Source organism: Segatella copri, assembly GCF_019249655.2.
GTDB lineage: Bacteria > Bacteroidota > Bacteroidia > Bacteroidales > Bacteroidaceae > Prevotella.
Genome location: NZ_CP137557.1, coordinates 340001 through 455343, shown reverse-complemented (window position 1 = coordinate 455343; position 115343 = coordinate 340001). Strand labels below are relative to the sequence as shown.

Annotated in this window: 93 protein-coding genes, 2 tRNA genes and 1 pseudogene (1 of these 96 cut by a window edge); 34 read left to right on the top strand and 62 right to left on the bottom strand. The window is 45.7% G+C overall.

The window, feature by feature from the left end:
• Positions 1 to 887: 887 nt before the first annotated feature.
• Positions 888 to 2954, top strand: a complete 2067-nt coding sequence (gene metG, locus KUA49_RS01795; RefSeq protein WP_218412673.1) for a methionine--tRNA ligase — start codon at positions 888 to 890, stop codon at positions 2952 to 2954.
• 151 nt (positions 2955 to 3105) lie between these two features.
• On the opposite strand, the gene KUA49_RS01790 is transcribed toward metG, so the two are convergent.
• From KUA49_RS01790 to KUA49_RS01780, 3 genes are all read right to left on the bottom strand, one after another.
• The gene (locus KUA49_RS01790; protein ID WP_218412674.1) at positions 3106 to 3819 is read right to left on the bottom strand and encodes a porin family protein; all 714 of its coding nucleotides are present in this window, start codon (positions 3817 to 3819) and stop codon (positions 3106 to 3108) included.
• Positions 3820 to 4227: 408 nt separating this feature from the next.
• Positions 4228 to 5763: a RagB/SusD family nutrient uptake outer membrane protein gene (locus KUA49_RS01785; RefSeq protein WP_218412675.1), complete on the bottom strand. Its 1536-nt coding sequence runs from the start codon at positions 5761 to 5763 to the stop codon at positions 4228 to 4230.
• A 21-nt stretch (positions 5764 to 5784) separates the two neighbouring features.
• A complete protein-coding gene (locus KUA49_RS01780) occupies positions 5785 to 8853 on the bottom strand; it encodes a SusC/RagA family TonB-linked outer membrane protein (RefSeq protein ID WP_218412676.1) in 3069 nt (1022 codons plus the stop codon).
• Positions 8854 to 9334: 481 nt separating this feature from the next.
• Here KUA49_RS01780 and KUA49_RS01775 point away from each other — a divergent pair, with 481 nt between their 5' ends.
• Positions 9335 to 10192 (top strand): enoyl-ACP reductase, encoded by an 858-nt coding sequence (locus KUA49_RS01775; protein WP_022121533.1) that lies wholly within the window; start codon positions 9335 to 9337, stop codon positions 10190 to 10192.
• Between the two features lie 80 nt (positions 10193 to 10272).
• Here KUA49_RS01775 and KUA49_RS01770 read toward each other — a convergent pair whose 3' ends face one another.
• A complete protein-coding gene (locus tag KUA49_RS01770; protein ID WP_218412677.1) occupies positions 10273 to 11199 on the bottom strand; it encodes an endonuclease/exonuclease/phosphatase family protein in 927 nt (308 codons plus the stop codon).
• Between the two features lie 56 nt (positions 11200 to 11255).
• Between KUA49_RS01770 and KUA49_RS01765 the strand changes: the two genes are divergently transcribed.
• Positions 11256 to 11327, top strand: a tRNA-Arg gene (locus tag KUA49_RS01765).
• Positions 11328 to 11444: 117 nt separating this feature from the next.
• Here the strand turns inward: KUA49_RS01765 and secDF are convergent.
• The 3 genes from secDF to KUA49_RS01750 all read right to left on the bottom strand — a co-directional run bounded on the left by secDF (position 11445) and on the right by KUA49_RS01750 (position 16622).
• Positions 11445 to 14468, bottom strand: coding sequence for a protein translocase subunit SecDF (gene secDF / locus KUA49_RS01760; protein ID WP_218412678.1), 3024 nt, complete (start codon positions 14466 to 14468; stop codon positions 11445 to 11447).
• Positions 14469 to 14579: 111 nt separating this feature from the next.
• Positions 14580 to 15677 (bottom strand): endonuclease/exonuclease/phosphatase family protein, encoded by a 1098-nt coding sequence (locus KUA49_RS01755; protein ID WP_218412679.1) that lies wholly within the window; start codon positions 15675 to 15677, stop codon positions 14580 to 14582.
• 6 nt (positions 15678 to 15683) lie between these two features.
• Positions 15684 to 16622, bottom strand: coding sequence for a rhomboid family intramembrane serine protease (locus KUA49_RS01750; RefSeq protein ID WP_218412680.1), 939 nt, complete (start codon positions 16620 to 16622; stop codon positions 15684 to 15686).
• 228 nt (positions 16623 to 16850) lie between these two features.
• On the opposite strand from KUA49_RS01750, the gene KUA49_RS01745 reads away from it, so the two are divergent.
• Positions 16851 to 17126: an HU family DNA-binding protein gene (locus KUA49_RS01745; RefSeq protein WP_203039091.1), complete on the top strand. Its 276-nt coding sequence runs from the start codon at positions 16851 to 16853 to the stop codon at positions 17124 to 17126.
• A 77-nt stretch (positions 17127 to 17203) separates the two neighbouring features.
• Here KUA49_RS01745 and KUA49_RS01740 read toward each other — a convergent pair whose 3' ends face one another.
• From KUA49_RS01740 to xerA, 14 genes are all read right to left on the bottom strand, one after another.
• Positions 17204 to 18007, bottom strand: a complete 804-nt coding sequence (locus tag KUA49_RS01740; RefSeq protein ID WP_203039089.1) for a gluconate 5-dehydrogenase — start codon at positions 18005 to 18007, stop codon at positions 17204 to 17206.
• 180 nt (positions 18008 to 18187) lie between these two features.
• On the bottom strand, positions 18188 to 19003 hold the full coding sequence (locus KUA49_RS01735; RefSeq protein WP_218412681.1) for a FecR family protein: 816 nt from the start codon (positions 19001 to 19003) through the stop codon (positions 18188 to 18190).
• A 17-nt stretch (positions 19004 to 19020) separates the two neighbouring features.
• Entirely contained in the window at positions 19021 to 19854 is an 834-nt protein-coding gene (locus tag KUA49_RS01730; RefSeq protein WP_218412682.1) for a hypothetical protein, read from the bottom strand.
• 45 nt (positions 19855 to 19899) lie between these two features.
• The gene (locus KUA49_RS01725) at positions 19900 to 20892 is read right to left on the bottom strand and encodes a DUF4249 domain-containing protein (protein WP_218412683.1); all 993 of its coding nucleotides are present in this window, start codon (positions 20890 to 20892) and stop codon (positions 19900 to 19902) included.
• A gap of 57 nt (positions 20893 to 20949) precedes the next feature.
• On the bottom strand, positions 20950 to 23694 hold the full coding sequence (locus tag KUA49_RS01720; protein ID WP_256624840.1) for a TonB-dependent receptor: 2745 nt from the start codon (positions 23692 to 23694) through the stop codon (positions 20950 to 20952).
• A 24-nt stretch (positions 23695 to 23718) separates the two neighbouring features.
• Positions 23719 to 24240: an RNA polymerase sigma-70 factor gene (locus tag KUA49_RS01715; protein WP_218412684.1), complete on the bottom strand. Its 522-nt coding sequence runs from the start codon at positions 24238 to 24240 to the stop codon at positions 23719 to 23721.
• An 84-nt stretch (positions 24241 to 24324) separates the two neighbouring features.
• Positions 24325 to 24395: transfer RNA gene (locus KUA49_RS01710), tRNA-Gln, on the bottom strand.
• 66 nt (positions 24396 to 24461) lie between these two features.
• Positions 24462 to 25763 carry a tyrosine--tRNA ligase gene (tyrS, locus tag KUA49_RS01705; protein ID WP_153122005.1) on the bottom strand — a complete coding sequence of 434 codons (1302 nt, stop codon included), beginning with the start codon at positions 25761 to 25763 and terminating at the stop codon, positions 24462 to 24464.
• Positions 25764 to 25826: 63 nt separating this feature from the next.
• Positions 25827 to 26078 (bottom strand): membrane protein insertion efficiency factor YidD, encoded by a 252-nt coding sequence (yidD, locus tag KUA49_RS01700; RefSeq protein WP_218412685.1) that lies wholly within the window; start codon positions 26076 to 26078, stop codon positions 25827 to 25829.
• 10 nt (positions 26079 to 26088) lie between these two features.
• The gene (gene rnpA / locus KUA49_RS01695) at positions 26089 to 26514 is read right to left on the bottom strand and encodes a ribonuclease P protein component (protein WP_218412686.1); all 426 of its coding nucleotides are present in this window, start codon (positions 26512 to 26514) and stop codon (positions 26089 to 26091) included.
• Positions 26515 to 26570: 56 nt separating this feature from the next.
• Positions 26571 to 27323 (bottom strand): uroporphyrinogen-III synthase, encoded by a 753-nt coding sequence (locus tag KUA49_RS01690; RefSeq protein WP_203039074.1) that lies wholly within the window; start codon positions 27321 to 27323, stop codon positions 26571 to 26573.
• Positions 27324 to 27329: 6 nt separating this feature from the next.
• Positions 27330 to 28358, bottom strand: a complete 1029-nt coding sequence (locus KUA49_RS01685; RefSeq protein WP_218412687.1) for a DUF4271 domain-containing protein — start codon at positions 28356 to 28358, stop codon at positions 27330 to 27332.
• Positions 28359 to 28408: 50 nt separating this feature from the next.
• Positions 28409 to 29683 carry a methionine adenosyltransferase gene (metK, locus tag KUA49_RS01680; protein WP_218412688.1) on the bottom strand — a complete coding sequence of 425 codons (1275 nt, stop codon included), beginning with the start codon at positions 29681 to 29683 and terminating at the stop codon, positions 28409 to 28411.
• A gap of 127 nt (positions 29684 to 29810) precedes the next feature.
• Positions 29811 to 30737 (bottom strand): site-specific tyrosine recombinase/integron integrase, encoded by a 927-nt coding sequence (gene xerA / locus KUA49_RS01675; RefSeq protein ID WP_218412689.1) that lies wholly within the window; start codon positions 30735 to 30737, stop codon positions 29811 to 29813.
• Positions 30738 to 30870: 133 nt separating this feature from the next.
• On the opposite strand from xerA, the gene aroQ reads away from it, so the two are divergent.
• Positions 30871 to 31305 carry a type II 3-dehydroquinate dehydratase gene (aroQ, locus tag KUA49_RS01670; RefSeq protein WP_218412690.1) on the top strand — a complete coding sequence of 145 codons (435 nt, stop codon included), beginning with the start codon at positions 30871 to 30873 and terminating at the stop codon, positions 31303 to 31305.
• A 1-nt stretch (position 31306) separates the two neighbouring features.
• Positions 31307 to 31945, top strand: a complete 639-nt coding sequence (locus tag KUA49_RS01665; protein ID WP_203039064.1) for an O-methyltransferase — start codon at positions 31307 to 31309, stop codon at positions 31943 to 31945.
• Positions 31946 to 32096: 151 nt separating this feature from the next.
• Here KUA49_RS01665 and KUA49_RS01660 read toward each other — a convergent pair whose 3' ends face one another.
• The 11 genes from KUA49_RS01660 to pckA all read right to left on the bottom strand — a co-directional run bounded on the left by KUA49_RS01660 (position 32097) and on the right by pckA (position 43880).
• Entirely contained in the window at positions 32097 to 33326 is a 1230-nt protein-coding gene (locus KUA49_RS01660; RefSeq protein ID WP_218412691.1) for an FtsX-like permease family protein, read from the bottom strand.
• 84 nt (positions 33327 to 33410) lie between these two features.
• Positions 33411 to 33746 (bottom strand): 30S ribosome-binding factor RbfA, encoded by a 336-nt coding sequence (gene rbfA / locus KUA49_RS01655; protein WP_218412692.1) that lies wholly within the window; start codon positions 33744 to 33746, stop codon positions 33411 to 33413.
• A 30-nt stretch (positions 33747 to 33776) separates the two neighbouring features.
• Positions 33777 to 34613 (bottom strand): glutamate racemase, encoded by an 837-nt coding sequence (gene murI, locus KUA49_RS01650; RefSeq protein ID WP_203039060.1) that lies wholly within the window; start codon positions 34611 to 34613, stop codon positions 33777 to 33779.
• Positions 34610 to 35164 carry an OmpH family outer membrane protein gene (locus tag KUA49_RS01645; RefSeq protein WP_218412693.1) on the bottom strand — a complete coding sequence of 185 codons (555 nt, stop codon included), beginning with the start codon at positions 35162 to 35164 and terminating at the stop codon, positions 34610 to 34612. The genes murI and KUA49_RS01645 overlap by 4 nt, the downstream gene beginning before the upstream one ends.
• 110 nt (positions 35165 to 35274) lie before the next feature.
• A complete protein-coding gene (locus KUA49_RS01640) occupies positions 35275 to 35760 on the bottom strand; it encodes an OmpH family outer membrane protein (RefSeq protein WP_203039056.1) in 486 nt (161 codons plus the stop codon).
• A 134-nt stretch (positions 35761 to 35894) separates the two neighbouring features.
• Positions 35895 to 36410, bottom strand: a complete 516-nt coding sequence (locus tag KUA49_RS01635) for an OmpH family outer membrane protein (RefSeq protein ID WP_203039054.1) — start codon at positions 36408 to 36410, stop codon at positions 35895 to 35897.
• Positions 36411 to 36421: 11 nt separating this feature from the next.
• The gene (locus tag KUA49_RS01630) at positions 36422 to 39058 is read right to left on the bottom strand and encodes an outer membrane protein assembly factor (protein WP_203039052.1); all 2637 of its coding nucleotides are present in this window, start codon (positions 39056 to 39058) and stop codon (positions 36422 to 36424) included.
• 68 nt (positions 39059 to 39126) lie between these two features.
• Positions 39127 to 39882 (bottom strand): isoprenyl transferase, encoded by a 756-nt coding sequence (locus KUA49_RS01625; RefSeq protein ID WP_203039050.1) that lies wholly within the window; start codon positions 39880 to 39882, stop codon positions 39127 to 39129.
• Between the two features lie 27 nt (positions 39883 to 39909).
• Positions 39910 to 40602, bottom strand: a complete 693-nt coding sequence (locus KUA49_RS01620) for a DUF6089 family protein (RefSeq protein WP_218412694.1) — start codon at positions 40600 to 40602, stop codon at positions 39910 to 39912.
• A 57-nt stretch (positions 40603 to 40659) separates the two neighbouring features.
• Positions 40660 to 42030, bottom strand: a complete 1371-nt coding sequence (locus KUA49_RS01615) for a DUF6242 domain-containing protein (RefSeq protein WP_218412695.1) — start codon at positions 42028 to 42030, stop codon at positions 40660 to 40662.
• A 236-nt stretch (positions 42031 to 42266) separates the two neighbouring features.
• Positions 42267 to 43880, bottom strand: a complete 1614-nt coding sequence (pckA, locus tag KUA49_RS01610; RefSeq protein ID WP_118151705.1) for a phosphoenolpyruvate carboxykinase (ATP) — start codon at positions 43878 to 43880, stop codon at positions 42267 to 42269.
• A 458-nt stretch (positions 43881 to 44338) separates the two neighbouring features.
• Between pckA and upp the strand changes: the two genes are divergently transcribed.
• The gene (upp, locus tag KUA49_RS01605) at positions 44339 to 44998 is read left to right on the top strand and encodes a uracil phosphoribosyltransferase (protein WP_217763101.1); all 660 of its coding nucleotides are present in this window, start codon (positions 44339 to 44341) and stop codon (positions 44996 to 44998) included.
• A 512-nt stretch (positions 44999 to 45510) separates the two neighbouring features.
• Positions 45511 to 45966: a hypothetical protein gene (locus KUA49_RS01600; protein WP_218412696.1), complete on the top strand. Its 456-nt coding sequence runs from the start codon at positions 45511 to 45513 to the stop codon at positions 45964 to 45966.
• A gap of 157 nt (positions 45967 to 46123) precedes the next feature.
• Here the strand turns inward: KUA49_RS01600 and KUA49_RS01595 are convergent, their stop codons facing one another.
• Positions 46124 to 47785: a nucleoside kinase gene (locus KUA49_RS01595; protein WP_218412697.1), complete on the bottom strand. Its 1662-nt coding sequence runs from the start codon at positions 47783 to 47785 to the stop codon at positions 46124 to 46126.
• Between the two features lie 172 nt (positions 47786 to 47957).
• On the opposite strand from KUA49_RS01595, the gene KUA49_RS01590 reads away from it, so the two are divergent.
• Positions 47958 to 49667, top strand: coding sequence for a Na/Pi cotransporter family protein (locus KUA49_RS01590; protein WP_218412698.1), 1710 nt, complete (start codon positions 47958 to 47960; stop codon positions 49665 to 49667).
• 100 nt (positions 49668 to 49767) lie between these two features.
• On the opposite strand, the gene KUA49_RS01585 is transcribed toward KUA49_RS01590, so the two are convergent.
• Together KUA49_RS01585 and KUA49_RS01580 are read right to left on the bottom strand one after the other, a co-directional pair.
• Positions 49768 to 50376: a hypothetical protein gene (locus tag KUA49_RS01585; RefSeq protein WP_218412699.1), complete on the bottom strand. Its 609-nt coding sequence runs from the start codon at positions 50374 to 50376 to the stop codon at positions 49768 to 49770.
• 745 nt (positions 50377 to 51121) lie between these two features.
• Positions 51122 to 52657: an ISL3 family transposase gene (locus KUA49_RS01580; protein WP_318331687.1), complete on the bottom strand. Its 1536-nt coding sequence runs from the start codon at positions 52655 to 52657 to the stop codon at positions 51122 to 51124.
• 354 nt (positions 52658 to 53011) lie between these two features.
• On the opposite strand from KUA49_RS01580, the gene KUA49_RS01575 reads away from it, so the two are divergent.
• On the top strand, positions 53012 to 54235 hold the full coding sequence (locus KUA49_RS01575; RefSeq protein ID WP_153093847.1) for a transposase: 1224 nt from the start codon (positions 53012 to 53014) through the stop codon (positions 54233 to 54235).
• 301 nt (positions 54236 to 54536) lie between these two features.
• On the opposite strand, the gene KUA49_RS01570 is transcribed toward KUA49_RS01575, so the two are convergent.
• Positions 54537 to 54728, bottom strand: coding sequence for a hypothetical protein (locus KUA49_RS01570; RefSeq protein ID WP_218413616.1), 192 nt, complete (start codon positions 54726 to 54728; stop codon positions 54537 to 54539).
• Between the two features lie 212 nt (positions 54729 to 54940).
• Between KUA49_RS01570 and KUA49_RS01565 the strand changes: the two genes are divergently transcribed.
• Both KUA49_RS01565 and KUA49_RS01560 read left to right on the top strand, forming a co-directional pair.
• Complete coding sequence (locus KUA49_RS01565) at positions 54941 to 56212, top strand: PD-(D/E)XK nuclease family protein (protein WP_218413615.1); 1272 nt, start codon at positions 54941 to 54943, stop codon at positions 56210 to 56212.
• Positions 56213 to 56626: 414 nt separating this feature from the next.
• Positions 56627 to 56908 carry a hypothetical protein gene (locus tag KUA49_RS01560; RefSeq protein WP_218413614.1) on the top strand — a complete coding sequence of 94 codons (282 nt, stop codon included), beginning with the start codon at positions 56627 to 56629 and terminating at the stop codon, positions 56906 to 56908.
• 230 nt (positions 56909 to 57138) lie between these two features.
• On the opposite strand, the gene KUA49_RS01555 is transcribed toward KUA49_RS01560, so the two are convergent.
• Positions 57139 to 58425, bottom strand: coding sequence for an IS1380-like element IS942 family transposase (locus tag KUA49_RS01555; RefSeq protein WP_055235773.1), 1287 nt, complete (start codon positions 58423 to 58425; stop codon positions 57139 to 57141).
• Positions 58426 to 58651: 226 nt separating this feature from the next.
• On the opposite strand from KUA49_RS01555, the gene KUA49_RS01550 reads away from it, so the two are divergent.
• A complete protein-coding gene (locus KUA49_RS01550; protein ID WP_218413185.1) occupies positions 58652 to 60442 on the top strand; it encodes a hypothetical protein in 1791 nt (596 codons plus the stop codon).
• Positions 60443 to 60805: 363 nt separating this feature from the next.
• Here KUA49_RS01550 and KUA49_RS01545 read toward each other — a convergent pair whose 3' ends face one another.
• The gene (locus KUA49_RS01545) at positions 60806 to 62068 is read right to left on the bottom strand and encodes a serine/threonine protein kinase (RefSeq protein WP_218413184.1); all 1263 of its coding nucleotides are present in this window, start codon (positions 62066 to 62068) and stop codon (positions 60806 to 60808) included.
• A 137-nt stretch (positions 62069 to 62205) separates the two neighbouring features.
• Between KUA49_RS01545 and KUA49_RS01540 the strand changes: the two genes are divergently transcribed.
• From KUA49_RS01540 to KUA49_RS01480, 13 genes are all read left to right on the top strand, one after another.
• Complete coding sequence (locus KUA49_RS01540; protein ID WP_218413183.1) at positions 62206 to 63201, top strand: NAD-dependent epimerase/dehydratase family protein; 996 nt, start codon at positions 62206 to 62208, stop codon at positions 63199 to 63201.
• A gap of 19 nt (positions 63202 to 63220) precedes the next feature.
• Complete coding sequence (locus KUA49_RS01535; RefSeq protein WP_218413182.1) at positions 63221 to 64174, top strand: phosphatase PAP2 family protein; 954 nt, start codon at positions 63221 to 63223, stop codon at positions 64172 to 64174.
• A 73-nt stretch (positions 64175 to 64247) separates the two neighbouring features.
• A complete protein-coding gene (gene miaB / locus KUA49_RS01530) occupies positions 64248 to 65582 on the top strand; it encodes a tRNA (N6-isopentenyl adenosine(37)-C2)-methylthiotransferase MiaB (RefSeq protein WP_153098230.1) in 1335 nt (444 codons plus the stop codon).
• Positions 65583 to 65707: 125 nt separating this feature from the next.
• Positions 65708 to 67561, top strand: a complete 1854-nt coding sequence (locus KUA49_RS01525) for an ABC transporter ATP-binding protein (protein WP_218413181.1) — start codon at positions 65708 to 65710, stop codon at positions 67559 to 67561.
• Positions 67562 to 67602: 41 nt separating this feature from the next.
• Positions 67603 to 68526 carry a lysophospholipid acyltransferase family protein gene (locus KUA49_RS01520; RefSeq protein ID WP_218413180.1) on the top strand — a complete coding sequence of 308 codons (924 nt, stop codon included), beginning with the start codon at positions 67603 to 67605 and terminating at the stop codon, positions 68524 to 68526.
• A gap of 41 nt (positions 68527 to 68567) precedes the next feature.
• Entirely contained in the window at positions 68568 to 69323 is a 756-nt protein-coding gene (locus tag KUA49_RS01515) for a lipopolysaccharide kinase InaA family protein (RefSeq protein ID WP_218413179.1), read from the top strand.
• 42 nt (positions 69324 to 69365) lie between these two features.
• Positions 69366 to 70388 carry a galactofuranosyltransferase gene (locus KUA49_RS01510; protein ID WP_218413178.1) on the top strand — a complete coding sequence of 341 codons (1023 nt, stop codon included), beginning with the start codon at positions 69366 to 69368 and terminating at the stop codon, positions 70386 to 70388.
• A 123-nt stretch (positions 70389 to 70511) separates the two neighbouring features.
• On the top strand, positions 70512 to 71435 hold the full coding sequence (locus KUA49_RS01505) for a glycosyltransferase family 8 protein (protein ID WP_256624891.1): 924 nt from the start codon (positions 70512 to 70514) through the stop codon (positions 71433 to 71435).
• Complete coding sequence (locus KUA49_RS01500; protein WP_218413177.1) at positions 71432 to 72430, top strand: glycosyltransferase family 2 protein; 999 nt, start codon at positions 71432 to 71434, stop codon at positions 72428 to 72430. Before KUA49_RS01505 ends, KUA49_RS01500 begins: the two co-directional genes overlap by 4 nt.
• Complete coding sequence (locus tag KUA49_RS01495; RefSeq protein WP_256624890.1) at positions 72430 to 73269, top strand: glycosyltransferase family 2 protein; 840 nt, start codon at positions 72430 to 72432, stop codon at positions 73267 to 73269. The genes KUA49_RS01500 and KUA49_RS01495 overlap by 1 nt, the downstream gene beginning before the upstream one ends.
• 1 nt (position 73270) lies before the next feature.
• Entirely contained in the window at positions 73271 to 74431 is a 1161-nt protein-coding gene (locus KUA49_RS01490; protein WP_218413175.1) for a glycosyltransferase family 4 protein, read from the top strand.
• A gap of 5 nt (positions 74432 to 74436) precedes the next feature.
• Positions 74437 to 75600: a UDP-galactopyranose mutase gene (glf, locus tag KUA49_RS01485; RefSeq protein WP_218413174.1), complete on the top strand. Its 1164-nt coding sequence runs from the start codon at positions 74437 to 74439 to the stop codon at positions 75598 to 75600.
• A gap of 40 nt (positions 75601 to 75640) precedes the next feature.
• Positions 75641 to 76558, top strand: coding sequence for a DUF3413 domain-containing protein (locus KUA49_RS01480; protein ID WP_218413173.1), 918 nt, complete (start codon positions 75641 to 75643; stop codon positions 76556 to 76558).
• Between the two features lie 245 nt (positions 76559 to 76803).
• Here the strand turns inward: KUA49_RS01480 and KUA49_RS01475 are convergent, their stop codons facing one another.
• From KUA49_RS01475 to KUA49_RS01435, 9 genes are all read right to left on the bottom strand, one after another.
• Positions 76804 to 77280 carry a hypothetical protein gene (locus KUA49_RS01475; protein WP_233547110.1) on the bottom strand — a complete coding sequence of 159 codons (477 nt, stop codon included), beginning with the start codon at positions 77278 to 77280 and terminating at the stop codon, positions 76804 to 76806.
• Positions 77281 to 77292: 12 nt separating this feature from the next.
• Entirely contained in the window at positions 77293 to 79494 is a 2202-nt protein-coding gene (locus tag KUA49_RS01470) for a peptidase domain-containing ABC transporter (protein ID WP_218413172.1), read from the bottom strand.
• Between the two features lie 9 nt (positions 79495 to 79503).
• Positions 79504 to 81828 (bottom strand): TonB-dependent receptor domain-containing protein, encoded by a 2325-nt coding sequence (locus KUA49_RS01465; RefSeq protein WP_153122229.1) that lies wholly within the window; start codon positions 81826 to 81828, stop codon positions 79504 to 79506.
• A gap of 12 nt (positions 81829 to 81840) precedes the next feature.
• The gene (locus KUA49_RS01460; RefSeq protein WP_153122230.1) at positions 81841 to 83304 is read right to left on the bottom strand and encodes a radical SAM/SPASM domain-containing protein; all 1464 of its coding nucleotides are present in this window, start codon (positions 83302 to 83304) and stop codon (positions 81841 to 81843) included.
• Positions 83305 to 83378: 74 nt separating this feature from the next.
• The gene (locus tag KUA49_RS01455; RefSeq protein WP_176930815.1) at positions 83379 to 83540 is read right to left on the bottom strand and encodes a hypothetical protein; all 162 of its coding nucleotides are present in this window, start codon (positions 83538 to 83540) and stop codon (positions 83379 to 83381) included.
• 285 nt (positions 83541 to 83825) lie between these two features.
• On the bottom strand, positions 83826 to 84581 hold the full coding sequence (locus KUA49_RS01450) for a hypothetical protein (protein WP_218413171.1): 756 nt from the start codon (positions 84579 to 84581) through the stop codon (positions 83826 to 83828).
• Between the two features lie 35 nt (positions 84582 to 84616).
• Entirely contained in the window at positions 84617 to 85567 is a 951-nt protein-coding gene (locus tag KUA49_RS01445) for a relaxase/mobilization nuclease domain-containing protein (protein ID WP_218413170.1), read from the bottom strand.
• Complete coding sequence (locus tag KUA49_RS01440) at positions 85564 to 85977, bottom strand: plasmid mobilization protein (protein ID WP_318331655.1); 414 nt, start codon at positions 85975 to 85977, stop codon at positions 85564 to 85566. The genes KUA49_RS01445 and KUA49_RS01440 overlap by 4 nt, the downstream gene beginning before the upstream one ends.
• A gap of 184 nt (positions 85978 to 86161) precedes the next feature.
• Positions 86162 to 86644, bottom strand: coding sequence for a DUF3408 domain-containing protein (locus KUA49_RS01435; RefSeq protein WP_318331654.1), 483 nt, complete (start codon positions 86642 to 86644; stop codon positions 86162 to 86164).
• A gap of 397 nt (positions 86645 to 87041) precedes the next feature.
• Between KUA49_RS01435 and KUA49_RS01430 the strand changes: the two genes are divergently transcribed.
• Positions 87042 to 87353: a helix-turn-helix domain-containing protein gene (locus KUA49_RS01430; RefSeq protein ID WP_318331653.1), complete on the top strand. Its 312-nt coding sequence runs from the start codon at positions 87042 to 87044 to the stop codon at positions 87351 to 87353.
• Positions 87354 to 87435: 82 nt separating this feature from the next.
• Complete coding sequence (locus KUA49_RS01425) at positions 87436 to 87744, top strand: helix-turn-helix domain-containing protein (RefSeq protein WP_008145366.1); 309 nt, start codon at positions 87436 to 87438, stop codon at positions 87742 to 87744.
• A gap of 238 nt (positions 87745 to 87982) precedes the next feature.
• Here KUA49_RS01425 and KUA49_RS01420 read toward each other — a convergent pair whose 3' ends face one another.
• The 3 genes from KUA49_RS01420 to KUA49_RS01410 form a co-directional block, all read right to left on the bottom strand.
• On the bottom strand, positions 87983 to 88345 hold the full coding sequence (locus KUA49_RS01420; protein ID WP_318331652.1) for a hypothetical protein: 363 nt from the start codon (positions 88343 to 88345) through the stop codon (positions 87983 to 87985).
• Positions 88342 to 89553 carry a site-specific integrase gene (locus KUA49_RS01415; RefSeq protein ID WP_318331651.1) on the bottom strand — a complete coding sequence of 404 codons (1212 nt, stop codon included), beginning with the start codon at positions 89551 to 89553 and terminating at the stop codon, positions 88342 to 88344. Before KUA49_RS01415 ends, KUA49_RS01420 begins: the two co-directional genes overlap by 4 nt.
• Before the next feature lie 64 nt (positions 89554 to 89617).
• Positions 89618 to 90850 carry a site-specific integrase gene (locus KUA49_RS01410; RefSeq protein ID WP_318331650.1) on the bottom strand — a complete coding sequence of 411 codons (1233 nt, stop codon included), beginning with the start codon at positions 90848 to 90850 and terminating at the stop codon, positions 89618 to 89620.
• Between the two features lie 285 nt (positions 90851 to 91135).
• Here KUA49_RS01410 and KUA49_RS01405 point away from each other — a divergent pair, with 285 nt between their 5' ends.
• Complete coding sequence (locus tag KUA49_RS01405) at positions 91136 to 92149, top strand: sulfatase-like hydrolase/transferase (RefSeq protein ID WP_256624897.1); 1014 nt, start codon at positions 91136 to 91138, stop codon at positions 92147 to 92149.
• Positions 92150 to 92278: 129 nt separating this feature from the next.
• On the top strand, positions 92279 to 94048 hold the full coding sequence (locus KUA49_RS01400; RefSeq protein ID WP_218413236.1) for an ATP-binding protein: 1770 nt from the start codon (positions 92279 to 92281) through the stop codon (positions 94046 to 94048).
• 49 nt (positions 94049 to 94097) lie between these two features.
• Here KUA49_RS01400 and KUA49_RS01395 read toward each other — a convergent pair.
• Positions 94098 to 95168, bottom strand: a pseudogene (locus KUA49_RS01395) (AAA family ATPase).
• 312 nt (positions 95169 to 95480) lie between these two features.
• A complete protein-coding gene (locus KUA49_RS01390) occupies positions 95481 to 97466 on the bottom strand; it encodes an LTA synthase family protein (RefSeq protein ID WP_218413235.1) in 1986 nt (661 codons plus the stop codon).
• A 141-nt stretch (positions 97467 to 97607) separates the two neighbouring features.
• On the opposite strand from KUA49_RS01390, the gene KUA49_RS01385 reads away from it, so the two are divergent.
• Positions 97608 to 99314, top strand: a complete 1707-nt coding sequence (locus KUA49_RS01385) for an ArnT family glycosyltransferase (RefSeq protein ID WP_218413234.1) — start codon at positions 97608 to 97610, stop codon at positions 99312 to 99314.
• A 78-nt stretch (positions 99315 to 99392) separates the two neighbouring features.
• Here the strand turns inward: KUA49_RS01385 and KUA49_RS01380 are convergent, their stop codons facing one another.
• The 3 genes from KUA49_RS01380 to KUA49_RS01370 form a co-directional block, all read right to left on the bottom strand.
• The gene (locus KUA49_RS01380; RefSeq protein ID WP_218413233.1) at positions 99393 to 100322 is read right to left on the bottom strand and encodes a glycosyltransferase family 2 protein; all 930 of its coding nucleotides are present in this window, start codon (positions 100320 to 100322) and stop codon (positions 99393 to 99395) included.
• A 122-nt stretch (positions 100323 to 100444) separates the two neighbouring features.
• Entirely contained in the window at positions 100445 to 101599 is a 1155-nt protein-coding gene (locus tag KUA49_RS01375; RefSeq protein ID WP_218413232.1) for an AAA family ATPase, read from the bottom strand.
• A 403-nt stretch (positions 101600 to 102002) separates the two neighbouring features.
• Positions 102003 to 103997: a helix-hairpin-helix domain-containing protein gene (locus tag KUA49_RS01370; RefSeq protein WP_256624896.1), complete on the bottom strand. Its 1995-nt coding sequence runs from the start codon at positions 103995 to 103997 to the stop codon at positions 102003 to 102005.
• 211 nt (positions 103998 to 104208) lie between these two features.
• Between KUA49_RS01370 and KUA49_RS01365 the strand changes: the two genes are divergently transcribed.
• On the top strand, positions 104209 to 104847 hold the full coding sequence (locus KUA49_RS01365) for a DUF4294 domain-containing protein (RefSeq protein WP_203041118.1): 639 nt from the start codon (positions 104209 to 104211) through the stop codon (positions 104845 to 104847).
• Between the two features lie 240 nt (positions 104848 to 105087).
• On the opposite strand, the gene KUA49_RS01360 is transcribed toward KUA49_RS01365, so the two are convergent.
• The 6 genes from KUA49_RS01360 to KUA49_RS01335 all read right to left on the bottom strand — a co-directional run bounded on the left by KUA49_RS01360 (position 105088) and on the right by KUA49_RS01335 (position 111184).
• Positions 105088 to 106119 carry a M28 family peptidase gene (locus KUA49_RS01360; protein WP_203041125.1) on the bottom strand — a complete coding sequence of 344 codons (1032 nt, stop codon included), beginning with the start codon at positions 106117 to 106119 and terminating at the stop codon, positions 105088 to 105090.
• Between the two features lie 81 nt (positions 106120 to 106200).
• Entirely contained in the window at positions 106201 to 107949 is a 1749-nt protein-coding gene (locus tag KUA49_RS01355; protein ID WP_218413230.1) for a gamma-glutamyl-gamma-aminobutyrate hydrolase family protein, read from the bottom strand.
• Positions 107950 to 107974: 25 nt separating this feature from the next.
• The gene (locus KUA49_RS01350; RefSeq protein ID WP_089544771.1) at positions 107975 to 108442 is read right to left on the bottom strand and encodes an Lrp/AsnC family transcriptional regulator; all 468 of its coding nucleotides are present in this window, start codon (positions 108440 to 108442) and stop codon (positions 107975 to 107977) included.
• Positions 108443 to 108618: 176 nt separating this feature from the next.
• Complete coding sequence (locus tag KUA49_RS01345; protein WP_203049334.1) at positions 108619 to 109593, bottom strand: FKBP-type peptidyl-prolyl cis-trans isomerase; 975 nt, start codon at positions 109591 to 109593, stop codon at positions 108619 to 108621.
• A 40-nt stretch (positions 109594 to 109633) separates the two neighbouring features.
• The gene (locus KUA49_RS01340; protein WP_217764299.1) at positions 109634 to 110509 is read right to left on the bottom strand and encodes an FKBP-type peptidyl-prolyl cis-trans isomerase; all 876 of its coding nucleotides are present in this window, start codon (positions 110507 to 110509) and stop codon (positions 109634 to 109636) included.
• Between the two features lie 72 nt (positions 110510 to 110581).
• A complete protein-coding gene (locus KUA49_RS01335; protein WP_203041129.1) occupies positions 110582 to 111184 on the bottom strand; it encodes an FKBP-type peptidyl-prolyl cis-trans isomerase in 603 nt (200 codons plus the stop codon).
• A gap of 174 nt (positions 111185 to 111358) precedes the next feature.
• On the opposite strand from KUA49_RS01335, the gene KUA49_RS01330 reads away from it, so the two are divergent.
• Positions 111359 to 112057, top strand: coding sequence for an SIR2 family NAD-dependent protein deacylase (locus KUA49_RS01330; RefSeq protein ID WP_203049336.1), 699 nt, complete (start codon positions 111359 to 111361; stop codon positions 112055 to 112057).
• A 162-nt stretch (positions 112058 to 112219) separates the two neighbouring features.
• Here the strand turns inward: KUA49_RS01330 and KUA49_RS01325 are convergent, their stop codons facing one another.
• Positions 112220 to 113929, bottom strand: a complete 1710-nt coding sequence (locus KUA49_RS01325) for a Na/Pi cotransporter family protein (protein ID WP_218413229.1) — start codon at positions 113927 to 113929, stop codon at positions 112220 to 112222.
• Between the two features lie 352 nt (positions 113930 to 114281).
• On the opposite strand from KUA49_RS01325, the gene rnr reads away from it, so the two are divergent.
• Positions 114282 to 115343, top strand: partial view of a ribonuclease R gene (gene rnr, locus KUA49_RS01320; RefSeq protein WP_218413228.1) — the beginning only. It continues 1236 nt past the right edge of the window; the window shows 1062 of its 2298 coding nt (coding positions 1-1062); its start codon is at positions 114282 to 114284; the stop codon falls past the right edge of the window.

Here is a 115343-nt window from a genome sequence, read left to right as displayed (position 1 = left end):
GACAAGCAATTGTCACAAATGTCAAACATTAAAAATTAAAGATTATGGATTGCATTTATAAAATTACAAGTATTATAAAGAAGGTGGGATTTGGAATACTTCTCGCCGAGTTGGCTGTAATTGCTTATATGGCTATCCAATAACAAATAAGATAGGTCATATCAAACAAGTATCCTCTTGAGATTAAAGTTAATACAGAATAAAGATTACCATCAATAGTAAATGATAAAGGAAAGGCCTTAGCAGTTATCTGAAAAGTAACTGCTAAGGCTTTAATTTTTCCCCCTAAGCAGACCATCAACTGGCTACAAACAGCAAACATAGAAACAAATCAGCAACAAAAATCAGACTACAAACAAGTTACAATAGGTGGTAAATTCTATTCAAAAGGAGTAAATTCTATTATAAAAATGCAATAAAAAAACAATTTATACCCCATTTAGAGAAAATATACCCCACAAATAGTAGAAAAACAAGTACCTTTGCACTCGTAAAACAAACGTTGTCACAACGTTGCTTAGAATTGAATATAATAGTAAATATTAAAACGATTAAGAATTATGGATTGCATTTTCAAAGTAACAAAATTGGTTAAGAAAGTTGGTTTCGTTATCCTCGTTGCTGAGTTGGCAGTTATCGCCTACATGAACATCATGTAACATCCACTTTCTTCTTATATGTAACCACCTTGGTAGTGGCTATATAAAAATGGTCTTAAGCGTCAAGCTTAGGGCCATTTTTGTTTTCTTCCCCGTAACATTTTTGTTTTCTACCCCTTCATTTTACACCTTATTATATAATAGAATAGAAAAAGGGCAGAAAATATACCGAATTTCCAACATTTTTTTGTAATTTTGCAGCCAAATAACAAAAATATATTAGCTAATATGGAACAAAAGAATTTCAAACGTACCACCGTTACCGCAGCATTGCCTTATGCCAACGGTGGTGTTCATATCGGTCACCTGGCAGGTGTTTACGTGCCAGCCGATATCTATGTTCGCTATCTCCGTCTCAAGAAGCAAGACGTTGTTTTCATCGGCGGTAGCGACGAGCATGGTGTACCAGTAACCATCCGTGCCAAGAAGGAAGGTATCACCGTACAGGAGGTAGTAGACCGCTATCATAACCTCATCAAGAAGAGTTTCGAGGATTTCGGTATCTCTTTTGATGTTTACAGCCGTACCACTTCACCAACTCACAATAAGTTTGCTGCTGATTTCTTCCGCACACTCTACGATAAGGGCGTATTGGAGGAAAAGGTAGAGGAACAGTTCTGCGACGAGGTAACAGGCGAATTCCTTACCGACCGTAACATCGTGGGTACTTGCCCTCGCTGCGGTGCTGAAGGTGCTTATGGCGACCAGTGTGAGAAATGTGGTGCTACCCTCTCTCCTGAAGAACTTATCAACCCTACCAACAAGAACAACCCTGGTCATGGTCTTGTGAAGAAGCCTACCAAGAACTGGTATCTTCCATTGAACAAGTATCAGGATTGGTTGAAGAAGTGGATTCTGGAAGGTCACAAGGAGTGGCGTACCAATGTTTACGGTCAGTGCAAGAGCTGGTTGGATATGGATCTTCAGCCACGTGCCATGACACGCGACTTGGATTGGGGTATTCCTGTTCCTGTGGAGGGAGCTGAAGGAAAGGTGCTCTACGTTTGGTTCGATGCACCAATCGGCTACATCTCAAACACCAAGGAGCTTTGCGATGCTCATCCAGAAAAGTGGGGAACATGGCAGAAGTGGTGGCAGGATCCAGAAACACGTCTTGTTCACTTCATCGGTAAGGACAATATCGTGTTCCACTGCATCATCTTCCCTACCATGCTGAAGGCTCACGGCGACTATATCTTGCCAGACAACGTACCAGCCAACGAGTTCCTGAACCTGGAGGATGATAAGATTTCAACATCCCGCAACTGGGCTGTATGGTTGCACGAGTATCTCGTAGATTTGCCAGGCAAGCAGGATGTATTGCGCTATGTATTGACAGCCAACGCGCCTGAGACCAAGGACAACAACTTTACCTGGAAGGATTTCCAGGAGCGCAACAACTCTGAGTTGGTTGCCGTTTACGGTAACTTCGTAAACCGTGCCCTCCAGCTCACCAAGAAGTATTGGGGCGGCGTAGTTCCTGCCTGCGGTGAATTGCAGGAGGTAGATGAGAAGGCTATCGCTGAGTTCAAGGACGTGAAGGAGAAGGTAGAGCAGTATCTCAACGTATTCAAGTTCCGCGAGGCTCAGAAGGAAGCTATGAACCTGGCTCGTATCGGTAACCGATACATCACAGAGTGTGAGCCTTGGAAGGTTTGGAAGACCGATCCTAAGCGTGTGGAGACCATCCTGAACATCTCCCTGCAGTTGGTTGCCAACCTCGCCATCGCCTTCGAGCCATTCTTGCCATTCTCTTCAGAGAAGCTCCGCAAGATGATCAATATGCCTAACTTCGAGTGGACTCAGCTCGGCAGCACAGATCTGCTCAAGGCTGGTACCCAGCTCGGTGAGCCTGAATTGCTCTTCGAGAAGATTGAGGATGAGGTTATAGAAAGACAGCTCCAGAAGCTTGCTGACACCAAGAAGGCTAACGAGGAGGCTTCTTATCAGGCTGCTCCTATCAAGCCAGAGGTTAGCTTCGATGATTTCGAGAAGCTTGATATTCGCGTAGGTCACATCTTGAACTGCGAGAAGGTGAAGAAGTCTAAGAAACTCCTGAAGTTCACCATCGACGATGGTTCTGGCGTAGAGCGCACCATCTGCTCAGGTATCGCAGCCTACTACGAGCCAGAGCAGTTGATTGGCAAGGACGTATTGTTCGTAGCCAACTTTGCTCCTCGCAAGATGATGGGCATCGAGAGTCAGGGTATGATTCTGAGTGCAGTCAACTTCGACGGCTCATTGAATGTAACTTCTCTCCTTGGCAAGGTTAAGCCAGGAAGCCAGGTTGGATAAATCAGACGAATGACACGAATCATCTCGTAGAAAAACAATAGTAGATAATAAAAGGTGGATGCAAGATCTCTGAACAGAGATTCCTGCATCCACCTTTTGTTTATTGATTACAGATAAGCTTGTCGCTGCTCATCTACCTTATCTTTCTTATCTAAAGAGTAAAGCGATAACCTACCGTGAAAGTAAAGAAGCTATTCTTTGGACTGTCAAATCCCGAAATATTCTCCATCTTTGTCAAACCTATGTTGTATCGTGCATCGAGGATAACATTCATATATTCATACGAAACACCTACCGGAATAGAGATATTCGTACGCTTGGCAACAAGGGTTCCCTCTACCTCCTTCGTATCCTTATAATAGGTAGAACCATTCTTGTCTTTCTCCAAAGAAGTCTCCTCATAAGAGTATTTTGCATCTCCGCAGCGGGAACCAGCCTGTATGCCCACCATTGCCACCAGCTGACGGGTTACATAGCCCTTGAGCATCAAGGGAAGCTGGATGTAATCAATATCAGCATGATGATTCTTGATGCCCCAATATTGCTTCTTATCGACATTCTCTACGGTTTCATAATCAGCGAAACGGTAGCCCAAACGAGCATAATAGGCTCCCAAAGACACCCCTACATACTCTGTGGCACGATATTCCACATCTGCACCAACCATGAAGCCAGCCTGATTCTTCGACTTGATTTCACCATCCAAAGCATCGCTGACATAAATCGAGTTATTACTCCAATTAGACAAAGCAACACCTACACGGGGAATCACAGAGAATTTTCCTACAGGATTCTCCACTTCCTGTGCCATCGCTCCTACGGAAGCAAGCAACAGCATCATCATTATAACTATTTTCTTTTTCATTTCCACAACAGTTTGTATATCATAATAACAAGGAACAAGGGATTATATTGCATCCTACTATCATTTTTCTCCATTAAAAAGCTGTATTTTTTCCTTGAAAGTTTCCTCATCCCTATTGAAACATAAAACATTTGGGGGATTTGGAATATTTCAAGCAAAAACATTTGGGGGATTTGGAACATTTTAACAAAAAACATTTGGGGGACTTGGAACTTATATGTATCTTTGCGCTCAAAATCAGCAAGTTATGAGAAAAAGAGAGGCGAGCTTCACAGCCAGCCTCTCCCGAGAGATTTATAGATAATGCCACTCATGGCATTCCTATATCGTTGATTAAAAATATTTCCTAATCTTGTTATAACAGCATTAGAACTTGTATTAGAACCATGCTATTACTTTGTTTGATAATTACTCACCGTAACCCGTATTCTGCTTGATGTTAGGGTTAGCGTTGATCTCTGCCTGCGGAATGGCAGCAATAGCCTTGAAGTAATCACGGTCGAAAGACTGAGCTTCCTTGCTCAATGTCTTGTGCCAACCCTTATCAGCTTCACTTGTATAACGGGTGATAGTCTCGTTATTACGCAAAGCATCAAAGTAACGCTGTCCCTCGCCAATCAACTCCTTACGACGCTCAATCAAGATACGCTCAAGTGTGATGTTATCCACTGTAGCCAAAGAAGCCACTGTTGTGGTACGGTTCTTTACCAAATCATTCAGATACTCTACAGCCTTAGTCTTGTCATTATTTCTAAATGCACACTCTGCAGCTGTCAAGTAAACCTCAGAAAGACGGATAATTGGAACGATAGTAACATTACGAAGATTACCACCTTGACCACGCAACTTGTTCAGATATACCTTGTTGGTACCATAAGTTGCCACCTCTTTGGCTGCAGTTGCAGGCAAGAACATATCGTTACGAACATCTTCTGGGTCTGAAGTAAGCATGTCAACAAACTTCTTAGTAGCAACCATTTCCTTGTAGCCATCACGCTGCTGAAGGTTACCGATACCATTCAAGTCATTGTTGTCTGTAGAACCTGCCACATTGAGACGGAACAAGAACTCACTCTCATTAGGAGTTGAAGCATCCCATGCTTTGAAGTATTGGTCACGAGTCCACAACGCTGCGCCAGAATTCTTGATAATATCCTCAGCAACAGACAAGGCGTTAGCATAATCACCCATATTCAAATAAACACGAGAAAGGATTGCCTTTGCTCCCCAAACGCTTACATAACCTGGTTCTGTCTCTGTAGCAAGAGCATTAGAGCTGATAGCCTCAGTCAAATCCTTCACTACTTGGGTGTAAACCTCAGCAACAGTGCTACGAGCAGGTTTTGCATTAGACTCCAGCACTCCTGTTACCAATGGTACACCAAGAGAAGCACCCTGATCCTCTGTATATGGCTTACCATAGATACGAACAAGGTCAAAATGAGCAAGGGCACGGAGTACCTTTGCCTCTGCCGCATACTGGCCAATAGTAGCCTTAGCCTCTGCTGCATCGCTCAAAGCACCACCTTCTGCAGCAGCGATGATACGATTAGCACGGCCAATAACAATATATGGTGATTTCCAAGTTACGGTACTGGAAGAAGTACTTGATGTAAACTCAGATGCTGTCTGATAGTTCATGTCATAGTAGAAACTTGCACGGTTAGAACCACCAATATTATTATACTGATAATCATCACCTGCATGAACATCACCATAAACGAAGAACTGCATACCATAGTAATCTACCAAGCTGCTGTTTCCCTTCAAAGCCTTGTACATACCCGTTCTCGCAGCAGCCAAGTCTGAACTGCTGGTCAAGGCTGCACCTGCATCTGTACCATCAGAAGGAGCTACGTCCAACCAATCATTGACGCAAGATGACAGGCTGGCTGCCAAAATAGCGCAGCCCATTACCTTATATATTGATTTTAATACTTTCATTGTATTTCTTTCTTTTATAAATTAGAAACTAAGTTCAATACCAAATGTATAAGTTCTCAAAGCTGGCATTTCGAATGTACATAAACCATCCGCTGGTGTCTCTGGATCAACATAAAGATCCTTAGACTTCCAGGTCAACAAGTTGTTGGCAGAGAAATATACACGAGCCTTGCTCAAGCCGAGGTTGCTGATCCACTCCTTTGGTGCAGAGAAACCTAAGGTAAGGTTCTTCAAGCGAAGATAATCGTTAGGCATCAACCAACGAGAAGACAACACACGCTTACCATAACCAGCCTGGAACTTAGGCAACTTAGCATTATCGCCTGGTTTCTGCCACATATCCTCCAACTTATAGTAAGAAGGGATTGCTCCATAGAGGGCGTATGTACCACCATTATCGTGCAACCAAGTAGCATAATCGTAAGAGTCACCGCCCAACTTATAGGTCAAAGTAAAGTTGAAGTCGATAAACTTCCACTTGATGAAGTTAGACAAACCGCCCTCAAGTGCTGGCTCATGATGACCAACAATAGTCTTGTTTGCCTCAGCTACATTAGTAGTGGTCTTGCGAGCATTCTCAGTTCCATCATTGATGTAATAGCTCTCCAAACCTGTCTCAGGGTCAACACCTGCATACTCATACATATAGTAAGAATAGTAAGGCTTGCCTACCTGATGAATCAAGGCACCACTGATAATCTTGTCATCATCACCTGTCAACTCTGTTACCTTGTTGGAGTTATGACCAAAGTTCAGAGAAGTAGTCCAAAGGAAGTCCTTCTTCTGAATGTTGGTAGAAGAAATGGTCACCTCAATACCTTGGTTACGCATAGAACCTACATTCTGAGCCATGGTAGCCAACAGAGAAGATTCATCATAGTAACCTGGAATCATTGAGATAGGACGGTTCATAATCAAATTGGATGTATTACGAACGTAGTAATCCAATGTTACAGAGATACGGTTGAGGAATGTCAAGTCAAGACCAAAGTTCCAAGCCTTGTTCTGCTCCCACTTCAAGTCCTTGTTGGCTACACCAATGATACCCATACCATTGCTACCATTGTAGTACTCACCATACTTATAAAGGTTCATGTAACTATACAAGCCAGATGGAAGAGTTCCGTTCACACCATAAGATACACGAATCTTACCATCGCTCAATATATCCTTGATAGAATCCATGAACTTTTCTGCACCAAAGCGCCAAGCACCAGATACAGACCAGAACGAACCCCAACGATTCTCACGTGCCATACGAGAACTACCATCACGACGATAGCTTACACCAGCATAATACAAATCGTTATAGTTGTAGTTGACACGACCCAAGAAAGAAGTCATCTTTGAGTCATACTTGTAACTCTGCATAGAGGTATCGCCAGAGTTAGCGAACTCATACAAGTTGCCAGGGTAGTCTGTACCAGAAGCGTATGAGTTGTTGTTATGCCATGCCTCTGTCTCGAACCCAAGCAAAGCATCCACATTGTGGGCACCAAAAGACTTATTGTATGTCAACTGTGTCTGAGTGTTCATGGTTGTCCACTCATTATAAGTACGCTGCATCACACCATTTGAGCCAGAGCCATTGCCACAGTACTTATCCCAAAGCACATCCTCTGTAGAGTTGATGTAGTCGTAAGCTACCTTCTCACGCAACTTCAAGTTGTCCCAAATGTTCCATTCGAGAGCCAAGGTGCTGTAAGAACGTGTCGTGTTGGTTCTATCAGACATGTGCTGGTTCTCATAAATAGGGTTATAACTATTGTTATAAGCACCATCTGTCTTTGTCAGCAAATTACCATTCTTGTCATAGATAGCATTAGAAGGGCCGAGGAACCATACTGCACTTGAGATGGCACCAGCAAAAGAAGCGCCACCATCCATGGCAGAGTTCTGATGCATAGATGAAATCATTGTGCTAGCATCCAACTTGAACTTACCAAAACGATGGGAAACGTTTACATTACCTGTCATACGTTCCAAGCCTGAACGGTCAACAATACCATTCTGATTTGCATATGACAAAGATGCATAGAACTTGGTCTTATCATTACCGCCAGTTACACTTGCCTGATAGTTCTGATTTGAACCATTTTTGAAAAGCGCATCACGCCAATTAGCCCAGCCATTCTCTGGTTTTGCTGCATAATCATCAATATTTTGATCGGCAAAAGCTGCAGCAGAGGCATCAGTAGTACCATCAATATTATCAAAAGCATAGTTTTTCAAACCTTGATAAATCAAGGCACGACGAGAATCACCATCCAACGTTGGACGATAGTTGATAGCCATGTTAGAGAATCCCCAGTCGCTACGGAAATCAACCTGGGTCTTACCTGCACTACCACTCTTGGTTGTAATGACAAGCACACCATTGGCTGCACGAGAACCATACAAAGAGGCTGCGGCAGCATCCTTGATAACAGTGATAGATTCGATATCGTTGCTGTTCAATGTAGAAAGTGCATTGGTACCAGAACCATTGTAACCAACTTGTGTGGAACCATCATTGAAACCACTCAAGTTACCAGAGTTCACAGGAGTACCATCAATCACAATCAATGGATCATTACCTGCATTGATAGAACCCATACCACGAATACGGATATAGTTCATTGCACCTGGCTGGCCAGAGAAAGAAGAAATAGAAACTCCTGGGATATTACCAGAAAGCTTATCTTCAACAGAAAGTGAAGGAACATCACTCAACTTAGCTGTTGACATGGAAGCAGCAGCACCTGTAAATGAGGATTTCTTGAAGTTACCATAACCTGTAACAATCACCTCATCCAAGGATTTGTTGTCAGAAGTCAAAGCAATCTTCATGTTAGAACTTGCTTTAACAGTTTGTGGATTCATACCTATATAGGTAATCTCCAACTTGGAGCCGGCTGGAACATTCAAACTGAAGTTTCCATCGACGTCCGTAACAGTACCCGTATTAGTACCAGCTACTTTGATTGATGCGCCAATAACAGGCTCACCATCCTCAGAAGCTATTACCTTACCGGTAACGGATGTTTGAGCAAAGGCTACTCCACAACTGAGAATTGCCCCCCCCACAAATAAAGCGATTCTTTTAAACATAATCTCTCTCTTTATTAGATAATAATTTATAATTTTATAATAATCGGCTGCAAAATTATATTTTTTTTCGGATATTTGCAAATATTTTGAAAGAAAAAATTAATAGCGCACATAAAAAAGTCTATTTTTAACACTTCTACCTTGTCATATTGCAACAAAAAGAATATTTTTGCAACAATAAAGCTATAATTTGTAAGAACAGAAATAAGAAGGTTCTTAAGTTATCTATACCGGCATATGCAAAGAATAAATAGAATATCATACTGACTGCAGGGAGCGAAATACTTGACATACCACAAAAAAGAAAACGTTTACGGCACTTTTTAGTTAAAAAATTTGGGTATATTGCACATTTTTCGTAATTTTGCGCACGATTTCAACGACTAGAACAAAACAAAGTGGTTTTACACCTTATTATATATAGAGAGAATGATATATATAGGGGATTGTCGTTAGTATAAACAAAAGTATTAAGATAACAATGACTCACAATTTGTTAAAAGGCAAGCGTGGCATCATCTTCGGTGCACTCAATGAGGAATCAATCGCTTGGAAAGTAGCTGTAAAGGCTGCAGAAGAGGGTGCTACTATCGCACTTAGTAATACAGCTATGGCTTTGCGTATGGGTACGCTGGATAAGCTCGCTGAACAGATCAACGCTCCTATCATCGCAGCTGATGCGACTAGCGTTGAAGACTTGGAAAAGGTATTCACTGAGGCTCAGGAGAAGCTCGGTGGCAAGATCGACTTCGTTCTCCACTCTGTAGCTATGAGCCCTAACGTTCGTAAGCATCGTACATACGATGACCTCGACTACAACTTCCTGAACAAGACATTGGATATCTCTGCCATCTCTTTCCACAAGATGTTGCAGGTAGCCAAGAAGTTGGATGCTATCAACGAGTGGGGTTCTGTTGTGGCCCTCACATACGTAGCATCTCAGCGTACATTCTTCGGCTATAACGATATGGCTGATGCCAAGAGCATGCTCGAGAGCATCGCACGTAGCTTCGGTTACATCTATGGTCGTGAAAAGCACGTCCGCATCAATACCATCTCTCAGAGCCCTACAGCTACAACAGCAGGTAAGGGTATCAAGGACATTGAGAACATGATGGACTTCGCCGACAAGATGTCTCCACTCGGAAACGCTGTGGCTGAGGATTGCGCTAACTACTGCGTGATGATGTTCTCTGACTTCACCCGCAAGGTGACTATGCAGAACCTCTTCCACGATGGTGGTTTCTCATCAATGGGTATGAGCCTCCGTGCCATGAACCAGTATGCTAAGGATATAACTCCTTATGAGGATGAGAACGGTAAGGTTATCTACGGATAATCCCGTTTACATCATCCATCAAAAACATATAAGAGGGTGTGTCATGAGTCCATGACACACCCTCATTTTATTTTTCCCCCTTAGAAAGCAAATTGCACAAGAAGAGGCAGATGGTCGCTATATCCTCCCAGGTATCGAGGTCCCAGATAAGTACGATAAGGCTTCTTACCACCATACTTCTCATCATCCTCCAACAGAAAGGGCAGGTCGCCTATCTGGCATTTCTGCTTGGCTGCAGCCATGGTAGGACTGCACATGATCTGATCCAGACTTCTCCACTCTCCATGCCAACGATACGTTGCCTTAGCCCCATGTGCCCCCTGGGCATCATGGGATATATTAATAAGGTGATGCTGATAGAGACGCTTCAAGGCGGGTGAATCAGCATAATCATTGAAATCGCCTGCCACTATAATCTTTGCATCCCGTGATATTGCATAAATGGAATCCACGGCAACAGCCAACCGGTTAGCCACATGCAGGCGATAAGGACGGGAAGCCACCTCTCCACCCCTACGGCTCGGCGCATGAACCACAAAGATATGCAAGGTATCGCCCGTGATTACCAATCCCGAAGCATAGAGTATATCTCGCGTAGGACGAGTATTAGGCAAGGGCTTGATGCGAATGGAATGCGAATGGAGCAAGGCAAAAGAAGCGGGCTGATACAGCAAGGCTACATCAATGCCACGCTCATCGGGCGAAGAAGTCATCACATACTCATATCCTGCATTGCGGAGTAAAGACCGCCGGGTAAGGTCAAACATCACACTATCGTTCTCCACCTCGCACATCGCCACGAAATCGGGAATTGGATTAGACTGCGCCACTATCTCCTGCCCCAGGTGATTCAACTTTGCCCAATAGCGGTAAGGCGTCCACTTATAACTGCCATCAGGCAGGAACTCCAGGTCGTTTTTGAGCGAATCATGCCTCGTATCAAAGAGGTTTTCGCAGTTTAATTCCATAAAAGTGAGGAAACTTGATAAGATGAGGGTTAAAAACATAGCTAATTATTTTGTATTGTCAATGATTTGATGTATCTTTGCAGTCAGTTTGCGAAGGTCCCATAGTTTAATGGATAGAACGGAGGTTTCCTAAACCTTTGATCCGAGTTCGATTCTCGGTGGGATCACGTAAAAATAAAAGGTCGCTCCTGTTTAATCAGGAAGCGACCTTTTATCGTTTTATAGTCTCTATTATCTATTTCCATCCAGCTTCCACTGGATAGAAATAGGATAATTTTCTTATTTTACTTTACTTCAGCTACGGCTGCCTCCTCAGCTGGCTCCTCCTTGATCTTGCGACCCAGAACGATGTATGCCATTGGAGATGCAATGAAGATAGATGACAATGTACCGAATACAACACCCAGAATCATTGCGAATGAGAAGCTACGGATGCTGTCACCACCGAGGATGAAGATACAGAGCAACACGAGCAATGTAGATGTAGATGTATTGATGGTACGAGCCAATGTCTCATTGATAGATGCATTGAAGAGCTTCTGACGGTCGCCCTTAGGATGCAACTTCAAGTTCTCACGGATACGGTCGAATACTACCACCTTATCGTTGATAGAGTAACCTACCACGGTCAGGATAGCACCGATGAAGGTCTGGTCAATCTCCAATGAGAATGGAACGAGACCCCAAAGGAGTGAGTAGAAACCGATAACGGTCAAGGCATCGAATGCCAAAGCTACTGTAGAACCTACAGAGAAGGCTACGTTGCGGAAACGTATCAGGATGTAGAGGAAGATAGCAATCAAGGCGAAGAGCACACTATAGATAGCACCCATAGTGATATCCTTAGCCACTGAAGGACCTACCTTTGTACTACTGATGATAGAACCACCCTGACGAACGTCTGGGTTCTTGAATGCCTCAACACTCTTCTGAGATACCAGGTTAGCCTTCTTCAAGGCGTTATAAAGGATTGTCTCAGCCTCATCGTCAACAGTTGGACTGTTGCTCTCAATCATATAGTTGGTAGATACACGGATGGTCTTACCGTCTGTACCGATAGCGATAGCGCCAGTAGTTGCCTTGGTGCCGTCTGCATTGACGAACGCATTGCCAAGAACCGTACGGATCTGCTCAGGCTCTACAGGGTTCTCGAACTGTACTACATAGTTACGACCACCGGTGAAGTCGATACTCTTGCTCAAGCCACGAACTACGAAGCTACCGATGAATACCACTGCAGCTACGATAGCTACGGTGAAGGTAGTCTTGTACATTGACATGAACTTGTACTTCTTGCCCTGCATCAGGTTGTGAGAGATAGGAGTATCAAACTTGCAGTGCATCCACTTATCATGGTTCAACTTATAGTCGTAAACCAAACGTGTCAGGAACACAGCTGTGAAGAATGAAACAACGATACCGATGATCCAGGTAGTAGCGAAACCACGGATAGGACCCGTACCAGTAGTCAACAGGATAACACCTGTAATCAAAGAAGTCAAGTTAGAGTCGAAGATAGCAGAGAAAGCGTTGCCATAACCGGCAGCTACCGCCTGCTTCATACCCTTTCCGGAGCGAAGCTCCTCCTTGATACGCTCATAGATAAGCACGTTGGCATCCACGGCAGTACCCAGAGACAAGACCATACCGGCGAGACCTGGCAACGTCAGGGCTGCCTGGAAGGACGTCAGGATACCCAGCGTGAAGAATACGTTGACGAGCAATGCCAGGTTAGCCATCATACCAGGAAGAACATTGTACATCATTACCATGTAAACCATCAGGAGTACAAAGGCAACAACGAATGAAACAATACCCATCTGGATAGACTGAGCACCGAGGGTAGGACCTACAACCTCCTCCTGAACGATACGTGCAGGAGCTGGCATACGACCAGACTTCAATGTGTTAGCCAAGTCCTTGGTATCCTCGATAGTGAAGTTACCGGAAATCTGAGAGCTACCACCGTCAATCTCACCGTTTACACGAGGAGCAGAGTAAACAACGCCATCCAGAACGATAGCGATAGCCTTACCCACGTTGGCCTTGGTCATCTGAGCCCACTTACGGGCACCCTCTGTATTCATCTTCATGCTAACAACAGGAGAACCCATCTGGTCGAACTCGTCCTTAGCATCAGTAATCACATCACCCTCCAATGGAGCACGACCAGTAGTGGTTGTCACCTTCAAGGCGTGAAGTTCGAAGATATTCTTAGCCTTCAGGTTATCAGCAGGCTTAGCACTCCAAAGCAGACGCAAGTCTGATGGCAATACGCGCTTAGCCACAGCAGAGTAGATAATCTTATTGATGGCAGCAGTATCGCGAACACTAGCATAACCTACAGTGCTCAAGCCACCACCGAGCTGCAAACGAGCCAACAGTGGGTGAGCCTTGATAGCTGCAGCGTTCTGAGCATCCTCGCCTACCTTGCTGGCAGCATCATCCTTCTTCTTGATAGAGAACTTAGTCTCAGCCTTCTTAGGCTCAGCCTTGGCAACTTCCTTCTTAGCGGCAGCAGAATCTGCAGCTACAGTATCATTCTTCGCCTCGCCGTTGTCACCATTAGCGATATGAGTATCAAGCTGCTGGAGATAAGGAGCGATTTCCTCTGAGTTGTATGTCTCCCAGAACTCAAGGTTAGCACTACCCTGGAGCATCTTACGCATACGCTCTGGCTGGCTGATACCTGGCATTTCTACCATGATACGGCCCTGCTGACCTTCCAGTTTCTGGATGTTAGGCTGAACAACACCGAACTTATCGATACGGGTGCGGACAACGTTGAAAGAGTTGTCGATAGCATCCTGTACAGAAGCGCGGATAGCCTTCTCTACCTCTGCGTCGCTGCTCTGAGGAGAAACCTTACCCTGCAACTGCTGGGTAGCGAACACTTCAGCGAGTTTATGACCTGGTGCGCTCTTGTGATAAGCGTTAATGAAAAGTGACACGAAGTCACCACCGTTAGCTTCTTCCTGAGCTCTAGCTTCCTTCATTGCATTGGTAAAACCAGCGTCGGTCTTATGATCGGCAAGGTTTTCAATTACATCAGGCACAGAAATCTCAAGAATCACATTCATACCGCCCTTAAGGTCAAGTCCGAGACCAATCTGAGTTTCCAAGCAGTTCTGGTATGAATAAACACCTAAGTACTTCACAGAATCCTTATAATCCTGCTGCGCGATAGGGTCTTTCAACTTTGCAGCCTCGCCGTCATAGTAACGTGTGGCGAACGAGAATGACAAATAGAAGATACTTGCGAGTGTCAGTAAGACGGCTACACAAATTACAATTCCTTTGTTTTGCATTTCTATTTATTGTTATTAATTTATTTTATTCACAGTTAAGTAAAAACGTCAATACACACATAATGACGTGCAAAAATACGCATTTTTTTTCGTAAATAAGAATAATTTGCACTATTTTTGATGTTTAGGGCGCATTTTTAGCTTGCAGATGATGGGATAGTGGTCTGAAACCGCTATTTTGTTATCTACATAGCATTCGTATGGGTCCCAATCATCAGAGCACATGATGTTGTCTATTCGTACAAAAAATCCTCCATGATGATAGCTGATGCCAGGGCCGTTTCCGCTGGCAATGTAGCAATCTGTCAGATTCTTCGCTATCGTGCGGTGGGCGTACGAGATAGGTCCATCATTGAAGTCACCACAGAGAATGGTACTCATACTCTTATGATGCTTTACATACTCCGCCACAGCCTCTGCCTCGGGAGCACGCTTGCGGGTTGCCTCAGCCAACTTCACCACCAGGAGCTTTGAGGTTTCCTCGGCTGTATCCACCTGAAGCTTTCCAACCACCAGGTTTTTAAACTGCCTGCGGTCTTCCAGACTCAATCCGGTTGTTTCCAGATGATTGTTGATGACAAGCACCACCTTTCCCTTTATTTTCAGGCGATAAGCCACACTCATATTTCCCGTCGATTCGTATGGAATCAACTCCTTGGAAAGAATCGGATACTTGCTGAGCAGCATCAGGCAGTTGCCACCCTTGGGATGGACGGTTGTATCCTGATAGGCATACATCGGCTTCAAGATACTGTCTATCTGCTGCTGATTCTTCCAATTGGGCATGGCTTCCTGCAGGCACACGATATCGGCATCCTGTTCCTGAATATACTGCAGGCAGATGTTATGCCCTTCATCATCCTCTGTCTGGCTGCCGAAGTTCCAGGTATTATACGACAACACCTTGATACTTCCCTCAGGCGCATCTCCCTTCATATTGATAGGCATGTATTGGCGCACAGGCACAAAAGCCACCAGGAATCCGAGTACAGGAATCAGGGCGTACTTGGAACGGAAGACAACCCAAAAGACCAGAAAACCCAAATTGATGACGAGAAAGATGGGAAACAGCAAGCCTGCATTGGTAAATGCAGGAAACTTTGCCGGATTTAACAAATCCGAATATCCCACCAATAGCATGAAGACAATGGTAGCCACATTGGCTCCCGCTATCATCTTCACCGTAAAATCTTTCAATCCGTCAAGCATATCTTCTTACTTATTACTCTGATCGAAAAGCGTCTGCTTCTCTTCTTTAGAGAGACTGTCGTAGCCGCTCTTTCTGATTTTATCCAATATCTGGTCTATCTCTACCTGATTTGCCTTCTTGCGCTGCTCATCCTGGTCGGTAGGCTGGAAATCAGTTGTATAATTCTCATTTCGGGTATAGTCGAAACGCTGCTTGGTGTACTTATTACGACCACCAAACATGTTTCTCACCTTGTCGAAGGCATCTTGGGTAGATGAATTGTGATAACCACCCTCCATCTGCTTGCGCCAGTAGCGGATCATGAAGAAACCGAAGACCATACCTCCCAGGTGGGCAATATGAGCCACGCCGTCACCACGGGTAGCCAATGCCGAGAAGAGTTCGATGGCAGCATAGCCAATCACGAAATACTTCGCCTTGATAGGTACCGGCAATGGGAAGATGAAGATACGCTCATTCGGATAAATCATGCCGAAGGCAAGCAGAATGGCATAGATGGCACCCGAGGCACCCACCGTGGTCCACAAATTAAGATAATCCCCCATTGGCAGGCGGGCGCCATTGGCATCCACTATAAACTGATAGGCAGAGAAGTCATTATACAGATAGCTGACATACTGCGCAGCTTCCTGAAAGAGTCCTGCGCCCACGCCACAAGCTATGTAATAAAAAAGGAACTTCTTGGCTCCCCATACTCTTTCTACCACACAACCAAACATCCAGAGGGCAAACATATTGAATATGATGTGTTCAAAACCTCCATGCATAAACATATAGGTAATCAACTGGTACACGTGGAAGTCGGATGCCATAAAGAAGTGAAGTCCCAATATATCATTGAGCATAAAATTGCCAGAAGCATCTTTGCCAAACAAATAGCATACCAAGAAGGCAACAACATTCACTATCAACAAGTTCTTTGTAACTATCGGTATATTGCGCATAACGATTTTCTTTCTTTATTATTAATAATCACTATAAAATTTATAATTTCGTGGCAAAATTACTAAAAATATCCGTGAAATCACCAAAAAATGAGTAGATTACAATAAAATTTCACTATTTTCATCACTTTTCTGCTTTTTTTATTTGAACTTTCAAAGGAAAAAGCTATATTTGTAAGCAAAAAAGATAACAAGACAAAATTACTAATCATTTTATAACGTAAAATTATGAATAAGACAGAATTGATCGACAAGATTGCAGCTAGTGCAGGCATCACAAAGGATCAGGCTAAGGCTGCTCTCAATGCAACTACAAACGCATTGAAGGATGCTCTCATTGCAGGTGACAAAATCCAGTTGGTAGGCTTCGGCACTTTCAGTGTTAACGAGCGTCCTGCTCGCGAGGGCATCAACCCTGCTACTAAGGAGAAGATTCAGATTGCTGCCAAGAAGGTTGCCAAGTTTAAGGCTGGCGCTGAACTTGCAGACGCACTCAACAAATAATCGTAAAGATTATTTTTTAAAATAATAGGGCAACCCGCATGGATTGCCCTATTATTGTATATCATAGAAAGCTTTGCTTATTTAGGCTGCTTGCCGATGTAAGCCAAGATACCACCATCTACATAGAGAATGTGGCCATTCACTGCATTAGAAGCATCTGATGCCAGGAACACAGCAGGACCTTCCAACTCCTCTGGATCCAACCAGCGACCAGCTGGAGTCTTTGCACAGATGAAGCTGTCGAATGGGTGACGGCTACCATCAGCCTGACGCTCACGAAGAGGGGCTGTCTGTGGAGTTGCGATATAACCAGGACCCAGACCATTGCACTGGATGTTGTACTCACCATACTCTGAGCAGATGTTACGTGTCAACATCTTCAAGCCGCCCTTGGCTGCTGCGTATGCAGAAACAGTTTCACGACCCAACTCGCTCATCATAGAGCAGATGTTGATAATCTTACCATGACCCTTCTTGATCATACCTGGGATAACAGCCTTAGATACGATGAATGGTGCAGTGAGGTCAATGTCGATTACCTGCTTGAAGTCATCAACCGACATTTCCGTCATAGGAATGCGCTTGATGATACCAGCATTGTTTACCAGAATGTCGATAACGCCGAGTTCCTTCTCGATGTCAGCAACCATATTCTTCACCTGCTCCTCATCTGTTACATCACAGATATAACCCTTGGCATCAATACCCTTTGCCTTGTAATCTGCAAGTGCCTGATCCATGTGATGCTGGCTGCGGCAGTTGAAAGCAATTTTAGCACCCGCCTTGGCATAAGCCTCAGCAATAGCGAAACCGATACCGTATGCGGCACCTGTCACGAGGGCAACCTTACCCTCCAATGAGAATAGTTTGTTAAAGTCCATACTTTTATATTTTAATCAATTGTTTGATTTGTTACGAGGGCAAAGATACAAAATTATTTTGAATCTCGCTCTAATTCAATACGAAAGATGCAGCCTTTTTACTTATTTTCTCATTTTATTGACTTCTTTTCATAAGTTAGTCCCTTATTGTGATGCTTTTTGCGATGCTTGATTCAACTCTTATCGTATCTGGACACCCAGTGTTTCTTCTATCACTTGGATGACCTGCGGGATGGAATCCACATCAAAATCACCCGTCAGACGCTTGTTCTCATCAGAAGCCGTATATCTCATGCCTGACAATTTAGAAAGTTCCTCCAATACTTCGGATAATGGAGTATTGTCGAAATGCAGGCGATGCGTAGCCCATGCCACATCGTTGATATCGTAATCAGCCAACAACTCAGGCTGGACAGCCCCTTTCAGCAAACGGGCTCGCTTGCCCTTGGTCAGGAAGACGCCTTCAGCAGAATGGCGAGCCGTGAAAAGCACCTTTCCGCCGGTTACCATCACTTCGGGGGCATCCGTTCTTTCATCCACCATAAACTGGGTACCGAGCACCCTTACATGTCCATGCTCTCCCACTACATCGAAAGGATGCTGTTCATCATGCTTCACCTGATAATAGATGCAGCCCTTCATCTCCACCTTTCTGCAATCATCTTCCTGATAGGAAAGAGAAGAATGAGGCATCAACGATACCTTCGTTCCATCAGGCAGATGATACGCCACTACTTCTGATTCGGCAGAAAGTGTCACCGTCTTTGGCTGCAAAAGCGTATAGGCGCCTATGGTGAAGAGCACCAGAATAGATGCAGCCACAGCTATCCAGCGGATGCGACGCATGCGTAAAGATACAGTTGCAGCATGCGAAACCTCTTCATCAGCAATGCCTACCCGAGCCTTCACCTTCTGCAAAGCCTTCCGGGTATCCAGCTTGTTCGGCTGAAAAAACTTCAGCACAAATTCCTGTTCGTTCTTGTTGATCTTCATCATAGAATCCCTTTCTTCCTTTAAAATTGTCCTGTAATAGATGCAAAGAGCGTATTGGTATGCTTATACTTCTCAATGCCATTATATCGCTTACCCTTCGTATAGCGGATGTTGTTTCTGCCATTTTCGATATTGAAGTCGCTTGTCAGCCATCCCAAAGACAGAAACACGTCGCCCGAACGGAAGGTCAAAGCCGACTTGATGCGCCAAGCCAGCCATTTTCCGCCATGATTACTGACGGTTCGGATAGTTATATTACCATAAAGTTCATCTGTATAAGATGCAGGATGCCCCACACCTTGTGCGTCCTTGATTTCGGTAAAAGATACTATATCATTATAAAATGGCGTGATGCAGAGTCCCGGCTCGCAATGCAGCATCAAGCCCGCAGTACGACGCTTGCTTAACCACAAGGTAGGAGTACGAAAAGCCAAACCTGGTGTCAGGTTGATTTTAATCACCCTCTTCGGATCATATTCATCATCCTCATAACGCTCTATCCAGGGTCTATCCCCGTGGTTGTCGTTCCATTCTATTCCACAGGAAACACCGGCATAGGTCAAGGGATAATAGGCAAATGTCAACTCAACCATATAGCTACTTTCATTGGCATCACAAAGTCCGCCCGTAATACCTGCCACATAGCGCAGCAGTTTGGTATCCTGCTTTAGCTTCATGCGATTGATCATCTCCACACGCTGTTCAAAAGTCATAGAATCCTTCACCGCTTCCACGGTATCATTCAAGATACTATAACCCGTATTCTTCTTTTGAGCAGAAACATCAGAACCCTGTGCCTTGCCGGCAATGGCAAAGCACAAGGCAATTAAAATGACAAAAAGACTTCTTTTCATACTCCTCACCTTTTTTATTTGGTATATATTCCTCCATTATCTTCGTTATTTATAGAAGTATTTCGAAACAGAACTTATATTGTAGCCAGCCACCACTCCGAAGCCTCCTTTTACATTCGAATAGGTAGGCGTAACCTGCATCAAGCCCACATCTGCCCAACTGTTGCTCTGCGCATCGTTGATACTCTTGAGAAACCGATAATATTCAGGAGTTACCTTGTATAAATCTACTACATAAGAAAAACTATAAAATGACTGACGATATGAATTAGAGTATGTATCCAGATGAAGTGTATAGGTCTTGCCATTTATCGTACGGTCATTGAAGATGTAGGCATTACCAAAATACTCATAATCATCCATACCGAAATCATCATCCAGCTTCGACTTCTTGTTCAACAAGGGTTCATTGTCTGTCAGCAGCCCCAGATCACGGTCCATTTCTTGATTCAGTAATCTGAGCTTCACCGAATAATAATCTTCCGAAGAAGGATTATCATGGAAAACGGCTTCTACCCTATCAATCGTTATCGGGTTATAACCATCCGATGATTTCATTTCCAATTTAACATCGCCCAACTCCACTCCTACCTTCTCCGGGATATAAGTAGATGCTGAAACAGATGAGAAATCCGGTGCAGAAACCTGAATACTGATTTTGTCGCCAGCTTTCTGCTTGCCTACCACATAATACTGACCTACCAGTTGCGAAAGCACATCGGATTTTGTGCTTCGGGTAAAGAGTTGAGCCTCTTCCTCGTTTGCGATGCGTTTCACCGTTTGCTCCACCCCATTCACCTTATATATAATATGTGCATCTACCTTTTCGCGGGATAAGATGTCAACATTCCCCTTCACGGATGCTACAGGCAGGCTCTTAGCTACACTGACGAGCGTAGTATCACCTTCGGTAGGAAAGCAATAAACCACCAGTCGGGAATGATCCTGCAGCTTTTGAATATCAAAATCATCTTTGCAGGAAACCAACGCCAAACATAAAAGCATGAAGCTAAATGCCCTATATATCATTGTTTTCATTTTTATCTCTTTTTATCTTTACATAAAATCTACATCTACTATTCACCATGCAATTCCTTAGAACTTGATGGTATAGCTGAACGAAGGAATGATTGGGACAAATCCCTTGTTCTTTGCCCTAAACCGCTTTGTTTTCTCATCGTAATCCACCTTGACATACATCGAGTTCAGGTGACAATATGCATTGTAGATGCTCAAGTTCCAGATGCGCTCATGTCCATGCTTGGTAACATGATGGAAATCAAAGCCCAAGTCCAGACGATGATAAGCCGGCAAGGTCAGGTTGTTGGGGATGGCATAGACAAAAGATGCCGAATCCCACCAACCGCCAGGATATTGATTGCCACCATCCGGCAAGCCAGGCAGTGCTGCAATCTGAGTTGGCACGGTGGCATGATTGCCGGAATGATAACTCCACACCGCATAGCAGCTCACCTTCCTGTTGAAATCATATCTCAAGGAAAGATTCAACTTATGGCGATTGTCATACTTGTCGTAATACCAGTCCTGATAGAACTCATCATACTTCCGCTTGTTCCAGGAAAGCGTATAGGAACCGCTCAAGGTCAGGTGAGTGGTACGATAAGTGGCATCAGCCTCCAAACCATAGAACAATCCCTTGCCATCCATCACCTGACTATCCCAATTCTCTGCCGGAGGTTCGATTCCCAGCCAACTGCTGTATTGCAGAAGATGCTTTGAGAGCTTGTAATAGCCTTCGAGCGATAAAATCCAGTGACGGTTAGGCTGCGCATAGATGCCAGCCGCTATCTGATAAGAACGCATCGGTTTCAAATCCTTGGTGGTTGGCACCCAATAATCAGTAGGCAAATCCAGATAACTGTTGGATATCTTATGCACATACTGAGTCATCTGCGTGAAAGAAGCCTTCAGCGATACCGCATGACTCCACTGGTATTTCAGTGCGAAGCGAGGGTCTATATTGAAGAAGTTCTTGTTGCTGATATGAAACAATCCCAGATGGAAGCCAGCATCCAGGCTCCACTTATCATTGAGATAGATTTCATCCTCCGCATACGCCGACCATTCATGAGACACATGTCTATTGGTACTATTCACACGGATGGTATCCATCTCAGCACCACTTCCACCTCCCATATAGTCAAGCTGCATCACCGTCTGTGGACGGAAGAGATGCATGGTGTAGTCATGACCGAAACGGATATGATGACGTGGATTCGGACGGTAATCGAATGCCGCGCGATATCCGGCATCATAGATAGTAGAAGTATAGCCATGCTCCAAATGACTCCACACCCTTTCATTCTTGGTTTGTGGATAGATTTCCCTGTCATCATCCAGGGAATAGAGTTTAGAACGGTTATGGGAATATACAGCCGTGAAGTTAGCAAAGAGCTTCGGCGAGAACAGATAATTCCAGTTCAAAGCTACATTGAAGTTTCCCCAATTGAGCTGCGTCTTCGTTAATTCCTTATTATATGAACTACCTTCATGGTACCAATCCCCCTTGCTATCATCCATATCATCCTTCACGTCCCAACTGTCTTTTCCGTGATAGAGACTCAAGTCTATCTTCGAACGGTCGTTGAACCGATGGGTTACCTTGGCATTCAGGTCCATGAAGTAATAACCTATCGAAAGTTTCTCATCCGGATCAGAGAAAGCCTTGGTCAGGGGACGGGACAGCAAATCCAACCAGGAACGGCGCATACCTATATTATAAGAGGTCTTGCCTTTCTGGATAGGGCCCTCAAACTGCACACTGCCATCGAGCAGTCCGATGCGATAGGCGCCATGAAACTGATTCATGTTTCCTTCGGCGGTACGCACATCCACCACCGACGACAATCTTCCACCATATCGTGCAGGAAAGCCACTCTTGTAGAAATCCACGTTCTTCACCACATCAGCATTGAAACTGGAGAAAAGACCCAGCGCATGATTCGTATTATAAAGCGGAGTACCATCAATCAGAAAAAGATTCTCATCACCATTGCCGCCATGCACATAGAGTCCGCTTGCCAACTCCTGTCCTTCTGCCACTCCGCTCACACGCTGCAGGGTCTTCACCACATCCGGTGAAGACATCAGAGCAAACTCTGTCTTGATATCCTTGTTCGAAAAGGAGCGCTTGCCGGTTTGTGTGGTCAGAAGAGGAGAGTTCAAGTCGCCATCTACCACAACCTCAGGCAATTTACCATCAACACGGAGTGCCATATTATGATGCATATCTTTCGAGAGATTCAGTTTCTCTACCTTGTCGGCATAGCCCACATACGAAAAGCGGAGCTGGTGCTCGCCTTCGGGCAGGGTAAGCGAAAAGAAACCATATTCATTGGTCGTTGTACCAATGCCATCCGTCAGATCATAGATGGTGGCATTAATCAGCGATTCGCCACTCTCATCACGGACGTATCCGCTGAGAGTGTGGCGACGCTGAACCTGCTGAACTTTGTGATCTATATTCGTGTAAGACGATGATATCTGTTGTACGGGTTTTCGCTTCAATATCACATAGTTCGCATTGATAGTATATAGAATATGAGTTTTCTCGAAAAGTGCCTTCAGTGCCTTCTTCACCGAAAGATGCTGGATGTCGGGTCCATGATACTTGATGTTCAATTCCCCATCAAGCGATGAATCATAAACGAAGTTGATTTTCCTGGTGCGGTGCAGCCAATCCATCTGCTGACGGATGGTGGTAGAAGTCTGAGCTTCCACCATCATCTTCGGCGTGCCTGCCAACGTTGGAGCTGGCAAGGCTAGAATTGAGAGCGCAAAAATAATCTCTTTACCTTTCATAACTGTACTTTTATTCATTCTTTTATTGCTATAACGCAAGAATTACAGAATACCCCCATGGATGAAAGGTAAAATATAGAAAAAATCTGCAAGAAAATCATCTTTCTTGCCTCGTAAGGTCTTTAAAGCCTTGGAAATCTGATGTTCTACGGTCTTTTCCGACAGGTTGAGTTCTTCGGCAATCTCCCGATAAGTCATACCGTCACGCTTGCTCATCAGGAAGATTTCCCTGCATCGTTCGGGTAATAACTCGATAGCCGTCCACAGTTCTGCCTCCCGGAAAGAACTTTCCTGTACCTGGTCATCAGAAATTGTGCCGCTCAAGTCAGAAGGAGAAATCTCCGTATCTATCGGAGACTGGCGGCGCATCCGGTCGATGCAGGCATTGCGCACAGAGGTATATAAGAAAGCCTTGATGTTTTCCGGCATGATGCTCCTGCTTATCAATTTCACAAAACAATCCTGCACCACATCTTCAGCCTCATCGATATCATGCAGATAATGAGTGGCATAAAGACATAGCGGACGATAATACTGCTGAAATATCAAGTCTATCTCTTGCATAAACTTTCTCTACCTAAACTAAACTCTTATATAACAAAATAACCCTCCAAATCCGCAAAGACTTGAAGGGTTATTTATGACCTGTTGTCCCAGGCGGATTCGAACCACCACTGACAGAACCAAAAACTGTAGTGCTACCATTACACCATAGGACAATCAAATCAGTTGCAAAGGTAGTGGATTTTTTCTCCACTACCAAATATTTTCAATACTTTTAACGATTACTTAACGGTAATCAAGAAGTAGTTCTTTTTACCTTTCTGAACCAAAAGATACTTGCCGTCAATCAGGTCATCAGCAGTGATTACCTGGTCGAAAGCAGCGAGTTTCTCCTTGTTGAGTGAAACGCCACCACCCTTAACGAGCTTGCGCATCTCGCTCTTGCTTGGGAAAATCTGCATACCCTCCTGATTGAAGAGATCCACAGCAGTTCCACCGAGCAGGTTCTTGTCGAGGTCGTAGTGAGGAACATTGGCGAATACATCGTTCAAGGTAGCCTCATCGAGCTGAGCCAGATTCTCCTTGGTAGCCTTACCGAAGAGGATGTTGCTGGCTGCGATAGCCATATCCAAATCCTCCTGAGAGTGAACCATCACGGTAACCTCCTCAGCCAGACGCTTCTGAAGTACACGGCGACCTGGATCCTGCTTGTGCTCCTCTACGAGGGCATCGATAGTCTCCTTGTCAAGGTCGGTGAAGATCTTGATGTACTTCTCTGCATCGTCATCGCTTACGTTCAACCAGAACTGGTAGAAAGCGTAAGGTGTGGTGCGGTTGCGATCCAACCAGATGTTACCGCTCTCTGTCTTACCGAACTTCTTGCCGTCTGCCTTGGTAATCAATGGGCAAGTGAGGCAGAAGCACTCTGCGTCGTTACCCAATGTGCGGTGAATCAACTCAGTACCGGTAGTCATGTTACCCCACTGGTCGTTACCACCCAACTGGAGGCGCACGCCATACTTCTCATACTGATAGAGGAAGTCGTAGCCCTGGAGCAACTGATAAGTGAACTCTGTGAAAGACAATCCGTCGCGAGCCTCACCGTTCAAGCGCTTCTGCACGCTATCCTTCGCCATCATATAGTTAACCGTGATGTGCTTACCTACCACACGAGCGAAATCGAGGAAGGTGAAGTCCTTCATCCAGTCGTAGTTGTTCACCAACTCCGCCTTGTTAGGCTCATTGCCATCGAAGTCGAGGAACTTAGACACCTGCTTCTTGATAGCTTCCTGGTTATGATAGAGAGTCTCTGAATCGAGAAGATTACGCTCCTGGCTCTTACCAGAAGGGTCGCCGATCATACCTGTGGCACCGCCGACGAGGAGATAAGGCTTATGACCACAACGCTGCAAGTGGCGCAACATCATGATACCGCAAAGGTGACCGATGTGCAGAGAGTCTGCAGTAGGGTCGGTTCCGAGATAGGCTGACACCATGTGGGTGTTGAGATATTCCTCAGTACCTGGCATTATCTGCGCCAGCATACCACGCCATTTCAATTCTTCAACAAAATTTTTTGCCATCGAATGTGATTTCTTTATATATTATATAATATGTATATGGGGCCCAACGATACAGTCGGAAACTTACGGCACGGGATCATAGCCCGAACCACCCCAAGGATTGCACCTCAAGATGCGCCACACGGCCAAAGCCAGTCCCTTGAAGGGTCCATGCTTAAGGATAGCCTGTCTGGCATATTCAGAACAAGTAGGCTGAAAGCGACACGAAGGCGGTGTATAGGGAGTGATGCATACCTGATAGAAGCGGATGGGCAGCAAGAGTACCCAGGCGAGCACTTTCTTTACCCATTTCCATAAGATGCTGAGATTACTCATAGCCGTTCCACTAAAGAGTTGTTCCACTATCGTCAGACAGTCGTTCCACTAATCGTTGCAGGTTTTTCTGCATCTTGGCATCAATCTCATCAGAGTCGTGCAGTTTGCCGTCTTGCCAGATTACGGCGAGCAGCAGTTGCTTGTCGGGCATCTGTGCCATACGATCCAGCAGCCCATGCTTCCGGGTGCGGTAAGCCTCTCGTATCTGTCGCTTCACCCTGTTGCGCTTCACGGCTCTCTTGAAGAACCTTTTCGAAACGCTCGCCATCAGCTCCACGGGTGCACTCTCCTGTTCCTTCTTGTCAACAAGCAGATACACCATCTTCAAGGGCCATGCCGTCAGGGCACGGGATTTCCCGGAAAAGAGCTGGTCTATGAGCGTTTTCCGGCACAGATGCTCTCTCTTTCCGAAAGTGTTATCATTTTCTGTCAACATATAGCTTTGCTTCGTTACTTATTTGTTCGCTTAGCCGCTTTTTCAAGCTGCCTTGCTTATTTCTTGTTATTTCGCTTCAGATAATCCTTCAGCGCTCCGGTCATGGATGGGAACTCCTTGGTTGGAGCCTCCAGGTCGATGCGAAGACCTTCCTCCTCTACGGTTTTCACCGTGGCAGGACCGAAAGCACCCAGTGCGATTTCACCCTGCTTGAAGGTAGGGAAGTTCTTCTTCAAAGCCTTGACACCAGTAGGACTGAAGAAAATCATCATGTCATAATCGAAGTTCTTGATTTCTTCCTCGGTGAAGTCGTTGCTCACGGTGCGATACATCACGCACTCAGTGTGGTTCAACTTCTTCTCGTCGAGCAGATTCTGAACGTCGTCATTATGTACGCTGCTCAATGGAACCAGATATTTCTCGTTCTTATGGCGAGTCATCTGAGCCATCAATCCGTCTATCTTGCCAGTATCTCCGAAGAATACCTTTCGCTTGCGATACTGCACGTATTTTTGAATATAGAGTGCAATAGTCTCAATTACACAGAAATACTTCATGTCTTCAGGAATGGTGATACGCATTTCCTTTGCCAACTTGAAGTAATTGTCCACTGCATGGCGAGATGTAAAAACGACTGCAGTGTAGTCGAGCAGATTAATCTTCTGCTGACGGAATTCTTTCGCTGTAAGTCCCTCAACTTTGAAGAATGGACGGAACACACATTCTACGCCATACTCCTTCTCGATATCGAAGTAAGGAGATTTCTCACTGGCTGGTTTTGGCTGAGAAACTAAAATTTTTTTAATCATCTTGTCTTAAAAGTTTATTTTCAAATAATGACTGATTAATACGAGTCCACCCCAAAGGGCAAACAATGGTACTACTTCGAGAGCACAAAAGTACAAAAATATTTGCAAAAAAATGCCATTTCTCTTAAAAAAGATGAGGTAACTCTTATAAAATGACAATATTTTAACCAATACTAGCACTATTATGGTGTATATCACCGCCACTTGGAGCGATAAGTCGAAGTAAGACAGCAGCATAACTGCCGGGAACAACAGCACACCCTCGCACGATAACAGGAAGAGGTACGCCTTCAGCCACTGTTCATTTTTTTTCTTATCAAAGAACACCCAACCCGCCAAGGAATAGAGAAATGCCTTCAGCAGGAAGTAGCCCATCACGCAACCGGCATAGATGCTGATTACCAGATTCTGCTCGATGATGAATGTATCTCCGATGGATACCTTCGAGTAGATGAAGTATCCGATGGCCACCAGAAGACAGGTCTGCACCACGAAGAACAGCTGGAAGCGCACCTCCGAACTGGTTTCCGTGATAACGGTGGTTCCCTCGCGCTGCGTGCGGAAGAAAGCCTTTGCCTGGCGGATGATGAAGTGCTTCGACTTGGAGAATGCAATGCATGCCAGCACAAAGCACAGCAGCAGCAGCGAGGTGATGAAGTTATCACCTGCCACCGTATAAGGCACAGGGTCGCCCGCCACTCCCAGTCGTCCACCCTTCAGCTCAGGATGGAAGAGCGAATCTTTCGAGAAGAACGACTCACGGTAGTATTGTGGCAAACTCACGTCTCTGAAGCTCTTGCCCGCCTCATGTCCAGGCAGGTGCAAGGTGTCAGGCATCTCGCTCCAGTGAATCTCACTGGGCTTGATATGCGCCCTGATCATCGAATCCTGTTGGGCAGGGGTCGCATTCTTAGGCAGCCAACTCAGCACCTGCTTAGGCGTGAGTTGGCTGCTATGGTTTTGCTTGTAGTTCTGCTGCTGCGACCCAGCCTCAGCATCTACTTCTGTATGTATCGAATCTGCTTGCTGCACCATTCTTTAATACCCGAATCCTTCAATCCGGTCTCTCTTATTTTGTTCGTTCCTTAAAGTCCGAAAAACTTCTTGATCTCATCCACCTTGTCGAGCTTTTCCCAGGTGAAGAGTTCCACCTTCATGGTCTTTGCATCGTGGTAACGGCTGGTGAAGGTCTTCTCCACTACCTCGTTCTTACGACCCATGTGACCGTATGCAGCTGTCTCGAAGAACATTGGCTGGCGCAACTTCAGCTGGCGCTCGATGGCCTTTGGACGGAGATCGAACATCTCGGCAATTTTCTTGGCGATTTCACTGTCGGTCATGTTCACATGACTTCTGCCATAGGTGTTTACATAGATGCTTACTGGCTCTGCCACGCCGATAGCGTAACTTACCTGTACCAGCATCTCGTCGGCTACACCGGCTGCCACCATGTTCTTAGCGATATAGCGGGCTGCGTAGGCTGCAGAACGGTCCACCTTACTTGAGTCCTTACCCGAGAAGGCACCACCACCATGGGCACCCTTGCCACCATAGGTATCTACGATAATCTTACGACCTGTCAAACCGGTATCTCCGTGAGGACCACCAATCACGAACTTGCCTGTTGGGTTCACGAAGTACTTGATGTCGTCGTTGAAGAGAGCCAGCACCTTGTCGCTCAGGTGAGTCTTCACACGAGGAATCAGGATGTTGAGCACATCCTCGCGAATCTTAGCCAGCATAGCCTCGTCGTCATCCTCGCCGTTAGCCTTCTTGATGAAGTCATCGTGCTGGGTAGAAACCACGATGGTATCGATGCGCTGTGGGACATTGTCGTCTGAATACTCGATGGTTACCTGACTCTTAGAGTCTGGACGGAGATAAGTCATCACCTTGCCCTCCTTGCGGATATCGGCAAGTACACGCATGATGAGCTGAGCCAAGTCGAGTGATACAGGCATGAAGTTGGCGGTTTCGTTGGTTGCGTAACCGAACATCATACCCTGGTCGCCTGCGCCCTGGTTCTCATCTTCCTCGCGGCTCACACCGCGATTGATGTCGTCGCTCTGCTCGTGGATAGCGGTGAGCACACCACAAGAGTCGCCGTCAAACTGATATTCGCTCTTGGTATAGCCAATCTTCTTGATGGTCTTGCGGGCGATGGTCTGCAAATCCACATAAACGTTAGAGCGAACCTCGCCCATGATTACTACCTGACCCGTAGTACAGAAGCTCTCGATGGCGCAGTGAGCGTGGTCATCGTAAGCCAGGAACTGGTCAAGCAAGGCGTCTGAAATCTGGTCAGCCACCTTATCTGGATGTCCTTCAGAAACTGATTCTGATGAAAACAAATATGCCATATTTTCCTTTAATTTTCTATTAATATTTCCTGTTCTTTATTTTGCGGCTGCAAAGTTACGCATTTTTTTTCAGATTCTGCCATTTTCCACTGAAAAATAGAGCGTAATTCCCCGGATATTCTACCATTTACGGCAGATTATCCCCCGAATGCTTTTCCCGATACTTGATATTGCGTGGATGATGGTAGAGGATGGCCTCCCTGAGGTCGGAAGTTTCTATGTGGGTATAGATTTCCGTGGTGCCGATATCCTCATGCCCCAGCAGTGCCTGAATCACCCTCAGGTCGGCTCCTCCCTTGAGCAGGGCGGTGGCGAAACTGTGGCGCAGGGTATGGGGCGAGATGGTCTTCTTGATGCCTGCATCCTGAGCCGCATTCTTGATCATGATGAGAATCATGTGGCGGGTGAGATGGGCACCTCGGCGGTTCAAGAAGACATAGTCTTCCTCGCCGGGTTTAATCTTCATCAGGTTGCGGTCGATATACCACAGGTTGATTTCCTTCAGCGCCTTTTCCGAGATGGGAACCAGCCTCTCCTTCTTGCCCTTTCCCATCACTCGGATAAACTTCTCCTCCTCATAAACCTGACTGATTTTCAGGGTCACCAGTTCCGACACGCGCAATCCGCAGGAGAAGAGGGTTTCGATGATAGCCTTGTTGCGCTGTCCCTCCCATTTCGAGAGGTCGATGGCAGACTCCAGCATATCCACCTCCTCCACCGAGAGATATTCCGGCAGATGTTCTCCTATCTGTGGCGATGGCAAGAGCTCCGTAGGGTCATCCTTCAGATAATCATCAATCACCAGGTAACGGTAGAAGGAACGCACGCCGCACAATACACGGGCATGCGAAGTTGCCGAGATGCCCTTGTCGTGCAGACTCGCCGAAAAGTTCTCCAGGTCTTCCAGTTTCATTTCCAGCACCCCCTTATCGTTGTTCCTGGCATATTCCATCAGATAATCCAGGTCGTGCCGGTACGCCTCCAGCGTGTTGGGCGAATAGTTTCGCTCCAGCTTGAGGTATCTCATATAGTTCTTGATGATGTCATTAGCCATTTTCTTATCTATTTTCTTGTCTGTTTCCAATTTTATTATTACCTTTGCATTCAGGTTAGCTGATATCAGCCAGCCTATTGCATCTGCAAAGATACAAAAAATAAACGATACAGACTTAAAAAATCATGTGATTATGAAGATACAGATTATTAATGGTCCTAATTTGAACCTCCTGGGCGTCCGCGAACCAGGCATTTACGGCAGCAACTCCTTCGAGAGCTACCTGCCCAAGCTGAAGGCTAAGTATCCTGATGTGGAGATTGAGTATTACCAGAGTAACATCGAGGGCGAGCTCATCAACAAGTTGCAGGAAGTGGGCTTCTCCTACGATGGCGTGGTGCTCAACGCCGGTGCCTACACCCATACCAGCATTGCCCTGCAGGATTGCATCCGCAGTCTGAAGTGTCCTTGCGTAGAGGTTCACATCTCGAATGTACACAAGCGTGAGGAGTTCCGCCATCATTCTTACATCTCCTGCGCCTGCCTCGGAGTAATCTGCGGCTTTGGTCTGGCGTCTTACGACCTTGCCATCGCCGGAATCTTAGCACAGAAGGAAAACAGGGAGTAAGATGACAGAGACTGAACTTATCGACAAATATATCTGCCAGCATATCGAGCCGGAGGGAGATTATCTCTACCGTCTCTATCGTGCCACCAACATCCATACCATCCACGGACGTATGGCGAGCGGGCACATCCAGGGCCGACTGCTCAAGATGCTGGTGCAGATGGTCCGCCCCAAGAATATTCTTGAGGTGGGCACCTTCAGTGGCTACAGCGCCATCTGCCTTGCCCAGGGATTGCAGGAGGGCGGCAAGCTCTATACATTTGAAATCAACGACGAGATGGAGGATTTCACCCGCCCTTGGATTGAGGGGTCGGATGTTGCCGACAAGATTGATTTCCGCATCGGCGATGCCAACGTTGAAGCACCCAAACTGGGTGTGATGTTCGACCTGGCTTTCGTGGATGGCGACAAGCGCACCTACATCGAGACTTACGAGATGGTGATGGGCATCCTGAACCCGGGAGGATACATCCTGGCGGATAATACCCTGTGGGACGGACACGTCATCGACCCGGCATACGACCGCGACCAGCAGACCAAGGGCATCCGTGCCTTCAACGACATGATAGCCCAAGACCCTCGCGTGGAAGTGGTGATTCTGCCGCTGCGCGATGGTTTGACACTCATCAGAAAGAAATAAGAATTCCCCATAAAAGTTCTATCCGCCAGTGGCGGATACAAATACGGCAGTGGCGAACATACATCCGCCACTGCCGTACGTCTATCCGGCAACACCGGATAGACTTTTTATTTCCCTATAATATCTAATCTTCTTGTATCCTATACTTTTTCTAGTTCAGCAAACGCTTGCTCAACGCCCTTACCGGATACCAGACTGAAAGCCAGCCCACGGCGATGACCGTTACGAAGATGATTGCCACATCCGTATAGTGAACGCTCACCGGATAGGCATCAACGATAAACGAACCTTCTGAATCGCCCAATCTCACAAAGCCATACTGCTGCTGCAACCAGCAGAGCAGCAAACCCAGTCCGATGCCTATCACGGCACCTATCACGGCTATCATTCTTCCCTCAAAAAGGAAGACATGCGTTATCTGCTTATCGTTGGCACCCAGATTTCTCAGCGTCACCACATCGTTCTTCTTGTCGATGATCAGCATCGAGAGCGAACCGATGATGTTGAAACATGCCACCACCAGGATAAAGGTCAGGAAGATATACGCCATCAGTTTCTCTATCTGCATAATCTTGAATGTATCCTCCTGCTGCTCGAATCTATCAAGCACCTTGTATTTGTTGCCTGCTATCTGCTGCATCTCTGCCTTCACCGCCTGCAGGTCGCTGCCCTCCTTCAGTCTGATTTCCAGGTCAGAGAGCATGCCCTGCTGGTCAAAGAGGTTGCGGGCAAAGGAGATGGAGGTGATGATGTAATTCTGGTCGTATTTCGACTGCTTCACGGCGAAGAGCACACCCGGCGATACCAGCGAATCGGCCACGAAACCGTCGCCCGGACTCATCATGTCGAGCTGTCCTTCCTTCTTTGGCGCATAAATCTTCAGGAAGCCATCCCATCTTGCCCCAATGCCAAGTGTCTGAGCCAGACGGATGCCCACCGTGCCATACTGCAGGTTGGCAGCACGGAGCGCGAAACTTCCATCGCCATAAAGAATATCGTTGATATGCGATAACTCTGCAAAGTTATCATCCACGCCCTTGATCTTCACCATTGTCTGTCGGTCGGCATAGATAGCCAGTGCCTGGTCTTCTACGGTTTCCGTAGCCACGTCCACCTGTGGCAACTGGCGTATCTTCGTCAGTATCGGGTCGTCGGCAGGCACCGTCTTTCCCTCCACCGGCATCACCTTGAGCTGCGGGTCGAAACTGGTAAAGAGCGATGCCACCAGGTCGTGAAAGCCGTTGAACACGCTCAATACGATGACCAGCGCCATCGTAGCCACCGCCACACCAATCACCGAAACAGAACTGATGACGTTGATGACGTGCGTACTCTTCTTGGAAAAGAGATACCTGCGGGCTATAAAGAATGGAAAATTCATTTGTCTTACTTCATTTATATAATATAGGGAGTCAAGGCAGTTGTCATAACTCCTTAACTCCCTTCAATCTTTCAGTTCTCTCTTTTACTTCTTCAAGAGTTCGTCGATGTGCTCCAGGTAATCCAGACTGTCGTCCAGGAAGAAGCGGAGCTCTGGAATGATGCGCAGCTGGTTTCTCACCTTTCTGCCCAAGTCGAAGCGGATGGTCTTCTCGTTGGCATTGATGTTCTTCAGAATCTCCTCACCCTTCTCAGATGGGAACACGCTGAGGTAAGCGGTGCAGATGCTGAGGTCTTGACTCACTCTTACCTTGGTTACACTTACCATCACGCCGTGCATCATGCGGGTCTGTGACTGGAAGATAAGACTCAACTCCTTCTGGAGAAGTCTTGATATACGGTTTTGTCTTGTTTCTTGCATAACTATAAACTATTAACTATAAATTATCAACTATTCAAGGTCCACGTGCGTCACGTCTACCTGCTCATGCAGGAATATCAGCGCCGACTCCTTGAACTTTTCCTCACTTTCCGTTGTCAGATACTGGCATGTGCCATTGTGGGTTATCATCTGCTCCATCTTAGGATGTCGCTTCAGGTAATCCTTCAGGCTGTTTGCCACATACTGTCCCTGTGGTACCACTCTCACGCCATCGGGAAGATTCTTCACGATGCTGCTCATGAGTAGTGGATAATGGGTGCAACCCAGGATGATGGTATCGATGTCCTCATCCATGCGCATCAGCTGGTCGATGCGCTTCTTCACGAAATAATCAGCACCAGGACTGTCAGCCTCGTTTGCCTCAACGATAGCTGCCCAGAGCGGACAAGCCACTCCGCTTACCTGGATATCAGGCCACAGCTTTCCTATCTCCATCTTGTAGCTCTCGCTCTTGATGGTTCCCTCGGTGGCAAGGATGCCCACGTGGCGACTCTTGGTCAGCGTACCTATCACCTCGGCGGTAGGACGGATGATGCCCAGCACGCGGCGGTCAGGATCCAGTTCCGGAATGTCTCTCTGCTGGATAGAGCGCAGCGCCTTAGCCGAAGCCGTATTGCAACCCAGGATAACCAGATGGCATCCCATGGAAAAAAGCTTCAGCACAGCCTGGCGGGTAAACTTATACACCACCTCGAACGAGCGAGATCCGTAAGGCGCACGGGCGTTGTCGCCCAGGTACATGTAGTCATACTGTGGCAACATCTGGCGCAGACCATGCAGGATGGTGAGGCCGCCATATCCGGAGTCAAAGATTCCGATAGGTCCGGGATTGGAAGGCAGCATCATTTCAGTTTCTCCTCCAGCGCAGCTGTAATATCCTCGCCCATCTCGGCATTGAGATAAGGAGCGGCATTGTTGTCGGTATTGAGGATGAAGGCGAATCCCTTCTCCTTACCCATCTTCTGAGCCTCCTCGTTCACCTTTGCCTTGAGTGGAGCGAAAGCCTCGTCCTCAGCCTGCTTCAGGAGTCGGTTAGCCTCAGCCTTGAAGGCGATGTTCTTCTCCATCAGTTCACGCAGTTCAGCCTGGCGCTTTTCCAGGATTGTCTTGGCATAAGAGCGCTGGCCATCGAGAAACTCCTCGTACTTGCTATTAAACTCATTCTCCACGCGCTTGGTCTCCTCATCATACTTTGTGCGCAGTTCGTCCATATTATGCTTGGCTATGGCGTAACCAGGCATGGTATGAAAAACCTGCTCAAAGCTGAAGTAGCCAAAACGCCATGCTGGCTGTGCAGCCACGGCAGCTGGTTGTTGTGTTTCCTCTGCCTGGCTCTGCTGTGCAGAAGCCGAGAGGGCAACAAGAGCGAAAGCCAAAAATAAGAGATTCTTTTTCATAATGCGTGATACCTTATTTGATTATTTTTGTGAATAGATGTGCTAGATGATAAATAAGGGCAGGCACTTGTGCCTGCCCTTAGCTTCATTATCGTAATACTTACGTTGGATTACTTAATCTTAGACTGAACTTCCTTGGTTACATCCACCACGTTGGCGCCGGTATAGATAGCAGTGCCATCCTCCATGATGTATGTATAGTTGCCAGCCTTGCCCACAGCCTCGATAGCAGCACGCACCTTGGCGATGATAGGCTGCATCAGCTCGCTGCTCTTCTTCTGCAACTCCTGCTGACCATCCTGGTAAGCCTGCTGAATCTTCTGCTGCAGAGTTTGGAGCTCTGTCTCCTTCTGCTGCTTGGCAGTAGCGTTCATGGTGCTTGCACCCTTCTGGAACTCGTCAGCCTTGCGCTGCAACTCATCCTGCATAGATTTCAGTTCGTTCTCCTTCTGCTTCTGGAGAGCTTCCATCTCGCCATTAGCCTTAGCTACGTCAGGCAAAGACTGCATAATCTGCTGGGTGTTAACCTTGCCAAACTTCTGAGCCATCATTGTCATTGGTGCACAAAGCATCAACATTAAAATAAGCTTTTTCATTTCTGTTTTATTCTTTTTTAATTATTATTCTTTGTTCGTAAAGAGCCCCGTTTAGAGCCGCGCCCTTTCTTTTCGGCTGCAAATATACAATTATTTCTCGAAATAACCTAAATTATTTGCTTGAATAACATTTATTACTTGTTAGAATAGCCTAATTTCTGCAATACTTCGTTGCTGATGTCTATTTTTGGCGATCCGAAGATGATTCCATTGTTGCTGGCTCTGTCGATAACAAGCGAGTAACCGCGCAGGTCGGAGATTTCCTTCACTGCGTTGTATATCTCCTCCTGAATAGGTCCCATCAGTGCCTCGCGCATCTTGTAGAGGTCGCCCTCGGCACCGAAGTATTTCTTCTTCAGGTCGCTGGCTTCCTTCTCTTTCTGCATGATGGCATCCTGCTTGGCTTTCTTCTGCTCCTGAGAGAGGAAGACCACCTCGTTCTGATAGTTCTTATACAGGGTGCTTGCCTCCAGGTTGATGGCCTCTACTTCGGCCTGCCACTTGCGGCTCACCTGGTTCAACTGTTCGTTGGCACGCTCGTAGGCGGGTACATTCTTCAGGATGTACTCCATATCTACCAATGCATATTTCTGTGCATGTGCTGAGATGGCTGCTACAGCCATCATCAGCATCAATACTATTTTCTTCATAAAATCCGTTTTTAGAATTCCTGACCCAAGATGAAGTGGAACTGGCTTCCACCCTTCTTATACTGGCTGCCGTTCCATACCTTGTCGAAACCGTAAGCCCAGTCGATACCCATCAAACCTACCATTGGCAGGAAGATACGCACACCTACACCGGCACTGCGCTTCATGCTGAATGGGTTGAAGTCCTTGGTGTCATACCACGCATTACCTGCCTCTACGAAGGTCAAACCATAGATAGTGGTATTGCCCAGCAGGAATGGATAACGCAACTCCAGTGAGAAGCGGTCGTAGGCATAAGCATAGTAACCGGTGTTGCGGGTATAAGATACGGAACCGTTCTCGTAACCACGGAGTCCGATGGTTTCCTCACCATAGTAAGATGAGTAACCGCTCATACCGTCACCACCCACATAGTAGGTCTCGAATGGACTCTTCTTGTATTTGTTGTAAGCACCGAGCAGACCGAGCTCTACGCGGGTCATCAAGACGAGACACTTCTGACCGCTGGTCAATGCGGTATAGGTCTTTGCCTTGAACTTCCACTTGTGGTACTCAATCCAGCGATACTTCTCCTGCTGCTCCTCAGAGTAGGTTGGAGAGTTGGCGTTGTTGGCGAGGTTCTTGTAGTCCTTGTTGTCGAACGCACTCCATGGTGGAGTGAGGTTCACGCTTGCCTCGAACTCTGAACCACGACGTGGGAAGAGCTGGTTGTCGGTTGATGTACGGTTCAATGCGATGGTCAAGTTCAAGTTGTTCGCATTACCGTTGGTCATCAGCATGTAGCTCCAGTTTCTCATCATGTAGCGCTGGTAAGCCAACTGCACCGACAGGGTGAAGTAATCATCTGGCCAGCGGAGGCGCTTACCCCAACCGAGGCTCACACCCACCATCTGGATGTACTTATCCGGGTCGTAATAATTCTCGTAGTTATTGTAGTAACCAGAACCGTAGCCATACATGTAACTCATGTAGTTGTTCATGTAGGCACTGTTGTAGTAGTTGCTCGACACGTCAGTACTCTTGCTGTAGTAGGCACCCACACTAAACTGGATAGGACGCTTGCCGCCAAACCAGTTGGTAGAGTAGCTTACGTTGTAGCTCTGGTAGTAGGTACCGTTGGTCTGTGCACCGATGCTCAGCACCTCACCATCACCGATAGGCATGATGCCACGATGCTCCTTATTCTTATTGAAGAGGTTTGCCATAGAGAAGTTGTTGAGCTTCAAGCCCACACGTCCGATGACACCCGTCTGACCCCAACCGAGCGAGAACTCAATCTGGTCGTTACTCTTCTGCTCCAGGTTCCAGTTTACATCCACGGTTCCGTCCTCGTAGTTAGGCTTCACGTCTGGGCTAACCTTTTCTGGGTCGAAGTGTCCCATAGAAGCCAACTCACGAGCCGAACGCATCAGCGCCTCCTTAGAGAAGAGGTCGCCTGGCTTGGTACGGAGCTCACGGCGCACCACATTCTCATAAAGACGGGTGTTACCGTTGATACGTACGTGGCTCAGGTAAGCCTGAGGTCCCTCTGTTACGCGCATCTCCAAGTCAATGGAATCACCGTCGATATTGATTTCGGCAGGATTGATGCTGGAGAACACGTAACCATTGTTGTAGTAGAGGTTCGCCACCGCATCATCATCCTCGTTCAATCGCTTGTGCAGAATCTTCTGGTTATATACATCACCCTTCTTCATACCCAACAGATAGTTGAGCCTGTCTGTCTGATATACGGTGTTACCCACCCAGTTGATGTTGCGCACGAAGTACTGCTTGCCTTCGTCCACCTTGATATATACGTTCACATGCTTCTCGTCGAAGTTGCTGATGCTATCCTCCAGAATCTGGGCGTCGCGATAACCATACTCATAGTATTTTTCGATGAGTTTCTGCTTATCTTCCTTCCAGCGCTCAGGAGTAAACTTCTTCGACTTGAAGAAGGTGGCAAACTTGCCTGCCTCATGGGTCTTGGCAAAGGCACCCTTCGAGAAGAATCCACCCTTGATCTTGCGGTCAGAGAGTTTCTCGTTACCGTCGATGGTAATCTGATGAACCTTGATCTTCTGTTTCTTGTCCACGATGACATCCAGAATCACCTGTCCCTTGTTAGCCACGTCGTCGCGCTGGTTAATCTGGATATCGGCATTCTTGAATCCCTTGTCGTCGAAATACTTCTTGGCGAGAATCTTGGCACGGTCGAGCATGTTAGGGGTCACCTGCGTACCCTTCACCATACCCAGCTTCTGCTCCATATCCTCACGCTCACTCTTCTTCAAGCCCACATAGTTGATGTTCGAGATACGAGGGCGCACAGCCAGATAGATGTGCAGATAGAGTTTCTCGCCTACGATGGAGTCGGCAGCGATAGCAACCTTCGAGAAGAGGCCATGCTTCCAATAACGCTTCACAGCACTGGTGATTGCATCGCCAGGAACTTCTATTTCATCACCCACCGAGAGTCCGGAGATACCCGTGAGCACGTAGTCCTCGTATCCTTCCACACCCGAAACGTTGATACCGCCGATGGTCAGCGTGCGGGGTGTTCCGGCATACGAGATGTCGGGATTAACGATTTTATCTTGTGCCAGCATCTGCACACTCGCCATAACGCCCAGCAGCAGGATGAAAATCTTTCTAAACTTGTTCATTTATATACCTTATTATATATATAATATCTATAACTTATCTTCTTTGCTTACCTATCATCGTGGAGATGTTACTTGCTTTCCTCCTCTGCCTCTACCTGTGCCTCGGTCTTTCCGTAGCGGCGCTGGCGGGTCTGGAAGCTCTCTATAGCCTTGTGCAGACACTCCTCGTTGAAGTCTGGCCAATATGTGTCACAGAAGTAAAGTTCCGAATAGGCAATCTGCCAAAGCAGATAGTTGCTGATGCGCAACTCACCGCCCGTACGGATCAGCAGGTCTGGGTCTGGCATGAAGTTGGTCTCCAGGTGCTGCTCGAAGTTCTCCTCGGTCAGCATCTTCTCCACTTCTTCATAGCTGGCGCCCTTCTCCATGGCTTCCTTCACGGTTTCCTTCATCGCCTTCATGATTTCCCAGCGTGAGCTGTAGCTCAGTGCCACCACCATGGTCATGGCGTCGTTCTTGGCGGTATGGTCCATGGTTTCCTGCAACTTATCCTGCACAGCCTGTGGCAGACGCTTCATATCGCCGATTACACGGAAACGCACGTTGTTCTTCATGAAGATTTCATCCTCCAGTGAAGTGAGCACCAATCCCATCAGAGCCGAGATTTCGTCGGCAGGACGATTCCAGTTCTCTGTAGAGAAGGTATAGAGGGTGAGATACTTCACGCCGAGGCGAGTACACTCTGATGTGATGCAACGCACTGCGTCAACTCCAGCCTGATGGCCGTAGCTGCGGTCCTTACCTCTTTCAGTAGCCCAGCGTCCATTGCCATCCATGATGATGGCGATGTGCTCAGGAATTCTGTTCATATCCAAGTTGTTCATATAATATTCTTCTTTATTTACGAGTTCTTAATCTTCCTTATTACAAGTTTTACATCTTTCGCTGAAACTGTAGGTGAGCGATAACTGGAGCATCGAGTAGCAGTCGGTGTTCTTGAAGGCTCCGCTGCTCTTGATGAGATAGGGGTCTTTCACCCCGTCCAGTTCGTCGTTCAGCGAGAAATGGATGGTCCAGTCCACGCCGATGTTCAGCCTGTCTGTCACCTTATATTTGGCGCCGATGCCCAGGGGCACGTTGGCGGTAAATACATTCTTCCCGTCTCCCTTCACAAAGGTGGCTCCCAGGCCGCCAAACACGAAGGGCACCAGCCTTTTGGCTCCGCGATAGTCCCTGCCTGTGCCGTAAGGCCAGAAGTTATACTCAAACACCAGGCTCATATCCACCAGCGTGTTGTTGAAGGAGTAAGGTGCCTCCTGATAGTCGGGATAGTAGGTTTCCACCTTGTCGGTGGATCCTTTCAGTTTGCCGAACGCCAGGTTGAGCCGCAAGTCCTTGTATGGGTCGAAATTATATCTGCCCACGATGGCTCCCATCGGCTGCTGGTTGGCAAAGACATTGCCGTTCAGGTCGCCTTCGTAAGCCACCAGACCAACGCCCGCACCTATCTCCATGCGATATTGCGGGTCGTCCTGCGCCCTTGCCCATTGCATCTGGAACAAGAGGCACAGCAGCAACAGGAAGTTGCGCAAGCTGATTTTCATTTCCTATACCTTATTATATATAATGTCTTGTTAATGCTTTGCCAAACGAGGGATGGCTTAGTCCTTGCGCCAGCCATCGATGTTATAGCGTCCCTTCCATACGTAACCGTTGCGGATTACCCAGTAGAAGTGGTTGTTGTCGCGGCAGAAACCGAAGCGGCCGGTATTTGCCTTGAACTCTGCTGGCAGGGTGATGAGCGAATCCACCGCCCAGGTCAGTCCGTTGTCCTTGCTCTTATACCAGTTGCCGTTGCTTCCCAGAGCCACATAGCCGGTATCGGCAGCGCAGGTAATCACCTCGCTCATCATCGGCAGCATGTTCTTAGCCTGGTTGGCATCCACATCCATATAGTTCCAGGCATATTCAGGAGCATTGCTGGCATAATCTGCCACATGAGTCCAGGTGGTAGCGATGGTATCGCCGTAGCTGGCATCACGGGTTCCCAGGAGGAGTACGTTCTCGGCATTCTTCACCGAAGCGATGCCCGAAACGCTCATGCTCAGGTTCTGGGTTGGCAGGAGATCATATTTTGCATCTATCTTCTGGGCTGTCCAGGTGGCTCCCTTATCCTTGGATACGGAGATGCCAGTAGCCGTGAAGGCATAGAGATACTTGCTGCTGGCACCAGCCAGCTGCTTGAGTTCGCTGTTCTCTCCCACCTGCTGCCAGGTAGCAGCATCGGCAGAAAGATAAACCTTACTGCCTGAAAGGAGGAAGATATTGCCATCCATCATCACGGCATTCTGATAGTCATCAGCTGCGAAAGCCTGGTTAGGGGTAACCTCTGTCCACGCAGTACCGTCTGTATAAGAAGTCTTGTATATCTTCATACCCTCGGCAGTCTTACCGAAGGCATAAATGTATTCGCCCAGGGCGAGCACCTTCACATCCTGGAGGGCAGCCAAAGCAGCCTGTGCTCCTTTAGCCTGCCAGTTGAAATCGTATGGCTTCTCCTGATGCACATTCACGGTCACGGTGTAAGTGGTGTATGCAGAGAAGGCATTGTTGTACACGCGGATTTTGCGTGGCTGCGAGAAATCGATGGAGTCGGTGCTTGAATAATAGACAGCCGAATCAAGATTCTCTGGTTGTTTAGCATGCATCAGGATCACCGGACTGCTGTTCTTGCTGGCGATGGTAGCCAACACGGCAGCTGTCCTTGTACCGGCTGGCAAGGAATCCGCATTATAGATCTGACGGGTGGTCTGATTTATATAAAATTTATAGTTGGAGCCCGTCACGTTCGACTTCAGCAGGGTATCCTTTCCGGCAGCAGTCTTAGCATATCTGTCGAGGTTACCGAGCGAGAAGCTGGTGATGGCCGTATCGTATGTATATTCCACAGTTGTATCGTCGCTGCTCAAGCAAGATGAGAGCGAGAAAGTAGCTGTAATCAGTGCTATGAAAGCAAAAAACTTCCTTTTCATTCTATTCAATTTTTCTTTTTAGCTGCAAATTTACGGAGAATTCTTCAAAAATCCGCCCTTTTCACCTTATTATTATGCAAATTATTCATTTTAGGGGCTTTTTTTATATTTTTTAGTGATTAAGAGCTAGGAAAAGACATGAAATCGGGGAAAAACGGGAAAATCATAGACGAAGAAATCCCGCTTCTCTTGCGAGAAACGGGATTCCATATTTAGCATGAATTCGAATTGTCGAATTAGAGTTGTGGACCAGCAGCAACGAGAGCCTTACCAGCCTCGTTTGTCTCATACTTCTTGAAGTTCTTGATGAAGCGAGCAGCCAAATCCTTAGCCTTCTCCTCCCACTGAGAAGCATCAGCGTATGTATCACGAGGATCGAGGATCTTAGGATCTACGCCTTCCAACTGTGTAGGAACTACGAAGTTGAAGAATGGGATAGTCTTTGTAGGAGCTGCGTCGATTGAGTGGTCGAGGATAGCGTCGATGATACCACGTGTATCGCGGATAGAGATACGCTTGCCTGTACCGTTCCAACCTGTGTTAACCAAGTATGCCTTAGCACCAGACTTCTGCATCTTCTTTACCAACTCCTCAGCGTACTTAGTTGGGTGCAACTCCAAGAATGCCTGACCGAAGCAAGCAGAGAATGTTGGAGTAGGCTCGGTGATACCGCGCTCTGTACCAGCCAACTTAGCTGTGAAGCCAGAGAGGAAGTAATACTTAGTCTGCTCAGCGTTCAAGATAGATACTGGTGGCAATACACCGAATGCATCTGCTGAGAGGAAGATAACCTGCTTAGCAGCTGGACCCTGAGAGAATGGACGCTGGATGTTCTTGATGTGGTAGATAGGATAAGATACACGAGTATTCTCGGTAACAGTCTTATCTGCGAAGTCAATCTTACCATCCTTAGCTACAGTTACGTTCTCGAGGAGAGCGTCACGTGTGATAGCACCGTAGATATCTGGCTCAGACTCCTTGTCGAGGTTGATAACCTTAGCGTAGCAACCACCTTCGAAGTTGAACACACCCTCGTCGTCCCATCCGTGCTCATCGTCACCGATCAACTTACGCTTAGGGTCTGTTGACAATGTAGTCTTACCTGTACCAGAAAGACCGAAGAAGATAGCTGTATTCTCACCGTTCATATCTGTGTTGGCAGAGCAGTGCATAGAAGCCATACCCTTCAATGGCAAGAAGTAGTTCATCATAGAGAACATACCCTTCTTCATCTCACCACCATACCATGTGTTGATGATAACCTGCTCCTTAGAAGTTACGTTGAATACAACGGCTGTCTCTGAGTGGAGACCCAACTCCTTCCAGTTCTCAACCTTTGCCTTAGAAGCATTGTAAACGATGAAGTCTGGCTCCTGATCGAACTCAGCCTCGTTCTGAGGACGGATGAACATATTTGTTACGAAGTGTGCCTGCCATGCTACCTCAACGATGAAACGTACCTTCATACGTGTATCCTTGTGTGTACCGCAGAAACCATCTACTACGAACAACTTCTTGTTAGAAAGCTCCTTCTTAGCGATCTCCTTAACGGCATTCCAAGCCTCTGGAGTAGCCTTGTGGTTATCGTTGTGATACTCCTCAGAATCCCACCATACAGTGTCGTGAGATGTAGCATCGTCAACGATGAACTTGTCTTTAGGAGAACGACCTGTGTAAATACCAGTCATTACGTTAACTGCACCGAGCTCAGTCTCCTGACCAACCTCAAAACCCTCGAGACCTTCCTTAGTCTCCTCATTGAACAATACCTCATAAGAAGGATTGTAGAGAACCTCAGTTGTACCTGTGATTCCGTACTTTGCCAAAACTGACTTATCAAACTTTGCCATTTTATTTTAAATGTATTTAAGTTGTGAATAATTTCTCTTTACCTTGGTTGATAGAAGAAACCATCATTCTCCCAAAACCGCCGCAAAGGTACGAAAAATATGTTTTATAGCAAAGATTCTTAGATAATATTCTTGCTTTTTAAAATCTTTTTAGGTTAAAGAATCAAAAATCAGCCAATTCATCTATAATTTGCCATATTGACTTTGCAAATATTCCGGCTAATCTGCTTCTATATGTGCTTTGCTTTCCACCTATTTATATATAAAAGGAGAATATACGCCATATACAAGAGAGAATAAACGCCATATATATAAAGAGAAGAAGGAGGCTTTTGATGCTCCCCGAAAAAAAACAGAAAAACATTTTGTAGTTTCCGCATTAAATCGTATCTTTGCAGAAATTTAGCAATAAACAAGCAAGTTTTTAAGATATAACGAGAAATTAAAATATTACAGCTATGGAGATTATCAATCTGAGCGAGCATAACAGCATCATCAACAGATACCTGGCAGAGATGCGTGACTGCGACTATCAAAAGAACCGTCTTCTCTTCCGCAACAACATCAAGAGAATCGGCGAGTATGAGGCTTTTGAGATTTCAAAGACCCTCAATTATCAATCTAAAGAGGTGACCACCCCGCTGGGCGTGGCACAAGTCAATCTTCCTACCGACAAGATTGTCATCGGTACCATCTTCCGTGCCGGTCTGCCTTTCCACGAGGGTTTCCTGAACATCTTCGACCATTCGGGCAATGCCTTCGTTAGTGCCTATCGCGAATATACCAACAAGGAACATACCGAGATTGGCGTTCACATTGAGTATCTGGCTACCCCAGACCTCACCGACAAGACGCTCATCATCGCTGACCCTATGCTTGCCACCGGCATCAGCATGGAAATGGGTATGAAGGCGTTTCTTACCAAGGGCAATCCTAAGCACATCCACGTGGCTTGCGTCCTCGCTTCGCCAGAAGGCATCGAGCACGTAAAGAAGACTTTCCCAGAAGACAAGACCACCATCTGGTGCGCTTCTATCGACGAGGGATTGAACGAACATAAATACATCGTACCAGGATTCGGCGACGCCGGAGACCTCTGCTACGGCAACAAACTGTAAAAGAGTGTGAGTCATTATTCATCGGATTACGCAGAATAAACGGAACCTTAACCGCCTTCATCAGATTACTCACGGATTTTAAACGGAAACTCGACCTGACGGTCGTGGCGATACCCCCTAAAGCTGGAAAAAGCCAGCCTATACGGCGCTAGCCCAATGGCCGTAAGGCCAAATCCGTTTAAATTCCGTGCGTAATCCGTGGAGCAAGAATGTTCCGTTAACTCAGCGTAATCCGATGAAGAAAATCTATGAAGAAAAGAAAAAGAGGAACACTACACTCCATCTTTTTAATAATGGAACGAACTGCCGCCCAGGAACTCTCGCAGAAGCGAAGTAGGCGGCAGATTATTATAAATGCGCTCTTTTAGAACAAAAATCGTATCGTCAAGCGCACAGACGATAAAACAGGAAAAGTTTTTGTTACATAAGACAAAGTTCGTTTTAAATTAATCTTGTATATTTGCACCCATAATTTAATTATTAACAAAAATGTCAAACGTATGAAAAAGATTATGAGAAGTACTATAATAACAGCAGTGTTAATCTGCATTTTTACCTTAGTGGTCAGTTGCTCTAATAGCGACGAAAATATCACGTCATATAGTAAGTATGAGGTTCCTACCGATATAATGATAGAGACTCCAGACAATCAGATTCTTGTCATAAACTCAAAAGATGACTTTGAAAAGTATTTCAAGAATTGTGCAAGTAGCGCAAGACCTAATACAAAATTAGAGCTACCTGTAGTGAACTTCCAAAAATATACGCTAATCTACATACAAGGAGAATCACCACATGGGATTGCCAAACTAGAGAGTTCCTTGGAGCCTATAGAAAACTGCAAAATTCTATCTATCCATATAGAACAGAATTATACAAATGTGATGCAAAGATGGAATGTGGCATATCTTATCGATAAAGAAGATAAGCCAAACATCAAATTACAATACCACATAATAGCCCCATAGTCTAAAGGGAAAGAGTGGTATTTATCCCAAAAAGTGGCGATAGGTGTGCTAAATCTCATAAAAAAACATAGATTTAGCACACCTATCGCCACTTTTTGACGTAATAGCTCTGTAATAGCTCTAAACAAGCCTTGCCTGCATCACATGCCAGAAACCTTTAATAATGGAATGAGCTGCCCCCCAGGAACTCTCGCAGAAGCGAAGTAGGCGGCAGATTGTTATAAGGTATTCCCTTGAAATACTTCAGGAACTTGAGAAGGCGATATGCCTCGGCATGCTCCTCGCAATTTTCCGGAACCTGCTGCAATAGAGGCTCTGCCTGCATCTTGATAACCGACAACTCATAAAGCATCGCCGTGTTGAACATAGCATCAGCATTCTCCTGATATGGGAATATCCACTTGTTCTCACCTGCCCTTACCGAAGGCCAGCGATGAATCGTCTCCTGCGCTGACACACCCCTATACTTATAGTCGCGGATGATGCGACGGAGCAATCGGTTGTCGGTGGTAGGGATATAGTTATGATTATCCAGCAGAATGGTGGTCAGCGCCGACGCATACACACGATAAATCTGCTCCTGCGGAATATGAGCCGTCAGTTCTGGGTTCAAGGCATGGATTCCCTCAACCACCAGCACATTGTTAGGCTCCATCTTCAGCTTCTTTCCACTCTTCACACTCTTGCCCGAAGGGAAATCATATTTCGGCAACTCCACCTCCTCGCCACGGAAAAGAGCATTAAACTGCTCGTTCAGCAGATCGAGATTCAGGGCATAGATGCTCTCAAAATCATATTCGCCATTGTCATCCTTCGGCGTCCTGTCTCTATCCACAAAGTAATCGTCCAGCGAAATCTGTAGAGGCTTCAGTCCGTTCACGGCAAGCTGGATGCTCAATCGCTTGCAGGATGTGGTCTTGCCCGAAGACGAAGGACCAGCCAGCAACACGAGCTTCACGCCCTGACGGTTCGCAATATCCTCGGCTATCTTGGCTATCTTCTTCTCCTGCAGTGCCTCACTGATGTTGATGATGTCGGTGGCATGTCCCGCATCTATCGCCTGGTTGAAGTCGCCCACGGTTCTGATGCCCAGGATGTCCTGCCAGCGATGGTGCTCCTTGAAGATGTCGAACATCTTATCCTGCTTCGTCATCTCGCCCAATTTATCCGGATCCTTGAGCGAAGGAATGCGCAGCAGCATGCCATCGTAATACTTCTCCAATCCGAAGAGATAAAGCCCCGAAGTGTTGGTGAGCAGCGTGCCGTAATAGAAATCCACATATTCACCTATTTTATAATAGGTGGTATAGATGGAGCCGGAAGTCTTGAGCAGTTTCACTTTTTCCACATCCCCCTTTTCCTGAAACAGGGCGATGGCATCCTCGGTAGGCACCATGTATCGGCGTATCGGCATCTTGGCATCGATGATTTCCTGCATGCGGCGTCGGAGGATGTTCACATCCTCTTCCACTACCGGGCGACCCAGACGGATATCTACATAGAAACCGTTGGATACGGGGATATCAATCACCACATCCGTATTGGGATAGATGTCCTGCACCGCCTTGCACAGCACGAAGAAGAGGGTGCGGGTGTAGGCGCGCGAACCGGAGGCGGAGGCCATATCAAGAAACTCAACATCCTTGGAGTTATAAACACGATAATGCATGCCTTCAACCTTATTATTTACCCTTGCAGACACCGGTCCGTGGGTCATTTTGAGGTCAAATGCAGAAAAAACATCAAAAAGTGTGCTCCCGATTTCGACTTTCTGAGTTTTTTTATTATTTTTGCAACGGATTTGAATCATTTGTTTCATTTGTATTAAAATGATGTTACAATGTTATACTAATCTATGCCTTTTGAAGCCCTGCTAAAGACACTTCTCAGGCAATGCCTGCCCGCAATACCGCGGACTAGGCTTACAGAGCGTAAAGTTACGAAAAAAATCGTGAACTTGGTGTACTTGACAACATTAATTAAGTTATAATATGTCGATTTGGATATTTTTTAGGCTTATTGGAGCACTCGCCTTACTTATGTTTGGTATGAAGACCATGAGCGACAGTTTGCAGAAGATGGCAGGACCACAGCTCCGCCATGTGTTAGGAACTATGACCACCAATCGTTTGACGGGCATCCTCTCGGGTACGCTCATCACCGCTGCGGTGCAGTCTTCTACAGCTACGACGGTGATGACCGTATCATTCGTCAATGCCGGTCTCCTTACCCTTGCCCAGGCGATTTCCGTCATCATGGGCGCCAACATTGGAACCACACTCACTGCCTGGATCATGAGTGCGGGTTTCTCGTTCAACATCACGGATTTTGTATGGCCGGCGTTCTTCATCGCCATCATCCTCATCTATAGTAAGAAGCGCAAGATTATCGGCGACTTCATCTTCGGTATATCCTTTATGTTCCTAGGCTTGGGTACGCTTCGCCAAACCGGCATCGACATGGATCTGGCTCATAACCAGCCAGTTCTCGATTTCTTTGCAAGTTTCGATCCCCACAGTTTCCAGACCACCATCACCTTCCTGCTCATTGGTAGTGTCCTGACCATGTGCGTGCAGAGTTCGGCAGCCGTCATGGCGATTACGATGATTCTCTGCTCCACTGGCGTATTGCCTATCTATCAGGGTATTGCGCTTGTGATGGGTGAGAATATCGGTACCACGGTCACCTCTAACGTGGCAGCACTCACCGCCAACACCCAGGCACGAAGAGCGGCGATGGCGCACATGGTGTTCAACATCTTCGGTGTACTCTGGATACTCTGCGTGTTCCGTCCGTTCATCCATCTGGTTTGCGGTTGGGTAGGTTTCGACGATATGATGGAGAAGAGCGATCCTCATTTCGTTGCCAATGCAGCCAAGCTGTCGTTTGTGCTAGCCGCCTTCCATACCACGTTCAACCTCTCCAACACCTTTATCCTGGTTTGGTTTATCCCTCAGATAGAGAAGTTGGTATGCAAGATTATCCGTCCAAAGAAGAATGCCGACGAGGACGATTTCCGTCTGCGTTTCATCCAGAGCGGTATCATGAAGACTCCGGAAATCTCTGTATTGGAGGCTCAGAAGGAGATTCATTGTTTCGCAGAGCGCATCCAGCGTATGTTCGGCATGGTGAAGGAACTCCTGGGCGAGACCAACGACGATAAGTTTATCAAGCTCTATACCCGCATCGAGAAGTACGAAGGCATCTCCGACAACATGGAGATTGAGATTGCGAAGTATCTCGACCAGGTGAGTGATTCTCATCTTTCTGACGAGACGAAGGCGAAGATTCGCGCCATGCTGCGTGAGATTTCAGAGATTGAGAGTATCGGTGACAGCTGTTTCAACATCGCCCGTACCCTGAACCGCCGCATCCGTGGCAAGGAAGATTTCATTCCTTCTCAGTATGAGCACATGCACCAGATGATGGAGCTTACGGATAATGCCCTCACCCAGATGAACATCACTCTCGTAGGTCATAAGGGGGACAACGATGCCAACCTCTCTTTCAACATCGAGAACGAGATCAACAACTATCGCAACCAGTTGAAGAGCCAGAACATCAACGATGTAAACAACCATCTCTACACCTACGCCATCGGTACCATGTACATGGATATCATCCAGGAGTGCGAGAAGCTCGGCGACTACGTGGTGAACGTAGTGGAGGCCCGCATGGGTGTAAGACAGCATGAAGCTTGATTTTAGTTGATAGTTAAGAGTTTATAGTTTAAAGGGCATGAAGTTCACAAACGTGATCTCCATGCCCTTCGCTTTTCTTCATCATCTATACTTTTACATTCTATTCTTCTACACGTGCATTCTCCTGGGTTGCATTTTCCTTTTCCAGGAGACACCATTTGATGCCTCCGTTCTGTCCTGCCACATAATTGCAGAGCGGGATGCCGGGATGATGCAGATTGGAGAGATAGAGAGGCTCATCGGCTACTAACTGATGGCAGACGAAGGTATCGCCCACCGACAACTTGCTGTTCACGCTTTCCATCACCTCGAAGCGGTCATCGCCACAGTATTCTATCACGAGGAGTCTTCCCGGGTTCCATTTCACCTTTACCTGTTCCCCCAGGTTGAGCGCTTCCGCCACGAGCTTGCTTTTCACGAAGAATCGGCTCGAAGAGACAGCATTCTTTCCTGCCACAAACGATTCCCAATCGGGATATCCCACCATACGGGAGAGAAGATTGAGGTTATATACGCTTGGTTTGCAGGATGTTACTACATATCCCCACATACGTTTCAGGGTACTCACCGAGATGGTTTCGTTGGTATATCCCAAAATCTGGCAGGTGAGGAACTCAAAATCCTTTGGTGACATGATGGTTCTTCCCACCAATGTTTCCACCTCGAGTTTGAGTCGTTCGAAATCTTCTTGATTGAAATGTTCTACCATATCACTTTCTTTTTTCTAGTCCGTTTTATACAAATAAGCCATTTGCAGCGACAAAGATACACATTATTTTCCATTCATTCCTCATTTTCTCCCACTTTTTTTTGCAACCAGGTGAAAATGAATCAAAATGAACCAACTTTGTAGCAGGAAAAGACACATTTCAAGCATCAGAAAAGCTCGTATTTAGTATTAAGAAAACTCATTTCAAGCATCAAGGAATGTTCCCCGAGGCTTTGCCCAACTTTGCCCGGAGCTTTGGGCACTTTTAACCGGGATTGTCGGTTAAAAGCACCCGTGTTCCCGGACATGGTTGCTCATGTTCCCGGGCATAAGTACTCATGTTCGTGGGTACAAAGTGGCGAACCACATCCAGTGTTGCTCCATGTTCGCCCCCTTTGGGGACAGAAGGAAACTACTTGCGATAGTGCGGCAAAATATCCTAATCCCAAAATTTATACTGATTTTTGGGATTAGAGGCAAAAAAGGATGAAATGAAGCCTTTTTTGAAGCATCAATCTAACTCTTCCACCAGGCATTCCATGTCTTCTGCCAGGTGTCCCATATTCCGTCAGGAGTCCCTTCTTCCGTTTGGAAATAGCGTGGTAACAAATGGCAATAGCGTGGTAATAGAGACAGGGTTATTACCACGCACAAACAACTATATATCAAATAGTTATCTTCCGCGTGGTAATAGTGGTATTAAATTTTAAAAACTTTTTTGGGTTCTTCTCAAATTTTGGTACATTTATGTATCTAAGTTTGAGGAGACCTTTATCTGCAAAAGAGAAATCGATGCTCTTCCACCCATAATTCGCTTTGCGGTCTTTATCTTGTTGACCGAACCTTCAAGGATTCCATTGTTCAATTTGCTAGCAATAGAATTATTGATGGCGGAATAGTCCTTAATCAGTCCTTTGGCAAACTTTTCCATTTTCTCATTACCACATCCTATGACCATGTTAATCCATTTGTACAAGTTCATTTTGACCTCTCCGCTCAAAATGCCTTGAAATGTTGTTATATAATAGGCTAAATCGGTAATATGCAAGTCCTGCAGAAACAATCTGACTGTATCAGTCTTGGTTTTCCAGTTGAAGTGAACTATTGAATTCCAAAGGTCATACTCTTCGCTCCTGATAGTTGCCTTTGCAAGAAATGCCTTGTAGGCATCATCGTATGCCTTCCAGTCTTCCTTCCATTTTTCTCTCAGTAGAAAAAGAAGTCTTTTCAGTATTTCTTTCTTCTCTGTAGAATGTAACCCCTTGGTAACCACAGAGTAATCCAATGACTTTTTACAGAGAATCCTGTTTGTAATAGATTCTATGGCTTTGTAAGCCCTTAGTTGCGTTGGGTTGAGCAAGTCCTCATATTTGGTGTTCCTTAGCTTTCCCATCTTAAATCCATCAAACCCTGTTTTGTCATGGATTTCACTCAAAGTCAGTCCTTGCCTTGCATAAAGATCCATGAAAGTGTTCCATTCAGCCATTTTCTTGATTCTTCTTGTATCCTTGCACATCGATTCCAAGACTGCATATATGCTGGTATAAAGCCAACCTCTACTTATTTGTGGCTTAATGGGACCAACTAGACCTTGAGTCAGCAACTCCATTCTCTTATGCAAAAACTCCTGCAGAATCTTTGGAAAGACTGCGCTCGTCAAGTCTTCAATGACATGGAATTTGTCTGTGATAGCATGTGCTGATGGGGCTCCTTGCTTGATAGCCTTAATGAAGCATCGTCCCCTATCACGAGTGATAGTATCGACTTTCTTGTATTGTTTCAAGACATTTGCCACAATCGAAGAATCTCTAGAGTCTATCAGTTCCAAAATCTCGCCTGTGTCATGGTCTACGATAACACTGCCATAGGTATGTCCCTTTCTCTTGGCAAAGTCATCTATGCCTATATTCCTGGCAGTCCTGTCTGGAAGTCTTTGGATCTTTTTCAAATGATTTATGCAAGTATTTGGACAGCAGGTGATTCCCATCTTTCTCATGACCTTGGAGGTCGACACAGATGACATATGTATATGAAGCTGGTTCATCAACTCTATGCATCTTACACTGAATCTTGCATATTTGTTTAGCCACTTCGTCTGTTGCTCTACAAATATATGTTTATCAGACTGGCAGTAAAAACGGCGCATGTAAAGGGTGAGAACAAACCGTTTACACCCTAAAGGACACATCGTGACCGTTCTCTTTTGCCAGCCACGGGTATGAGTGGTTTTCTGGCCACAACGGTCGCAGAAGGCATGGGTAGCCGTACTCACGAGAACCATTTTGAGTTCCGTGGAAGAGAAGTCACAACTTGTGATAAAAAAGCCATCTATGGCAGGAAAAATGTCCATAAGAAGTTTTTCTCCGGCCATAGAAGCATTTATATCGGATTTTATTTGGTTGTTCCTTATCTTTTTTATAATTTTGCATCTGTTAGCGATTGTATCCATTGTAAGTCATATTTTATGATCACTTTAAACTTACATATTTTTGGACAATACTGCGTTAAATTAATATTTAATCGTCTGTAAATCAATAACTTATATTAAGAAATGCTTATGAAAACTTAACTATAGAAAGTTGGTCAAGTCGCTGATTTTCAGTAACTTTGCAAATCACGACAAACGCAAAATTATATGAATACAGGACTTGACCAATATATGGATATCTTTAAAGATGCAGTTGAAGATTCGGCTGCAAAGTTAACAAAAAGTTTCGAGAAAATACTCATCGAGGTGATAATTTTGTTCATGGTAATACCAAGAAAGATAAATTTCACCCAAATGGGGAGGTATGGCTCGCATGTTGAGCAAACCTATCGCAACGCATTCGGCTTAAAAAAGTCGAAAAGCATTGACTGGCTCAAACTTAATGTCTCACTTGCCAAGCGCTTCTTTGGTAAACAGGGAAGATGGGCTATTGCCATTGATCCCAGCTACATCAGCAAAGCTGGCAAGAAGACTCCACATATCGGTCGTTTTTGGTCGGGATGTGCACAGTCTGTTAAACATGGTCTCGAAATCATGGGTATTGGCCTCATTGATATTGATGCCAAAGACTGCATGATGTTAAAAGCACACCAGTCGCTAAGTAATAAAGAACTGAGTCTTAGAAACAAGACTATGGTAGATTTCTATATCAGCGTCATTAAGCGTTACCGCAAGGAACTTCTTAAACTCTCAACCCTCATAGTTGCAGATGCTTACTTCTCTACAAGTACATTTGTTAATGGGATAAAGAAAGAAGGGTTCTCTTTGATAAGCCGCTTTCGTGACAATGCTTGTCTCTTTTATGTCTATGCTGGTCCACGTACTGGAAAACGTGGTCGCCCCAAGACCAAGGATGGCAAGATTGATATGAAGAATCTTGACCTCACTCGAATGGAGAAGATGGAGATGAAAGATATAGAAGGAACAGCTTATACTTTGATAGCCTATTCCAAGGCACTCAGGTGTAAAGTTAGACTTGTCATCTGGCAGATGCCGAATGGCAAGAAGAAACTATTCTTCTCTACAGACACCTCACTTTCGGGTGAAGAAGTACTTCTTTATTATAGAACCAGGTTCCAGATCGAATTTTGCTTTCGTGACGCCAAAGGCTATACTGGTCTTATGGACTGCCAGGCTCGCGATAAGTGGAAACTCGATTTTGCTTTCAATGCTTCGTTCACATCACTAAATGTTGCCAAGGTAACTATGAAGGAGATGGGAATGGAATATTCTATGTCTTCATTCAAGTCACTGATGACCAATATTTATCTGGTGAAACGAATTTTTAAAGCAAGCGGGTACACCCCGAACCGAACTTTAATTAGCAAGATTTTCAAAGATCTCTCGTGCTTACAGCGTATAGCTGCTTAGCACATTATTGAATTATTAACGAACTATTGTTTGGAGACAATCGCTAATTTTTTATATTAAACTTTCTCAAAAATATTGCTCCTTCATATAAAAATTGGGGCTTTGTACTAAAATTTGAGAAGAACCCTTTTTTGTATGTAAGCGCAGCAAAAGACGCAGCCTTTTATCGCTTTTATCAAAGTTACGAAGGTAACAGCCGGTCCAAAACTAGTAATCAACTATCTCCGAAAGAAACAGCCGGTCCCCCGAAAGAAACAGCCGCCCCCGATAGGAACTGCCGGTCCCCGAAGGGGGCCAACTTTCAATAACCGCTGGTGGAATGACCGAAGGTCATGGAACCTGCGGACAACCAATAGTTAGGGAGAAAGCGTCCCCAAAGGGGGCGAACAACACCCAGCTTAGCTCCTGTTCGCCCCCTTTGGGGACGATTGGAGAGAGTATCCGCTATCCGCAGGTTCCATTCCCTTCGGTCATTCCACCAGCGGTTATTCACATTCGCCCCCTTTGGGGACGGAAGAATGCGACTTGCGAAACTTGAATTACATGATGAAACAAAGTTTTTTTGATGCAAAATGAAATTGAACCAAAATGAACCAATCCACTTTCGTTTTTTTTCGTAACTTTGCCGACGAAAAGGTGATATTAGGCGAAAAGCCTATGAACTGGCGAATGATAATACAAACAACTTAATAAAATGAACGGCTTATGACAAAAGAACAAGAAGATTTTGTGAAAGAGCTAAAAGCTAACGCCGTCTTCCAGCTGTCTCTGTCTTCCAAAGAACTATTCCATAGCAACTTTCTGGCATGGTTGGCTGAGGATGATGCAACAAGAGGAGTTTTCAATGAACTCCTTCATTCCTGCTTTGGCGTGGACTGGGATTTCAATCCCAACACGATGATGGTAAAGCGAGAATACAAGAACTTCGATTTGTGTATTTGCCAAAAGACAAAGAATACAAATAAGGAAAAGGTTGAAAATAACCTAGAAGAAGAGGACGTTCCTGGCGATGTTCTGTTTGTGCTTGAAAACAAATTCAAGAGCATTCCTTACCAGGAGCAATTGGCTGAATATCAGAAAAAAGTTCAAAAGCTTAACAAAGAAACTAATGTCAAGACCAACTACGTCCTTCTCTGTCTGACAGAAAGTTACGCCAGCGACTGCAACTGGAAGCTTGTATATTACTCTCAATATATAGAGTATCTTGATAGGGCCAACAAGTGCCAACAGATTACTCCTTTCTATCAGGAATTGATAACACAGTATTGCAACTTTGTTCGCAGTTTTGCTGACTACATCAAAAAAATCCTGAAGAAAGAAATCTGCTATCAGAATGCGATTCTACCGACAGCAAGCTGGAGTTCACTTCTTAACCATCAGGAGTTTTATGCCATCCGCTGCTATGACATTTGGCAAAAGCTGGTGATGCAGCATTGCGCTAGCATATTACTCCGAATGATAAAGGAAGAGCTGGGAGAAGAAAAAGAGGTTGTCATGGCGCATTCAGACAAAGACATCCTGCAGATGGAGGGAACCGAGAGCCAAAGCAAGAACAAAAACAAGTTCTTTATAATGGTCAACTTCTTCCATGGCGAAGCATTACTGGAGCTCAAGTATCTTATTCCAGAAAAAGGTATCTTGACTTTTCAGCAACAAGGCAATCATCCTTTGAGAATAGGAATTGTGGCTACAAATACCAATCATGGTATAAACCAGACAACCAAAAAGAAAGATATTGCTGCCTGGAAGAATAGAGTAAGAAAGCACCTCGAACTTTGCGGACTGGATAACTATCCGGCATTCCAAAAAGAATTAGAAAAAGAAGAAAATTCTTTCAACTCTTATGGCTCATTCTATTATTTCAACATAGAATCAGATGTCATGTCTATCCTGGAGACACTGGAGTATATGAAGAATAAAATGAATAAGATTGTAGCTCATCTTAAGAACGGAAGTTTGGATGCAGCATCAATCTAACTGCAAAACCATGGTTCCTTGTATCATCTAAACTGGGGGTTTGGAGAGCATACATCCAGAACCACAGGAAAATTTTCCCTTAAGGCTAAATATATTTACCCTTAAGGCTAATTATTTTTTGCCTTAAGGGTAAATAAAATCCAGTAGCCATAACTATGCTGATAGTGCTAGTTATGGCTATTATTTTACCCACGCCATTGCCTTTTAAGTTTTTTTTGCACTCAAAAATGAAATTGAACCAAATTGAACCAATCCACTCTCAGAAGATTTTTGTAATTTTGCCGCCGACAACAATAAAAAACAAATGATAAATGATAATATAATTATGAGAAAGATTATGATTATGATGGTGGCAGCCCTGGCACTAGCCTTGAACTGCACCACAGCACAAGCGAGTATCTGAGAAAGCTGAAGATGTGCTTCCAGAGCAACCAGTTTATCAATATCCGCTTTGCCGACAACGACGTGGTGAAGATGGGTGCCGGCGGCGAGACCTACGGCATCCAGATTAAACAGGATTACTATTCATCCAACTATGGCGATCATGGCTACCTGTTCCTGATGGTGGATTTCAACGACCCGGAGAATCCATCCATCAAGGTAAGAACCTGGCAGCCAGACCGCAACCCGAACATCAATTCGAACCTGCCCCGTTCGAACAGAGATTGGGGTATTATCGGACCAGGTAACTTCTAAGAATTATACTATCAGGCTCTCTATCCCAAAAAAAATAATGGGATGGAGAGCTTTTTTTTAAACCTCAAATCCGCAACCTATAGGGTTTAGTGGGATTTTGCTTGCAAAGCGACAAAATTCATTTTATTGTACATATTTCTTGCACAACAGAAATGTCGCAGACACAAAATCCCCTTACCCCATAAAGCGACTTGAGGTAATACGCTGGTTTAACCAGAAAAGCATGGTCTTTAACCAAAGTCTGTCTTGAACAGGTTGGCATAAGCATTGTTGTCTGAGTAAATATTCAATACATGCCTACGTGATGTCTTAATCCATTTCGCAGGAACAGAGATGAACTTGAAAACAAAGGTCTTGATTCTGCTGGTGGCACGCAATCCAAATTCATGGGTTTTCAATCTCTGCATAATAGCTTTGTAGAAGTTTCTGATGAGAGCTGTCATAAGCAGGAATACAGTATTCTGTGCCATGAACGATTTTGGCAATCGATTCCAGCCAAAGCCATTGTTCATGTCATCGAAGATGCGTTCCTTGCCACCACGAAGATTGTAGAATTCCACGATGTCTCTTGCACTCGACTTGTAATCGTTAGTCAGTATACATCTGTAGGTATATTCGCCTTCCCAAATGTCAAGGTCTCCATCTATTCGCCTTTGTCTCTGTATGACAAGACGATACGGTTTTCCTTTCCATTTCTCAACAAGGATGGAATTCAGCTCAAATTCAATACCGTTGATTTCAACAGTTTTCCATCCAGTCAAGGCAAACATGGAATCGTAGAAGGAAGAGCATCTGTTGGCACGAATATAAAAATGCCTGCAATGAGCCTCTACCATATCTACGATTTCCTCCGAGCATGAGCCGCAATCCATGCGGGCACGGGATATATATACTTCTGATGCCTCCAGTCGCTTGAAGATTCTTTCCAAAGTCTCTCTTTGGTTGAAGCGCACGTTTGTGTTGCCGTCTCTATTTTCAATACCGACAATCATGTCGTTAATGACTGCCACACCTGGACTATAGCCCAGGAACTTCTTGTAGGTTGGTTTTGCATCATGCTTCTCTGTTTCAATGAACTGATGGTCAAAGTCAAAATCATACTCTTGACCGGATTTCAATTGACCAGTAGCAAGCAGGGCTTTGATCAATAAGCAGTTCATCTTGTCTGCAGTATTGAAATCATAGGAGTTGCCAGAAGCAGATTTATAGGTGATGTTCTTACAAGTCAGTTCTTCGATAGCACGCAATATGGTGTCTGCGCTGCAAGTGCGAAGAGTTGGATGAAGAGACAAATGTTTCATCAAGTGAGTTGTAACATCCTCAATACATGAGCCGCCACAAAGATATACGCACATCAGAGAGCGTAGAATTTCGCTATATTGATAACCAAACATAGTGCATCTCAATCCCAAGGTGGAATCTATGGTTTGAGCTAAAAGAGCATCAAATTGCTCCATAATAGAAAAAATTCCTCCAAAAGGAGTGAGTTTCTCAGATTTTATTTGTATCTTTGCCATGTCATATTAGAGTTTTGCTTGTCTTCTTTTCGCAACACTAAGGTAAGTGAAAATTCTGACATGGCAAAATCCTGGGCAACTTTTTGTTGCTCAGGCACTTATAAATAATGTTAAACTATAGTGTTGCGGAATTAAGGTTAAAGAAAACTTTGACTATAAAGAAAAAAATAGTATCTTTGCAACAGATATCTATCTTTATAATAGTGTACAACATAAAAAAGAGCTTATGAAAAGAATATATCCTACACTCAGCATGATACTGTTGCTTGGCTTACAAGCAACACCAACCTTTGCGCAGAATGATGACTTCGTGAAGCAGTTCCAGCAGGCAAGACAAGGCATGATGGACGACTACAACAAGTTCCGCAACACCATACTTACCGACTACGATAAGTACATGCAAGGCGTGTGGAAAGAGTATAAGAAATTTAAGGGAGATATACGATCGCAGGTTCCTAAGCCAAAGACTCCACCTACCTATACGGAGCCTAAGCAGCCGGAAAAGCCGGTGACCGTGAAGCCTAAGATGCCGGTGAGTCCGATTGCACCTAAGGTGCGCCCTACCATCGACCCTGTGAACAAACCGAAGCTGCCTGAGGTGAAGCCGGATATTCCAGATATCGACTACACCGGTTCGGGCATCGATATCCCTGAAGGTGGATTGGGCGACATCAACAAGAAGCCAGACCTTACCAAGGTGCCGGCACTGCCTACCGACCCACTGGCAAAGGTGCCTACCAGCAAGAAGAATCCGAAGGCACCTACCATCCGTCCAGGCGTTGACCCTGTAAACAAGCCGAAGCTGCCGGAGGTGAAGCCGGATATTCCAGACATCGAGTTCACCGGTTCGGGCATCGAAATCCCGCTGATGCCAGCCGTATCTGCCATCCCTGTGATGCCTGCACTGCCGAATATCGGACATGTGAAGGTGCCAGTGAGCAAGCAGACCATCGACGTGGATTACTACGGAGAGAACATCCAGTTCCAGAAGGCCATATTGCTGGCAAAGAAGGACATCGCCTCTACCAACGACGTGGTGGCTTACTGGAAGACGCTGAAGAAATCAGACCTCAAGGAGGTGACCCAGGCTTTCGCCACCGAATCGCGCAAGATGGGACTCAGCGACTGGGCTTCTGCCATGCTCGTAGAGAAATACATCAACGCCGTGATGCCGAACGCCAGCCAGAACGAAAAGATTGTGGCGGCACAGTATGTTCTGGTGAACTGCGGCTACAACATCCGATTGGGTATGAACGACCACCAGGTGGCGATGCTCGTGCCTTACGCCGAGCACGTGTTTGAGAAATCATACATCAACATCGACGGCAAGAAGTACTATATCTATCCGAACATCGACGACAGCGGCGCTTTCCGCACCTGCGACCTGCCTAAGGATGCAGAACTGGGTAAGGACATGGAGCTGAGATTCACCGGCAAGACCGTGATAGGAAGCGGCACCAAGCCATTCAGCTACGAGGCGGCGGGCATCACCCTGAAGGGCGAAGTGCCTACAGGCATCATGCCGATGCTCGATGAATATCCGGTGATAGATATTCCTACAGTGGCTTCCAGCGTGGTAGACAAGAAGTTCCGCAACGAAGTGGTGGAGCAGATCCGCACCCAGGTGGCAGGTTTGGACGAGCAGGATGCTGCCAACCGAATTCTGAGATTCATACAGAAGGGTTTCCCATACGCCACAGATGATGAGCAGTTTAAGCGCGAGAAGTACTTCTACTTTGAGGAGACGCTCTATTATCCGCTGTGCGACTGCGAAGACCGTGCCATCTTCTACGCCTATCTGGTGCATGAGATTCTGGGTCTTGATGTGCATCTCATCCAGTTCCCTGGTCATGAATGTACTGCCGTGGCTTTCAACCAGCCAGTGGCAAACGGCACATCTTACGAATACAAGGGCAAGACCTACTATATCTGCGACCCAACTTATATCGGCGCAAGAATAGGTAGATGCATGCCAAGTTACGCCAAGGAGTCGCCACAGATTGAAGTGTGGTACTAAAAAGAAATGATATAAAAGCCAAAAGGCGCTCACCTGGGTGGGCGCCTTTTGGCTTTTATATTTCCGTCTTATCTTATTCATTCAAGTTTCGCAAGTAACTTCCGGTCCCCGAAGGGGGCCAACTTTCAATAACCGCTGGTGGAATGACCGAAGGTCATGGAACCTGCGGACAACCAATAGTAGGGAGAAAGCGTCCCCAAAGGGGGCGAACCGCATCCAGTCTTGCCCCTGTTCGCCCCCTTCGGGGACGATAGAGAGTGTATATCTTCTATCCGCAGGTTCCATTCCCTTCGGTCATTCCACCCGCGGTTATTCACATTCGCCCCCTTCGGGGACGGAAGGATGCTACTTGCGAAACTTCAGTTATTCATATTCCTCAATATGCCTGAACTTACCCCAAGGAGAATTCCGATAGGCATCAAGGCTGCCCTTAGGAACCAGCAGCTTTACCTTTTCAAAGCAAGGAACCTCGAATACATCCGTGATTTTGATTTTCCAGATGGCATTGCCGATGACCGGCGGCTGGGCACTGCGGAAACAGATGCTCTGAATATGAGGACTGCCGGTAATCATGCCACGCATCACATGAAGCCGGGTATCGGGGAATACCAGCCACTTCAGAACGGCATGCCGGGCAAAGGCATTTTTCTCTATCTCATCCACCTTATAGGTCATGCCCTGATAAGTCACCGTCTTGGGAACCTCGATGCAGGAATCCTTCTGGTTGATGGCCTTCACCGAAACAACACCGCCTCCCCAGGAAGTACACAGGAAATTGCCTGCCTTGAACTGGGTTACCACATCATAGATGGTATCGGGCTGATTCACCTTATTATATATAGCACCTCCGGCGATGCCCACCAGCAGCACCCCCAGAACTATCCAAAGTGCCAGCAGGGAGCGGTGGAGAAACAGGATGTGATGACGCAGGGCAGCTACATTAGGATAGCGAGCTTCGAGGGGACAGAGACAACGCCCGATGGAAAGTCTGTAGGACAAGCCGAGCTGCAGCTTATCCAGGATGATACCCAGACTGTAGATGTCGTTGCGCACATCGGTGGGACCACCCTGCTGCTGTTCGGGCGAGATATATCCCTCGGTGCCCGCAGGCGACTTCAATATCGCATAGTAATCGGCATCCGACAATCCGAAATCAATCACCTTCACCACGCTTCCGCTGCGCGTAACCATGATGTTCGAGAGTTTCAGGTCGCGATGCACCACCTGCTGGCTATGCACATACTCCATCACTTCGAGCAGCTGATGAGCCACCTGCCTGCGCTGCGACCGGGCATGCGGCGTGCTGAGCCATTCATCCAGGGTAACGCCATCAATCCATTCCTGCACCAGGCATTCTCCGTAGCCATCCACCTCTTCGATGCCCTCCACGTAAACCACGCCCGGATGCTGAATCTTGGAAAGGATATCATACTCCTTATGCAACAGACTTCGGAACACTTCGTTATGGCGTACATCGGGTGCCAGCGCCTTCAATACCCACCATTTGCCATCACGCTTGGCACGAATGAGGATATTAAAGCCACCAACCGAAATTTCCTCCATTTCCGAGAAACCGAAGGAAGTCTGACCAGAAGGAGGGAAATAGAATCCCGAAACTTGTTCCATACTGCAAAGATACTACATTTTTATACAAATACGACAAAGAAATTAAATATTTTCGTCATATTTCGGAAAAACATGCATGATAACTCATTTTTTTGTTGTAATTTTGCAGCGAAATTGCAATTTTACATAATTAATTAATGAAGATTCTAGTAACGGGTGCGTCGGGATTCATCGGCAGTTACATCGTGGAAGAAGCCTTAAGACAAGGCATGGAGACCTGGGCGGCAATACGCCCCAGCAGTTCCAGGAAATACCTGCAAGACGATCGCATCCATTTCATCAATCTCAATCTTTCTTCAGAGGAAGAGTTGGAGAAGGAACTCGCCCCGCACGAGTTCGACTATATAGTGCATGCAGCCGGCGCCACCAAGTGCCTGCATGCAGAGGATTTCTATAAGGTGAACACCGAGGGCACCAAGCACCTGGTGAATGCCATCCTGCACCTGGGAATGCCCATCAAGCGATTTGTATTCGTCAGTTCGCTCAGCATCTTCGGAGCTATCCGTGAGGATCAGCCTTATCAGGAAATCAGTGAGAACGATGTGCCTAAGCCTAATACGGCATACGGCAAGAGCAAGCTTGCCGCAGAACGCTATCTGGACAGCATCGGCAACAACTTCCCTTATATCATCCTGCGTCCTACCGGCGTATACGGCCCCCGAGAGAAAGACTATTTCCTCATGGCTCAGAGCATCAGGCAGCACGTGGATTTCGCCGTAGGATTCAAGCGTCAGGACATCACCTTCGTCTATGTTCAGGATGTGGTGCAGGCTGTGTTCCTGGCTCTGGATCACGGTATGAACGGCAGGAAATACTTCCTCAGCGATGGCGAGGTATACCAGTCGGAAGCCTTCAGCGACTTGATTCAGAAGGAATTGGGCAATCCATGGATGCTGCGCATCAAGGCGCCTATCTGGGTATTGCGCATCGTAACCTTCGTGGGCGAATACCTGGGAAGAATGACCGGAAAGATGTCGGCACTGAACAACGACAAGTATAACATCCTGAAGCAGCGCAACTGGCGATGTGACATCGAGCCAGCCATGGACGAGCTGGGCTATCATCCCCACTACCCTCTGTCAAGAGGTGTAAAGCTTGCCATCAAGTGGTACAAGGATAACGGATGGCTGTAAAAACTATAAACATTGATTAATGATAAAAGATTATTTTAAGATAGACAAGAACCCAAAGAAGGGACTCCTGCCACTGGAATGGGCGATGCTGGGCTATATGGCCATCACCGTGATTACCATGCTCTTCGCCTTTACCAAGGTGGTGAACCCGGAATCGATGCTTTGGGGACGATTGAGAATTCTAGTCATCACCCTCGCCCTCTGGGGCGTATACCGCATGATTCCATGCAGGATAACGAAGATGGTGCGCATCATGGCACAAATCGCCCTGCTTGCCTGGTGGTATCCAGACACTTACGAGATCAACCGCATGTTCCCCAACCTGGACCATATCTTCGCAGGCTGGGAACAGGACCTCTTTGGATGCCAGCCCGCCCTGCTCTTTGCCAAGGCGTTGCCGTGGGCGGTGGTGAGCGAGCTGATGTCGATGGGCTACTTCATGTATTATCCGATGATAGCAGCAGTGGTGCTCTACTATTTCTTCTGCAGATACTACGAGGCAGAAAGAGCTAGCTTTGTGCTGCTCGCCAGCTTCTTCCTCTACTATCTCATCTACATCTACGTGCCGGTGGTGGGACCTACGTTCTACTTTGATGCCGTGGGTGTGCAGGATATAGCCAAGGGAATCTTCCCGGCATTGGGCGATTACTTCAACACCCATACCAACTGTCTGCCTACCCCAGGATATACCGACGGAATCTTCTACCAGCTGGTGGAGGATGCCAAGGAAGCCGGAGAGCGACCTACCGCCGCTTTTCCGAGTTCGCACGTGGGCGTAAGCACCATCTGCATGCTCCTTGCCTGGCACAGCAGAAACCGCAAGCTGCTCTTCATCATGCTGCCATTCTACACCTTCCTGTGCATGGCCACCGTGTATATCCAGGCACATTATCTCATCGATGCCATCGCCGGATGGATCTCTGCCGTGGTATTCTACTTCCTGCTGATGGCAGCATCGAAGAACATGAAATGATGACGGCATCGGGGATGCTAAAAAAGAAATCATAGTTATACATTAATATATAAATTAGAATTCATCTAGAACAATGAAGAAACTGTTTATTGAGACTTATGGCTGCCAGATGAACGTGGCAGACAGCGAGGTAGTTGCCTCTGTGATGCAGATGGCAGGCTACGAAATTTGCGAGAAGGAAGAAGAGGCTGATGCCATCTTCCTGAACACCTGCAGCATTCGTGAGAATGCGGAGAACAAGATTTACCATCGCCTCGACACCCTGCATGCTGAGCAGAAGAAGGGAAGAAAGGTGATTCTCGGCGTATTGGGCTGCATGGCTGAGCGCGTGAAGGATGACCTCATCCAAAACCACTATGCCAACCTGGTCTGTGGACCAGACAGCTATCTCAACCTGCCGGATTTGATTGCGCAGTGCGAGATGGGTACCAACGCCATCAACATAGAACTTTCAAAGACCGAGACCTACCGAGACATCGTGCCTCAGCGCATCGGTGGCAACAGGGTGAGCGGTTTCGTAAGCATCATGCGTGGTTGCAACAACTTCTGCCACTACTGCATCGTGCCTTATACCCGTGGACGTGAGCGCAGCCGCGATGCCGAGAGCATCTTGCGTGAGGTGCGCGATTTGCAGCAGCGTGGTTTCAAGGAAGTTACCCTGCTGGGACAGAACGTAAACAGCTATGGTCTCTCGCCATCGGGCAAACGCGAGGAAGGCAGTCTTTCTTTCGCCGAGCTCCTGCACATGGTAGCCCAGGCTGTGCCGGATATGCGTGTACGCTTTACCACCTCTAACCCAGAGGATATGACCGAGGACATCCTGCAGGCCATCGCCGAGGAGCCAAACCTCTGCAAGCACATCCACTTCCCAGCCCAGAGCGGAAGTAACAAGATACTGAAGCTGATGAACCGCAAATACACCCGTGAGGAGTATCTGCAGCACATCGCTGACATCAAGCGCATCATCCCAGGCTGCGGCATCACCACCGACATCTTCGTGGGTTACCACGACGAGACAGAGGAAGACCATCAGGAAACCCTCTCGCTGGTGAAGGAAGTAGGCTTCGACAGCGCCTTCATGTTCAAGTATTCAGAGCGCCCTGGCACCTACGCAGCCAAGCACCTGCCAGACAACGTTTCTGAGGAAACCAAGATAGCCCGCCTCAACGAGCTCATCAAGCTGCAGACCGAGGTGAGCGCCGAACAGAACAAGAAGGACGAGGGCAAGGAATTCACCATCCTCATTGAGAACTTCAGCAAGCGTAGCCGTGAGCAGATGATGGGCCGTACCGAGCAGAACAAGGCGGTGGTTATCGACAAGGGCAACCACCACATCGGAGAGTTCGTAAAGGTCCGCATCACCGGTTCTACCTCTGCTACCCTCTTCGGAGAGGAAGTTAAAGAATAACAATTGCTCTTTAAAAGAAGGGAAAAAGAGCAAAAAAGACTCTTCTATAAGAAAAAACTGAATAAAAGTCAAGAAAGACCGCCAAAAATTTGGCGGTCTTCCTTAAAAACACTATATTTGCACCTATGAAGGAATTTTTGCAAATCTTACGCCGATTCGTCCCTCCATATAAGAAGTATCTGGGGCTCTCTGTTCTGTTCAATATCCTGTCTGCGGTATTGAACATATTTTCGTTTGCAGCCTTGATTCCTATCCTGCAGATTCTCTTCCAGGTAGATGGCGGCATCCGTGCCAACGACTATATGGAATGGGATGGAACGCTGGGCAGCATCAAGGAAGTGGCAACCAACAACCTGTATTATTACATCCAGGAGTTCATCGTGGCGCACAGTGCATCACTGGCTCTGCTGGTTATCGGCTTGTTCCTTGCCTTCATGACATTCCTCAAGACGGGAGCCTATTTCCTCTCTTCAGCCACCATCATCCCTATCCGTACAGGTATTGTGCGTGATATCCGCAACCAGCTCTACCAGAAGATTACCTCGCTTTCGCTGGGCTTCTTCAGCGAGGAGCGCAAGGGAGATATCATCGCCCGAATGAGCGGTGATGTGCAGGAGGTGGAAAACAGCATCATGTCGTCGCTCGATATGCTCTTCAAGAATCCTATCCTCATTCTCTTCTATTTCATCACGCTCATCTGCATCAGCTGGCAGCTCACCCTCTTCACCATCCTCTTTGTGCCACCATTCGGCTGGTTCATGGGTATTGTAGGAAAGAAGCTGAAGGCACAGAGCACCGAGGCGCAGTCGCTCTGGAGCGACACGATGAGTATGGTAGAAGAAACCCTGGGCGGCTTGCGCATCATCAAGGCTTTTTGTGCTGAAGATAAGATGAACTGGCGCTTCAACCAGGTGAATAGCAGCTACCGTGACAACATCATGCGCGTGAACATCCGTCAGCAGATGGCTCATCCGATGAGTGAGTTCCTGGGAACCATCCTCATCGTAGTGGTATTGTGGTTTGGCGGTATCCTGGTTCTGGATTACGGCAGAATCGATGGTCCTACCATCATCTTCTACCTCGTGATGCTCTACAGCATCATCAACCCGCTGAAGGAATTCTCCAAGGCAAGCTACAATATCCCGAAGGGATTGGCAAGCATGGAGCGTATCGACAAGATTCTGAAAGCCGAGATTGAAATCAAGGACAAGGAGAAACCTGAGCATATCAGCAGCTTCGAGCATCAGATAGAGTTCCGCCATGTTTCCTTCGCCTATACCGACCACCAGAACGATGAGCTGGTTTACGTGCTGAAGGATATCAACCTGGTGATTCCAAAGGGTAAGACCATCGCACTGGTGGGACAGAGCGGTAGCGGAAAGAGTACGATGCTCGACCTGATTCCCCGTTACTACGATGTACAGGAGGGCGAAGTGCTCATCGACGGCATCAACGTGAAGGACCTCTGCGTACACGATCTCCGCCAGCTGATAGGTAATGTGAACCAGGAGGCTATCCTCTTCAATGCCAGCTTCAAGGACAATATCCGCTTCGGCAAGACGGATGCTACCGACGAGGAAATTGCCAATGCGGCGAAGATTGCCAATGCCTACGAGTTCATCACCAAGTCAGAGCACGGCTTCGATACCAATATCGGTGATCGTGGCGGCAGACTCTCCGGAGGTCAGCGTCAGCGTGTGAGCATAGCCCGTGCCATTCTCAAGAATCCTCCTATCCTTATCCTCGACGAGGCAACATCGGCTCTTGATACAGAGAGCGAGCGCCTGGTACAGGATGCCCTGGAGAGATTGATGAAGACCCGTACCACCGTGGCAGTAGCCCACCGATTGAGTACCATCAAGCATGCCGACGAAATCTGCGTCCTGCACGAGGGCAGGATTGTGGAGCGTGGTACCCACGAAGAATTGATAACAAAAGACGGATATTACAAGAAGTTGCATGACATGCAGCAGGTGTAATTGAGTAAAGAGTTAATAGTTAAGAATTTATAGTTTTACAGATGGTTAAGATTGTTTATGCATTCTTTTATGCAATATCTCTGCTGCCATTCAGGCTGCTCTATTGCATTGCCGATTTCGAGTACTTCATGATGTATCGCGTCATCAAGTACCGCAGGGGTATTGCGCGTAAGAATCTCACCAGCTCTTTTCCTGAGAAATCAGAAGAAGAGATTATCGACATCGAGAAGAAGTTCTATCACTGGTTCAGCGATTACTTCTTCGAGGCTGTCAAACTGCTCAGCATCAGTGACAAGGAGTTGCGCCAGCGATTCCAGGTCATCAACAGCGAGGAAGTGGAGCAATGTTTCCTGGAAGGTCAGAACGTGGCAGCTATCCTGGGCCATTACTGCAACTGGGAGTGGCTCTCATGCGTGGGTATCGAACTGCCCAAGTCACGCAAGATAGGCCTCATCTATCATCCTCTGCGCAACCAAGCCTTCGACGAACTCTTCAAGCGCATCCGTTCTCACGAGGAGAATGGCGTGGTGGTGCCCAAGAAAGACATCCTCCGCTATCTGGTGGATTACAAGCGCAAGGGCATCATGAGCATCTTCGGCTACATCAGTGACCAGGGTCCCAAGTGGGAGAACATCCACCTGTGGCTTCCTTTCCTCAACCATCCCGAAACCCCGGTGTTTACAGGCGGCGAGAGAATCATGAGAAAGATGAACGACGCCGTATTCTATGTAGAGATGTCGCGCCCTAAGCGAGGCTACTACACGGCAACCTACAAGCTCATCACCCGTGAGCCAAACACTCTGCCGGAGCACGAGATTACCCGTCGCTTCTTCCAGATGCTGGAAGAAACCATCCGCAAGAATCCACCTTATTATTTATGGACGCATAACAGATGGAAGCGAACCAGGGAGGAGTTTGATAAGCGATATGAAATCAAAAACGGTAAAGTAATTCCTAAAGAATAAAAAGAATCACAAGAAACAATTTTCAAAAACGATTCTAAGATATGAGAAAGATTAAGATAAATCCTAAATACGAATATCTGAGAGCCTTTATCGAGAGCATCCCTGATGTTTTCGAGAAGGAAGGTCGTGAGATATATAATAAGCGCAACCTCATCAAGGTGCTAACAGCACCAGATGGAACACAGGTTAACGTAAAGCGCTTTCATATACCACATGGTCTCAACAAATTCATCTATTCTTGGAATATCAGGAAGCCAAAAGGTCAACGAGCATTCGAATATCCTATGATTCTGAAAAGAAAAGGAATCAATACTCCAGAACCTTTAGCCCTTATTGAAGAGCGTAGCTTTCTGAATATCTTAGGATATAGTTATCTTATCACAATCCAGTGTGACTACGGTCATACACTCTATGAGATGGCAGACGCTAAGCCGGAAGAATATAAATATCTGGCAAAAGCCTTAGCCCATTTCGCAGCAGACATTCATCTGCACGAGATTCTCCATAAAGACTTTACACCAGGCAATATTCTCTGGAAACAAGATGAAGAAGGATTCCATTTCATGCTGGTAGATATCAACAGAATGGATTTCGGACCAGTAAGCGAGAAGAAAGGACTGTATAATCTCAGAAGATTCTGGGGACCTAAAGAATTCACCCGTATTCTGGTTAGCGAATATGCCCTACTGCGCAACATAGATACCGACAAGGCTGTAGCCTATGTGATGAAAGAACGGGCTAGGTTCTGGACCAAATATGGAAAGAAGCACGAAATTCCATTTCAGCTAGAATTATAGTTCAAACTCATCTTTGTACATTTCACATATAAACTATTGAATATGGAACAAAAAAGACTTTGTTATATTAGTCGCAACTATTATAATCTGACAAGCGCCGGCAATAAAGCAAAAACAGACAACGAGGATACGCTTGCAGAAATGGGAGCCATCAATCTTGGCTTGCCACGCACTATCAGGAACAGTAAGATATTGGCTTTCTTCCTAGACCTGATAGGCATCATCCGTGCCTGTATCTTACTCCAGAAAAACGATGTGCTGTTCTTGCAATATCCTGTCAAGAAGTATTTTTCGTTTCTCTGCCATGTAGCCCATCTGAAAGGAGCCAAGACGGTTTCACTGATTCACGACCTTGGTTCTTTCCGCAGAAAGAAGCTCACCATCCAGAAGGAGATTAACCGTCTTTCGAATAGCGACTACATCATTGCATCAAACGAGAAGATGAAAGGATGGCTCAAAGAGCATGGGTTACAGAAGCCAGTTGGTGCCCTGGGCTTATTCGACTATCGTTCTGCATCAAAATGCTCGGAAGAAGTAACTGAAAGAGAGCAGGTAAAGGTGGTCTATGCCGGAGCCTTGAGTATGAAGAAGAATTCATTCCTGATAGAACTTTCCAAGACATTGAACCATTGGCAATTGTTGGTTTGTGGAAACAAAGAAGGTCTACAAGGCTTGCAAAACAATCCTCTGATTACCTATCAGGGCTTTGTACCATCAGAGGAGTTTATCAAGCATATAGATGCCGACTTCGGACTGGTATGGGACGGCGATTCACTTGATGGATGCTCGGGAGAATATGGTCAATACCTGAAATGGAATTCCCCTCATAAAGTATCCTTCTACCTCCGTGCCGGTTTGCCGCTCATCATCTGGAAAGAGGCAGCCGTAGCTTCTATCATCGAAGAAGCAGGAGCAGGTATAACCATCCGTTCGCTGGAAGAGCTGGATGACAAGCTTGCCAATCTTACCCCGGAACAGAAAAAGGAGATGAAAAAGCAAGCGCTAAATTTGGCTCAGAAGCTGAACAAAGGCGGGTTCCTTCAAGACTCTTTTCGCTCGTTATAATATTGCAGATATAAACTTAGTATTCAGCAAGTTAGAGGAGCTGTAATCTTAAAAACATATAAAACTGACACTTCACAAGCAAGTTTTGTACACTCAGTACATTTCTTCTAAAAAGACAAAGATATGATTCATATAGCTTGTAACATAGATGATAATTACATCATGCAATGTTGTACTACTTTAGTTTCTGTCATGTACAATAACAGAAATGAACAGATAACATTCCATATCATTGCTGAGAAACTCAGCAATGAGGCTAAAAGTATGCTTACTGAAGAAGTAGAAAAATACAATCAGCAAATACACTTTTATGCTTACAATCTAAACATGAATCTTTCATCGTTCAAAAGTGCCCACATATCGCTTGCAGCTTACTTGCGTCTTTTCGTGGCAGATATTCTACCTGTAGAGATACATAAAATACTATATTTGGACTGCGATCTCATCATAAACGATTCTATAAAAGATTTGTGGGAGACAGATGTTACATCATACGCCGTAGCTGCAGTAGAAGACATGTGGAGCGGAAAAGCAAACAACTACACCCGCCTCGAATACCCTCAGGAAGATACCTATTTCAACTCGGGAGTACTCATCATCAATTTGGATTACTGGAGAAATGCCCATCTGAGTAAAGCCAGTTTGGAATTTGCAGAAAAATATGCAGAAAAGTTAATCTTCAACGATCAGGACATACTCAACGGACTTCTGCATGACAGAAAACTCCTGATTCCCTTCAGATGGAACATACAAGACGGCTTTCTAAGAAAAAGAAGACATCTTCGCCAGCAAGCCATACCGGAACTTGTAGAGGAATTAAAACATCCTGTCATCATACATTTCACAGGTCACAGAAAACCATGGCTCCATATATGCCAGAGTCCGTATCAGAAGCTATTCTTCAAATACCTGGACATGACAAGATGGAAGGGTATCCGACCTCAGACGCCATGGTCGTGGAAGCTCAAGACACTTATCGATAGTATATTATATGCAATGCACTTAAAAGTTCAAAAATACGATTATAAAAATATTCAAGCATTATGAATTGTGAATTAAGCATTATTGTTCCCGTTTACAATACAGCACAATATTTACCTCAATGCATAGAGTCTATTCTAAAGCAATCATTCAAGAACTGGGAACTGATTCTTATAGATGACGGCTCAACAGACGGCTCGGCTGAAATATGTGAAGAATGGGCTCAAAAGGATGCTAGAATCAAAGTCATCCACAAAGTTAATTCCGGACAGGCAGATAGCAGAAACCAAGCTCTTGAAATCTGTCAGGGAGCCTATATTGGCTTTGTTGACAGCGATGATTGGATTGAAGAATCTATGTATGAAGTCTTGATGGATGATTTAAAGACTACCAATTCAGACATCGCTATCTGTAATCATTACGACGAAAGCAAGAACAAGACTCTTTGCAAAAATGCTTCAGATAAGAGATATATCTTAAAGAACCAAGAAATACAGGAGCTTGTCATTAAGGATAAAATCAAGAGCTATATCTGGCAAATGCTCTTCAAACGAGAGTTGCTCAACAAGCCGATGCCTACCTCAAAAAATTACGAGGATTATAGCATTCTGCCACATTGGTTCGAAAATGCTAAACAGGTGGTCTATACTTACCAGCCGCTGTATCATTACCGGCTTCGAAAAAGCAGCATCGTCCACGATTTATCTCTCAACAGATATTATGAATTCTTTCAGGCTGAAATATCAAGATATAATTATTACAAGCGCTCTCCTTTCCGCAAGATTGCCAAAAGAATGGTCGTAAAGCGAGGTATCAAAGCGGCTAAATACGTATCAAGAAACCAGACTTCTCTATCGAAGCAGAAAGAAATCAGGGCCATGGTAAGCAGAATATCCAAGGATCTCAAGGCCTTTTCTCTAATCGGTATAGAGAAAAAGAGTTTCAAGGAACGCGTTTTGCTTTATCTCTTGTTAAAACACCCTAATAAATTCATTTTGTATCAACGAATGATGGACAAGCTGATGTTCTACAAACATTCTAATTTAGATTTATACGAATAATGAAAAAGAAAGTCTCTGTCATAACTGTCAACTATAATAATCTGAAGGGATTGGAAAGAACAATCTCTTCAGTGCTTTCGCAATCATTCAGCGATTTTGAATACATCATCGTTGATGGTGGTTCAACTGATGGCAGCAAGGAATACATAGAATCCAAGCAAGAATATATCAATCAATGGGTCAGCGAAAAAGATCATGGGGTATATAATGCCATGAATAAAGCCATAAGAATGGCACAAGGCGAATATTGTATCTTCATGAATTCGGGCGATCATTTCTTTTCTTCACAATCTTTGGAGAATGCTGCCAAGATGCTCAATGGCTCAGACTACTACGTGGGAGAAACCATTATTATAGACAGCAAACTGGCTTCACTCTGCCTTCCACCACAGAACATGTCGTTCCGATTTATCAGAGATAAAGTTCTGCAGCATCAATCTACATTTACAAGGACTCAGTTGCTAAAGGAGCATCCCTACAATGAAAATCTGAAAATCGTATCAGATTGGGCACACTTCCTGGAAAACTGGTATTTCAAAAAATGTTCATACCAAGCTATAAACACTATTGTTGCTGTATATTATACTGATGGCATCTCTTTTACAAATGGTGACTTATTGAAAAAGGAAAGAAAAGAGGTGTTCTCCGAGTTATTTGGAAGCACCAGCAAGTTGCCTCACATAAAAGAGACTGCAGAAGAAAAAAAAGAACGCATCAATGATGATTTTGCATTCAAACTGAAAAAAGCTCTGAAGATGAAACCAGTATCACGCGACTGGAAAATCCTACGTACAGGCTTTAAATTTTTGTGGAAAGATTTGTCTATTAAATCAAAGTAAGATGAAAGTATTATATGACAGTCAAGCCTTCGATATGCAAACGCATGGAGGCGTATCACGTTGTTTTGCCGAATTATATTTCCACTTGCCTCAAGACATTGAAGCAAGCCTCAGCGTCATGGAATCTGCCAATGTTTACCTCAAAACATTAGGAATTAAACCAGATGGAGAATTATATCATAACTTCCTCTGGAAGAAAGATTCTGCAATAAAGAAAATGCTATATAAGTTCTATTATAATGCAAAATTCGGAGAATATTCACGATTAGATCGTACTCCAAGAATCAATAGATACAAATCTGTCTGCGACATCAAGTCTAAGGATTTCGATTTGTTTCATCCAACTTTCTTTGACCCTTACTTCCTCAAGTACATAGGCAGTAAGCCTTATGTAGTCACGGTACATGATATGATACCCGAACTGTACAATCAGTATTATGACCATAATGACTATCAGATTCTGCAAAAACATCTTGTCATACCAAAAGCAAATCACATCATTGCAGTCAGCCAACAGACAAAAAGGGATTTATGCCGTATCATGAATATCAAGGAAGAGCAGGTGAGCGTAGTTTATCATGGAGCAGACGAAACTCCTTATACGCCAAACGAAAACAACAGACATCCATTTGAATATATACTTTTCGTTGGCGAACGTCACTTTTATAAAAACTTTGATTTCTTTGCCAAGCAATGTGTACCTATTTTAAAAAGACACAAGGAACTGAAGGTAGTATGCACAGGAAAGCCTTTCAATGAGACTGAAAAAAGTATGTTTAAATCATGGGAAATGGAAGATAGATTCATACATGAGTTTATCAAAACAGATCAAGAAATGCTAGACTTATACCACTATGCCCTGGCATTCGTTTACCCATCATCATACGAAGGGTTCGGACTCCCGATTCTTGAAGCTTACAAAGCAGAATGCCCTGTTTTACTCAATCATGCCAGTTGTTTTCCGGAAATCGCAGAAGACGCAGCAGTTTACTTCCACATGGATGAAAAGAGAACTGATTTCGAAGAACAGTTTGAAACTTTCTACTATCTAGACGGGATAGAGAAAAAGAAACTCATAGAAAAGCAGAATGAAAGACTAAAACATTTTTCATGGAAAAAATCTGCGTTGGAGTTGGCTAATATTTATAAACATATCAATTAGCAAGTATGAAGAAATATGATTATCTTATAGTTGGCTCCGGTCTCTTCGGAGCCACATTCGCCCACCTGGCTCATAAGCAGGGAAAAACTTGTCTGGTGATAGATAAGCGACCACAACTCGGCGGCAATATCTATTGCGAAAACATAGAGGGCATCAACGTACATAAGTATGGTGCCCACATCTTCCATACATCCAATAAAGAGGTGTGGAACTTCGTCAACTCTATCGTTGAGTTCAACCGCTACACCAACTCGCCTGTGGCAAACTATAAAGGCAAACTCTATAACCTGCCTTTCAATATGAATACCTTCTATCAGATGTGGGGCGTAACCACACCAGCAGAAGCACAGGCTAAAATTGATGAGCAGAAGGCAGAAGCCGTGGCTAAGATGAAGGCTGATGGCGTAAGCGAGCCTCGCAATCTGGAGGAACAGGCTCAGGTGCTTATCGGTAAAGATATCTATGAGCGTCTCATCAAAGGATATACAGAGAAGCAATGGGGACGAAAGTGTACTGATTTGCCAGCCTTCATCATCAAGCGACTGCCGGTACGCCTCATCTTCGACAACAATTACTTCAACGACAAGTATCAGGGAATCCCTATGGGGGGATACAACAAACTCATCGATGGCTTACTTGAGGAGGTAGATACAAAGGTATCAGTTGACTTCTTTAAAGACGAGATAGAACTCCCAAACGGCAACAAGGGGGTGCTGAAAGATCATTGGAAAGAACTTGCCTCTAAGCTGGTTTTCACAGGCAAGATAGATGAGTTCTACAACTATCAGTTTGGTAAGCTCAACTATCGCACCGTCCGTTTTGAGCAGGAAACCATCGACTGTCCTAACTATCAAGGCAATGCCGTTGTAAACTATACTGAGCGCGAAGTGCCATATACCCGAGTGATTGAGCACAAGCATTTCGAAATGTTCGGAGCAGAAGTCAATGAGGCCCCGAAGACGGTTATCTCTAAGGAATATTCCACCGAATGGAAAGATGGCATGGAGCCATACTATCCGGTAAACGACAAGGAAAATTCTGAACTGTATGCCCAATATAAGAACCTGGCAGACCAGGAAGAAGATGTAATTTTTGGCGGCCGCCTTGCCGAATACAAGTATTATGACATGGCTCCTATCATAGAGAAAGCATTGGCTATGTTCAAATAACCATGTTTTTAGAATATAAAGACAAAACGATACTCATACAATGAAATATCAGATATTTAAGCAAAAGTTCTCTGAAATGGAGGGACTGAATTTGCGCATTCGAGAAGCAAAACAGGGATTCTTGTTTTTTGCCTTCTCTACATTACTGATAGCCCTACAGTTTGGACTCTACATCACCGATTCTTCGATACTCGGGTTGATGGATTTAGAAGGATGGTTATTCTTCATAACCTCCTGCATCAGTCATGCAGCCATGTTTGCGCTGATACCTTATCTTCTCAGCCTCATCTTTACGTTTTGCAGATGTACCAAGACGGCTAGAATCGTACAGATTGTTGGTATCATACTGCTCTGCATCATCAACTATCTCAACTCGCAGGTGTATGCCATCTATCATTTCCATATCAACGGCTTTGTATTGAGTATGGTATTCGGCGAGGGAGCCGGCGAAATTTTCAATTTCGATATAATGCTGTATCTGAAGGAGATAGCGCTCTTTCTGGTTGTGGCAGCTATCGTTATCGGTGTATGGTATGCCTCTTATCTTCTATGGAAGAAACGCCAGAAGGCATACGCCTGGACCATCGCAGGATGCATCATCGGCTGCACCCTCTTTGCTCATCTCTGCCATATCTATGGCGCCTTCTATCAGCAGCCTTCTGTGATGAAGAGCAGCGCATTGTTGCCTTATTACTTCCCTACCACTTCGAATGGTCTGTTGCTGAAGTTAGGATGTACTCCTCCTAGAGAAAGCATGATACAGATGAATGGCAAGCAGAGTGCGGATATACAATATCCTATCCAGCCGCTACAGAAGGAAAAGATGAACCCTGATTCGCTGCCAAATATCATCTTCATCCTGATAGACTCCTGGAATACCCGTTCCTTAACAGCCGAATGCATGCCGAATGCCTATCAGTTTAAAAAACTAACTCGCTCTAAATTGGACTTTGATTGAAAATCAAGAAGTTGGGCGTTTGCCTATATTATATAGGTAACAATATGGAAACGAGCGGACTTCTGCTCGTTTCTGTATTTTGCAATATGCAAAGAACGCCTCAATTCGGGGACAAAGATACGATAAATTTCTAAATATCCCATAACTAGCAAGGAGAAATTTACGGAATTTAGAACTTTTTGAGTTAAATCTGATGCTTACCAACAATATGTATCCAAAAACAAACAGCAGTATTCGGATATAGCTTATCCGAATACCTGCTGCCATAACGTTTTGTTGCTGACGATGATTCTGACATCGGCTTTCATGTACTTTTGCAACACAGGGGACTTTTGTCTCTGTGTGCTCACTGTGGCTGTAGCCATAAAATAGTTGCCATCATCCCTATGTATGAGCTTGGCATTATGGCTTATGATGTCGCAGTGATAAGATGCATTGTCGTTGCCCTCAAAAGAAACGTGAGCAGTTCTTGGCTCATCAAAAAGATACAAATACTTGTATGGCACAAACACCTGTATTGTTCTTTGGTTTATAACCTCACCATTAGCCTCTATAGATATAGGGTAAGGTGTCTTGTAGAAAGCAACTGCGAGGGCGAGGACTATTATCGTAATGATAACTGTCCCCAAGCTGACGAGGCGAGGAGGAACCTTGCCTATCACGTTCCTCACCTTCTCGCTTCTCAACTCGATGTTATCTGATTCTTTTTCTTTCTGTTCCATATCAAACGCTTTTTAGTTTCCCAATTCCAACTGATTCTTCACAAGATTATAGTATGCCCCTCGCTTGGCGGTCAAAGACTCATGGTTGCCAACCTCAACGACCTTACCATGGTCTATGACTACGATTTGGTCGGCATTCTTCACCGTACTCAGTCGATGAGCTACAATCACGACAGTCTTTCCCTTGTAAAACTTATCCAAGTTCTCCACGATGCTTCTCTCATTGTTGGCATCCAGCGAGTTGGTCGCCTCGTCAAGGAAGATGTAGTCGGGATTCTTATACACCGCCCTTGCTATCAAGATACGCTGTTTCTGTCCTTGGCTCAGTCCCACGCCATCACGCCCAATCTTAGTGTTGAACTTCAGAGGCAAAGCCATCACGTAATCCTTGATGCAAGCAATCTCGGCAGCTTTCAACAACCGTTCCTTATCTATATCGCCATCGTCAACAGCAATATTTCTAGCGATACTCTCCGAGAAGATAACACCATCCTGCATGACAACACCACATTGTCTGCGCCACCACTTTTTGTTGAGTTTGTTGATGTCAGTATTTCCAATGTTGATTTTTCCCTCCAAGACAGGATAATAACCAAGCATCAAACGGATGAGGGTGGTCTTTCCACTGCCAGATGCACCAACGATGGCTGTTACCTTACCTTGCGGAACGTGAATGCTCACATCGTCTATGGTTTTGCGCAAAGCATGTGGGTCGTACTTGAACATGATGTTCTTGATGTCAATGCCCTCATTCTTATCTTCAATAGAAGTTAGCAAGCCTTCCTTTCCATTCTCATCATCCATCTGGTGAATCTCGTTGATTCGCTCCAAGCTAATCTTCACATCTTGCAGAGAATAGAAGAAGTTCATCAGTTGCTCCACAGGCGAGTTGAGCTGTCCGATGATGTATTGCACGGCAAGCATCATACCGAGTGTCATTTTCCCATGAATCACGGCAGTTGCAGCGACTACCGTGATGATGATGTTCTTCACCTCGTTGATGAAAATACTTCCAGCTTCCTGTGTCTGTTGGAGTTTGAGCGACTTCATCTGCACGCCGAATAGCTCAGCTTGTGTGTCCTCCCATTCCCATCTTCTACGCTGCTCACAATCCTGCAACTTGATTTCCTGCATAGAGGTGATAAACTCATAAGTTTTGTTATTGTTGATGGCTTGCTGCTCGAACAACTCATAGTCAAGCACCTTCCTCCGCTTCAAGAACAAGGTCATCCATGCACCATAGAGGATGCTTCCCAACAAAAAGATGGTAAACACCAACTTGTTGTAGAAGAACAGTACCACCGAGAATACCACAAAGGTTAGCACGGCAAAGGTGATGTTGAGCGTCTGCTGCGTAAGGAAGTTGTTCACACGGGTATGGTCGTTCATTCTTTGCATCAAGTCGCCCATGAGTTTCGTATCAAAGAAAGACATAGGCAGTTTCAATAGCTTGATGAAGAAGTCACTTACCAATGATATGTTGATGCGTAAGGATATGTGAAGCAACAACCATCTGCGGATAAAGTCTATTGCCGTTCGGCTGATTGTAAGCATCAACTGCCCCAAGAGTATCAGCCAAACAAAACCTATATCTTGGTTCTTGATACCGACATCCACGATAGATTGGGTAAGGAATGGCAGGACAAGCTGCAGGAGGCTTCCGACTACCAGACCCAAGATAATTTGTCCGAAATACTTGCGATATTTCCTCACATATCCAAGGAGAAAGCGGAAAGACCTCTTCTCTTTGATGTGTTCTTCGTCCTCCATCTTATAGGTAAAGAAAGCAGGAGTGGTTTCCAAGAACATGGCAATGCCCTTGTCCTCGCCATTAGATTTCGTGCTTATCCAATGTTGCTTGAACTCATCCAAGCCATAAGTTACCAATCCTTTTCCTGGGTCAGCTACATAAAACTTCTTGCCTTTCTTGACCTTATATAAGACTACAAAATGGTTTTGGTCCCAGTGAAGGATGCTAGGCAAAGGGGCTTTACCTAACATAGTAGTGGTTACCCTTGCACTTATCGTATGCAATCCAAGCGTGTTGGCTGCTTCATTAATGCCAAGCATGGAAACACCTTCCGTGGTGGCAAAACAAAGTTTCGACAGAGAATCCAAAGAGTATTCTCTGCCGAAATATTTGCATACCATCTGCAAGCAAGCTATGCCACATTGCATGGAGTCGTGTTGAAATATTATTGTTATTTTTCTCATTTTTGAACATTATAGACTCATCCTACTTTTTTGACTTTGTCCTGCCCCTGTACCTTTATACTTCTTTTTTGCCACATTAAATCTATATCGGATAGTTAGAGAATATTCACTTATTGAGTAATCATGATGAATTATTTCTCGCATACTTCCGGAGTACATTTTACTATGCATATTCCCTGTACCGAGCAAATCATTAGCATAAAAGAACACTACCATTTTTCCTTTCAGAAACGATTTATATATTGATAAATTCGAGCTGAAATAATTACGGTACATATAAGAAGTTTCATCGTCACCCTTAGTCTGCGCTGTTAGCAGCAGGGAGATTGTACAGAACTTAGTATCTATAGTATTATCAAAACGCACCGTAATCTTTGGATTGTCAAGACCGTGCCCTCCATGAGTTTCCATGTCAAACCATTGCTTGAAGAAATGGAAACGCAAAGAGGGATGCCATATTCCAAATTTGGGACTTGCGGAAAGCGAAGCCCCGATACGATTATATGGTTTCCAATTCACATTTTGTATTAACGCTATATTAGGATTGTCCTTGTACGACTGAGTTAACATCACAATTGGATCAGATACATGAGTATAAATGCCCTCAGCCATAAGCCATTTGTAAGACACCATATAATTAATGTTACGGCTTATTTCCGAGACAAGGAAGGGGTTTCCTGATTCATAAGTATAACGATTATCATACCCTATTCCTGACCGCATATCATAATATGAAGGACGCTTTATTGTAGCTCCATAGCTTAATTGCATTTGGGTTTTTCCTACCGGAAGGGATAATGATAATGAAGGAAGGAGATTCCCATACCTCTTACTTTGTTCGGGGATTCTTTTTCCTTCTTCATAATAATTAAAATCCGTATTCTCATACCTTATTCCCGCAAGGACTCTCAATTGCCCGAATTTCCGTGTATAATCACAAAACACAGAGGCCATGCCCTCCTTGATTCTGTTATCCTGTTTGTCCAATAATCCCATAGGCTGAACATCATACGAACTGTTACGGTTAGTATTAGAGTATTCTCCTCCGAAAGAAAGTTGTCCTTTCCAAAATGGCAAAGTCAATGTCAGCTTGGAAGCAAAAAGCTCATTCTTGGTATTTGTTTTTGTATGTACAGCTTTATCCTGCCAATCGCCTCCATACTCTTGGTACCTTTCAAGGGTATTTACTTTGGAGAAATCTTTGTCCCAAAGCCAATCGGTATTAAAATTTATGTCCACGATGCCTATTTTCCCCATATAATAAACGTTACTACTTGCAAGGCTCATGTTGCCTGGTTTTGCTATGTCACTTGCGGATTCTTCCGTGAAGGCATAATCTTTATATATGGTTGTCGCTATATTGCTTACAGCTTTATTGAACATGCGGTTGAAGTTGAAACTTGCACCTATAAAACTATTATTGCTTATCTGATAGTTAACTCCTAGTCCGCAATATAATTGCCTGTTTCTTATGCTACCCTTAATATCATTGCGTTGATGCCAAACATTGTCGACATAGGTGTTTTGAACGAGATCTTGCTTGATTGAACTTTCAGCGTCTTTAATCTTCAAGACAGTGAATGTCTCAAGACCTTTCTTCTGATAGTTTATGTTCAGTTGCTCATATCCACCAATTCTTGAGTTTTCATCATTTTTCCCAAATGTCCTCGTTTCAAATCCGAATCCATCTTTTGTTCTTTTTTTCGTATTGATACGTATAACCGCCTTTACATTTGAGGCATATTGCGCTCCCGGATTTTGTTTTACCTCCACAGTGCTTATTTCATCTGGGTTCAAGCGGTCCAATTCCGTATTATCCCTAACCTTTTTGCCATTAATGTAAATCACTGGTTCACCAATTCCAAAGATATTGATTTTCCCGTTTTGCGTAGTGACATTGGGAATTCGGTCAAGCAAATTGTATATGTTTCCCGTTTTTTCCAATATTGAGCCAGCCACGGTTGTGATAACAGCCCCATTCTTCAACTTACTCTTGGGTAAAGAAGATTTTACGATGACATCTCCTAATGTCATAGATTCCTCTTTTAAAACAATAACACCAAGATTATCATCAGTTACATTTAAGAAAACAGTCCTATATCCTATACATGTTACCTTGACAATTCCATTTTGATGAGGCGTATTAAGTATAAAACTGCCATTTTCATCACTAACAACACCTTTAACAAATACAGAATCTTTTGATTGTAGCATAGCAACATTGGCAAATTGTATTGCATTTCCCTGCTCATCTACAATTTTTCCTGTTATGCTTTGTGCAATACAAGCAAGATTACAACTTATGTAAATTAAAAAAACTACAAAATATCTCATATTTCAGTTTTGCTATAAAATATAACCTGTCACGGTAGAATTTGGACATCTTGGGTCTGGGTAATCAAAATAGCCTTTACCTAAAGTCTTAGATATATCGACAAAACATACACGTCTATTTATAGATTTGCGACAAATATCAATAACTTTGCAATGCTTACAAGGAGAGTTTGTGTCTCTCTTTTCAATTTGACTAAATGTACATATCTCTAATGCTTTTGGTGAATTCCAAATTGTTTTTAATGGGAAATTATATATATTCCCAAGAACAAAGTCTGGATTGTCATAAAGCATTTCACAAGGTGTGCATATTCCTGTAGTCAAAATAGACAGCATATAATTTCCTGCATGGCATATTTGATTGTTACTTACAAACTCGTTAACAGTCTTAAATCTCTTCAACTGATACCCACACTTATTTATTTTATTTAAAAAGATTGGGAAATGTTTCTTTTGAGCATCTACATATGATGAAATAGATGCCAATTGCTCATTTCTTGGTGTATAGTCTTTGTATTCTTCCTTAAACTCAGAATAAAATGCAGGAGTTATTACCCAATCAATAATATTTTCGAATTGAGACAAAAAATCATACAACTCTTTGAAATTTTCAACAGTTCCATTATGGATAGTTATAACACTTCTGACATTTAAAGACACGCCATTTTGTTGGCAATACAAAAACATCTTCTTTACTTTTTCAACATATGCTTTAGAGCCACCAACCATTACTTGTATGATGCCACCATCAATTGAATCTAAAGAAAATTGCATTTTGTCAATACCGATACCCTTTAACAACTTAACATCATCCTCTGTCAACGGTGTCTTTGTCGAAAGAAATGGATAATACCCTTTATTTAATGTATATCCAAGAAGTTCTTTCCAATCTTTACGTGCAAAAATATCACCTCCAGTTAAAGCTATGTTAGAAACTCCAATTTTATGGCATTCATCTATAATTCTTTCTATTTTTTGTAATGGCATAGAAAGGTTTTTACTACGTTTTGCATAGCAATAAATACAATTGGTGTTACATGCCGTTGTCACCATAATGCTAACATTGAAAGGCACTGTAGGACGCTTGTTAATGAATTTGTCAAATGGACTATATCCCTGCTCAAAGTAATATTTACGTTCGTCTGGCAACATACTATAAACCAATAAATGAGCGGGAATAACAAATGTTTGATACTTATAAGTAAACCTACTTTCATTTTTACCGATTAAATTATTCACAAAATATTCAATTTTGGCAATATCTATACCCAATGACAAAGAAATTTTTTGCAATGATATTGTCGTAGTATTTTTACCAATTTCAGATATAATAAATCCTACTACAGGTGGTACGACAAAGATATTCCCAGAATTTCCTTGTACGTCGTTATCTACTTGTTGTTCCAATTTTACAATATACGAACAACATTTTTCATTGCGAATAATATATTGAGGATTTAATCTTATATAGTTCATAATACAATATTTTAAAGGGCATGTCAAAAGTAGCACAACTAATTATAGAAAGTTACTCCTGGCATACCCACATTTTAACATTCTACCCAACCTTTTTCAGGTTGATCTGGAACTGATGGAGACACGATAGTTTCGCCAGCTCCACCATATTCACAAACACAAGTGCTAGAACCACTGCCACCATTTACCTCTTCCATTTCAGAGAGAAGTAAATCTTCAATTTCATTCTTTTTCATTGTCTGTATTTTTATAAGAATGTATTTTTAACCAACAAGCATCACCGTGTTGTCGATGCCTTTAATTTTTCTCAGTAAGGTCTGAGTTGTTTCAACCTTGCACAATGGTTATTGGAACAATCGTACCAAAACGAAAGCAAACTGCAATTATTTGCATCATTTTGTATTCCGAGTGCAAAGATATGAAGACTTTTTGAAACAAAGTAATTTTCAGAGAATATTTAAACTACATTAAACTATGTTATACGTGATTACACTTTGCATAATAATACAAAAATAGCATTTTCACTTACTTTTTTTACGGTTTACTTGCATCTTTATTCTATTTGATTCATCAATAAGTTGTCTTGCTATACTATCTTTATATGATGCTATCTCAACCATTTTGTGGTAGTGATAGACGGAATCTTCATACACATCAACTTGGGTTCTTAATTTATCAATTATGTCTTCGTCTCGTTGGACATTGAAATGTTTTTCGATGTAGCGAATGTTCGGGTCGTTAGATGGAAGCACCATCTTCAATGCCCTATATTTCAAGTCTGCCTCCTCCCAATCTTGGTGCTCTCGCCATTGGGTGAGATTGCCCCAAATGGAAATGACAAGAGATAGAGCCAAGCCACCTATGAAAAGAAGAACATTCTTTGAGGTTGGCTCGAAGCGATGGGTTACAACCTTCTTTTGAGGTGATTTGTTCATTACTTCAAGTTTTTCCTGCAATGCCTTCGAGGTGACAGTATGCTCTTGTTTCATCTGCTTGATAGCATCTACCAAGAGCTTGTTTCGCTGCTCATTTTTTCCAAGTTCAACCTTGATAACGTCAGCAAAAACGACAATGGCATCTCTTAATTTGGATATTTTACCAATGACTTCCTCTTCTTTGCCAAACATAGCAATGATAGATTTCTCCAACTTGGTTATGTCTGCACTTGCAGGAGCTTTTTCCGTTCCTGCATTCTTCGAGGAGGCAGAAAGTTCATCGACTTTCTGCTCCAATCTCTCAACAGTGCCGTAGATGGCTTCCAATAGTTCTTCTTTCATCTTTCTTTTATTGTTTGAATGGTTTGTAACTTGCATCAAAGGCTAAAGCCTCTTCTGCGTTTCTTCTTTTTTTTCTTGGATGATTCATCCTCTGGGAATTGCTCAAAGGTCTGTGCATTGGCAGGAGCAAAAAGTCCTATGGAAGAAATACCGTCCCAAGGGTCTTGACTGCTCTCCGATATGGATGGCTCCTGGTTGTTCTTGTGATAGCCTTGCTCATATTGCTGAGCAGATTTGGCTCTTGCTGATAAAAGGTTCTCCGTTCCCTCTAATCTCGCATTCAGTTTGCCAAAGCTATAGTCTCGGCTAATCTGCGTACCCTTGAAGCTATATCCGTCCTTGCAGAATCGGATGCCTTGCACCTTGGTTCGCTCCTTGTCCTTATAGACAAACTCCAAGAGAACACCTCGCTTTGCAAGTTCATTCTTGAATTTCTGCCAACTATCAGCGCCTTTCAAGGCATCCTTGACGGCATTGTGAATCTCGTATTTGGCACGCTCAGCATTGCGTAACTTGCGAGTATTAGTCTTGCTCTTATCCGTTCCGTAAGTCAGCCCATATTTGGATTTTAGGACCTTGGTAACTTGCTCATTACGCCTGTAATCATTCCTGTCTGATATGAGTTTGCCCTCGTTATTGATGCGGTTATACACGATATGACAATGTGGATTGTCCGTATTGTGATGCCTTACGATGATGAATTGGGTATCGGTGATGCCCATCATCTGCATGTATTCAAGGGCTATCTTAGCCATGAACTCATCCGTCAAACGTGGCTTGTCCTCGGGTTTGAAGCTCAATGCAATGTGTCCCACAGGCTTCTTAATCCTTGGATTTAGCTGCCTCTGTAGCTCGAAACTTTGCGTCATCTCGGCATTCGTGCCGAGTAACACACCATCCGAGACGATGATTTTCGCCTCGTCCTTGCCTGTAACATAGCGGATGCAACCACCAAATGAGCTGCCCTTCTTTAGCTTGCCTATCATGTGGTATCCTCCTTTCTGCCCATACTGCTTGGCTTCGGTTTATAACTTGCTTGGCGATACTCGCCAAGGATTTCTTTCAATCTTCTCAACAAGTCCACCACATATACATGGGTTTCATGGAAACCTCTCTGATGCGACAGCTTGGTAAGTTGGTTGAGGTTGTTCGCCATGCCAATGAGGTTCTTGGCGATGGCTACCGTCTCTGCATTGTGTCCGCTGACCACCTCGCCGTTCAAGGCGGACTCACGGATGTACTCCGCCAACTTGCGGTTGGCTTTTCTCGCCCTCAGCCTCAGTGCCTCGTAGCTTGGCTTCGAGAACTTCACCGTGACAGACTTCGACAGCTTGTGAATCCTGCCTGTGGGCGGTCTTCCACCCTTTTTCCTGTTCTGTTTCTGTATGCTTGTCATTCGATATACTGTTTACAGTTGGTACACTCACTTTCTGCGACCGTCGGGAGCAAAATTCCTCCGCCCTCATGGTGGAGCGAGGCGTTTTGGGATTCCCAAAACATAACCTCGCTCCCTCTCAGAACACGTTAGTTGGAACTACAGCCTTTCAGCTATCCATGTCCAAGGTCGCAGACCTTAATTCTCACAATTTGCGCCAAGCCTCGAAGTCCTCTTCATAAAGGCTTAGGTGGTGGCGCACGATGTTCTCGATGATGCCCGATACGCTCATGCGTCTCCCTCCGAGGATGCGGACGACACGATCAAGACGGTCTCGTACATCGGAACTGACGAAGACTGGCTTGCGGTCGTCAATCCTTGGAACTTGGAGGAAGGTCTGCTGATACTCCTCCAGTGTTGCCTTGCGCTGCTTGCCGCTGATGCGCTTCTGCGGATTCGGTGGCGATTGAGCCTCATTCGTTGATGTTTCCTCTCGATAGGGAGTTGTTGCAGCAACTTTCTCTACAATTGCTCTCAACTCTGGGTTCTCTACATCATCATAGAGAGAATTACAACTACTTGGATTGGCTTTGTTGCCATACGTAGATGGTTTAACAAAATCCAAATACTCTTTTTCCATCAGCTCCTTTTGCCCAGGAGCCAAGACTGCATCTTTTGTTTTTGCCATAACTTACATTGTTTAAATTGTTGGTATAGTGGTCACGGTTTGCACCATTGACCGATTGTCGGGTGCAAAGTAAGTGTACTGAGTGCAGCCATGCAACTGATTGGGTGTAACGTGGCAATTTAGTTGTGGCTTGCTTATTTGCATACCGAGATAGTTGTGAGAACTTCAACGTATTTCTCAACTCATCATTGTTCATGTATTCGTTGCAGTCGTGCAAGTTTTTCTTGTTGTTTTTGGCGTTGAAGTCGGCAACCCCCGGCAACATACTGCCACAGAAATTGAAAACGCTTGTTTTTAGATTGCCGTGCCTTATCTTTGCACTCACAAACGTGGAGCACAGCATATGCGTGGAGCTTTGCGACATATAACATAGTATTAACTTAGAAAAAAGAAAAGTATGGGATTCATCGTATTCGAGGAAGAGGCATTCAACTATCTTGATGCCCAGTTGGAGAACTTCGTGAAGCGCATGGACAGAATCCGTGAGCGCAGTGAGGACAAGACCATGAACAAGTGGCTCGACACGCAGGACGTGTGTCAGACGCTCAACATCTGCCCACGGACAGTGCAGACGCTTCGGGACAACGGAACTTTGGCTTATACGCAAATCAGCCACAAGACCTACTACAAGCCGGAGGACGTGATGGCTATCGCAGCAGTAGTGGAGGACAGGAAAAAGGACATGCGCTTTCGCAAGCGCACAGGTTAGGCTGTCAATATACAACAGCAACTTTATCCAATGCAGCAAGTAAACCGAGTAACGTAAGTATTAACAATAAAACGAGACAACTATGAGCAATGAAGTAATGACAAGAAACAGCGAGTGGATGAACCACATCGTGAACCACCTCAACCGAATGGTTGACAATTTTGAACGTGCCGTGATGAACTACCGCCCCATGCTTGGCGGTGAGCGCTTCATGACGGACAAGGAGCTTTGCGCCAGGCTGCAACTGAGCCGAAGAACCCTGCAGGACTACCGAAACAACGGTGTCATCCCGTATATCCAGCTTGGCGGAAAGATACTCTACCGCGAGTCCGACATTCAGAAGATTCTGATGGCTAACTATCGTGAGGCGTACCGAATGAAGGGCTTGTAGGAGAAATACACGTCCTTGATGAGTGGGGTGAAATGAACAAGGCGACAACGTATAACTTACCGAGTGTGGCTGTTATAGGTTGTCGCCTCGTTTTATTGGCTATACCGAGTTGTTCGTGTTTGCCGGGTATCATTTGTGTTACCTGTATAAATCTAATACCATGCTAAAACACACTGCGGTGGTTCGCCCAAGTGGCTGGAGGCGCAAAGCCTCCAAGGAACGTTGCTTTATGGCAGGTCTATGCCATTGCATTCTCTGTAAAGATACAGACCAGTTTAGTGCGGCTTGTCTGTCTGTCGATGACGGACTGCATGATGAACTCCCGAAAGGCTCTGCTCTCAATGCTGTCAATACGGAAGGCTACCGCAATGACGAGTTCAAGGCTATACACATCATAGCTGATGCGGTCGTTCTTCCAGACATGACGGCGTACACCCTGCTCTTTCAGGATGCCGTCCTTGAATACAGCCTTGACAGCCTTGCGCACATAGCAGCCGAACACATTATACATGTCGGCAATCTCCTGCATGGTCATCCATACAGTATCGGTCGGCATGGATACCGTTCCGCTCTCGCTGATAGTTATAACTCCTCTGTTCATTTTCCAATAGTTTTTTCGTTCGATAATCTGTTCCTTTCTCGCTTGGCAATAAGCTTATCCATGTCGTTTGAAATCTTCTGCTCCGTCACCTGCGCATAGACCTGTGTGCTTGTAATGTCTGCGTGTCCCATCATCTTGGCTATGCTGCCGATGGGAATGTCCTCGTTGAGCATCAAGACTCCGAATGTATGGCGGCTGGCGTGGAATCCCAACTTATTACTTATGCCAAGCACCATTCCAAGGGTATGCACATCAAGATAGATGTCTTTCTTCTCACCCAGTGGAAAAACAGGCTTGCTGTCGTCCGTGGTATTGTAGAGCGAAAGAATCTTCTCGGCTATCGGATGGAGCGGCACGAAGAACTCCACGCCTGTCTTCTCTCTTTCCTTGCGGATGAACTTCCTGCCATCGGAGTTCTCACTGATATGGTGAGGGTACAGTTTCTTTACATCTATATAGGATAAGGAGGTGAGCGAGGCAAAAATGAAACATCTGCGTGCAAGCTCCGTTCGCTCGTCAGCCATCGGGGTAGAGAGCATCTTGATGAAGTCTGCCTTGCTGATATGGGTCATCTTCGGGGCTGCCTTCTTCTCATACTCTATCTTGGCTATGGGATTGAAGCGGATAATGCTCCTGTCCACTGCCTTGTACATCAACATGTTCAGCCAGAGAAGGCAATGGTTCACGTAGCTGTCGATACGTCCCTGGTCTCGTTTCAGGAATAGCTTGTATTCCTCCCCGAAATTCTCGTCTATGTCCTCAAAGGCGATGTCGTCCTTATCCAACGAATGGACAAAGGCTCTCAGGTTCTTCTGCCATGTCCGCTTGTGCAGAAAGGTTTGTCTGGCTTTTGAGGTTCGATACCATTCCACGATGGTATCACCAAAGTTCAGCAAGAACCTTCCTGTCGTGTCCTTGTCCTTCAACACTGCCTTCAGCATTTCCACGGTGATGATGCCATTGGCGGTAAGAAGTGAGTTGTATTTATCCTTGACCTCAGCAAGGAAACTTGCCAATCGTCCGTTGTCCCTTGCGTTCCGTACCTCTCCCTTCTTGGCGTTCCACTCCTGTGGGGTACAGGATATGCCTGTGGAAATGGCTGCACTTTTGCCGTCAACGGTGATGCGGCAAAGTATGTTGGCTGTTCCGTCTGCCTTCACCTTCTGTCTGTTGATGTAAGGCAAAATTGAAAATGTACTTCTGCTCATAGTTGTTGTCCTTATAATATAATAATGTAGTTGAAACTGTAAAAAGAAAAGTTGAAAGCCCTGTTCATAATGCGAGAATAAAGTCCTTCTCGGTTGCAGCGATGAACTTGTCCATGTCCTCAAACAGCTTCTTTTGGGTTACTCTCGCATACCGCTGTGTCATCTTCACATCCTTGTGACCGAGCATCTTGCAGATGGTCTCCATCGGCACACCAGCCTCCAGCGTAATGAGGCTGGCGAACGAGTGTCGTCCCGAATGGTAGGAATAGGTCTTGCTCGTTTCCGCCAACTTGCAGATGGTGATGAGATCGATACGAACACGATTCGTGCTCAGCAATGGGAAAAGGGTATCTCTTGCCCCGTCCTCGTATTTCGCCATCAGCTCCAACGCCTCGGGCAGGAGTTTCACCCTGGCAAGTGTTCCGGTCTTCTTACGGTTATAGATGAGCCATTTGTCGCCATCCTCCAACACCTTGACATTGGCTTTCGTAATGGAAACGGTGTCTATGAAGGCTGTTCCTGCATAGCAGGCGAAAAGAAACAGGTCACGGCTAACGGATAGTCTCGGCTTGTCTTCGGGCAGTTCCACATCACGGATTTTTATGAAATCAGACATGCTGAGAGCCTTGGGTGTCGTAACCTTTGGAGTGCCAACCCGATAATGGGCGAACAGCAGGTTCTTGCACAAGCCTCGCTCAAAGGCGATGCGGCACATCTTCTTGAAGAGCGACACATAGATGGTGATGGTTCCTGATGAAAAGCCTTTCTCGTCAAGCAAGTAATGGTGAAAATCACTGATGAAAGGCTCGGTCAGCTGTCCGAAAGCCAAATCAGTCAACCTATACTTCGCCCCGATGAACTCAGCGAGATTCCTGCGAATCTTTCTGTAAGTCCAGACACTGCTCTTCGACATATCGATGCCCTCATGGGTGCTGAGTTCGCTGATATGCTCGTCCACGAAGGAGAGAAGTGTGGTCTGTGTCTTGACGCTGCCCTGCAAGGCCTCCTTGACATCCTTAGCCTCGAAGTCCGTTCTCTTTTCCACAAGCACATCGAAAGCCTTTTGGATGGAAAGCAACAACTGCTCGATGTCCTTGTTGGTTTCCACGGCTTCCTTGCTCTTGCCCTCCAATCGGCTGGCACGAGGATTCCAAAGCGATGGAGTGCAAGACAACTTGCAGGAGAACTGCGCCATAGTCCTGTTCACCGTGATGCGTCCCATGATGGGAGCTTTTCCGTTCTTGTCCATTCCGCTCTTTTTTAGGTAGAGCAACACCTTGAATTTTTCGATTTTCATAACGCTTACATTTTGAGTGTGCAAATATAATCATTTTGTAAGCGTTCCTTGATACGCAAAACATTGAGAATCAGCGCAATAAAATCCATTGATGCACAAAGTTGCCTTTCCGCATTGTTACCTGATTTGCATAGGTAACTGTGGCTCACGATTTAGTAACTGAACTACTTCAATATTCCTCACTCGCTTGCTTTATGTCGATTTGGCAACTTTGTGCAAATCTGCTCATTCCCAACTGTTTACGTTCCAACCTCTCTTATTCTCCTTTGGCTGCTTTAGAGCTTTATGTTAGCACAGCAAAACCAATGGTTCAGCAATCACGTGAGCGGAAGCAATGGAACCCGAAGCGGCGTGTTCAGCCTCTTCTTCGGATTATCCTGCTATTACTGGGAGAGTTTCGACCCTGCCCATATCCAGCCGCTCTTCATCAAGCGCCTGCAGGAACTGGGATACGAGATACAGACCTATCCTAGTGCCACCTTTGCCGACCCGCCATTCGGGAGAGTCATCTTTGGTGGGGTGCCAGGCATCCATACCGAGACGAAAGGCAATACGCCGCTGGAGCGAGATACAAGGATAGCAGAGGAATTCATCAGCGATTCGCAGCAGCATAAGAAGAGCGGGAAGCCATTCTTCTCATTCCTTTTCTTCGACCTGCCTCATAGCTTTGGACTCCCTGCCGACAAGAATAAGCGTTTCCAGCCGGCTTGGGCGTATGCCGACTATACCAAACTCAGCAACGATATGGATCCTACTCCTTTCTGGAATATGTATCGCAACTGCTGCTATCAGGACGACCTGCTGCTGGGCCGCATCTTCGAGACCCTGAAGAAAGAGGGACTGATGGATAACACCATCATCATTCTTTCGGGCGACCACAGTCAGGAGTTCAATGAGAACCATAATAATTACTGGGGACATAACGGCAACTTCTCCAAAGCCCAGATTGGCGTGCCTATGATTTGGCATGTTCCTGGCGCAAAGCCTCAGAAGTTTATGCATCGCACCACTCATTATGATGTGGTTCCGACATTGATGAAGAATCATCTGGGCATAAAGAACAATCCTGCCGATTATTCAATGGGCAGAATGATGACAGATAAGACGCCTAGACTATGGCATGTAGTAGGCAGCAATCTGAACTATGCCTTCATCATCAACAACGACACCATCCTGGAAAAGACAGCCGATGGTGCCTTGGATGTTTATGATGCCCACATGAATCCAGTGAAGAACTATCGTCTGCCAGCCAAGCAGTTCGACCAGGCTATCAAGCAGCTCAACAGGTTCTTTAAGTAACAATAAGATGCCAGCCCAAATGCTGGCATCTTATCTTTGATAAAGTTTCATAAATAAATGCCACTAGCATATCGACTTTCAAGAATATTTCGTAACTTTGTACTCCGTCAGTGCAAAAAGTAAAGAACTATGGTAAGAGAAAGAAAAAAGCGAATCTATCGCAAGCGAATACCTTATGGTATGCAGAATTTTGAGGATGTGATTGAAAGGGATTGCTACTATGTAGACAAGACTCCTTTCATCGAGGAAATTGAAGACTCTAATATGTACTTCTTCTATATACGCCCTCGCCGATTCGGCAAGAGCCTTACCCTCTCCATGCTTGAAAATTACTATGACATCAACAAGAAAGACAAGTTTGATGAAATTTTTGGCAAGCTCTATATTGGTGAGAATCCAACTCCCGAACATAATAGTTATCTCATCATCCATCTCAACTTTGCCATTATTGTAGGCGGATTAGACGACTACAAGCATGGTATGGACAATTATTGCAGGACGCAGTTTAATTACTTCGTGGATGTATATTCGCATCTCTTACCAGAAGGTACCAAGGAAGGCCTCAACCAACAGGAAGATGCCGTCAACCAATTAAACTATCTTTGCACCCAAAGCAAAAAATCTGGTCAGAAGATTTATCTCTTCATTGACGAGTACGACCACTTCACCAACCAGATTCTCGCACACAAGGAGCATGAACAGAGATACCGCATACAGACCCATGGCGAAGGATATCTCAGAAAATTCTTCGATACCATCAAGGGAGCAGCAGGCGATACTTTGGCACGTGTCTTCGTAACAGGCGTTAGCCCTGTAACGATGGATGACCTGACAAGCGGATTCAATATCGGCACCAATTACTCCCTGGCTCCGGAATTCAATGAGATGACAGGATTCACAGAGGATGAAGTAAGAGATATGCTGGGCTACTATTCCAGCGTATTGCCGTTCAATCACAGCGTGGATGAACTCATCAAGGTGATGAAGCCATGGTATGACAACTATTGCTTTGCCGAAGAGGAGTACGGAAAAACTACAATGTACAATTCTGTGATGGTACTTAACTTCTTAGACAAGTACATCCGCAACAACTACGACATTCCTAAGAATATGGTAGAGAGCAATGTACGCATCGACTATGACAAGGTACGCATGCTTATCCGTCATGACAAGGAATTTGCTCACGATGCCAGCATCATCCAGCAGTTGGTAACCCAAGGATTCGTCACAGGTAAGCTCGTGGAAAACTTCCCTGCCGAGCGCATCAACGACCCAGACAACTTCCTGAGTCTGCTCTTCTATTTCGGCATGGTAACGATAGATGGCACATACGATGGTAGCACCAAGTTCATTATCCCTAATGAGGTGGTGCGCGACCAGATGTATACCTATCTCTTGGATACCTACAAGGAAAATGATTTGACCTATGATAGTTACAACAAGGGAAAGCTGGAGGCTCAACTAGCATATCATGGCAACTACAAGGCATACTTTGAGTTCATCGCCGACAGCCTGAAGCGTTACTCTTCTCAGCGTGATAAGCAGAAGGGAGAAGCATTCGTGCATGGTTTCACCTTGGCGATGACCAGCCAAAACCAGTTCTATCGCCCTATCTCAGAGCTAGACAACGATGGCGGCTATGCCGACATCTTCCTCTCTCCGCTCTGCGACATCTACAAGGACATGGTGGATAGTTACATCATCGAACTGAAATACTGCAAGACCAATACCGCCGATGAGCAGCTGCAAGTTCTCTTCAAGGAAGCCTCTGCCCAAATTTGCCGCTATGCCAATAGCGACATCGTCAAGGAGTCGGTCAAGACCACTAAGCTCCACAAACTTGTAGTTATCTACCGAGGAGCAGAAATGGTAATGTGCGAGGAAGTAACGGAAGAATAAGGCTCAGGAGAGGTTGTCTTATCCACGGACAATCTCTCCTGAGCCTAAATTACGTTAACTTCCACACTCTTCTCTTCAGCCACAACGCCAAGATAGGGTCACTCATTTCCAGATGCTTCGGGGCTGATATCGTAATCAGATCTTTCACCATCAAGGACTTCTTTAGGCGGGTTACATTGGCGGCAGTACCCAGGCGATAGGTTTCCAATATTGCCGTCTGCGTGAAACCGGTATGTACTCCATTGGTGATGGCATGAAGGAAATTCATCTGATAGGCAGAAAGGTCTTCAGTCTGCTGGATAAACAAAGGCTCGCTGGCATCCAGCAACCGGTCTATTCCATATTTCAAGTCCTCTTCTGTTGCTACAGAATCATCCTGTACTCGCAACCATACAAACCATGCCAACTGCTGTACATAAGAAGAATACCTGTCTGTTACCTGACAGATTTCACGAGCCAACTCTTCCGAGATATGCTTGCCGGTAGATTCGAAACGCTGACAGATATACTCCACCCAGTCATTCTCGCTTATCTTGTTCAGATAGAAGAAATCTCCAAAGCGATAAAATGGGTAACTGGCATTCTGGAACATCTGTTCCATCATGTGCTTCTTGCTTCCATAAAGGCAGTAAGAAACATGGCTCTGTAATTGCCATACGCTACGGAGCTTCTTCTGGAAGGTCAATGAATCAGGGAAATCGCCTATCTACTGAAAATCATCGATGCAGACTACGATATGACAACCTTTAGACCGAGCTATCATTTCCGGAAGTCTCAAAACCTCTTCGGTAGTATTGTTACCTGCATTATACTCCAACGCCAAAGAGGAATCAGTCGAAGTAGCCCGAACCACGGCCGTGGCAAAAGCATTGATAAAATCATTCTCAGAGCGACAGCCGAAGGCATCTATACGAGCTATCCTGATGTCTTCGCTCTCTACAAGCGAACACACCTTATCCACCAATGAAGTCTTACCCATACGACGAGGCGAAATCAATATCGTATTCACTCCATACGTAAAGTTCGCCTTCAGGCGTTCTGTTTCCTCTTTACGGTCGGTAAAGGAATCTCCCTCCACACGAACACCGAACACAAACGGAGCTTCTTTACTTTTTCTCATAATTACTACCTTATTTTATACTATACAGCTTTTCTTCTGCAAAGATAGCAAAAAAAAACAAATTAAACAAGGTTGTTTAAAACAATGTTGTTTAAAGCCATCTTTTTTTGCAGAAACAGCAATTCTTCGTCTGATAAAAATATAGTTTCATAAATTATACCCTAGGGTATAATACCTTTGGGTATAATTTTGTAACTTTGCAGAGAATAAACTTCAAGTCCCTGAAGAATAGAAAAGCCATATAAACAGTTAATCCCCCATCACGCAGCCAAAGCGTGGTGGGGGATTACCGTTTCTGATAATATCGTTTTTTTATTGCTGATGTCGCTCAATATACTCCGCTGCCTGGATATTCGAGAACACATAGTTCTTCAAATCCTGGAACTTAGACTCCTGCTTCGTTTCCTTCAGATTGCCATTCGGCAACACATCATAGCAGAAACTGCGGTTCATCGACGGATTATAAACGAAGCAACGCTGATGGTCTCTTGCCACAATCTGGTTGTCTGCCGAATAGAACACCATCGGGCGCTGCTGCTTCAGCAGATCCACGCCGAAGCCCTCGTACTCATAATTCAGATTCATCAGGCCGAAAAGCGTAGGCATTACATCTACCTGCATACCCAAACCGGCATACTGCTGCTGCGGAACACCCGGACCGAAAATGATGAGCGGAATGTGGTTGTACGACTGAGGCAACTCGCCCTCGCTCTTACCCACCAGCTTGCCATGGTCTGCCTGAATCACGAATATCGTATTCTTATACCAAGGCTCCCGACTTGCCTTCTTCAGAAAGTCGCCTATCGCCCAGTCGGCATACTCCACAATTTGCGTTTCCTTCTCCTTGGTCTTCGGCTTGAAGAAATCAGGAATGATATATGGCGGATGATTGCTCACGGTGAGGATGGTAGCCATGAAAGGCTTGCCCGTCTTTGCCTTCTGGTTGATGGTGTTGAGGGCATAGCCCATCTCGAAATGGTCGCTCACGCCAAAGCTGTTCACCACCTCGCTCTTAGGATAGTTCTCCTGAGAGAAGATGTCATCATAGCCATTGGTCTGGAAGAAGGCCTTCATGTTGTCATACTGCGCCTCGTGGGTCATGAAGAACATGTTCTCGTAGCCATACTGCTTCAACACCGTGGCGATACCCTTGCGGCGCGGAGTCACCGTTCCCTTCATCAGGTTTCGGAACATGAGAGCAGGGAAACTGTAGAGCGTAGCCGTCATGCCATGGTTGGTATGGATGCCGGCACTATAAAAGTGGGTGAACGCCAGGGAATGATGATAGAGCGAATCGAGCGTTGGGGTGAGCGGCTGCTGATTGCCGAAAGTGCCCAGCAGGTTTGCCGACATAGACTCCATCAATATCACCACTACGTTAGGATGATTTTTCTTTGCAAGAGAAGTATTTGCATTCTTCGCAAACGAATGCCCCGCCTTCATCACCAGGGAATCGTTCACCACCTCACGCTTCAGAATATTCGTGCTATCCACCTTTCCCGTGATACCCAGCCACTGGCGGGTATTCGTAATGGCCTCAGCGTATGGCATGAGATGCAGTTCCTTGTTCTCCTTGCGCATATCGTCGAGCGCCGAAGTAAGGAGATTGAATGCCGGGTTGATGCCGAGCTGGTTGAGGAATGAATCCTCGCAATAGTAAGCCTGGCTCACCTTGATAGGATTATAGCCCATTCTGCCACGGATGCCGAAAAGGCAGGCGCCTACCAGAGCCAGGGAAATGAGGAAACGGCTGACTACCAGCACCAGGTACATATTGTCCTTAGGCAACAGGAAGAGCCCCTCGAAATAGCGGCGCAAGCGGACGAGCGCATAGATAAACGCCCCCGTGAACACGAAATAGAGGGCGATATAGAGCCAGTAGGAAGACTCCTGCAAAAGCATGCCCGATGTGGTGGCCACATAGCCGAACCACCCGAAGATGCTGGAATTGATGTTCTTGAAGAAATACTGGAAATAAGGGGTATTGGCTGCCGAAGGCATGAAGGCGATGGCAAACCATGCCGCATACCAGATGTTGATGCCACGCAGCAAACGGCGATGACACCACCCCAGACTGGCTGCTACAAGGAGCACAGCCACAGGCAATACCGAAATATAACAAGCAATGACATTGTCGAACCATACACCCTTGACAAACGCCATCACCCTACTCGCCTCTGCATCTACTATCATGCCATGCAGGGCGATGAATTCTACCAATCTGAAAAGAGTCATCACCAGCAATGCCAATACATGCACCGAAAGGAGATACCCCAAAGCCTTAAAATATCGTTTCATCTTTATCCTATTTTAGAAATCGGGTGCAAAGTTAATAATTATATCCCAATAAATGCAAAAAATCCTGCCTTATTCTGTCTATAAACAAATAATTATATGTAACTTTGCAGCCAAAATAACATAATAAGACTTCGATAAGACATGAACATCAAGTACAACAAAGCCCTATGGCTCATCATCATCCTGGCTATCGTGATGATGATTCCATTCCTCGGACTCTCTGATTTCAATACCAAGGGAGAGCCGCGCGAAGCTGTGGTTGCCTACACCATGCTGGAACACGGCAACTGGATTCTGCCCATCAACAATGGTGGCGATATCCCTTACAAACCACCATTCTTTCACTGGTGCATCGCCTTCTTCAGCCTCATCGCCGGCCACGTGAATGAATATACTTCGCGTCTTCCATCCGCCGTATCGCTGGTATTGATGACCATTGGCGGCTTCGTATTCTATGCCAAGCGAAAGGATACACAGACCAGCCTCATCGCAGCCATCCTCACGCTCACCGCCTTCGAGGTGCACCGTGCGGGCATGAACTGCCGTGTGGATATGGTGAACTCTGCCCTGATGGTGGGAGCCATGTATCTGCTCTACCGATGGTGGGAGAAGGGAAAGCACCAGCTGCCTTGGCTCGCCATCCTTTGCATGAGCGGTGCAACGCTGACCAAGGGGCCTATAGGCATCATCCTGCCATGCTTCGTGATGGGCGTATTCATGCTTACCCAGCGCGAGAACTTCTGGGGCATCGTATGGCGCATGGCTCTAACCGCCCTACTCTCGCTCATCATCCCATTCTGCTGGTACTATGCAGCCTATCTGCAAGGTGGCGACGAGTTCCTGCGACTGGTGAAGGAAGAGAACATCGACCGATTCATGGGTAAGATGGCATACGAATCGCATGAGAACCCGGCGTGGTACAATCTGCTTACGCTTGTAATGGGCTGGTTGCCTTACACCTTATTATTATTGTTCTCGCTCTTCATCCTGCCATGGAAGAAGTTCTCGAAGACCCGATTCCTGGAGAATGCGAAGAAGGCTACTCCGCTGCAGGTGTTCACCTGGCTCGCCTTTCTTCTGGTGCTCTTCTTCTACTGCATCCCTAAGAGCAAGCGCAGCGTCTATCTGCTGCCATGCTATCCGTTCATGGCTTATCTCATCGCTGAATACATCGTTTGGATGATGAAGGAGAAGATGGGAGCCATCAAGGTATATGCCGGTGTGATTGCCTCGCTGGCAGTTATCCTTGTGATTGCTACGCTTGTTATACGAGCAGGCGGCATACCAGATACCATTTTCCATGGCAAGCATGCTGCCGACAACATCGCCATGCTCCATGCAATAGGGGAATCTACTCATGGTATCCTATTCTACGTATGCTATATGTTTCTTATAATAGGAGCTTATCAGATATTCAAGGCACTCAAGAAAAAAGAGACAAGCCAAATGATGAAATATACATTGGTGATGATTATCGCAATTTTCATCACACTCGACTCCACCCTGCAGCCTGCCGTGCTCAACACGAAGGCAGATAAGCATCTGGCGCCGGTTATCGAAAAGAAGTTTGATACCAGCAAGCTCTACTCTTATATGTCGGTAGATATGCTGCACTTCTTCAGCCTAAACTTCTACCTGGGCGATAAGATCCAGCAGTTTGACAAGGTGCTGCCACAGGATGGCGTACTGATGATTCCGGAAGAAGACATGCCTGATTTCCTGAAGAAATATGGCAAGGACTATACCTTCCAGAAGGTTTGGGAAGTAAAGAAAACGGTGGAATGGCACAGCAAGGTAGGCTTCTACAAATTTGTGAAGACAAGTGCCAATATCGCACAGAACAGATAAACAAAGATTAGTGATTAGATACAAAAATGAGGGTGTGTCATAAGTCCATGACACACCCTCATTTTTGTATCTGAATAATTATACTCTTTCTTCTATAAAATATCGAGGACGGCGCTTTACCTCGGTATAAATCTTGCCGATATAGACGCCCGTGATGCCTACACCCGTGGTGATGATGCCACCGATAAACCACATGGAAACAAGCAAGGAGGTCCAGCCCTGGATGGTCTTGCCCTGGAAATGCTCCACCAAGGCAAAGATAATCATGATGAAGGCTACTAAAGTCATCGCCAAGCCCAGGAAAGTGATAAACTTCAATGGTGCCACGGAAAACGAGGTGATGCCATCGATACTGAAGCTCAGCATCTTGGTGAGCGGATACTTGCTCTCACCTGCCTCGCGTGCCTTGCGGTCGTAATAGACGAATCCCTCACGGAAGCCCAACTGGCGGACGATGGATCTGAGGAAGAGATTGCGCTCGGGATACTGCATCAGCGCCTTCAGCGTGCGGTTGGTCATCATGCGGAAATCGGCATGATTATACACCGTATCCTTATCCACGCTCTGCATCAGCTTATAGAAAGCCTGGGCGGTGAATCGCTTGAAGAAGGTATCGGTCTTGCGCTCCTTACGCACACCATAGATAATATCCTTGCCTTCCTGCACCTGGCGCACCATGTCTATGATTACATTCTCATCGTCCTGCAAATCGGCATCGATGCTTACCATCGCATCGCAATGATCCACAGCCGCCTCCATTCCTGCCCAGAGGGCATTCTGATGGCCGCGGTTATGGGATAACTTGATGCCATGCACATACCTGTGCTCCCTGGCAGCATCCGAAATCATCTGCCAGGTATGGTCACGACTTCCGTCGTCAACAAGGAGCAATCCCGTGTCGGCGTCAGTCTCTTTCTTGATGTTTTTTATCAGATTGCCAAGCACCTCCAGGGTTTTCGGCAACACTTCTTCCTCGTTGTAACAAGGAATCACTATTAATACTTTCATACCTTCTTCCTCTTTCACGATACTTAATCCATATAGTTTGCAAAGATACGAAAAACTATCAGAAACGCCAAATTATTTGAAGACTATCTTGTTCCTGAATTTTCCGATACCTTGAAATTCTTTTATGATTCCTTCCAAACTCTTCTCTTGAGCCACAATGCTAAAATAGGGTCACTCATTTCCAAATGTTTAGGGGCAGGTATCGTAATCAGATCTTTCACCATCAAGGACTTCTTAAGGCGAGTTACATTGGCAGCAGTACCTAGGCGATAGGTTTCCAATATTGCCGTCTGCGTGAAACCAGTATGTACTCCATTGGTAATGGCATGCAGGAAATTCATCTGATAGGCAGAAAGGTCTTCGGTCTGCTGGATAAACAAGGGTTCACAAGCATCCAGCAACCGGTCTATTCCATATTTCAAATCCTCTTCTGTAGCTACAGAATCATCTTGCACTCGCAACCATACAAACCATGCCAACTGCTGTACATAAGAAGAATATCGGTCTGTTACCTGACAGATTTCACGAGCCAACTCTTCCGAGATATGCTTGCCAGTAGATTCGAAACGTTGACAGATATACTCCACCCAGTCTTTCTCGCTAATCTTATTCAGATAGAAGAAATCACCAAAACGATAGAATGGATAACTGGCATTCTGGAACATCTGTTCCATCATGTGTTTCTTGCTACCATAAAGGCAGTAAGAAACATGGCTCTGTAATTGCCATACGCTACGGAGCTTCTTCTGGAAGGTCAAGGAATCAGGGAAATCGCCTATCTGCTGAAATTCATCGATGCAGACTACGATATGACAACCTTTAGACCGAGCTATCATTTCCGGAAGTCTCAAAGCCTCTTCGGTAGTATTGTTACCTGCATTATACTCCAACGCCAAAGAGAAATCAGTCAAAGGATCTTGTCCTATACTGATTTTCGGAACAAAACGGCTCAAGAACACCTTGGCATTCTCCATCCATTCTTCCCATTTTGAAGAAGTAGCCCGAACCACAGCCGTGGCAAAAGCATTGATAAAATCATTCTCAGAGCGACAGCCAAAGGCATCTATACGAGCTATCCTGATGTCTTCGCTCTCTACAAGCGAACACACCTTATCCACCAATGAAGTCTTACCCATACGACGAGGTGAAATCAAAATCGTATTCACTCCATACGTAAAGTTCGCCTTCAGGCGTTCTGTTTCCTCTCTACGGTCGGTAAAGGAATCTCCCTCCACACGAACACCGAACACAAACGGAGCTTCTTTACTTTTTCTCATAATCACTACCTTATTTTATACTATACAGCTTTTCTTCTGCAAAGAAAATGCAAACGAGCGCAATGAAAGCTTGCTTTCAAATTGCCGAGTGCAGCTTTTCTTCTGCAAAGATAGCAAAAAAAAACAAATTAAACAAGGTTGTTTAAAACAATGTTGTTTAAAGCCATCTTTTTTTGCAGAAACAGCAATTCTTCGTCTGATAAAAACATAAAGTTTCATAAATTATACCCTAGGGTATAATACCTTTGGGTATAATTTTGTAACTTTGCAGAAAATCAAGACTTTAAGTATATGAACAAGATACCATTCGAATATGGTTCTATCGCTGAGAATCCATTCTACCGTTTTGGACAGATGATGACATTGAAGAAGATAGCCAAGGAATACTGAATTCGCAGAAACTTCACCACTTCCATTTCATCTGTATCTCCAAATCGGTTTGATGCGAGGCCGCTATCTCCTGTAATCCGGTGGAGATATGGCTCCGGTCGAAATAGCGGGTAGTGCCCAGTTTGGCAATAACCAGCAGATGCTTACCTATTTCCGAACGAGCCACCAGGGCACAGCGGATGCCCTCGCCATAGAAGCTGCTGAAACTCATCTGATAAAGCAGGCCGGGTTCGTAGACATAGATGCGACTGCTGAAATCCTGCGTATGGAAATAAGAAAAACTGCCCGATAGCCTCAGCCAATGCCAGCGATAACTCAGGTTCTCGTTCAGCAGATACCCCTGGCTGGGGTTCGCACCATCTGCATCTTTCTGGCTTGACTTCTTTCCCATCTCCTTGCTCATCGTATAATCCACACTCGTCTTGGCACTCCAGTTTTTCTCAGCGAAAGTGGCATAAAGGCGCCATCGCCCGGTGGTGGTTCCCGCCTTCTCCTTATAGCGCAATCGGGTGCCCAGAATCCATCTCTTATTAGGCTGATAGAGGATATTGAGCAGATGGTCCCAGCATTGCGTGCTTTGCCTGGTATGATACTTGGGCCACACGAAATAGACAAAGTCGCTATAGCCGGTGATGCTCCTGCGATGAGCCGGAACCCACGTAAAGCCCAGATAGGCTCCATTCTCATCCTGCACATCGCTCCCCTCTGAAAAGCTGTTGCTGAAAAGCGAGTAATAGCGGGCGGAATAGAACCGATGCAAGGCAAGCAGAGAGAAATGGTCGGAAAAGAGATAGGAGGCGGCATTGAGGGTGGCGATGGCTCCACAATTGCCCGTCGCCGTTTCGCCTGCGATGGTCCAGCGGTGGGAAACGTAGCCGTAATCCACACTCGCATTCCAGAAGTTATAGCCCTGGGGCGCAAATCGCTTATACAACTGCGACTTATCGGGCGTAAGCGGAAGGGAGAAAGAGGTATAGAAGCCTGTTGCCCCGATATGCCAGCCCTGGTTGCGATAGTTGATGTTTCCGCCCATCAGAGTATTGGAGGCGATATTCTGCTTCGCGATTTCCTTCAGGGTGCGATGCAGTCCGGTCTTCTGGATGGTTTGGATGCCGCCCTGGTCGGAGAGCGTGGCATCTATCTTGCGATAAGAGAAGAAGGCGGTCAGGTCGAGACCTTTCAACAAGGTATAGGTGGCAGCTGCTCCCTGCAGATAATTGGCAGAAGATCGGGAGGAATGAACCCGGATGCGGTTGGTGGCGCTTCCCAGGGAAGAAAGCACCGAGAGTTTGCCGAAGCTGAAATCGTTGTTGAGTATCAGTCCCAAGCCTTCGTGCAGGCGGTATCTGCCCAGGGTGATGTTCTTCCAGCGCCCCAGTTTCTTTACTTGCAGATAGAAGGAGTAGAAATCATAGCCCAGGTTGTTCTTGCCGGTGCCAAAGGGTTCGCCCGCATCCTGCGCCCCCACAACGCCCAGCTTTACATAGTCGCCATACCTGAACTGATAGCGCAGCCAATGCTTGTATTTATAGCCCATATAGCCATTGGCATCGCCCTTTCTTTCGTAGAAAGGCACCTTCAACATGCCCATCGCCTCATGCTTTCCATATTTGATGATATTCCTGATACTGGGGAAATCAGACTTCTTCTGGTCAGCATCTACATAGAAGAAATGCTCCATCAGCTGTCGCTGATACCAGCTGATGCTCGGAATCAGGGTGAGTTCCGTCATGCTTTTCATTCCGCCATAGCGATAAACGTAAGCCTGGATGTCTTCCACCTGCGAAGAGGTAAGAAAGGGCAAACGCTCCATCTCCTCGCGGGTAGCCGCATTCAGGTTTATCGGATGCTGCGCCCATTCCTCCAGATCTTCCTCGTAGTCTTCCCAGGAAGTATGCTCAAAATCCTCGGTTTCCGAAAGTTCAGAAAGTAGCTGCTGCCACGACTGGGCACTTACCGAAAAGGCATGGAATAGCAGGGAACTGCCTAACAGAAACAGTTTCAACAAAAATTGGGTTATGGGCTGCCAACGTTTCATCTATAGGCAAACGATTATTAAATTTCCTCAAAGTTACAATGATTTTCTGAAAATGAGCAAGAAAAAGGAAAGAATCTTTCTCTAAATGAGAAATAATCTGTAATTTTGCGGCGTAATTAGCAAGATAGAGGGGCTTACACCTTATTATATATAAGACAAATGGATAATTAAGATGGATTTCATGAAACAGAAAATATTATTTCTGCTGGCGATGCTCTTCTGCATCAGCCTGCAGACAATGGCGCAAACCGATGGCGACAACCCTGAAGACAGGGAGGTGGATATGGATACTCCTACCTTCGAACCGATGGTGAAGGTGGGAAAGGTGCTGCTGGATAAAGACAGCATTCAATACGTGCAGGTGAACAACGTGTATGTTTATCCACAGCCTGTGTTCAAAAACGCCAAGGAAAGGATGGCCTACAACCGACTGGTGTATAACATCAAGAAGGTGTTGCCGATAGCCAAGGAGGTGAGAAAGATCATCATCGAGACGGGCGACTATCTGGAGACCCTTCCTAACAAGAAGGCGAAGGATGCCCACATGAAACTGGTGGAGAAGGACATCAAGCAGCGATACACGCCAAGAATGAAGAAGCTAACCTATGCGCAAGGCAAGCTCTGCATCAAGCTGGTGTATCGTGAATGCAACTCTTCTTCCTATCATCTTATCCAAGCCTTCCTGGGTCCTATCCGTGCCGGCTTCTACCAGGCCTTCGCTGCCCTCTTCGGTGCCAGCCTCAACAAGAAGTACGATCCGAACGGAGTGGATAGGCTCACGGAAAGAGTGGTGAGACAAGTGGAATCAGGGCAGATTTAATCATACTCCTTATTAAGAAAACCAATACCCTTAGGGAAAGTTGTGGATACTATTAAGAGTATTTGTCTATACTATTAGGAGAAATCTCCGTTCATAAGTTTTGAATGTGCGTTCAAAAGCTTTGAATGTACGTTCAAAAGCTTTGAACATACGTTCAACGACGCTGAACGGAGATTTCTTCTAATGAAAAAAAGAAATGTCCCTAGAGGTAACTGCTTTTTCCTCTAGGGACATTCCTAATTATTCCTCGGTATAAAGCACCTGGATCATGGTCTGACCCACTGCCTTCAACACATTCTTATCCAAATGAGCCATGTCATCGATTACCGTATGCCAGGTAGGACCGAAACTGCTCTGCTGGCAATCTGGGTAATATGCTATCACATCGATGGTTGGAATCTTCGCCTTCTGGTTCACTGGGATGTGGTCGTCGGTAATCATACCGCCATCACTCTTAGGGAAGTAACTGCCGTAACCAGCCTGGCGGGCTGCAGCCCAAACCTTCTTCACTATGCCACCGGCATACTGCATCGACATGCCCTCACGGTAGAACTTGGCACCCTGACCACCTACCATATCGAGAAGGATACCGTAACGAGGATTGTAGCTATCCGGCTTGTTCTCACTCCAATACTGCGCACCCAGCGCCCAACTGTCGCCATCATCCTGCACATCAGCCCACTGAGGCGTACCCCAGTCTTCCGTATCGAAACATACGAAATCTACTCCGATATTCGGATTCAACTTCTTGTCTGCCTGCAACTGGCGGGCAAGCTCAAGCATCACGGCCACACCGCTGGCACCATCGTTGGCAGCCAGCACAGGCTTGCGCCAATTGGTACTGTCAGGATCATTATCAGCCCAAGGACGACTGTCCCAATGGGCACAGAGCAGGATGCGGGTCTGCGCCTTCGGGTTATAGTGGGCGATGATATTGGTATTCTTCAATATCGTGCCATCATAACCCTTCAGGTCGGCCTTCTGGGTCTCCACCTCGCATCCAAACTGCTTGAATTTGCTCACAATCCATTCGCCACACTTATCGTGCGCCTCGCTGTTCATCACACGAGGACCGAAATCGCATTGCACCTGGCAATAAGCCAGCGCCGAATCGGCATTGAAGGCAGGACCTACGGGATTCAGCTTCTCGGCTTCCTCTACCTCCTGAACCTCAGGCGAACTCGAACTGTTCGCATTCTTATAGCTGATGGTACCAGCCACCACTCCGGCAGCCACCACCAAGCCCAAAATTATCTTCATTTTCTTCGTCATTGTATTTACTTTGAACTTTCAGATTTGAACTTTGAACTTTATGATTACTTAATAACTATCAAATTCTTCACTCTTCGTTCTTCACTTTCCAAAGTTCTGCACCTGCGTCATCACTCTGAGCCAGTTGCCTCCCCAAATCTTGGCGATGTCCTGCTCGCTGTACTTGCGGCGCAGCAGCTGGAGGGTGAAGTTGATGAGTTCAGAAGAGTCGGCAAGTCCGCGGATGCCTCCATCTCCATCGAAATCGGTACCGAGACCTACGTGGTCGATGCCCATCACGTCGATGGCATGCTCCAGGTGGGCGATGGCATCCATGATGTCTGCTCCTCCCTCCTTGCGCAGGAATCCGTGGTAGAGCGTGGTATGCGCCACACCGCCACGAGCCGCCAGGGCACGCATCTGGTCATCCGTCAGGTTGCGGGGAACATCGCAGAGCGCACGGCTGCTGCTATGGCTGCACACAATAGGGGTCTGACTGATTTCGAGCGCATCGTAGAAGCTCTTCTCGCCGGCATGACTCAAATCTACCATGATGCCATGGCGGTTCATCTCCTGAATCACCTTGGCTCCGAAACTGCTCACGCCATTGTGGGTGTTGCAGCCACGGGCACTGTCGCAGATGTCGTTGTCGCCATTGTGACAGAGGGTGATATAGACGATGCCGCGCTGGGCAAAATGCTTCACGTTGCTCAGGTCATGCTCCAGGGCTAGACCGTTTTCTATGCCCAGCATGATGCTCTTTCTGCCCTTTCGCTTATCGCTGTAGAGATCGGTAGGCGTGCGGGCGATGCTGAGATACTGGCTGTTCTTGCTCACTATCTCCTCTATCTTGTCGAAGATGAGGTCGGCATACTGCGCCGGTCCCTGCACATCGAAATCCACCTTGCTGCTGAAGCTCTCGCCTATCTTAGGCTGCGGCAGATAGGCCACCATGGTGGTGGCATCCTGATGGCCGTCGGTCATCTTATGCAAATCCACAAGGATGCGGGAATCACGATGGTCGAACTTGACGCCCTGCGGGAAGAACATCGGCGTATCGCAATGGGTATCGAGGGTAAGGATGCGCTTATGCAACTGCTTGGCTGCATAGAAATTATTCGCCTGGTTTACAAGCCACAGGAAAAGCTTTCCGCCATCCTCGCCGAGCCATTCCGGATGCCACTGTACACCGAGAATCTGCTTATACTCGCTGCTCTCTATCGCCTCGATGATGCCATCGGTAGATTTGGCGATGATGCGCATATGCTTGCCCGGCTCGCTCACCGCCTGATGGTGGAACGAGTTGACGAAAATCTTCTCTGCCTCATATATATTATATAAGGTGGAATCTTTCTTGATTTCAACACTATGAGTAGGTTCCGAGCGATCGGCATCCTGACTGTGCTTCACCTGCTGCTTGATGTCCTGATACACCTTTCCGCCCAGGGCAATGGCCAGGGTCTGGATGCCGCGGCAAATGCCGAGCATCGGAATCTGACGGTTGAACGCCAGACGGGTGAGCATCAGTTCTGCCGCATCACGCTCCTGGTTGATGTTGTGAAGACGAGGCGAAGGCTCTTCGCCCATCCACAGCGGGTTATGGTCGCCGCCACCGGTGAGGATGAGACCATCCAGATGCTCCAGGGTATTGACGATGACTGAACTGTCGGCAACAGGGGGAATGATGACAGGCGTTCCGCCCGCCGCAATCACCTGCTTGTAATAACGGTCGCGAAGCGTAGCATCAATGCCTTCATAGTTGGCAGAGATGCCAATCAGGGGCTGACGCTTCGCTTCGGGAAAAGAAGAGTACGCACCCTTGAGATGCGACTCCAAGTCAAATGTTTCCATTTGTTTATTTCTAAATACAAAAAAATTACTCTTCCTCCAAAAGAACAGGCACCTCGCGCTTGATACTCTGCTCAAGCGAGATGAGAGTTTCGGTAGAAACTACTCCCGGGATAGCCTGGAGCTTGTTGTTGAGCAGGTCCATGAGCTGCTCGTTGTCGCGGGCATACAGTTTAAGAAGCATGGTGTAAGAACCGGTTGTGAAGTGACACTCCACAATCTCAGGAATATTCTGCAGTCTTTCTACCACCTTCTTATACATATTACCACGTTCCAGGTTAAGTCCCACGTATGTGCAGGTGGAATAACCCAGGCTCTTAGGGTTTACATCGAAACCGCTACCTGTGATGAAACCATCCTCCATCAAGTGCTGTACACGCTGATGGATGGCTGCACGAGAAACTCCGCATTCAGCGGCTACGTCCTTAAAAGGAATACGGGCATTCTTTGAAAGGATGCCGAGAATCTTTCTGTCAAGATTGTCTATTTTTTCCATTTCTTTTTCTATTATTATGTTTGCTATTTTAAGGTATTTCTATACCAGATAGCAAAATTAATAAAAACTATCGAAACAAACAACAAAATGCACGAATATTTTGCAATATCCGTGCATTTTGTTGTTTTTTATACTGATTTTAACCAAAAAATCAGTTTTTCTCTTCTAAAAGACCATTACTTTCTCTTCTTAGAGCCAGCTTTCTTAGCAGCAGACTTAGCTGAAGTTTTTGCCACCTTCTTCTCTGCTCCTACGGCTACATTTTCCTTCAACTCGCCAGCAGGCTCAGCCTTAACCTCAGGCTTTACGATGCTGACAAGCTCAAGGTCGAAGACCAAAGTAGAGTATGGAGGAATCTGACCTGCCTGACGCTCGCCGTAAGCCAACTTATAAGGGATGTAGAGCTGCCACTTGCTGCCTACAGGCATGGTAGTGAGCGCCTCGGTCCAACCCTTGATCAGATTGCCGGCACGGAACTTATCGGTCTTGGCACCGCCATGCTTAGAGGTTGCATCGAATACGGTACCATCAATGAGACGGCCCTCGTAGATAACCTCCACCTCATCGGTAGCCTTAGGCACCTCGCCCTGGCCAGCCTTGATTACCTTATACTGCAATCCGCTAGGCAACACCTTTACACCAGGCTTCTTGGCATTCTCGGCAAGGAACTTCTCGCCAGCGCCCGCCAAGATCTGAGTCTTGAACTCGCCTGCCTTCTTCTCTGTGAAGAGGGTAGTATCATTGGCAAGAGCTGCCACGAAACCACGGCTGAACATCGCTGCATCGATAGAATCCTTGGCACTCTTCAATTCCTCACGGGTTCCAGGCAGGATGCGCTGGTTCACCATCTGCGCAATCTGCATACCCACGATGTAGGCAGTGCCCTGAGGAGTATTAGCCTTGGCGATAGCCTCCTCGTAACCGCGGATGAAATCTGCCATGTAAGCAGTATCTACCTGATAACTCTGCTGGATGAATGGAATCAAGCCACGTGTGGCATGAACACCAGCTGCATAACTCAACGAATCGCTCTCTGTGGCAAGAACCACAGGAGTTACCTTCTTTACATTCTTTTTCTTCTTTGCTGCACTAACAGTAAACAAAGAAGCACTCGCCACGAGGACGAGTGCTGTCATTAAATATTTCTTCATTTCTTATAAGTCCTCTACTCAAAATGAGTTCCCACAAAAATTACTTGCCACCTACAGAAATCAACTCAATCTTGAAGATCAATACTGAGAATGGCTTGATCTGACCCTGCTCGCGCTCACCGTAAGCCAACTGCTGAGGGATGTAAACCTCCCAAACAGAACCTGCTGGCATGTGAACCAAAGCCTCGGTCCAACCCTTGATAACCTGGTTAGCACGGAGATCTACAGCCTGACCACGCTTGAAAGATGAATCGAATACCTTACCGTCGATAGTCTTACCCTCGTAGTTAACCTTTACCATAGATGTATCCTTTGGCATAGGGCCGTTACCCTCCTTGATTACCTTATACTGAACACCTGAAGGAAGAGTTACCACTCCTGGCTTCTTCTTGTTGGCAGCGAGGAACTTCTCACCAGCCACCTTGTTAGGACCATATTCCTTCTCCATGTTCTTAGCCTTGATGGCCATCATCTTAGCCTGTGCCACCTGAGCAGCCTGCTCTACGGTCATCAAGCCTTTCTTGCCAGTAGTACCGGTGATGAAACCTGCCATGAAGTTCTTCAAAGAGATAGTCTTGGTTGAGTCGTCACCGAATACCTCGTGGTTGATACCCTTTACCATCTGGTTAGAAATCTGCTGACCAATCTGGATACCTGCGTAGTAAGCAGCCTTCTTCTTGTCGTCACCAGCGTTGGCACCGTCGTTAAGACCCTTGATAAAATCATCCATGTAAGCGGTATCCACGCCCATGCGCTCTACCATAAACTCCTTCAGACCCTGAGTCTGAGACATACCCATAGCATAGCTCATTGTATCAACATCGTTCTTGAGGTCTGCCTTTGGAGTAGAATTGCCACAAGCTACGAATGTAGCGGCAACACAAGCCACGAGGGCTCCGAAAAATAACTTTTTCATCTTTTCTGTTATGTTTATATTCTTTGTTCTCTTATATATGCGTCTATATTATATACGTCTCATCCGTGAGAATTACTTCACGGCAACGAGCTCTACATCGAAAATCAATGCTGAGAATGGAGGGATAGATGCACCTGCACCACGCTCGCCGTAACCCAACTGATAAGGGATGAAGAAACGATACTTCGCACCCTCGGTCATCAACTGAAGACCCTCGGTCCAACCAGCGATTACCTGGTTCAATGGGAAGGTAGCTGTCTGACCACGGTCGTATGAGCTATCAAACTTAGTACCATCGATGAGTGTACCCTCGTAGTGGCACTCCACCTGGTCGGTAGCCTTAGGAGCCTTACCATTACCCTCGCGCAAAATCTGATACTGCAAACCGCTCTTAGTAGTGATAACACCATCCTTCTTGCCGTTCTCGGCAAGGAACTTCTCACCAGCCTCCTTGGCAACCTTACCCTTCTCGGCAGCGGCAGCCTGAGCCTTAGCCTCCTGCTCTGCGAAGAAGTTCTGTACCAACTCCTGAGCCTCCTGCTCGTCAAGCTGGAGCTTACCGGCAATCGCATCCTTTACAGCCTGTGCAAAATCATCAATGTTCAAACTCTCTGCACCCATAGAAGCCAACTGGCGACCGATGCCAATGCCTAAAGCATAACTTACTTTATCCATAAATTTATCTTATAACTTTGTTTAATATTCTATATTTTATACTTATTGTCCTTAAAACGAGTGCAAAGATAACATTTTTCTTGCTGAAAACGATGCTATTTAAAGAAAAAATTGTAAATTTGTGCATTCTTAATAGAAAGATTAAGAAAATATGAATAAATAAAACGTGATAAGATGAAGAAACTCGTATTTTTAACCGGCGCTGGTATGTCTGTGGAGAGTGGTTTCAAAACTTTCCGTGGCAATGATGGATTGTGGGAAAACTATCCTGTGGAACAGATAGCAACCCATGAGGGATGGGAGGCTGACCCTACCCTAGTGACTAACTTCTACAATATGTTGCGCCATAAGCTCTATGCCGCTCAACCCAACGAGGGACATCTGCTTATCAAGGAACTGGAGAAGGATTTCGACGTGACGGTGATTACGCAGAACGTGGATAACCTGCACGAGAAGGCGGGCTCCAAGAACGTGATCCATCTGCATGGAGAACTCTCTAAGGTATGCTCTTCACGCGACCCTTACGACTATCGCTACGTGAAGGAATTGCCAGAGGATGACTGCGAGGTGGAACCTGGCACCAAGGCTGGCGATGGCAGTTTGCTGCGCCCGTTCATCGTCTTCTTCGGCGAGAGCGTTCCGATGATAGAACCTGCTGCCGAAGCGGTGCAGCAAGCCGACATCTTCGTCATCATCGGCACCTCACTCAATGTGTATCCTGCCGCAGGCCTGATTTCATACACCAAGCCTCATATCCCTATCTATCTGATAGACCCAGGTGCCGTGAACACCAATGGATACTACAAGATTCAACACATCATGAAGGGGGCTTCTGAGGGAATGAAGGAACTGACTGAAATACTGGAGAAATAAATAGATTTCTACCATCAGGTAGAAAGAAAGCCAGAGATTATCAAAGTATAAAAACTGAAAGAGATTATCAAAGTACAAAAGCTGAAAGAGGAGGCATCAACCGATGTCTCCTCTTCTGCTTTTATTGCCTTTTGGCTTTTTTGTCTTATATCGAAATGCCGATTATGCCGATGCTCTCGTTCCCATACGTGCCTCGGCCACGTTTACCACGTAGTCGCCGAGCTTCTCGCACTCCTGAATGATATCCATATACAGGGTGCCTACGCCGTAGGTGTAGAGATGGTTATCCACATCGTCCAGATTCTGGTTTCTCAACTGCGTACGGAAGTTGTTGATTTCCGTCTCAATATTATAGGTATGGTTCATGTTGATACTCTGGCGATCGTGGGCAAACATATAGTTCATCTGGGTCAATGACTCATCTACCAGCTTAAACATCTGATGGATATTCTCATTCTGCTTTGCCGTGAACTCTTCCTTGTTCTCTCCCTTGCGCTTGATGGTGCGGGCAAGATTGTAGCAGCTGTCACCAATACTCTCTATCTCAGAAATAGCACGCAACATCGAACGGATCTTCGCCTTGGTATCATCGCTGAGATGAGCATCGCTCACCTGGTCGAGATACTTGGCTATCTCTATCTCCATATTATCAGAAATACCCTCGTACTTCTCGATGCGCTCATATAGCTTATCGAATGTCTTGGCATCCTGGGTATCCAGCAACTCGTTCACCATACTGAACATACGGTGGATGCGCTCGCCGAAACTGCCAATCTCCTTCTGTGCCTCGAAGACCGAAAGCTCCGGTGTCTTCATGATACCCGACTGGATAAAGCGCAGGCGGAAATCCTCATCCTCCTTGTCTGCCTTAGGCTTGATAAGCTGGCAAACCACCTTTTCCAACTGCGGGATAAACCAGATGAGTACACCCGTATTGCATACATTGAAGCAGGTGTGGAACATCGCCAGAACGATAGGCAACAGAGTAGCCTTCTGGGCTGCCGACATACTGCCATTAGGATCATAACCCACAATAGAGCAGACGAAATCTACAAAAGGATAAAACAGGCAGAGAACCCAGATTACACCAAACACATTGAACACCAGATGCGCCAGGGCGGCACGGCGGGCCTGTGCATTGGCACCCAAGGCTGCAAGATTGGCAGTGGCTGTGGTTCCGATGTTCTCACCCATCACCAGGGCAATACCCAGATAGATAGGGAGTACGCCCGTAGAACAGAGCAGGATGGTGATGGCCATCACCGCTGCCGAACTCTGCACGATGCAGGTGATAAGCGTACCTATCAGCAGGAAGACCACGATGGTGAAATGGCTCTTCGTATCGAAGGAACCGAAGAAGTCGATAACTGCCGGATTATGCTCCAGGTCGAGTGCCTTACCCGCACTGCTCAACAATACGAGCGAGAAGAAGAGGAAGGCGATACCAAAGAGGAAATCTCCGAAATAACGGCGCTTCTTGCTATATATCAGCATGATGCCGAGGAAGAACGCCGGGAACACGACAATGGTTAAATCTACATTATAACCCAGCGACATAATCCATGCCGTAAAGGTGGTACCGATGTTGGCACCCATAATCACGGAAATGGCCTGTGCCAAGGTGAGCAAACCCGCATTCACGAAAGAAACCGTCATGACGGTGGTTGCAGAGGAACTCTGAACGGCACAGGTAATAAAGGTACCGGTAAGCATTCCCGTAAACCGGTTGGTAGTCATCGCTCCTAAAATGTGGCGCAACTGAGATCCTGCCATCTTCTGCAAGGCCTCACTCATCACCTTCATACCATAGATGAGCAACGCCAGAGAACCGAGAATCTGAAAAAAAATCACAAGATATTGACTTGTATCCATAATTAATTGTATTTGTGGAAATGTTTGTTACGTTTCGGTTGCAAATATAATAAGAAATCCGCTGATTACGAAATATCTGTGACGGATATTTCAAATTGTAACAGCATTGTAACATCAAAGGCGTTCCCAACCCCCAAAAGAAGCAGAAACATCGCTGTCGAAAAGAAGAAGCATACACCTTTCCTCTACGCTTCATCTACTCTGAAAAAAGGAGAAAAAGGCGGATTTTGCAGCCGATAATGTTACATATTTGATAAAAAACAAAAAAAGTTGCCAATAAACTTTGTAGTCTCCATTTTTTTTTGTTTCTTTGCCTTATAAAACTATTAACAGTCATATAACAGACATCATTATGGGAAAAGGTAAAAAAGGCGGCAAGAGAATGAACAAGGCGCAGCTCACCGAGATTCTGCAGGAATTCTTTGCCCAAAGGCCGGGCGAAACGCTCAGCTTTAAAGAAATATTCCGTTCCCTCCATCTCACTACGCATCCGCTCAAGATGCTGGCTATCGACATCATGGAGGAAATGGCATGGGATGACTATCTGGCTAAGGTAAGTGACAACTCTTACAGACTGAACCAGAGCGTCCAGGTGATGGAAGGCAAGTTTGTAAGAAAGGCGAATGGTAAGAACTCCGTCATCCCGGATGGCGAGGAGAATCCTATCTTCGTTTCCGAACGTAACTCGATGGGAGCGCTCAATGGCGACCGTGTGGAATTCACCTTCCTCGCACGCCGAAAGAATCACATCAAGGAGGCACAGGTCAACAAGATCCTGGAACGTGCCAAGGATACGTTCGTGGGACGACTGAAAGTGGATAAGGATCTGGCTTACCTCGTTACACCGAGCGATGTATTCGCCCACAACATCATCATTCCTAGAAGAAAGGTGAAGGGCGGAAAGACCGACGACAAGGCGGTGGTTCGCATCATCGAATGGCCTGACGGAGAAAACAAGAGTCCTATCGGTGAGGTGGTGGACATCCTCGGCCAAAAGGGCGACAACGATGTGGAGATGAACTCCATCCTCGCACAGTATGGTCTGCCTTACAAGTATCCGAAAAACGTAGAGGATGCTGCCAACAAGATTTCGGGCGAAATCACCGAACAGGATTACAAGGAACGTGAAGACTTCCGCAAAGTGTTCACCTGCACCATCGACCCGAAGGACGCCAAAGACTTTGACGATGCCTTGAGCATCCAGAGATTGGAGAATGGCAACTGGCAGGTGGGTGTTCACATCGCAGATGTTTCGCACTACGTCACGGAGGGCAGCATCATCGACAAGGAAGCCGTGAAGCGTGCCACTTCTGTCTATCTCGTAGATCGCACCATCCCGATGCTTCCTGAGCGTCTCTGCAACTTCATCTGCTCGCTTCGTCCTAACGAGGAAAAACTGGCATATAGCGTCATC

Excerpts from the sequence above, each read along its gene's own strand:
- metG (WP_218412673.1), top strand. The coding sequence starts at position 888 with ATGGAACAAAAGAATTTCAAACGTACCACCGTTACCGCAGCATTGCCT.
- KUA49_RS01790 (WP_218412674.1), bottom strand. The coding sequence starts at position 3,819 with ATGAAAAAGAAAATAGTTATAATGATGATGCTGTTGCTTGCTTCCGTA.
- KUA49_RS01785 (WP_218412675.1), bottom strand. The coding sequence starts at position 5,763 with ATGAAAGTATTAAAATCAATATATAAGGTAATGGGCTGCGCTATTTTG.
- KUA49_RS01780 (WP_218412676.1), bottom strand. The coding sequence starts at position 8,853 with ATGTTTAAAAGAATCGCTTTATTTGTGGGGGGGGCAATTCTCAGTTGT.
- KUA49_RS01775 (WP_022121533.1), top strand. The coding sequence starts at position 9,335 with ATGACTCACAATTTGTTAAAAGGCAAGCGTGGCATCATCTTCGGTGCA.
- KUA49_RS01770 (WP_218412677.1), bottom strand. The coding sequence starts at position 11,199 with ATGTTTTTAACCCTCATCTTATCAAGTTTCCTCACTTTTATGGAATTA.
- secDF (WP_218412678.1), bottom strand. The coding sequence starts at position 14,468 with ATGCAAAACAAAGGAATTGTAATTTGTGTAGCCGTCTTACTGACACTC.
- KUA49_RS01755 (WP_218412679.1), bottom strand. The coding sequence starts at position 15,677 with ATGCTTGACGGATTGAAAGATTTTACGGTGAAGATGATAGCGGGAGCC.
- KUA49_RS01750 (WP_218412680.1), bottom strand. The coding sequence starts at position 16,622 with ATGCGCAATATACCGATAGTTACAAAGAACTTGTTGATAGTGAATGTT.
- KUA49_RS01745 (WP_203039091.1), top strand. The coding sequence starts at position 16,851 with ATGAATAAGACAGAATTGATCGACAAGATTGCAGCTAGTGCAGGCATC.
- KUA49_RS01740 (WP_203039089.1), bottom strand. The coding sequence starts at position 18,007 with ATGGACTTTAACAAACTATTCTCATTGGAGGGTAAGGTTGCCCTCGTG.
- KUA49_RS01735 (WP_218412681.1), bottom strand. The coding sequence starts at position 19,003 with ATGATGAAGATCAACAAGAACGAACAGGAATTTGTGCTGAAGTTTTTT.
- KUA49_RS01730 (WP_218412682.1), bottom strand. The coding sequence starts at position 19,854 with ATGAAAAGAAGTCTTTTTGTCATTTTAATTGCCTTGTGCTTTGCCATT.
- KUA49_RS01725 (WP_218412683.1), bottom strand. The coding sequence starts at position 20,892 with ATGAAAACAATGATATATAGGGCATTTAGCTTCATGCTTTTATGTTTG.
- KUA49_RS01720 (WP_256624840.1), bottom strand. The coding sequence starts at position 23,694 with ATGAATAAAAGTACAGTTATGAAAGGTAAAGAGATTATTTTTGCGCTC.
- KUA49_RS01715 (WP_218412684.1), bottom strand. The coding sequence starts at position 24,240 with ATGCAAGAGATAGACTTGATATTTCAGCAGTATTATCGTCCGCTATGT.
- tyrS (WP_153122005.1), bottom strand. The coding sequence starts at position 25,763 with ATGGCAAAAAATTTTGTTGAAGAATTGAAATGGCGTGGTATGCTGGCG.
- yidD (WP_218412685.1), bottom strand. The coding sequence starts at position 26,078 with ATGAGTAATCTCAGCATCTTATGGAAATGGGTAAAGAAAGTGCTCGCC.
- rnpA (WP_218412686.1), bottom strand. The coding sequence starts at position 26,514 with ATGTTGACAGAAAATGATAACACTTTCGGAAAGAGAGAGCATCTGTGC.
- KUA49_RS01690 (WP_203039074.1), bottom strand. The coding sequence starts at position 27,323 with ATGATTAAAAAAATTTTAGTTTCTCAGCCAAAACCAGCCAGTGAGAAA.
- KUA49_RS01685 (WP_218412687.1), bottom strand. The coding sequence starts at position 28,358 with ATGGTGCAGCAAGCAGATTCGATACATACAGAAGTAGATGCTGAGGCT.
- metK (WP_218412688.1), bottom strand. The coding sequence starts at position 29,683 with ATGGCATATTTGTTTTCATCAGAATCAGTTTCTGAAGGACATCCAGAT.
- xerA (WP_218412689.1), bottom strand. The coding sequence starts at position 30,737 with ATGGCTAATGACATCATCAAGAACTATATGAGATACCTCAAGCTGGAG.
- aroQ (WP_218412690.1), top strand. The coding sequence starts at position 30,871 with ATGAAGATACAGATTATTAATGGTCCTAATTTGAACCTCCTGGGCGTC.
- KUA49_RS01665 (WP_203039064.1), top strand. The coding sequence starts at position 31,307 with ATGACAGAGACTGAACTTATCGACAAATATATCTGCCAGCATATCGAG.
- KUA49_RS01660 (WP_218412691.1), bottom strand. The coding sequence starts at position 33,326 with ATGAATTTTCCATTCTTTATAGCCCGCAGGTATCTCTTTTCCAAGAAG.
- rbfA (WP_218412692.1), bottom strand. The coding sequence starts at position 33,746 with ATGCAAGAAACAAGACAAAACCGTATATCAAGACTTCTCCAGAAGGAG.
- murI (WP_203039060.1), bottom strand. The coding sequence starts at position 34,613 with ATGATGCTGCCTTCCAATCCCGGACCTATCGGAATCTTTGACTCCGGA.
- KUA49_RS01645 (WP_218412693.1), bottom strand. The coding sequence starts at position 35,164 with ATGAAAAAGAATCTCTTATTTTTGGCTTTCGCTCTTGTTGCCCTCTCG.
- KUA49_RS01640 (WP_203039056.1), bottom strand. The coding sequence starts at position 35,760 with ATGAAAAAGCTTATTTTAATGTTGATGCTTTGTGCACCAATGACAATG.
- KUA49_RS01635 (WP_203039054.1), bottom strand. The coding sequence starts at position 36,410 with ATGAAGAAAATAGTATTGATGCTGATGATGGCTGTAGCAGCCATCTCA.
- KUA49_RS01630 (WP_203039052.1), bottom strand. The coding sequence starts at position 39,058 with ATGAACAAGTTTAGAAAGATTTTCATCCTGCTGCTGGGCGTTATGGCG.
- KUA49_RS01625 (WP_203039050.1), bottom strand. The coding sequence starts at position 39,882 with ATGAACAACTTGGATATGAACAGAATTCCTGAGCACATCGCCATCATC.
- KUA49_RS01620 (WP_218412694.1), bottom strand. The coding sequence starts at position 40,602 with ATGAAAATCAGCTTGCGCAACTTCCTGTTGCTGCTGTGCCTCTTGTTC.
- KUA49_RS01615 (WP_218412695.1), bottom strand. The coding sequence starts at position 42,030 with ATGAAAAGGAAGTTTTTTGCTTTCATAGCACTGATTACAGCTACTTTC.
- pckA (WP_118151705.1), bottom strand. The coding sequence starts at position 43,880 with ATGGCAAAGTTTGATAAGTCAGTTTTGGCAAAGTACGGAATCACAGGT.
- upp (WP_217763101.1), top strand. The coding sequence starts at position 44,339 with ATGGAGATTATCAATCTGAGCGAGCATAACAGCATCATCAACAGATAC.
- KUA49_RS01600 (WP_218412696.1), top strand. The coding sequence starts at position 45,511 with ATGAGAAGTACTATAATAACAGCAGTGTTAATCTGCATTTTTACCTTA.
- KUA49_RS01595 (WP_218412697.1), bottom strand. The coding sequence starts at position 47,785 with ATGAAACAAATGATTCAAATCCGTTGCAAAAATAATAAAAAAACTCAG.
- KUA49_RS01590 (WP_218412698.1), top strand. The coding sequence starts at position 47,958 with ATGTCGATTTGGATATTTTTTAGGCTTATTGGAGCACTCGCCTTACTT.
- KUA49_RS01585 (WP_218412699.1), bottom strand. The coding sequence starts at position 50,376 with ATGGTAGAACATTTCAATCAAGAAGATTTCGAACGACTCAAACTCGAG.
- KUA49_RS01580 (WP_318331687.1), bottom strand. The coding sequence starts at position 52,657 with ATGGTTCTCGTGAGTACGGCTACCCATGCCTTCTGCGACCGTTGTGGC.
- KUA49_RS01575 (WP_153093847.1), top strand. The coding sequence starts at position 53,012 with ATGAATACAGGACTTGACCAATATATGGATATCTTTAAAGATGCAGTT.
- KUA49_RS01565 (WP_218413615.1), top strand. The coding sequence starts at position 54,941 with ATGACAAAAGAACAAGAAGATTTTGTGAAAGAGCTAAAAGCTAACGCC.
- KUA49_RS01560 (WP_218413614.1), top strand. The coding sequence starts at position 56,627 with ATGTGCTTCCAGAGCAACCAGTTTATCAATATCCGCTTTGCCGACAAC.
- KUA49_RS01555 (WP_055235773.1), bottom strand. The coding sequence starts at position 58,425 with ATGGCAAAGATACAAATAAAATCTGAGAAACTCACTCCTTTTGGAGGA.
- KUA49_RS01550 (WP_218413185.1), top strand. The coding sequence starts at position 58,652 with ATGAAAAGAATATATCCTACACTCAGCATGATACTGTTGCTTGGCTTA.
- KUA49_RS01545 (WP_218413184.1), bottom strand. The coding sequence starts at position 62,068 with ATGGAACAAGTTTCGGGATTCTATTTCCCTCCTTCTGGTCAGACTTCC.
- KUA49_RS01540 (WP_218413183.1), top strand. The coding sequence starts at position 62,206 with ATGAAGATTCTAGTAACGGGTGCGTCGGGATTCATCGGCAGTTACATC.
- KUA49_RS01535 (WP_218413182.1), top strand. The coding sequence starts at position 63,221 with ATGATAAAAGATTATTTTAAGATAGACAAGAACCCAAAGAAGGGACTC.
- miaB (WP_153098230.1), top strand. The coding sequence starts at position 64,248 with ATGAAGAAACTGTTTATTGAGACTTATGGCTGCCAGATGAACGTGGCA.
- KUA49_RS01525 (WP_218413181.1), top strand. The coding sequence starts at position 65,708 with ATGAAGGAATTTTTGCAAATCTTACGCCGATTCGTCCCTCCATATAAG.
- KUA49_RS01520 (WP_218413180.1), top strand. The coding sequence starts at position 67,603 with ATGGTTAAGATTGTTTATGCATTCTTTTATGCAATATCTCTGCTGCCA.
- KUA49_RS01515 (WP_218413179.1), top strand. The coding sequence starts at position 68,568 with ATGAGAAAGATTAAGATAAATCCTAAATACGAATATCTGAGAGCCTTT.
- KUA49_RS01510 (WP_218413178.1), top strand. The coding sequence starts at position 69,366 with ATGGAACAAAAAAGACTTTGTTATATTAGTCGCAACTATTATAATCTG.
- KUA49_RS01505 (WP_256624891.1), top strand. The coding sequence starts at position 70,512 with ATGATTCATATAGCTTGTAACATAGATGATAATTACATCATGCAATGT.
- KUA49_RS01500 (WP_218413177.1), top strand. The coding sequence starts at position 71,432 with ATGAATTGTGAATTAAGCATTATTGTTCCCGTTTACAATACAGCACAA.
- KUA49_RS01495 (WP_256624890.1), top strand. The coding sequence starts at position 72,430 with ATGAAAAAGAAAGTCTCTGTCATAACTGTCAACTATAATAATCTGAAG.
- KUA49_RS01490 (WP_218413175.1), top strand. The coding sequence starts at position 73,271 with ATGAAAGTATTATATGACAGTCAAGCCTTCGATATGCAAACGCATGGA.
- glf (WP_218413174.1), top strand. The coding sequence starts at position 74,437 with ATGAAGAAATATGATTATCTTATAGTTGGCTCCGGTCTCTTCGGAGCC.
- KUA49_RS01480 (WP_218413173.1), top strand. The coding sequence starts at position 75,641 with ATGAAATATCAGATATTTAAGCAAAAGTTCTCTGAAATGGAGGGACTG.
- KUA49_RS01475 (WP_233547110.1), bottom strand. The coding sequence starts at position 77,280 with ATGGAACAGAAAGAAAAAGAATCAGATAACATCGAGTTGAGAAGCGAG.
- KUA49_RS01470 (WP_218413172.1), bottom strand. The coding sequence starts at position 79,494 with ATGAGAAAAATAACAATAATATTTCAACACGACTCCATGCAATGTGGC.
- KUA49_RS01465 (WP_153122229.1), bottom strand. The coding sequence starts at position 81,828 with ATGAGATATTTTGTAGTTTTTTTAATTTACATAAGTTGTAATCTTGCT.
- KUA49_RS01460 (WP_153122230.1), bottom strand. The coding sequence starts at position 83,304 with ATGAACTATATAAGATTAAATCCTCAATATATTATTCGCAATGAAAAA.
- KUA49_RS01455 (WP_176930815.1), bottom strand. The coding sequence starts at position 83,540 with ATGAAAAAGAATGAAATTGAAGATTTACTTCTCTCTGAAATGGAAGAG.
- KUA49_RS01450 (WP_218413171.1), bottom strand. The coding sequence starts at position 84,581 with ATGAAAGAAGAACTATTGGAAGCCATCTACGGCACTGTTGAGAGATTG.
- KUA49_RS01445 (WP_218413170.1), bottom strand. The coding sequence starts at position 85,567 with ATGATAGGCAAGCTAAAGAAGGGCAGCTCATTTGGTGGTTGCATCCGC.
- KUA49_RS01440 (WP_318331655.1), bottom strand. The coding sequence starts at position 85,977 with ATGACAAGCATACAGAAACAGAACAGGAAAAAGGGTGGAAGACCGCCC.
- KUA49_RS01435 (WP_318331654.1), bottom strand. The coding sequence starts at position 86,644 with ATGGCAAAAACAAAAGATGCAGTCTTGGCTCCTGGGCAAAAGGAGCTG.
- KUA49_RS01430 (WP_318331653.1), top strand. The coding sequence starts at position 87,042 with ATGGGATTCATCGTATTCGAGGAAGAGGCATTCAACTATCTTGATGCC.
- KUA49_RS01425 (WP_008145366.1), top strand. The coding sequence starts at position 87,436 with ATGAGCAATGAAGTAATGACAAGAAACAGCGAGTGGATGAACCACATC.
- KUA49_RS01420 (WP_318331652.1), bottom strand. The coding sequence starts at position 88,345 with ATGAACAGAGGAGTTATAACTATCAGCGAGAGCGGAACGGTATCCATG.
- KUA49_RS01415 (WP_318331651.1), bottom strand. The coding sequence starts at position 89,553 with ATGAGCAGAAGTACATTTTCAATTTTGCCTTACATCAACAGACAGAAG.
- KUA49_RS01410 (WP_318331650.1), bottom strand. The coding sequence starts at position 90,850 with ATGAAAATCGAAAAATTCAAGGTGTTGCTCTACCTAAAAAAGAGCGGA.
- KUA49_RS01405 (WP_256624897.1), top strand. The coding sequence starts at position 91,136 with ATGTTAGCACAGCAAAACCAATGGTTCAGCAATCACGTGAGCGGAAGC.
- KUA49_RS01400 (WP_218413236.1), top strand. The coding sequence starts at position 92,279 with ATGGTAAGAGAAAGAAAAAAGCGAATCTATCGCAAGCGAATACCTTAT.
- KUA49_RS01390 (WP_218413235.1), bottom strand. The coding sequence starts at position 97,466 with ATGAAACGATATTTTAAGGCTTTGGGGTATCTCCTTTCGGTGCATGTA.
- KUA49_RS01385 (WP_218413234.1), top strand. The coding sequence starts at position 97,608 with ATGAACATCAAGTACAACAAAGCCCTATGGCTCATCATCATCCTGGCT.
- KUA49_RS01380 (WP_218413233.1), bottom strand. The coding sequence starts at position 100,322 with ATGAAAGTATTAATAGTGATTCCTTGTTACAACGAGGAAGAAGTGTTG.
- KUA49_RS01375 (WP_218413232.1), bottom strand. The coding sequence starts at position 101,599 with ATGAGAAAAAGTAAAGAAGCTCCGTTTGTGTTCGGTGTTCGTGTGGAG.
- KUA49_RS01365 (WP_203041118.1), top strand. The coding sequence starts at position 104,209 with ATGAAACAGAAAATATTATTTCTGCTGGCGATGCTCTTCTGCATCAGC.
- KUA49_RS01360 (WP_203041125.1), bottom strand. The coding sequence starts at position 106,119 with ATGACGAAGAAAATGAAGATAATTTTGGGCTTGGTGGTGGCTGCCGGA.
- KUA49_RS01355 (WP_218413230.1), bottom strand. The coding sequence starts at position 107,949 with ATGGAAACATTTGACTTGGAGTCGCATCTCAAGGGTGCGTACTCTTCT.
- KUA49_RS01350 (WP_089544771.1), bottom strand. The coding sequence starts at position 108,442 with ATGGAAAAAATAGACAATCTTGACAGAAAGATTCTCGGCATCCTTTCA.
- KUA49_RS01345 (WP_203049334.1), bottom strand. The coding sequence starts at position 109,593 with ATGAAGAAATATTTAATGACAGCACTCGTCCTCGTGGCGAGTGCTTCT.
- KUA49_RS01340 (WP_217764299.1), bottom strand. The coding sequence starts at position 110,509 with ATGAAAAAGTTATTTTTCGGAGCCCTCGTGGCTTGTGTTGCCGCTACA.
- KUA49_RS01335 (WP_203041129.1), bottom strand. The coding sequence starts at position 111,184 with ATGGATAAAGTAAGTTATGCTTTAGGCATTGGCATCGGTCGCCAGTTG.
- KUA49_RS01330 (WP_203049336.1), top strand. The coding sequence starts at position 111,359 with ATGAAGAAACTCGTATTTTTAACCGGCGCTGGTATGTCTGTGGAGAGT.
- KUA49_RS01325 (WP_218413229.1), bottom strand. The coding sequence starts at position 113,929 with ATGGATACAAGTCAATATCTTGTGATTTTTTTTCAGATTCTCGGTTCT.